Origin of the sequence: Achromobacter sp. ES-001 (assembly GCF_019448355.1) — a bacterium.
In the GTDB taxonomy this organism is placed as follows: domain Bacteria; phylum Pseudomonadota; class Gammaproteobacteria; order Burkholderiales; family Burkholderiaceae_B; genus Achromobacter; species Achromobacter spanius_B.
On record NZ_CP079940.1, the window covers coordinates 169684 to 283506 of the forward strand.

Below are 113823 nucleotides of genomic sequence, written 5' to 3' on the forward strand. Positions count from 1 at the left end.
TGTCGGGCTATGACTTCGAAACCTGGTTTGGCGTCGTCATGCCCAAGGGCACGCCCGCGCCCATCGTCAATCGGATGTCCAAGGAGATTCAGGCGGTGATGGCCGAACCCGATACCCGCGCCAAGCTGCAAGAGCTGGGTTTCGACGCCACCTACCAGGACCCGGCGGCCTTCCGCGCCAAGGTCGATAGCGAACTGGCGCGCAATGTGGCGGTCATCAAGGCGGCGGGAATCAAGCCGGACTGAGCGCGAGGGGGGGCGGCAAGGCGCGGGGCGCGCGGCTTGCCGATCCCTTATCATGGCACCCAGAAGGTTCGCGACCTCTCTCGTCTTTACTGGGTTAATCCATGTCTTCGTTTGACATTCAATTGCTGCTCACCGCCCTGGTGAGCGTCTTGGTGCTGTTCGCCCTCATCGTCTCGCGCATTCGCATGCATCCGCTGCTGGCGCTATTGATCGTTTCGATCGGTGTGGGTTTTGCAACGGGCATGTCGCCGGTTGCCATCGTTAAAAACCTGACCGACGGCGCCGGCAAAACGCTGGGCGCGGTGGGCGTGGTGATCGCGCTGGGTGCGATGCTGGGCAAGATCCTGGCGGATTCCGGCACGACGGAACGCCTGGCCAATGCCATCCTGCGGCGCACCTCGGTGCGCTTGATTCCCTGGGCGATGACGTTGGTGGCTTTCGTCATCGGCATTCCCATGTTCTTCGAAGTGGGCCTGGTCGTCATGCTGCCGCTGATCTTCAGCGTGGCGCGCAAGCTGGAAAGCCAGGAACGCTTCAAGGGGTCGGCTTACGTCTATGTGGGCGTGCCCGTTATTGCCGCGCTGGCCGCCATGCACGGCATGGTGCCGCCGCATCCCGGCCCGCTGACGGCCATCGCTACCCTGAAGACCACCGTGGGCCCCACGATGATCTACGGCTTTCTGGCCGCGCTGCCCGCGATGGTGCTGGGCGGCCCGCTATACGGGGCTTTCATCACGCCCCGCATGACAACGCGCCCCGACGAAGCCCTGTTGGAGCAATTCACCGTCACGCCGGAAAATGGCTCGGCTATCGCTGCGCCCAGCGTGGGCCTGGGCGTGCTGGCGGCGCTGCTGCCCGCGCTGTTGATGCTGGTGCATGCCCTGGCTGAAATGCTGTTGCCCAAGGATTCCAGCCTGATGCACGTGGCCGCCTTTCTGGGCAACCCGCTGGTGGCCATGCTGCTGGGCGTGCTGTTCGCCGCGGTCACGCTGGTCTTCATGCGCGGCGGCGACGCCGAAAAATTGCGCGACGGCCTGGGCAAAAGCCTGAAGCCCATCGCCGGCATCATGCTGATCATCGCGGGCGGCGGCGCCTTTCAGCAGGTGCTGACCAGCGCCAAGGTGGGCGATGCCATCGTGCACCTGACGCACCAGTTCGCCTTCCCGCCGCTGATCCTGGGCTGGCTGATCGCCATGCTGCTGTCGGTATCCACCGGCTCGGCAACCGTCGGCATCGTGGGCGCCGCCGGCCTGCTGGCCCCCTTGGCCGGCGCCGACCCCACGCTGAACCTGCCCCTGCTGGCGCTATCGATCGGCTGCGGCTCGCTGTTTTTCAACTACGCCAACCACGCCGGCTTCTGGATGGTGAAGGAATCGTTCGGCATGACGATGGGCGAAGCGACAAAAACGATTTCGGTCGTGCAGTCGATCGTGGCGGTGGTGGGCTTGCTGATGGTGCTGCTGTTCAACATGCTGCCGCCGTTGGGATAGGGGGCGGCGTTTCCTGGCGCCTGGAATAAAAAAACCCGACGAGAAATCGTCGGGTTTTTTCTTGGAAACTACAGGATGTTCATGGTGCCGGTGAAAGGAATCGAACCCTCGACCTTCTCATTACAAGTGAGCTGCTCTACCAACTGAGCTACACCGGCACGGCGTGCCGGGGCACGCGCAGGGACTGCATTGTAATGAAAAATCGACGGCGCCGCGTGCAATGGGGCACGGGGCGCCGACGACATTCAATTTACGGCGGATTATGTCGCAGCGGCGGTTGCAAAGACGGCGTGCCAGGCACGCCGTCTTTGTGTAGCGGATGCTATTTGACGATGGTCAGGCGCGGACGCTTGGGTTCGTCGTCGTTGCCGCCGTCGTCGCCGGTCGGGGCGTCGGATTGGGCATCGGAGCCTTCGGGGGCGGCGGGTTCCACCGCGCCCTGGGCGCCGGCTTCCGGCGGTTCATAGGGCTGCACTTCAAAGCCCATGCCCGCGCCGGTTTCGCGTGCGTAGATGGCGCTGACGGCGCCAACGGGAACGTAGACGTTCTCGGTCACGCCGCTGAAGCGGGCTTGGAATTCGATGAATTCGTTGCCCAGCACCAAGCGGTTGGTGGCCAGTGTGCCGACATTCAGTGTGATCTGACCGTCACGCACATGCGCGACGGGCACCATGGTGTGCTCATCGACCTGTACGGTGATGTACGGCGTGTAGCCGTTGTCGGTGCACCATTCGTGCAGTGCGCGGATCAGATACGGTTTGGTCGAAGTTTCACCCATCACACAACCAGCCTTAACGACGCATCACTTTTTCCGAAGGCGTCAGCGCTTCGATGTAGGCCGGGCGCGAGAAGATGCGTTCGGCGTACTTTTGCAGCGGAGCAGCGTTCTTGGGCAGTTCAATGCCGTAATGGTCCAGGCGCCACAGCAGCGGCGCCACGGCCACGTCCAGCATCGAGAATTCCTCGCCCAGCATGTACTTGTTCTTCAGCAGCATCGGGGCCAGTTGGGCCAGACGGTCGCGAATGTTCTGGCGCGCGTTGGCCAGCTTCTTCTCGTCGGGCTTGGCGCTGCGGTCTTCCAGCGTCGAGACGTGAACGAACAGTTCTTTCTCGAAGTTGTACAGGAACAGGCGGGTGCGGGCGCGCATGACGGGGTCGGCCGGCATCAGTTGCGGATGCGGGAAGCGCTCGTCGATGTACTCGTTGATGATGTTGGACTCGTACAGAACCAGGTCGCGCTCGACCAGGATGGGCACTTGACCGTACGGGTTCATCACCGCGATGTCTTCGGGCTTGTTGTACAGGTCGATGTCACGGATCTCGAAGTCCATACCTTTTTCGAACAACACGAAGCGGCAGCGTTGCGAAAACGGACACGTGGTTCCGGAATAGAGCACCATCATGGTGAAAGTCCTTTATGAAAAACGAAAGGCCAGCGCCTAAATCTAGCAGGCGCTGGCCCCAATTGCCAGACGGGATAGGCGTACGGCCCTATCCTCCGTTGCCGTCCCTTATTAAGAATAGGTAGCGGCTTGCATGCCTGGCGGGGCGTTGCGGTTAGCGCACGTGTTTCCAGTACGAGGCGTTCAAGCGCCACGTAACCAGGAAGAACAACAGCAGGAACAACATGACGCCAACGCCGAGACGGACGCGGAAAGTCTGGACGGGCTCTGCCATCCAGGACATGAACGCGGTCAGGTCTGCGACGTCGTTGTCGTATGTTGCGACTTGGGCCGGGTTGGCGGCCTTAAATTTGGCATCAAAGGTGGCATGGCCGTGGTAATCAGCTACCGGTTCGGCCTTGACCGTGGAAAAACCTTGAGCATCGTACACCGTCGTGACGCGTTCCCAGGTTTTGGGTGTGCCTTCCTTGGCATCCTTCACTTCCACTTCGTGCATGGCCGTGGTGGTCAGCTCGCGGGGACCCTGGCGTTCCCACAGCGCGTGGGGCATGCCCACAGCCGGGAAAACCAGGTTGTTCCAGCCGGTCGCGCGCGACGAGTCGCGGTAGAAGGTGCGCAGGTAGGTGTAGATGTAGTCGGCGCCGGATGGGCCGGCGTTGACCGATTTGGCGCGAGCGATCACGGACAAGTCCGGGGGCGTCGTGCCAAACCACTTCTTGGCGTCCTTGGGTGACATGGCAACCGTCATCATGTCGCCCACCTTTTCGCCGGTGAACAGCAGGCTTTCCTTGATTTGCTGGTCGGTCAGCCCGATGTCCTTGAGCTTGTTGTAGCGCATCGAGGACGCGCTATGACAGTTCAAGCAGTAGTTGACGAACAACTTGGCGCCGTTTTGCAGCGACGACATGTCGTTGACGCGGTACGGCGCCTTGTCCAGCGGGAAACCGCCTTCGGCGGCAAATGCGGTGGTGCACGTGAGCATCAAGGCCACGGCACCAATCAGCTTCTTGATCATGGTTAATCCGTTATCTGGTGGGCTCAGTGGGCGTGGAACGTAACGCGCTCGGGCACTTGCTTGAAGGTGCCAAGGCGGCTCCAGACCGGCATCAGGAAGAAAAATGCCAGGTACAGCAGCGTGCCGATCTGCGACGTGATGTTCAACGGCGGACTGGGCGGCTGCGTACCGATGTAGCCGAGCACCAGGAAGTTGACCATGAAGATGCCGTAGATCCACTTGTGCCACGTGGGGCGGTAGCGGATCGACTTGACCGGGGAATGGTCCAGCCAGGGCAGGAAGAACAGGATGACGACGGTGCCACCCATGGCGACCACGCCCCAGAACTTGGCATCGATCACGCGCAGCAACACGGCCACGACGATCAGGATGCCCGGGACCACAAAGCGCAGGATGCCGCGCATATTGCTCTTGAACAGCAATACCAGCGCACCTAGCACCGATGCACCCGCCAGCACCCACGTGAATTCGTCGGTGGTGGCACGCAGCATCGAGTAGAACGGCGTGAAGTACCAGACCGGTGCGATGTGCGGAGGCGTCTTCAGCGAGTCAGCAGGAATGAAGTTGTTGAACTCGAGGAAGTAGCCGCCCATTTCCGGCGCGAAGAACACGATGAACGCAAACACGAGCAAGAAGCCCGCCACGCCCATCAGGTCATGCACCGAATAGAACGGGTGGAACGGAATGCCATCCTTGGGCCGGCCGTACTTGTCTTTCGGGCCCTGCTTGATCTCGATGCCGTCCGGGTTGTTCGAGCCGACTTCGTGCAGCGCAACCAGGTGAGCCGCGACCAGGCCGACCAGCACCAGCGGAATCGCGATGACGTGGAAGGCAAAGAAGCGGTTCAAGGTGGCGTCCGACACGACGTAGTCGCCGCGAATCCAGATCGACAGCTCGGGACCGATGAACGGAATGGCGGCGAACAGGTTAACGATCACCTGAGCACCCCAGTACGACATCTGGCCCCACGGCAGCAAATAACCGAAGAAGGCTTCCGCCATCAGACAGAGGAAAATCGCCACGCCGAAAATCCACACGAGTTCGCGCGGCTTGCGGTATGAACCGTAAAGCAGCCCGCGCAACATATGCAGGTAGACGACGACGAAGAACATCGATGCGCCGGTCGAATGCATATAGCGCACGAGCCAGCCCCATGGGACTTCGCGCATGATGTATTCGACGGATTGGAACGCGCGTTCGGCGTCCGGCTTGTAATGCATGACCAGGAAAATGCCGGTCACGATCTGCAGCACCAGGACCAATAAGGCCAGAGAGCCAAAGAAATACCAAAAGTTGAAATTCTTTGGTGCGTAGTATTCGGACAGATGGGCTTTCCAGGTGGATGTCACCGGAAAACGCCGGTCCAGCCACCCCAACAGGCCTGTTGTCTCGACGGTTTTCTCGCCAGCCATGTAACGGCTCCTTCTCTAATACGTGGCGTATTTGTTTTACTTACGTAATCGGGAAAAAAGCGCGACGCGAGCGTCAGGCCTTGTTGTCTTCATCGACGCCCACAATGATGCGGGTGTCGCTCAGATACTGGTAGGGCGGTACTTCGAGATTATCGGGAGCAGGCTTGTTCTTGTAGACCCGGCCAGCCAGGTCGAACGTAGAGCCGTGGCAGGGGCAGAGGAATCCGCCTTGCCAGTTGGCGCCCATGCCGCCACCGCCGCCCGTTTCAAAGTGCGAGGTAGGCGAGCAGCCCAAGTGGGTACAGATGCCGACGCAAACGAAGATCTCGGGCTTGCGCGAGCGAGCCTCGTTTTCGGCGTATTTGGGAGTGAAGCCAGGCCGCTTGGATTCAGGATCGGCCAGTAACGGGTCTAGCGTCTTGAGGGCGGCGAGCTGTTCGGGAGAACGGTGAATGATCCACACCGGCTTCCCACGCCATTCCACGGTTTTCATGGTGCCGACGGGTATATCGCCGATATCCACTTCAACGGGGGCCCCGGCCGCGCGGGCCTTGTCAGAGGGAGAAAACGTGCTCACAAGCGGCACTGCCGTTGCGACACCTGCTACGCCACCCACAGCACAGGCGGTGGTAACCCAGAAACGTCGCGAAGGATCAGGTGGCAGGTTGGGATCAACCGCACCGTCATCATCGTGTACCAGCGTATCCTGACTCATCTTCCTATCCTTGTTGATGCGCCCGCTCTACGAGTAGCATCACTTCTGCGGCATCGGGTTCGCGGGAATATGTAACAACATAGCAACCGCGTATTATAGCGCCAGCCCACTGAAGGGCGTATCACGAAGGGAGTGCTTTTATGAGCAAAAAGACTGGTTTCATCAAAGAATTCCGAGATTTCGCTGTAAAAGGCAACGCCGTTGACCTGGCGGTTGGTGTGATCATCGGCGCGGCGTTCGGCAGGATCGTCGATTCCATGGTGAAAGACATCATCATGCCCTTGGTGAATTTCATCCTGGGTGGCGCGGTCGATTTTTCGAACAAATTCTTTGTGCTGTCGATGCCTGCCGGCTACAACGGCCCGATGACGTATGCCGACCTGACCAAGGCGGGCGCCACCGTGTTTGCGTGGGGCAACTTCGTGACGATCCTCATCAACTTCGTGTTGTTGGCGTTTGTGATTTTCTGGATGGTCAAGGCCATCTACAAGGCCCGCACCAAGGCCGAGGAAGCACCGGCCGCGCCGGCCGCAACGCCCGAAGACGTGGCGCTGCTTCGCGAAATTCGCGACCTGCTCAAGAAATAAGACACGGCACCAGGCCGTGTGGCCGATGCGCCACATGCGCCATGGGCTTGCTGCCCGCCGGGTAATGATCCGCAGCGGGCGTCACCGCTTTATGTCGGGTTGGCTTTATGCCGGGTTATCGAGGTCGATGAATTCGACCTTGATGCCGAAGTGCTCGGCCACTGCCTGACCCAGCGCCTGTGCGCCGTATCGTTCGGTGGCGTGGTGACCCGCGGCAATGAAGCCCACGCCGGTCTCGCGCGCCAAGTGCACGGTGGACTCGGACACTTCGCCGGTAATGTAGGCGGTGGCGCCGGCATCCACCGCGTCTGCCAGCATGCCTTGCGCGCCGCCCGTGCACCAGGCCACGGTGGACAAGGGCTGAGCGGGGTCGCCCACGACCAGCGGTTGCCTGCCCAGACGTTCAGCCACGCGTTCGCCCAACTGCCCCAGCGTTTGCACGCCGGCGGCCTCGCCCAACCAGACCAGATTGTCTTGCCCGCAGGTGCGCGGCGACCCATCGTCGCGGCGCGCGGGCGCCAGGCCCAGCACGCGGGCCAGCTGTGCGTTGTTGCCCAGCGTGGGGTGCGCGTCCAGCGGCAAATGGTAGGCGTACAGGTTCAGGTCGTTCTTCAGCGCCAGCGCCATGCGCGTGCGGCGCGTGCCGATGATGCGCCGGTCTTCGTTGCGCCACATCCAGCCGTGATGCACGAGCACCGCGTCAGCGCCCCGTTCAACCGCCGCGCGCAGTAACGCTTCGCTGGCGGTGACACCGGTGATAATGTGTCCGACTTCGGATCGGCCCTCCACCTGCAAACCGTTCGGACAGTAGTCCTTGAAGCGCGCGGCTTGCAGGGTGTCGTCCAGCCAGCTGGCCAGCACGTGGGAGTCCACTTTTTTCATTGCTTGTCCTATCAGAATCATGCGCCGATATTGGCTGATATTTGCTCAGGCCGTCACGGTCTGCCTGGCTATTCTATTCGTGGTCACGACCCTGCGGCCCGACCTGCTGCGCCTTGCCGGCCCAGGCGCGGCCACGCCCGCCGCCGCGGCGTCCGCCCGGCCGCCGGCCGGCACGGGCGTGGGGCCGGTGTCGTACGCCGATGGCGTGGCGCGCGCGGCACCGTCCGTGGTGAACGTGTACACGACCAAGCACGTCAATGTGCCGTTGGTGCCGCTGCCCGATGATCCCGTGCTGCGCCAGCTGTTCGGGCAAGTGCCCGGCATGAGTCGGCGGCAGGCCACGACCAGCCTGGGGTCGGGCGTTATCGTCAGCCAGGACGGCCATGTGCTGACGAATTACCACGTCGTGCAGGCGGCCGACGCGATCGAGGTGGCGCTGGCCGACGGCCGGCGCGATGCGGCAAAAGTGGTGGGCGCAGACCCGGACACGGACCTGGCGGTGCTGAAGCTGAGTTCGTTGCGCACTTTGCCGGTGGCCACGCTGGCCGCTGACCGGGGCTTGCGCGTGGGCGATGTGGTGCTGGCGATAGGCAACCCGTTTGGCGTGGGCCAGACCACCACGCAAGGCATCGTGTCGGCGTTGGGGCGCAACGGACTGGGACTGAACACGTACGAAAACTTCATCCAGACCGATGCCGCCATCAACCCCGGCAATTCGGGCGGTGCGCTGGTGGACGCGCACGGCAATCTGGTGGGGATCAACACGGCGATCTATTCGGAATCGGGTGGGTCGATGGGCATCGGCTTTGCCACGCCGGTGGAGATTGCGCGCAAGGTCATGGACGACATCGTCAAGACGGGCTCGGTCAAGCGAGGTTGGCTGGGCGTGGAACCGCAGGACGTGACGCCGGAGCTGGCGCGCGCGTTTGAGCTCAAGGGTGACACGCGCGGCGTCATCATTGCCGGCGTGATGCGCGATGGACCGGCCGCGCGCGGTGGCTTGCGCGTGGGCGATATCGTGCAATCGGTCAATGGCAAGCGCATGGCGGACACGTCGCAGTTGTTGTCGGAGATTGCGCAGCTGCCGCCCGGCCAGCGCGCCACGCTGGGCGTGTTGCGCGCGGGCAAGCCCGTCGAGGTGGCCGTGGTGGTGGGCACCCGGCCGGGCAAGCCGCGATAGCAATCGCGAAGGGGCCTGCGGTTGCGGCCGCGGGAGCTACCGCCAGCAGCACAAGCACCGGCCACCGTGCCAGATGCAGGGCTAGTCACTGCGCGACTTTTGGGCCAATAGTCGAACCACCGACAGCACGGCCCGCTTTGTGGTGTCGGGCTGGTGTTGCAGGATGGCGCCGATTTCAGCGCAGTAGCCGTCGACCACGGGCTTGCACGACTTCGGCATCACGGGCGGCTGCGAGCCGTACCCCGGCGGCATGCCGCTGGTGCCCGATTCCGTGGGACCCAACACGCCGTCGGTCAGCCACGGCACGCTGGTGTCCAACGCTTTGGCCAGACGCAGCAGCGTGGTGCGAGACGGCGAGTAGTGTTCCCCACGCGTAAGGATCCGATGGATACAGGACTGCGGCACGCCGGAAAGGCGCGCCAACTGGTTTTGACTATGGATGCCACGCCACCGCATCAGGGCGCGTAGCCTTTGAGCAGGCGACATGCCTGCAATGTAGAGTCGCGAGCGGCGGCCCACAAGGGTGAAACAGTCCTATACCGGACCCTTTGTGCGATATACGAAGCAAAAATGCAAAGGGCCGCCGAAGCGACCCTTTCAGACGATGCCATGCCGGCCCGTGTCAGTGGCGTTCGGTCAGCGAATCGGACACGGCGTCGTCGGCGGCGTCCGGCTTGGGCTGCACCATGCGGGCGCAGATCAGCCCCACTTCGTAAAGCAGGCAAAGCGGCACGGCCAGCATGAACTGGCTGACCACGTCCGGCGGCGTGACCACCGCCGCGATGATGAAGGCGCCGACCACCACGTAACCGCGCGCGGACCGCAGCTTGGACAGTTCAACGATGCCCATCTTGACCAGCAACACCACGGCCACGGGCACTTCGAACGTGATGCCGAACGCCATGAACATCGTCATGACGAAGCTCAGGTAGGCCTCGATGTCCGGCGCCGGGGTGATGGACTGCGGCGCGAACGTGGCGATGAAATGGAACACCGTGCGGAACACGACGAAGTAGCAGAACGCCATGCCCGCGATGAACAGGAACGTGCTGGAGACGATCAGCGGCAGCGCCAGGCGCTTTTCGTGGCGGTACAGACCGGGTGCCACGAAAGCCCACGCCTGGTACAGCACCACGGGCAGCGCCACGATGAAGGCGGCCATCATGGTGACCTTGACGGGCACCATGAACGGCGTGATGACGCCCGTGGCGATCATGCGCGTGCCTTCGGGCAGCGAGGCCAGCATCGGCGCGGCCAGCACGTCATAGATGGCCGATGCGCCGGGGTAGATGAACAGCACGATGAACACGGCCACGACGGCGCCCACGGCGCGCAACAGGCGGGTTCGCAATTCGACCAGGTGAGAGATGAAGGTCTCTTGCTGGCCTTCTTCTTGGGAGGCGTCCTGGGTCACGTCGGTGTTCCGGAGGGCGGGACGGGCTTGGCGGCGGGCGCGGCGTCGTCAGCCGTGGGCGCGCGGGGCGCCGGGGCGGGTTGTTGTGGGGCTGGGGCGGCAGGCGCCGTGCCGGTATTGGATGCCGGCGGCAGGTCCAGGTCCAGGCTGTGGTTCTGGCTGGGCGGCGCGATGGTGCGGGCGGGCTCGGTGGCGGTTGCGAGTGGGGCTGCGAGCGGGGCCGCCGTGGCGGGCGCATCGCCCACGATCACCGGGGCGACCTTGCCATTGGCCTCGCGGGCCACTTCGTCCAATTCGGCACGGAACTGCTGCACCGGTTCTTGCAATGACGCGTGGGTTTCGTTCAGCGACTGCTGCACGCCCTGCGCGGCATCTTCCATTTCGCTTTTAAATTTGCGCAGCTCGTCGATTTCGATTTCGCGCTGGATATCGGACTTCACGTCGTTGACGTAACGCTGCGCGCGCCCCAGCAGGTGACCGACGGTGCGGGCAACCTTGGGCAGGCGTTCGGGGCCAATGACGATCAAGGCGACGACGCCGATCACCATCAGTTCAGTGAGGCTGACATCAAACATTCGACGGCCGCTCGGGAATTGAAGCAATAAGGGCCGGCCCCGTTCGGGGCGGGCCCGGGAGACGAGCCGGGGCTCAGGAGTTGGTCTTTTCCTTGGCTTGCACGTCGATGGTTTCACCGGACACGCGCTGTTGCGCGATCGGGTCGGCGGGCTTGTCGCCGTTGGCGTCCTTCATGCCTTCCTTGAAACCCTTCACCGCACCGCCCAGATCCGAGCCGATGTTGCGCAGTTTCTTGGTGCCGAAAATCAGCGCCACGATAACCAGAACGACCAACCAATGCCAAATGCTGAAACTACCCATGATGTTTCTCCGAATTACGCGGTGGGGGCCACGCGTCCTTTCCAGGGTCGCGAGCCGCCGATGATGTGGAAATGCAAATGCGGGACTTCCTGGCCGCCTTCGACGCCAGAGTTGATCATGATGCGAAATCCGCCATCAGGGCCCGGACGGCAACCGTTTTCGGCTGCTAGCCGCGGCGCCAACGACATCATTCTACCCAACCAACCTGCGTCCTCGGCCGTAATATCCTGCATGGATGTGACATGACGTCGAGGGATCAGCAGCAAATGTACCGGTGCTGCCGGATTGATATCGTGAAATGCAACAAAGTCCTCGTCTTCAAAGACCTTCTTGGACGGGATGTCGCCAGCGGCGATCTTGCAAAAAAGACAGTTGTCGCTCATTTTCCGGGCTCCGGGGTCAGTCTTTGGGGCGGCTGGCTTTTTCCGCCAGGCCCGACAGGCCTTCGCGGCGGGCCAATTCGGCCAGCACGTCTTCCGGCCGCAGCTTGAAGTGCGTCAGCGCGACCAGGCAGTGAAACCACAGGTCGGCCGTTTCACTGACGATGCGGTCCGGCACGCCGTCTTTCGCGGCCATGACCAGTTCCGTGGCTTCTTCACCGATTTTCTTCAGGAAGGAATCCGGGCCCTTGGCCAGCAGCTTGGCGGAATAGGACGCGGCCGGGTCGCCGCCGTTTTCAGGACGGCGCGTTTCCAGCGTGTCGGCGATGCGCGCCAGGATATCGGCGGCGCTTAGCGTTTGATCGGTCATTTGTAGATCAGTTCGGGGTCTTTCAGCACCGGGTCAACCGTGACCCAGGATGCCTGGTCCGTCGGCCCTTCCAGGCGGCGGAAAAAACAGCTGGCGCGCCCGGTGTGGCAGGCGATACCGCCTTCCTGGTGCACTTTCAGCAAGATCACATCGCCGTCGCAATCCAGGCGCAATTCGTGCACTTCCTGCACGTGGCCCGACTCTTCGCCCTTGCGCCACAGGCGCTGACGCGAACGCGACCAGTACACGGCGCGGCCGGTGGCGGCCGTTTCGGCCAGCGATTCGCGGTTCATCCAGGCGACCATCATGATCTGGCCGTTCTCGGCATCTTGGGCGATGGCGGGGATCAGGCCGTTTTCGTCAAAGACGACGTCGGCCATCCAGGCGGGTTCAGTGCTCATCATTAATCCAACCGTACGGAAATGCCTTGTTCGGCCATGAAGCGCTTGCACTCGCCAACGGTGTGCTGGCCAAAGTGGAAGATGCTGGCGGCCAGCACGGCGCTGGCGCGGCCGGTGGTGACGCCATCGGCCAGATGTTGCAGGTTGCCCACGCCGCCGGAGGCGATGACGGGCACCGGCACGGCGTCGGATACGGCGCGCGTCAGTTCCAGGTCAAAACCGGACTTGGTGCCGTCGCGGTCCATGCTGGTCAAGAGGATTTCGCCCGCGCCGTAGGCGGCCATGCGGCGTGCCCAGGCCACGGCGTCCAGCCCGGTGGCCTTGCGGCCGCCATGGGTGAAGACTTCCCAGCGCGCGGGTTCGCCATCGGCCGACACGCGCCGCGCGTCAATGGCCACCACCACGCATTGCGAGCCGTGGTAGTCGGACGCGGCGCGCACCAGTTCCGGATTGGCCACGGCCGCGCTGTTGATGCTGATCTTGTCGGCGCCGGCGTTCAGCAGGCGCTGGATGTCGGACACCTGGCGCACGCCGCCACCCACGGTCAGCGGGATGAAAACCTGCGAGGCCACCTGCTCGATGATGGGCAGGATCAGGTCGCGGCCGTCGCTGGTGGCGGTGATGTCCAGGAACGTCAGTTCGTCCGCGCCCTGCTCGTTGTAGCGGCGGGCGATCTCGACGGGGTCACCCGCGTCCAGCAGGTTGACGAAGTTCACGCCTTTGACGACGCGGCCGGCGGTGACGTCAAGGCAGGGGATGATGCGGCGGGTCAGCGCGCTTGCTACGGGCGCGCCGGCCTCGGTGCTGCTGCGAGAGAGGGTCATTTTGCCAATTCGTCGGCGCGCGCCTGCGCGGCTTGGAAATCCAGCGTGCCTTCGTAGATGCTGCGGCCCAGGATGGCGCCTTCGACGCCCTCTTCCTCGACGGCGCACAGGGCTTCGATGTCCTGGATGCCGGCGATGCCGCCCGAGGCGTAAACGGGGATGCGCACGTGTTGGGCCAGGCGCACCGTGGCTTCGACGTTGACGCCCGACAGCATGCCGTCACGGCCGATGTCGGTGTAGATGATGGCTTCGCAGCCGTAATCTTCGAACTTCTTGGCCAGGTCCAGCACGTCGTGGCGGGTCAGCTTGCTCCAGCCGTCGGTGGCGATCTTGCCGTCGCGGGCGTCCAGGCCAACGATGATCTGGCCGGGGAAAGCACCGCAGGCGTCTTGCAGGAAGCCCGGGTTCTTGACCGCGGCGGTGCCGATGATCACGTAGGAGATGCCGGCATCAAGGTAGCGTTCGATGGTGTCGAGGTCGCGAATGCCGCCGCCGATCTGGACGGGGATGTCGTCGCCGACGGCTTCCAGAATGGCCTTGATGGGCGCTTCGTTCTTCGGCTTTCCGGCAACGGCGCCGTTCAGGTCGACCAGATGCAGGCGGCGCGCGCCTTGGTCAAGCCAACGGGTGGCCATGGCGGCGGGGTCTTCGGAGAACACCGTTGCATCGTCCAGGTCACCCTGGCGCAGGCGCACGCAGCGCCCGTCTTTGAGATCGATGGCGGGGATCAGCAGCATGGTGGGCAGCAAAAAAGAAAGAGGGGTTGAATGGGCTGGCGCTGTCGGCTCTAGGCCTACGGCTGCCAGTCTACAAAATTGCGATACAGGCGCAAACCGTGCTCGGCGCTCTTTTCGGGGTGGAACTGCACCGCGAAAATGTTAGCCGCCGCCACTGCGCAGGTAAAGGCGACGCCGTAATCGGTTTCACCAACTGTCAGGCCGGAATCGTCCGGATCGGCGTAATAACTATGGACGAAATAGAAGTGTGTGTCGTCCGGAATGCCGTCCCAGATGGGATGAGAGCGCGTCTGGCGGACTTTGTTCCATCCCATGTGCGGCACTTTCAGGCGCTCGGGGCGCGTGTCGGCCAGGCCCGCGTCGCCGGTGTCGGCCAGGCAGGCTTCGTCATCGGCGGGGATCAGGTCGGCAAAACGGGGGCCCGAAAAGCGGCGCACCACACCCGGAAACAGGCCCAGGCACGAGGTGCCGCCTTCTTCGCTGGAATCAAACAGCATCTGCTCGCCCACGCACACGCCCAACAGGGGCTTGTTGCGGGCGGCGCGCACAACGGCTTCGCGCAGGCCGGATTCATTCAGGGTCCGCATGCAGTCCGCCATCGCGCCCTGCCCGGGAAACACCACGCGGTCGGCCGCGTCGATGTCTTTGGGCTGGTTGCAGATGCGGACGTCCGCGTCGGGGGCGGCGAACTTCAGGGCGCGTGCGACGGAATGGAAATTACCCATTCCGTAATCGACGATGGCGATAGTGGTCACTTCTTTTGCCTGCTGCGGTGGGGGTTGGCGAACGTTACAGCACGCCCTTGGTGGACGGCACCACGTCGCCCATGCGCGGGTCGACTTCCATGGCCATGCGCAGTGCGCGGCCACAGGCCTTGAACACGGTTTCGGCCTGATGGTGAGCGTTGAAGCCGCGCAGGTTGTCGATGTGCAGCGTGATCAGCGCGTGGTTGACCAAACCCTGGAAGAACTCACGCGTCAGGTCTACATCGAAATTGCCGATGTGGGCGCGCGTGAAGGGGATGTGATATTCCAGGCCGGGGCGGCCCGAAAAGTCCACCACGACGCGCGACAGCGCTTCGTCCAGCGGCACGTACGCATGGCCGTAGCGGCGCAGGCCCGCCTTGGTGCCGACCGCCTTGGCGATTGCCATGCCCAGCGTGATGCCGACGTCTTCCACCGTGTGGTGCGCGTCGATGTGCAGGTCGCCCTCGGCCTTGATGTCCAGGTCGATCAGACCGTGGCGCGCGATCTGGTCCAGCATGTGGTCCAGGAATGGCACGCCCGTGTCGATCGTCTGCTTGCCGGTGCCGTCGATGTTGATGGCCACGCGGATGCGGGTTTCGTTGGTGTTGCGGGTGATCTCTGCGGTACGCATGTTAAGCACTCAAAATCTCTTGCAGGGCAGCCAGCAAGGCGGCGTTCTCGGCCGGGGCGCCCACCGAAATGCGCAGGCAGTTTGCCAGGAGCGGATGGGCGTTGGAAAAGTTGCGAATCAATATTTTGCGCGTTTTCAGCGCAAGATGCACGGCGTTGCCGTCCAGCTTGCCGGAAAAGCGGGCGAGTACGAAGTTGCCGGCGGAAGGGAATACCCTGACGCCCGGCAAGGCGGCCAGCGCGGCGGCCAGCGGTTCGCGGTCGGCGCGCAGGCGCGCGGCCTGTTCGTCCAGCACGGGCTTGTGGCGCAACACCGCCATCAGTGTGGCTTGCGTCAGCACGTCCAGGTTGTAGGGCGGGCGCAGCTTGTTCAGCTCGGCGATCCAGTCGGGGTGACCCGCCAGGTAGCCGAAACGCAGGCCCGCCAGGCCGATCTTGGACACCGTGCGCATGACGACCACGTTGGGCGCGTCCAGCACTCGCGGCATCCAGGTGCGGTCGGCAAAAGGCTGGTACGCCTCGTCCAGCACCACCAGCCCGGGGGCGGCAGCGATGATGGCCTGCACGTCTTCGTCGGACAAAAGGCCGCCGGTGGGGTTGTTGGGCACGGCCAGGAACACCACCTTGGGTTGGTGTTCGCGGATGGCGGCCAGCATCGCCGGCAGATCCAGGGTCAGGTCGTCGGTCAGCGGCACGCCGACAAAGCGAGCGTGATCAAAGCGCGCCGCCATGTCGAAATAAACGAACGACGGCCACGGCGACAACACCACGTCGCCCGGGTTGCAACAGGCCTGGACGACGATGTGGATCAGCTCGTCCGAGCCGTTGCCGAACAGCACGTCGGCCGCGTCGGGCACGCCGAAGCCGGCTTTCACCGCCTGCTGCAAGGCAGAGAGGTCCGCGGCGGGATAGCGGTTCAGCGGTGTGTCGCGCACGGCGCGGGCGATGTCGTCGCGCACCACATCGGGCAATTCATACGGGCATTCCATCGCGTCCAGCTTGATGCAGCCATCCGCGTTGGCGACCGGGTAGGCGGCCAGCGCGCGGATATCCGCGCGCACGGTGCCTTCGATGCGGCCAGCGACGCCTGCCGCCGGGGCCGCGCTCATGGTTTGTCGACCCGGTACTGGGCGCTGGCGGCGTGTGCTTGCAGGCCCTCGCCCAGCGCCAGCTCGGCGGCGATGCGGCCCAGCGTCTGCGCGCCCTGATGCGACACCTGGATCAGGCTGGAACGCTTTTGGAAGTCGTACACGCCCAGCGGCGACGAGAAGCGCGCGGTGCGGGACGTGGGCAGCACGTGGTTGGGGCCCGCGCAGTAGTCACCCAGCGCTTCCGAGCTGAAACGGCCCATGAAGATGGCGCCGGCATGGCGGATCTTGGCGGTCCAGATTTCGGGCTGCTCGGTGGAAATTTCCAGGTGTTCGGGCGCGATGTCGTTGGCGATCTGGCAGGCTTCTTCCAGGCTCTGGACCTGGATGAGCGCACCGCGATTGGCCAGGCTGACGCGCAGGATGTCGGCGCGCGGCATCGTGGGCAACAGGCGCGCGATGGCGGCTTCCACTTCTTCGATGAACGCGGCGTCCGGGCACAGCAGGATGGACTGCGCCAGTTCGTCGTGCTCGGCTTGCGAGAACAAATCCATGGCGATCCAGTCGGCCGGCGTCTTGCCGTCGCAGATGACCAGGATTTCGCTGGGGCCGGCGATCATGTCGATGCCCACCACGCCGAACACGCGGCGCTTGGCGGCGGCCACATAGGCGTTGCCGGGCCCGACGATCTTGTCCACGGCGGGCACGGTGTCGGTGCCGTAAGCCAGCGCGCCCACGGCTTGCGCGCCGCCGATGGCGAACACGCGGTCCACGCCGCCAATGGCGGCCGCGGCCAGCACGATGGGGTTGCGCACGCCGTCGGGCGTGGGCGTGACCATGATCAGTTCCTGCACGCCCGCCACCTTGGCGGGAATGGCGTTCATCAGCACCGACGAGGGATAGGCGGCCTTGCCGCCCGGCACGTACAGGCCCACGCGGTCCAGCGGCGTGACCTGCTGGCCCAGCAGCGTGCCGTCGGCTTCGGTGTAGGTCCAGGTTTCAGCGCGTTGGCGCTCGTGGTAGGCGCGCACGCGGTCGGCGGCGGCTTCCAGCGCGTTGCGCTGCTCCGTGGGCAGCGTGGCCAGCGCGGCGTGCCAGTCGGCCTTGGGGATTTCAAGCGTGTCGGCGGATGCACCGGGCATGCGGTCAAAGCGCTGGGTGTATTCCACCAGCGCGGCATCGCCGCGCGCGCGCACGTCAGCCAGGATGCCGGCGGCGGCACGGTCGATGGACTCGTCCTCGGTGGCCTCGAAAGCCAGCAGCTTGGACAGGGCGGATTTGAATCCGGGATCGCGGGAATCAAGACGATTGATCAGGGCCATGGCGTCATGCAGCAAAGCGGAAAGCGGCCGCCGCGTTATCGCGGCGGGCGGGGGTCAGGCGTTGCGGGAGGCGGCTCTTTCGAAGGCGTCCAGCAAGGGTTGCAGGCGGGCGCCGCGAGTCTTGAGCGCGGCCTGGTTGACGATCAGGCGCGATGAAATCGGCATGACGTCTTCGACCGCGACCAGGTCGTTGGCGCGCAGCGTGCCACCGGTGGACACCAGGTCCACGATGCAGTCGGCCAGGCCGACCAGCGGCGCCAATTCCATCGAACCATACAGCTTGATGATGTCCACGTACACACCCTTGGCCGCGAAGTGTTCACGGGCTGAGTGCACGTATTTGGTGGCGACGCGCAGACGCGCGCCCTGGTGCACCGCGCCTTCGTAGTCAAAGCCGTTGCGCACGGCCACGGCCAGGCGGCACTTGGCGATGTTCAGGTCGATGGGCTGGTACAGGCCGCCGGGCTGTTCCTTGGCGTGCTCGATCAGCACGTCCTTGCCCGCGATGCCCAGGTCCGCCGCGCCGTATTGCACGTAGGTGGGCACGTCGGAGGCGCGCACGATGATAAGGCGCAGGCCGGGGTCGCTGGTGGGCAGGATCAGCTTGCGCGAGCTTTCCGGGCTTTCCGTGACTTCGATGCCGGCTTCGGCCAGCAACGGCATGGTTTCTTCAAAAATCCGGCCCTTGGACAGCGCCAGGGTCAGGGGCTTCATCGTGGCATTGTTCATTGCCGGGCAGCCTCAAAATGAACGGACCCACTCGGGGGGCAGCAAGCCGAAGGCGCAGCCTGGGGGCTATTACCTTTCATGCCTGTTCCTTGCCGGTCACGCGTTGGATATTCGCGCCCAGGGCGCGCAGTTTCACTTCCATCTGGTCGTAGCCGCGATCCAGGTGATAGATGCGGTCGACCAGCGTATCGCCGTCGGCCGCCAGCCCGGCGATGACCAGGCTGGCGGACGCGCGCAGGTCGGTGGCCATGACGGTGGCGCCCGACAGGCGCTTCACGCCGCGCACCACGGCCGTGTGGCCGTCGATGTCAATGTCGGCGCCCATGCGGCGCAGTTCCTGCACGTGCATGTAGCGGTTCTCGAAGATCGTTTCGACGATGACCGAGGTGCCGTCCGCCACAGCGTTCAGCGCCATGAGCTGGGCCTGCATGTCGGTGGCGAAGCCCGGGTATTCGTGCGTGCGAAAGCCCACGGACTTGGGGCGCGCGGACATGGCGCCGCGTATCCAGTCGGGGCCGGTTTCGATCGTCAGGCCGGCTTCGGTCAGCTTGTCCAGCGTGGCGCCCAGAATGGCGGGGTCGGTGTTCTTCAGCAGGATGTCGCCACCGGCCGCGCCCACGGCGCACAGGAAGGTGCCGGCCTCGATGCGATCGGAAATGACGCGGTGTTCGGCGCCATGCAGGCGTTCAACGCCGTCGATCACGATGCGACCGGTGCCGTGCCCCTGGATGCGTGCGCCCATCTTGATGAGCAGCTCGGCCAGATCCACGATTTCCGGTTCGCAGGCGGCGTTTTCAAGCACGGTCTGGCCGTCGGCCAGCACGGCGGCCATCAGCAAATTTTCGGTGCCGGTGACGGTGACCATGTCGGTGCGCACGGAGGCGCCCTTCAGGCGCTTGGCGCGCGCCACGACAAAGCCGTGTTCGATGCTGATCTGCGCGCCCAGCGCGGCCAGGCCCTTGATGTGCTGGTCGACGGGGCGCTGGCCGATGGTGCAGCCGCCGGGCAGGCTGACGCGCGCCTCGCCAAAGCGCGCCAGCAGCGGGCCCAGCACCAGGATCGATGCGCGCATCGTCTTGACCAGTTCGTAGGGCGCTTCCAGGTTGTCGACGCGGTTGGCCTGCAACGTGACGACACCGTCGGCCCCGCGTTCGGCCTGCACGCCCATGCGCGCCAGCAGGCGCAGCATCGTGGCGGTGTCGTTCAGGTGCGGCACGTTGGTCAGCGTCAGCGCGTCGGCCGTCAGCAGGCCGGCGCACAGGATCGGCAGCGCGGAATTCTTGGCGCCGGATATCGAGACTTCGCCGTGTAGCGGCGAGCCGCCGGTAATGCGCAATTTATCCATTACTTGCCTGCTTGCTGGTATTCGTCAGGTGTCAGCGTGCGCATCGACAGTGCGTGGATCTCGGCCTTCATGCGGTCGCCCAGCGCGGCATAAACCATTTGGTGGCGCTGGATCAGGCGTTTGCCTTCAAAGGCGGCGCTGACGATGACGGCGTCGAAATGCGAGCCGTCGCCTTGCACGTCAAGATGTTCACAGGACAGGCCGTCCGCGATGTATTGGCGGACTTGCGCGGGAGTGGGAAGCATGGACGTCAGTTCCTGAGTTTGTAGCCGCTGGCCAGAAGCCGCAGCGCGTAAAGCGAGAGCACCAGGAATACCCCCGTCACCACCGCCAGGCTGCGCCAGGGCGAGACGTCCGACACCGAGAAGAATCCGTAGCGGAAGCCGTCGATGGCGTAGAAGATGGGGTTCCAGTGGGACACGGCCTGCCAGAAGGGCGGCAAGGTGTGGATCGAATAGAACACGCCGGACAGGAACGTCGCGGGCATGATCAGAAAGTTCTGGAAGGCCGCCAGCTGGTCGAATTTTTCAGACCACAGGCCCGCAACCACGCCCAGCACGGCCATGATGCCGCAGGACAGCACCGCGAAGACCAGCAGCCACAGCGGGTTGGCCGGCACCAGCGACACAAAGCACAGCGCGACGAACCACACGCATACGCCCACGCTCAGGCCGCGCACCACGGCCGCCAGCACGAACGCGCCAAAGATGTCACGGTGCGACAGCGGCGGCAGCAGCATGAACACCAGGTTGCCCGTGATGCGGCTTTGAATCAGCGACGAGGATGGGTTGGCGAACGCGTTCTGCAGCATGCTCATCATCATCAGGCCGGGGATCAGGAACGCGGTGTACGGCACGGTGCCATACACCATCAGGCGCCCTTCCAGCACGTGCGCGAAGACCAGCAGGTACAGCAGCGCCGTGATGACGGGCGCGGCAATGGTCTGGAAACCCACCTTCCAGAAGCGCAGCAATTCCTTGCGCAGCAGGGTCGGAAAGCCGGAGCCCGCGTCCAGGCGGGGCTGCACCAGCGGTTGGCCGGCGGTCGCGTTGGGCTGCGTCATGACGAGATCTCTTCGGGTTGCAGGGCGGGCGCGGCGGGTTCATCGCCCTGGTGCATGATGCGCACGAACGCGTCTTCCAGGTCGACGCCGCCCACGCGCGCCATCAGCGCTTGCGTCGTGTCCAGCGCCACGATGCGGCCGCGCTTGAGCATGGCGATGCGGCCGCACAGGGCTTCCGCTTCTTCCAGGTAATGCGTGGTCAGCATGATGGTGTGGCCGGCCTTGTTCAGGCGCGAGATGAATTCCCACAGCGTGCGGCGCAGGTCGACATCAACGCCGGCGGTGGGCTCGTCCAGCACGATGACGGGCGGCCTGTGCACCAGCGCCTGCGCCACCAGCACGCGGCGCTTCATGCCGCCCGACAGCGCGCGCATGTTGTTGTCGGCCTTGTCGGACAGGCCCAGGTTGAACAGGATTTCGTCGATCCAGTCGTCGTTGTTGCGCAGGCCGAAGTAGCCGGACTGGATGCGCAATGTTTCACGCACTGTGAAGAAGGGGTCGTAGACCAGCTCTTGCGGCACCACGCCCAGCGACCGCCGCGCCGACTTGTAGTCGGCAACGACGTCGTATCCACAGACGCTGGCGCGCCCCGACGTGGCATGCGCCAGGCCGGCAAGAATGGAAATCAACGAGGTCTTGCCCGCGCCGTTCGGCCCGAGCAGGCCGAAGAACTCGCCATGCTCGATATTCAGGCTGACATTGTCCAGCGCTTGAAAGCCGGGGGCGGGCTTGCGCCCAAGCAGCTTCTGCCAGCCGCGCACACGCGGCGAGTAGATCTTGGAGACGTTTTCTAGACTGACGGCTGACATAACGGCGGGGGGTGCCCGAAAAGAGCGAATTGATCATTATATAAGCGCGCCGTGACGGCAAGCGCCTATGGCCCCGGAGGGCCTGGGGGGATGGCGGTTTTATCCGTCCCCGAAATAATCGGCCCGGCGGGCCACAAGGGCGCGCCGGGCCGAAGACAGCCGGAACCCGAAATTACTGGTTGCGCTGGTTCAAGGCCTGGATCAGGCCGTCGATGCCGTTCTGGTTGATCTGCTGCGCAAACTGGTTGCGGTAGTTTTCGATCAGCCAGATGCCTTCGACGTTCATGTCGTAGATCTTCCAGCCTTGCGGCGTCTTTTCCAGACGGTAGTCCACGCCGGTAGGCTGGCCGTTGGACTGGCTGATCAGCGTGCGCACGACCACGTCGTCGGCCTTGGGGTCGCCACGGAACGGCAGCGCCTTGACCGACGTGCTGGGCGTGACGCGGGTCAGCGCGCCGCTGTAGGTGCGCACCAGCGTGCCACGGAAGGCCTCGGCCAGCGCTTTCTTTTGCTGGTCGGTTGCCTGGCGCCAGAAGCGGCCGGCGGCCAGACGCGTGGTCTTCTGGAAGTTCACGTAGGGCAGGATGTGCTGGTTGACCACTTCGTTGATCCGGGTCGTGTTGCCGGCCTTGACCGCGCCGTCAGCCTTCAGGACATCCAGCGCTTCGTTGGCGGTGGCCAGGACGAACTGGTCCGGCGCGCCGTTGGGATCAGGCTTGGCCTGCGCAGCGCCGGCCACGGCAAGGCCCAGCAGGCCCGCGAAGGCCAACCGTTGCATCAGGGAAAGAAAAGCAAATCGCATCAAAACTCCTTACGGTACCGATGAACGCAAGCCTAAAGCTTACTTGGTGGCGGGCACGGGTGCCGGGGCAGCCTTGCCGGCGGCAGGGGCATCGCCCTCGTCGTCTTCGTAGTTGGGCAGCGAACCTTCGTCGTCAACGCGGTGGCCCATCACCATGGCGTTGCGGCGTTGCAGGTAGGCGTCGCGGATGAAGCTGTACGGGTCCAGGGCCACGCGGTCGATCGTGTCGGTGGCGTTCAAGAGGCTGGCGCGCGTGTCAACCAGGCGCAAGCCCCACAGGGAATTGCGCAGGCGCACGTTGTCGATGGAATCGATGCCCATGTAGCCGTAGGTGGTGCCGGCAAAGTCGCCGGCCAGGCCCACGCCGTCACGCACGGTCGACGAACCGAAGATCGGCAGCACCAGGTACGGGCCCTGGCCAAAGCCCCACACGCCCAGCGTCGTGCCGAAGTCGTTCGGGATCTTGCGTGCGCCGTTGGCCGAGGCAACGTCAAAGCAGCCGCCCACGCCCATGGTGGTGTTGAACAGGAAGCGGCCCAGCGTGTTCACGAAGTCGTGGCCACGGCCTTGCAGGAAGCTGTTCGTGCCGGACCACAGGTCCGTCATGTTGCTGAAGATGTTGTGCACGCAGCTGCGCACGGGCTGCGGCGTGACATAGGTATACGCCTGGGCGACCGGCTTGAATACCGCGCGGTCCACCGTGTCATTGAACTTGTACACGCCCCGGTTGAAGCCTTCCCACGGATCGCGCGGGTCCGGGTTCTGCGGCGCGGCGCAGCCGGCCATCAGGACACCCGCCGCCGCGATGGTGGCAATTCGGGAAAATGCGTTCTTGTTCATGATCAGGAGACCCTATCAACGATTCTTATGTTATTGCGATGTCGAGGCGCGACGCCGTTACAGCGTCTTTCGCATCGTCTTTAATTTGGCGCTTTCGCGGCGGGCTCGGACGACGAGGCGCCCTGCTTTTCAGCGGAGCCGTACAGGAACTGGCTGATCAGCTGCTCCAGCACAACCGCGCTCTGTGTATAGCGGATTTTTCCGCCGTCGGTAAAGTTCTCTTCTTCGCTGCCGGCCGTCAGACCCAGGTACTGCTCGCCCAGCAAGCCGGACGTGAGGATCGAGGCCGAGGAATCCTTCGGGAATTGGTATTCCTTTTCCAGATTCACCGACACGACCGCCTGGAAGGTCTTGTCGTCGAAGGTGATGCTGGACACGCGGCCCACCACAACGCCGGCGCTTTTGACGGCCGCGCGCGGTTTCAGGCCGCCTACGTTATCGAAATTGGCGGAAAGCGTATAGGTGGGGGCGAAGGAAAAGGTGCTTAGGTTGCCGGCTCGCAACGCCAGGAACGCCAGAGCGACCGCGCCCAGCAGTACAAACAGGCCTACCCAGAAGTCGGTTTTTTCGCGTGACATGATCAATCCGTTTCAATTTCCAAACATCAAGGCGGTGAGCAGGAAGTCCAGCCCAAGTACCGCCAGGGAACCCACGACCACCGTGCGCGTGGTGGCCCGCGCCACGCCTTCCGGCGTGGGCTTGGCCTGCCAGCCTTCGTAAAGCGCGACCAGCGTGACCGTGATGCCGAACACCACGCTCTTGACGACACCGTTGGCCACGTCGTTCCAGACGTCGACACCGTTTTGCATCTGCGACCAGAAGGCGCCCGCGTCCACGCCGATCATTACGACGCCGACGACCCAGCCGCCCAGGATGCCCACCATGGAGAACACGGCGGCCAGGATGGGCATGGCGATGATGCCGCCCCACAGGCGTGGCACCAGCACGCGGCGAATGGGGTCCACGGCCATGACTTCCATGGCCGACAGCTGTTCGCCGGCTTTCATCAAGCCGATCTCGGCCGTCAGCGATGTGCCCGCCCGGCCCGCGAACAGCAGCGCGGTGACGACCGGGCCCAATTCGCGCACCAGCGATAGCGCCACCAGCAGGCCAAGGGCCTCTTCCGAGCCGTAGCGGTTTAGCGTGTAATAGCCTTGCAGGCCCAGCACAAAGCCCACGAACATGCCGGATACGGCGATGATCAGCAGCGAATAGTTGCCGATGAAGTGCACTTGCTGGGACACCAGGCGCGGCCGCGAAAACACAATGCCGCTGCGCGCCAGCATGCCGCCGAAAAAGCGGGTGAAAAAGCCGATGCCGGAAATCTGTTTGCGCACCCAGCCCCCCAGCGCGCCAACCATGTTGTTGGAACCGCTCATGCTTTGCGCCCTTTCTGTGCGGACAGCCACTTCTGAAAAGCCGGCGTGTCGGGATACTGGAACGCGACCGGGCCGTCGGGTTCGCCTTTCAGGAATTGCTGCACGTAAGGGTCTTGCGACGCCGACAACGATTCCGGCGTGCCGGCAGCGGCCAGCTTGCCCTGGCCCACCAGATACACCTGGTCGGCGATGGAAAAGGATTCCTGGACGTCGTGCGTGATCAGCACCGAGGCGCAGCCGAGCCGGTCGGCCAGATGGCGGATCAGGCGGGCGGTGATGCCCAGCGAGATCGGGTCCAGGCCCGCGAAGGGCTCGTCGTACAGAATCAGTTCGGGTTCCAGCACGACGGCACGGGCCAACGCCACACGGCGGGCCATGCCGCCGGAAATTTCAGCTACCTTCAGATGCGCGGCGGCCCGCAAGCCCACGGCGTCCAGCTTGTCCAGCACCCGGTCGGTGACTTCGGCTTCGGACAGCCGGGTGTGTTCGCGCAGCGGAAACGCCACGTTTTCGAACACGTTCAAATCGGTGAACAACGCGCCTTGCTGGAACAGCACGCCCATGCGCTTGCGCAGGGACTGCAACTGCGCCGGGGTGACCTGGCCCAGATCCTGGCCAAACGCCTCGACCTGCCCTTGCTGGGCCATCAACTGGCCGGTGGCCGCGCGCAATAGCGTGGTCTTGCCCGAGCCCGAGCCGCCCATGATGGCGACCACTTCGCCTGCGCGCACTTCCATGGAGATATCGCGCAGGACGGTGAAATCACCGTAGCCAAGCGCTACACCGTCCAGGCGCAGGGCGAATTCCGGGGTGCTGCTTGATTGAGCGGGCATGGGCAACGAAAGAGTGTTTCGGTGGCGGAGCTAGCCCTGCTGGCTTGTCGGCGCGCGGGGCGGATAGCCGGGCTGCGCGGGCAAGACAGGCTGCGGCAGGAAGCGCCCGGTTACTCAGGTGCCGGGGCAAAACAGGCGATGGGCCCCAGCGGCGAGGCGCCATTGTAGCTCGACGCTTTGCAATGACAACGCAAGGGCCCGCCCGTGGAACAGTGTTTTCGGTGGCAGGGACAATTCGGTCGTGTTTGAGGCGAGCGGGCGGCGCTTTTGGGCTGGGCCGGCCCGCACCCTGCGCATAAGTCGGCCCGGGCGGTCGGGCGCCGCAGGCGTCCCAGGCGCCGAGCCCCGGCCGTCCCAACCGCTTCAGCCGCCCAAAGCCGCCCCATGCCGCCCCAAGCTGCCCCAGCTGCCCCAAGCTGCCCCAAGCTGCCCCAGCTGCCCCAGCTGCCCCAGCCGCTTCAGGGTCGCATCAGTCGCGATCTCGGACGGCAGCCAGTTCGCGCGCTAGCCGGCCCACCAGATCGGCCGTGCTTTCGCGCCGGGCCAGCGGCGCGGCCTGACCCGCCCACAGCGACAACACTTCCGTATTGCCGGCCTTGCCGCCTTCGGTGCGCATAGGGCGCGTCAAGGCGTTTTGCAGGGGGTACGGCAGGATGTCGGCGGCAATGGCGTCGGCGTCCCGCATGAACGCGTTGGCAATGCCGCGAGCCGGGCGGCCGGAAAACGCCCGCGTCACCCGCGATTGCTCCGAACGCGATCCGGGCAGAACGGCCTTGTAGGCTTCGCTGATGCCCGATTCGTCTGTCGTCAGGAAGGCCGTCCCCATTTGTGCCGCGTCGGCGCCCAGGGCCAGCGCGGCCGCGATGCCACGCCCGTCCATGATGCCGCCGGAAGCAATCACCGGGATGGATACCGCATCCGCAATCTGCGGCACCAGCGCCATCGTGCCAATCAGCGACTGCTCGAAATCGTCCAGGAACGTGCCGCGATGGCCGCCTGCCTCGGCCCCCTGGGCCACCACCGCGTCCACGCCGTCCTGCTCCAGCGCCACCGCTTCACGCACCGTGGTCGCCGTACCGACCGTCAGGATGCCCAGCTCGCGGCAACGCGCCAGGACATCGCCAGCGATGCGGCCGAATGTGAAGCTGAACACGGCCGGGCGCAGCCGCAGGATGGCGTCGATCTGCTCGGGCAGCGGGTCCGCCTGGGCGCCCGGCGCGGCCGGGGCCGGCAGGCCCAGCTTGGCGTGGTAACGGGCCATCAACGCCAGCATGCGGTCGGCGTCACCCTGCATGGGCTGCGCCGGCACGCTGGCGAACAGGTTGATGGCGAACGCGCGGTCCGTGCGGGCGCGAATGCCCTGCACGGCGGTCTCGATCTGCGCGGGCGTCATGTAGGCCGCCCCAAGCGAACCCAGAACGCCCGCCTTGGACGCTTCGGACACCAGTTCCACCGTCGTCGCCCCGCCCGCCATGGGCGCCTGGATGACGGGGTGGTCCAGCTTCAGCAAGTCTAGCAATCGGGCGGCCATGGAGTGACTCCTTCAGGTTATTGAAGCTGGATGTTTCCAGCCTTGATGACGTGGGCCCACTTGTCGGTTTCGCTCTTGATGAAAGCCGCGAATTCCTCGGGCGTGCCGCCGCCGGCCTGGCTGCCGGTGTCGGCAATGGCCTTTTGCACATCCGGTTCTTTCAGGATGCGGTTGAACTCGGCGTTCAGCTTGGCAATGATCGGCGCCGGCGTGCCGGCCGGGGCCACGATGCCCTGCCAGTTGTAGGACTCGAAGCCGGTGAGGCCGGACTGGGCCATCGTCGGCACGTCGGGCAGCACGGCCAGGCGCTTGGCGGACGTGACGGCGATGGGGTGGATCTTGGCGCCCTGGATGGCCGGCAACGCGGAATAGCCCATTTCAAACATCATCGAAATGTGGCCGCCCATCAAATCGGTGGCGGCCAGGCTGCCGCCCTTGTACGGCACGTGCACGATGTCGATCTTGGCCTGTTCGCGGAACATTTCACCGGACAGGTGGTGCGCCCCGCCCACGCCCGACGAGCCAAACGACAGCTTGCCCGGCTGCTTCTTGGCCAGCGCGATAAGGTCCGCCAGCGTCTTGACCGGCAATTCGTTATTCACGCTCAACACCAGCGGGCTGTTCTCGATCAGCACGATCGGGGCCAGATCCTTCTGCGGGTTGTAGGGCATTTCCTTCATCAGCGACGGGTTCACCGCCATCGGGGCCAGGTTGCCCGTGCCGATGGTGTAGCCGTCGGGGGCAGCCTTCGCAATCAGGTTGGTGCCGACCACGCCGCCCGCGCCCGCCTTGTTTTCCACCACGATGGGTTGGCCCAGCGATTCGCCCAGCTTGCGCGCCAGCAGGCGCACGCGGGTATCGGCAAAGCCGCCCGGCGCGTAAGGCACGATCATGGTGATGGGCTTGGCGGGCCAGTCGGCGGTCTGAGCTTGCGCGGCGCCGCTGAAGGCGGCAACGGCCGCCAGGGCGGCGATCAGGGGGCGCAGTGATTTCATGCTGGTGACTCCTCTTTCTTGTCTCTAATGTGTACAGCCCTGCGGGCCGATCGCATTATGCCCAGCGCCTTTGTCTTCTGTCGTGATTTTTCCCAAGCGCCACGCGGACACGGCCAGCAGCGCGGCTCCGCCGCCCAGCACCTGCGGCAGGCCGGCGCCCCAGTGGCCGGCCCACGATGCCAACAGCGGCCCCAGGATCTGCCCGGCGGCGAAAGCGGCGGTCATGATGGCGGCGGCGCGCGGGGCGGCGGCGCCGGCCATGCGCCGGGCCGTCAGCATGCCCGCCTGCGTAATCACCATGAACGTGCCGCCCACCAGCAGCGCCGCCACGATCACGGCGGCGATGTGGTGCCACAGCGCGGCGGCCAGCATGCCGGCCGCCATCAGCGCCTGCGCAACCTGCCAGACGCGCTTTTCGTCGCGGGCCCGTGCCAGCCGCGGCACCAGCAGGCATGACACGGCAGCGGCCAGGCCGAACAGCGGCCATGCCCAACCGAACACGGCGGGGTTGGCGATGACCTGCTTGGCCATGGCGGGTAGAAAGGTGGCGGGAATGATGTAGCCGATGCCAAAAACGCCGTAATGCAATGCCAGCCGGGCGGTGACGCGGGGCACACGCGCCGGTGGGCCGGCGTGCGCCGTCGACGACGGCACATGCGATGGCCGCTTCAAACCGGGCCAGGCGATGGCGGACAAGGCCAGCGTCAACCCGCCCAGCGCCAGCCAGGTGCCGTCCGCCCGCACGCCCCAGGCCATCAGCGCCAGGCACGCCAAGCCGGTCAGCGCGATACCGGCGCCCACGCCCGCATACGTCAGCGCCGACGCGGCGGGCTCCCGCGGATCGCCCGGCGCCACCGTCCGGCCCGCCGCGACGCAGATGAACGCGCTGGCGCTGGCATAGCCGGCGGCCAGGCGCAGCGCACACCAGACCATGACGTCATGCGTCAACGGCATGGCCAGTGTCAACAGCGCCACGGCCAGCAGGCTGATGGCAAGCTGTACGCGTGCGTGGCCTGCGTGACGCATGGGCCAGACCACGGCGGCCAGCGCGCCCAGCAGGTAGCCGGCGTAGTTGGCCGAGGCGATCCAGCTGCCCTGCGCCAGCGACAAGCCGCCTTCCTCGGCCATCAGCGGCCAGACGGGGGTGAAGGCAAAGCGGCCGATGCCCATGGCGGCAGCCAGGGCCAGGGCGGCCGGCCACGCCAGAGTGGCCGCGCTGCGCGTGTCGGCAGCGGCATCGGCATCGGCATCGGCAGCGGAATCGGAAACGGAAGGGTAAGCAGGCGTTGACATGGGCCTACTCTACGGCTGTACTTATATCTTTAATAGTGAATTATTAAGAACATAGGTTCTTGAAATGAGAAACTTGGATCTCGATGCGTTGCAGATTTTTAAAGCCGTGGCCGACCAGGGCGGCGTCGCGCGCGCGGCCCAGCACCTGAACCGGGTGCAGTCCAATGTGTCCACGCGCCTGAAGCAGCTGGAGGCGTCATTGAACGCTCCGCTGTTTCGCCGCCAGAACCGCCGGCTGGTGCTGTCGGACCAGGGCCGCGTGCTGCTGTCCTACGCCGACCGGCTGCTGCGTTTGTCCGACGAGGCGCAGGCGGCAGTGCGCGACGGCGCGCCGCAGGGCGTGCTGCGCATCGGCACCATGGAAAGCACGGCGGCCGCGCGCCTGCCGCCGATCCTGGCGGCCTATCACGCGGCATGGCCGCAAGTGGGCATTGAACTGGTCACCGGCACGTCGGGCGCATTGGCCGCGCAGGTGCGCAATTACGAAATCGAAGCGGCGTTTGTTGCCCAGCCGTTTCCGGCAGAGGGTCTGGCCGCCATGGACGCTTTTCAGGAAAGCCTGGCCTTGATCTCGCCCCTGGCATGGGGGCCGATCAGCAGCCCGCGCGATCTTGGCGACCGCACGGTGATCGCCTTCGCGGCGGGGTGTTCGTACCGCCGCATCCTGGAATCGTGGCTGAACCACGAAGGCGTGGCGCCGGGCAGGGTGATGGAGTTTGCGTCGTATCACGCCATCGTGGCGTGTGTGGCGGCGGGCTCGGGTGTGGCCATCGTGCCGCGCTCGGTGTTGGCAGTGCTGGGGGCCGAGCATTCCGTCCATGTCGGCGCACTGACCGGCCCATCCGCTACCGCCCTGACGCAGTTGGTCTGGCGCGCGGACGACGATACGCCCGCGTTGCAGGCCTTGCGCCTGCAATTGCAGACGCCGGGCCGCCAAACAGCCGCTGCTTAGAAGCGGTAGCCCACGCCCAGCGTCGCCACCCACGGGTCGATGCGCGCGGTGCCGATGTGCTGGCCGTCCAGCTTCACCTTCGACTTGATATCGATGTAGCGGATGTCGGCGTTCATGAACCAGCGTTCGTTGATCTTGAAGTCCGCGCCCAGTTGCGCGGCCACGCCCCACGAATCGCCCATCTTCAGGTCGGAACCCTTCAGCGCGCCTTCGGCCTGGGTGTCGAAGAAGTGCGTGTAGTTGAGGCCCACGCCGATGTACGGCTGGATCATGCTGTCGGGCAGGATGTGCCATTGCAGGCTCAGGGTCGGAGGCAGTTGCTTGCTGGACCCGATCTTGCCCAAACCGCTGCCGCTGACGTCATGCTGGAACGGCCATGCGCCCAGCAGTTCGATGCCGATGTTGCGCGTCACCATGTAGCCCAGCGTGAAGCTCGGGCGTACGTTGTTGTTCGCGTCCAGCTTGACGCTGCCGTCCAGCACCGTGCCGTTGTTGGAAGCGGGGCGCACCTGCGTCACGCCCACTCGGAACAGCACGTCGCCCGCTTCATGCGCATGCGCCGGGGCAGCCAGTGAGCCGGCGGCGATCAGTGCGGCAATGGCGGTGGCGCGGATACGCCCGTTCAGCGAAAACATTTTTCTTCTCCGATCTTTCCGTAAGGTGAGGCCACAGGTTCTCAGACCCGGCGCAAGGCCAGATTGATGTGTGTCAAACCGTTAAAAGATGCGGAATGCGACGTGGTGGCGCGGCAACAGCGGGGGGCTAATGCGGTCTCGTTCGCCGCCTTCAATGACATTCCCCGCCTTCAATGACATTCGCCGCCTTGGCGCTGGGGCGCGAAGGCGGCGAAGGGGATCTTGCGTAGGTGTTGCGTGGGTGTTGCGTTGCCGGAAGATCAGCGCGGCAGTTCGGTGCTGCCCATCAGGAATTCGTCAACCGAGCGCGCGCACTGGCGGCCTTCGCGGATGGCCCAGACCACCAGCGATTGGCCTCGGCGCATGTCGCCCGCGGCAAAAACCTTTTCGACGTTGGTGCGGTAGTCGTCGGTGTTGGCACGCACGTTGCCGCGCGCATCGCGATCCACGCCGAACGCATCCAGCACGGTCTGCACCGGTGATACGAAGCCCATGGCCAGCAGCACCAGGTCAGCCTTGATCTCGAATTCCGATCCTTCGACTTCGCGCATCTTCATCTGGCCGGTGGCTTCGTCCTTGAACCACTCGACGCGCGCGCCGACCAGCTTTTCGACCTTGCCGTTGCTGCCCTTGAGCAGCTTGGTGGTCACGGACCAATCGCGCTCGCAGCCTTCTTCGTGCGAGGACGACGTGCGCATCTTCAGCGGCCAGTACGGCCAGGTCATCGTCTTGTTCTCGGACTCGGGCGGTTGCGGCATCAATTCAAATTGCGTGACCGAGGCCGCGCCATGGCGGTTGCTGGTGCCCACGCAATCCGAACCCGTATCGCCGCCGCCAATCACCACCACGTGCTTGCCCTTGGCCAGCGTCTGGTTCGTCAGGCGGTCACCCGCCACGGCCTTGTTCTGCTGGCGCAGGAAGTCCATGGCGAAATACACACCCGACAGCTCGCGGCCGGGAACCGGCAGATCGCGCGGCGTTTCCGAACCGCCCGTCATGACGATGGCGTCGAACTCCGCCTTCAGCGATTCCGGCGTGCGCACCGTCAGGCCATCGGCCACGGGGTCTTTCGGATTGCCGATGTAGGTGGACGGCGCGAACTCCACGCCCTCCGCTTCCATCTGCGAAATGCGGCGATCGATCTGATGCTTTTCCAGCTTGAAGTCGGGGATGCCGTAACGCAGCAGCCCGCCGATGCGGTCGCTCTTTTCGAACAGCGTCACCGAGTGGCCGGCGCGCGCCAACTGCTGCGCGCAGGCCATGCCGGCAGGGCCGGAGCCCACCACGGCAACCTTCTTGCCGGTCTTGCGTGCCGGCACCAGCGGTGCAACCCAGCCCTCGGACCAACCCTTGTCGATGATGGCGTGCTCGATGGACTTGATGCCCACGGCGTCGCTGTTGATGTTCAAGGTACAGGCGGCTTCACACGGGGCCGGGCAGATGCGGCCGGTGAACTCGGGGAAGTTGTTGGTGGAGTGCAGGACGTCCAGCGCGCGGCGCCAGTCCTGCTTGTACACCAGGTCATTCCAGTCGGGGATGATGTTGTTGACCGGGCAGCCGTTGTTGCAGAACGGGATGCCGCAATCCATGCAGCGCGCCGCTTGCTGCTTGGCTTGGTCGTCGGTCAGGTGCAGCACGAATTCGCGCCAGTTCTTCAGCCGCTTCTGCGGGGCCTCGGCGGCCTCCTGCAAGCGCTGAAATTCCATAAAGCCAGTAATCTTTCCCATGGTATCCCTCACGCAGCCAGTTGTTGCTGGTTGGCTGCACGCCACATTTCACCCAATGCGCGACGGTAGTCCGTCGGCATGACCTTTACGAATTTGCCGCGCGAGGCTTCCCAGTCGCCCAGGATCTCGCGGGCGCGGTAGCTGCCGGTGTAGCGGAAGTGGTCTTCCACCAGGCGGCGCAGGATGGTTTCATCCGTCTCGCGTTCGCCACCGCGCTGCGCGCTGTGCCAGATGTCGATGTTGTTCAGCGCTTGCTGTTCCGCATGCGGCGCCACGCCTTCCAGTTCGACCATCGACAGGTTGACGCGATGCTTGAGCGTGCGCTCGGGGTCCCACACATACGCCACGCCGCCCGACATGCCGGCCGCGAAGTTACGGCCCGTGGCGCCCAGCACCACGACCGTGCCGCCCGTCATGTATTCGCAGCCGTGGTCGCCCGTGCCTTCGACAACCGTCGCCGCGCCCGAGTTACGCACCGCGAAACGTTCGCCGGCCACGCCGTTAAAGAACGCCTCGCCCGCCAACGCGCCGTACAGCACGGTGTTGCCAGCGATGATGTGGTCGGGGCCGAAGCCGCGGAAGTCGTTGGGCGAGCGCACGATGATGCGGCCGCCCGACAAGCCCTTGCCGACGTAGTCGTTGCCTTCGCCCACCAGGTCCATCGTGATGCCGTGCGCCAGGAACGCGCCGAAGCTTTGGCCGGCGGTGCCGTTGCACTGGATGTGGATGGTGTCGTCCGGCAGGCCGTCGTGGCCGTAGCGCGAGGCCACGGCGCCCGACAGCATGGCGCCGATCGTGCGGTTGCGGTTGCGCACCGGCACGATGAACGACACCTTTTCGCCACGTTCCAGCGCGGGGCGGCTGCGGTCGATCAACTGGTGATCCAGCGCGCCGGCCAGGCCGTGGTCCTGCTCTTCGGTCTGGCGCACGTCGGCGTCCGATTGCGTTTGATGGAACACGCGGGCGAAGTCCAGCCCTTGCGCCTTCCAGTGCTCAACGCCCGATCGCATGTCCAGCAGATCGGCGCGGCCGATCAGGTCGTCGAACTTGCGGATGCCCAGCTGCGCCATGATTTCGCGCACTTCTTCGGCGATGAAGAAGAAGAAGTTGACGACGTGTTCCGGCTTGCCCTGGAATTTCTTGCGCAGGACCGGGTCTTGCGTGGCCACGCCCACCGGGCAGGTGTTCAGGTGGCACTTGCGCATCATGATGCAGCCTTCGACAACCAGCGGCGCCGTGGCGAAACCGAATTCGTCAGCGCCCAGCAGCGCGCCGATGACGACGTCGCGGCCGGTCTTCATCTGGCCGTCGGCCTGCACGCGGATGCGGCTGCGCAGGCGGTTCAGCACCAGCGTTTGCTGCGTTTCGGCCAGGCCCAGTTCCCAGGGCGTGCCCACGTGCTTGATGGACGACACCGGGGACGCGCCCGTGCCGCCGTCGTGGCCGGCGATCACAACGTGATCGGCCTTGGCCTTGGCGACGCCCGCGGCCACCGTGCCCACGCCCACTTCGGACACCAGCTTGACCGACACCGAGGCCTTGGAATTGACGTTCTTCAGGTCGTGGATCAGCTGAGCCAGGTCTTCAATGGAATAGATGTCGTGGTGCGGCGGGGGCGAAATCAGGCCCACGCCCGGCACGGAATAGCGAAGCTTGGCGATGTATTCCGACACCTTGTGGCCGGGCAGCTGGCCGCCTTCGCCGGGCTTGGCGCCCTGCGCCATCTTGATCTGGATCTGGTCGGCGGACGACAGGTATTCGGCGGTCACGCCAAAACGGCCCGAGGCCACCTGCTTGATCTTCGAACGCAGCGAATCGCCCTTCTTCAAGACGACGTCGGCTTCGATGCGGTCCGAGCCCAGCAGCGAGGCCAGCGTGTCGCCGTCCTTGATGGTGCTCTTGCCTTCGCGCATTTCGGCGCGGTAACGCAGTTCGTCTTCGCCGCCTTCGCCGGTGTTGGACTTGCCGCCAATACGGTTCATGGCCACGGCCAGCACCGAGTGCGCCTCGGTCGAGATCGAGCCCAGCGACATGGCGCCCGTGGCAAAGCGCTTGACGATGTCCTTGGCGGGTTCGACGTCATCCAGCGGGATGGCGCGCGACGGGTCGAAGCGGAATTCGAACAGACCGCGCAGGGTCATGTGGCGACGGCTTTGGTCGTTGATGATCTGCGCGTATTCCTTGTAGGTGCGGTAGTTGTTGGCGCGCGAGGCGTGCTGCAACTTGGCGATGGAATCCGGCGTCCACATGTGCTCTTCGCCGCGCACGCGGTAGGCGTATTCGCCGCCGGCTTCCAGGTCGTTGGCCAGCACCGGGTCGGTGCTGAACGCCGCGCGGTGCTGGCGCAGCGCTTCTTCGGCCACCTGGAAGATGCCGATGCCTTCGATGTTGGACGAGGTGCCGGTGAAGTACTTGTTCACCAGGTTGCTTTGCAGGCCCACGGCTTCGAAGATCTGCGCGCCGGTGTAGGACATGTAGGTCGAGATGCCCATCTTGGACATGACCTTGTTCAAGCCCTTGCCGATTGCCTTGATGAAGTTCTTCACGGCCTTTTCGGGGTCATTCATCTTGCCCAGCGATTCCAGCGCCAGGTAGGGGTGAATGGCTTCGGCGCCGTAGCCGCCCAGCAGCGCGAAGTGGTGCACTTCACGCGCGGAACCGGTTTCCACGACCAGGCCGGTGTTGGTACGCAGGCCGGCACGGATCAGGTGCTGGTGCACGGCCGACGTTGCCAGCAGCGCGGGGATGGCCACGCGTTCGCTGTCGACCAGGCGGTCCGACACGATCAGGATGTTGTAGCCGCTTTGCACGGCATCGACGGCGCGCGCGCACAGTGCGGCCACGCGGGCTTCAATGCCCTCGGGGCCCCAGGCGGCGGGGTACGTGATGTCCAGTTCGAAGCTGCGGAATTTCTTGCCCGTGACCTGCTCGATGTCGCGGATTTGCGCCATGGCGGCAAAGTCCAGCACCGGCTGGGACACTTCCAGGCGCAGCGGCGGGTTGACGTTGTTGATGTCCAGCAGGTTGGGCTTGGGACCGATGAACGACACCAGCGACATCACCAGCTGTTCGCGGATGGGGTCGATGGGCGGGTTCGTGACCTGCGCGAACAACTGGCGGAAATAGTTGTAGAACGGCTTGGCGCGGTCGGACAGCACGGCCAGCGGGGCGTCGTTGCCCATCGAGCCGATGACTTCCTCACCGGTGGACGCCATGGGTTCCAGGATGAACTTGTAGTCTTCCTGGGTCCAGCCGAATGCCTGCTGGCGATCCAGCAACGACACCGGCGACTGCGTGGCGACAGCGGCCTGGCGCGGGGCCGGCAGCGATTCCAGCTTGATCTGCAGGCGCTCGATCCATTGGCGGTACGGGCGGCTGTTGGCCAGTTGCAGCTTGATCTCGGCGTCGTCGATGATGCGGCCTTGTTCCAGGTCGATCAGGAACATCTTGCCCGGTTGCAGGCGCCACTTCTTGACGATGCGGTTCTCGGGGATCGACAGCGTGCCGGCTTCGGACGCCAGGATGACCATGTCGTCATCGGTGACCAGGTAGCGGGCGGGGCGCAGACCATTGCGGTCCAGCGTGGCGCCGATCTGGCGGCCGTCGGTGAACGCAACGGCGGCGGGGCCGTCCCACGGCTCCATCATGGCGGCGTGGTATTCGTAGAACGCGCGACGGGACTCGTCCATCTGCGTGTGCTGTTCCCAGGCTTCCGGGATCATCATCATCATGGCGTGCGCCAGGGAATAGCCGGAGTTGACCAGCAGTTCCAGGCAGTTGTCGAACGTGGCGGTGTCCGACTGGCCTTCATAGACGATGGGGTACAGCTTTTTCAGGTCGTCGCCCAGCACGGCCGACTGCATCATGCCTTCGCGGGCGCGCAGCCAGTTGAAGTTGCCCTTGACCGTGTTGATTTCGCCGTTGTGCGCAATCATGCGGTACGGGTGGGCCAGCGGCCAGGCGGGGAACGTGTTGGTCGAGAAGCGCTGGTGCACCAGCGCCAGGGCGGATACCGTGCGGGTGTCGGCCAGGTCGCGGTAATAACGGCCCACCTGGTCGGCCAGCAGCAGGCCCTTGTAGACCACGGTGCGCACCGACGCGGACGGCACGAAGTATTCCTTGCCGTGGGCCAGATGCATGTTCTGGATGGCGTGGCTGGCCGTCTTGCGGATCACGTACAGCTTGCGTTCCAGCGCGTCGGGCACCATCACGTCGGCGCCACGGCCGATGAACAGTTGGCGGATGACCGGCTCGCAGTCGCGCACCGTGGGCGACATGGGCATGTCGACATCCACCGGCACATTGCGCCAGCCCAGCACGACTTGGCCTTCAGCGCGCACCGAGCGTTCAAGCTCTTGTTCGCAAGCCAGGCGCGAGGCGGTTTCCTTGGGCAGGAACACCATGGCCACGCCGTATTCGCCCGGGGGCGGCAGGATGATGCCTTGCTGGCTCAGTTCGTCGCGATAGAGCGTGTCGGGAATCTGGATCAGAATGCCCGCGCCGTCGCCCATCAGCTTGTCGGCGCCGACAGCGCCGCGGTGGTCCAGGTTTTCAAGGATCTTCAGACCTTGCTGGATGATCGCGTGGCTTTTCTTGCCTTTGATGTGCGCAACGAATCCGACGCCACAGGCGTCATGCTCGTTCTTGGGGTGGTACAGGCCCTGGGCAGCCGGAAAACCAATGCGCGAAGCATCGATCGGGGTGGCCTTGGGCGTGGAACAGGATTCGTTGGGGGTAATTTGGGGCATGGCGCGCTCCGCAGTGGGCCTGCGTCGTAATGTTGCAGTGCAGGAGTCGGACAATACCCCCGGCAAGAGTAGGGTGCAACAGAAACATACGGGGTGCGACCCCATTTATATCGATGCTCCATCATAGGGCACAAATACGGGGACACAGCAACATCCGCGCCGTTATTGGCTGGCCAGGGGCGGGTGTAGAGGAAGCGTTTGGCGCGTGCACCGGAACTGGGCAAAATTCCGCCTTACGTCCCCATTTAATAGTAGACGGGAAGCGGGACAGTCGCGGCACGAAACCACGTGGAAAACGCGGGCGCGCGTGTCGCAAAAAATGCACAAAGGGCAAGCCCGGGCGCAACTGACACCCAAAGAAAAACCCGCCGATTGCGGCGGGTTCGTTTATCAGGAAGAACTTTGCCCAGTACCGGGCGGCGGGGGCGGGGGCGGCGTATCCGACTCCGTCGTTGTCGCGGGTTTCTTGCGCGGCCGACCGCGCTGGCCCGGGGCCACTCGCCGGCTGGCGGTATGCGCCAGGCTGGCGATGAAGCTGGGGCCGCCCAATGCCCACTGGCCGGAGACGGCCTGGTCGATGCGCTGCGATTCTTCGCGCGACAGGCCGTCTTGCAAGCGTTTGCGGTAATTGGCCTGGCGGTCGAACGGCGTGTTGCCGCAAGCCCAGTAGTCGGCGTGATCCGATTGCCACTGCGCCGGCGCGGCATTGGTGTTGCCCGTATGGCTGGACGCGGACGACCAGGGCCAGGAATCCGGATCTTGCGATGCCCCGCTGCGCACGGGATACGTTTCCAGCCAGACCAGCGCCGGCAGCACCCACGCGCCCGGTTCAAGCAGCGCGGACCGGTAGCGCCCCGCGAAGACCCGGCCGCCACGCAGGCGCGCCGCCAGGTTGCGGCCCAGCGTCTGCATCAAGCGGGGCAGCCCTTCTTCGTCAGCAGGGGTGGCCAGCAGCAGGATGCGGTCATTGGCCAGCAACCAGCCGTGGACCGATACCCGATGGCGTTGAGCAGATTCGCCCAGCCAGGTGGCCAGTTGGTTCAGGATATCGGCGGGGGCGGGTTGAGACGGCGCCGCCAACGGCGAAATGAAATTGGCCTGCACCAGTTGGGGCAGCCCAGGGGCGTACAGACGGGGCAGACGGGCCATAGTGTCAGGGCTTGCGTATCTGGAAGAACGGGTTGTCTTCGCTCACGGTATATAAATAGTGCCACGGTGGGCGCTGGTCAAGTCCCGTGATCACAATATGGGCACGGATTCGGGTTTTTTTGTCGTCCGGCCTGTATGCACAGCAGGTTAACATTCGGCGACGGAACGTCGTACCGTGGATATACCCTAACCCGTCGACGAATTTTTCATCCCCCCGACCGGAGAACGTCCATGCCCGTGGCCCTGGAGCTCATTTCCCAGCATCGCTGTTTTGGCGGTACGCAGCGGTACTACCGCCATGAGTCCACGCAGATCGGCCTGCCGATGCGCTTTTCGGTCTTCGTTCCGCCGCAAGCCGATGCCGGCCCCGTGCCGGTGCTGATCTATCTGGCGGGCCTGACCTGCACGGAAGAAACGTTCATGATCAAGGCGGGCGCGCAGCGGCTGGCGGCCGAGCTTGGCGTCATGCTGGTCGCGCCCGACACCAGCCCGCGCGGCGCCAACGTGCCCGGCGAAGAAGAAAGCTGGGACCTGGGCACGGGCGCCGGTTTCTATGTCGACGCGGTAACGCCCGCCTGGCGCGACCACTATCGCATGTACAGCTACGTGACTGACGAGCTGCACGCCATCGTCACCGGCGACACCCTGCCTGGCGACGCGTCGCGCACCGGCATCTTCGGCCACTCCATGGGCGGCCATGGCGCGCTCGTGCTGGCGCTGCGCAACCCGGGCAAGTTCCGCTCGGTGTCGGCGTTTGCGCCGATTGCGGCGCCCAGCCTTTGCCCCTGGGGCAAGAAGGCATTCGGGGCCTACCTGGGCGGCAACGAAACGGATTGGGCCGCCTACGATGCATCGGTCCTGATGCGCGGCTTGAAGCAGCCCTTTCCCGCCGGCATCCTGATCGATCAAGGGGAATCCGACCAATTCCTGGCCGACCAGTTGTATCCCGAGGTATTCGAAGCCGCCTGCGCAGCGGCCGACCAGCCCCTGACGCTGCGTCGCCAACCGGGCTACGACCACGGCTATTACTTCATCTCGACGTTCATCGAGGATCACATCCGGTTTCACGTCGAACGCCTTGGAAAACTGGCGGCATAAAGCCACGCTTTTATACTGAAATGCCTGCCGCGGCGCGCTCGTGGCGTCCTGGGCGCGTCGGGCTGAAACCCTCGGCGTCCCATAGGAACTCGTCATTTGATCAACGGCCTCGCCCCTTTTGTCTGGATTTTGCTAGGCGCCGTCGTCGTCCTGCTGCCCGGCCTTGTCATGCTGCTTGGGCGGGGCGGACCCCGCGACGAGCGCGGCCGCAAGATCTTCCAGTTCCGGCCGGTGCGCCGGCTGTTCGGCTTGATGCTGGTGCTGCTGGGTTGTGTGTCCGGGCTGCTGGCCCTGTCGCTGGTGCAGTTTTTCAGGCTGACCGCTGACGAATCCGTGGCCCGCGTTGAAGTCCGGCAGCAGGCCGAGGGGCAGTTCCAAGTCACCACCGACGCGCCGGGCGTGGGCCCCAAGCAGTACGTTCTATATGGAGATCAGTGGCAGATCGATGCCCGCGTCGTGCGCTGGCGCCTGCCGGCGTTGATGGCAGGCGTGCCGCCGCTGTATCGTCTGGAACGCTTGTCGGGCAGGTATAGCGACGCGGCCCGCGAGGCTTCGGCCACGCGCTCTGTCCACGCCTTGGACGACTGGCCCGCGCCTGATTTAGGGTCGCTGAAGAAAAGTTTTCCGAACTGGTTCCCGTTTGTGGATGTCCAATTCGGAAGCGGCGCATATATGCCCCTGTTCGACGGCGCGAAGTACCAGGTGTTCATGGACCCACGCGGCGCCTTGTTCATCCGCCCGGACGGCGAGGCCACCGCCGAGGGCTTGAAACGCCTGGGCTGGTAGCACCCGCCTGCCGCCCTGCTTTGGGAAAAACAGGGCCGCATCAGAATATGGAAACTTTGATGCGTCGCAATAGTCGAATTAGCACTCCCTTTACTAGAGTGCTAACATCGAATCCATGTCGTTACCCCTTCGCTTTCCGGAGACCCCCGCTATGAAACAACCCAGTACCTCGTTGGCCGCTTCCGGCAACGCTCTGGCGTTGGCCATTGCCAATCCGGGCGCACTTGGCACGATCGACGCTTATATTTCTTCGGTCAACCGCTTGCCGGTTTTGTCGGCCGAGCGTGAAACCGAGCTGGGCCGTCGCCTGCGCGACCAGGAAGACCTGGGCGCTGCGCGTGAACTGATTCTGTCGCACCTGCGCCTGGTGGTGTCAGTGGCGCGCCAATACCTGGGCTACGGTTTGCCGCATGCCGACCTGATCCAGGAAGGCAACGTTGGCCTGATGAAGGCCGTTAAGCGTTTCGACCCCGAGCGCGGTGTGCGGCTGGTGTCGTTTGCCGTGCACTGGATCAAGGCCGAAATCCACGAATACATCATCCGCAACTGGCGCTTGGTCAAGGTCGCCACGACCAAGGCGCAGCGCAAGCTGTTCTTCAACCTGCGCAGCATGCGTCCCGATGGCCAGACGCTGGACCCCGACCAGGTCGACCACATCGCGCGCGAATTGAACGTGCGCCGCGAAGACGTCAGCGAAATGGAAGTGCGCCTGTCGGGCCGCGAAATGTCGCTGGAAAACCAGGACGACGATGACGACAGCTACGCGCCCATCGCCTACCTGTCCGACGATGGCCGCCAGGAACCCACGCGGGTGCTGGAACGCGCGGCGCGCGACGAACTGCAAAGCACCGGGCTGAACAGCGCACTTGAGGCGCTGGACGCCCGCTCGCGCCGCATCGTCGAAGCCCGCTGGCTGCAAGACGACGGCGGCGCCACGCTGCACGAACTGGCACAAGAGTTCGGCGTATCCGCCGAACGCATTCGCCAGATCGAAGCCGCCGCGCTAAAGAAGATGCGCGGCAACCTGGCTGCCTGATCCGTCGGGTGCTGCATACGAAGGGCCGCTTGCGCGGCCCTTTGCTTTTTGCAGCGCTGGCACCGATGCTTCCGCCGATGCCGCCACGATGCCGCCTGGCATCTGGACTAATAAATAACTTGATACAAATTAGCCGGCGAATTTCGGGATCTTCAGAAACTTAATAAAGAGTGCGCCGACTAACTTCATGTAGACCGCGAACTTTGGTTAGCAGTCTTGCCATCCGTCTCGGCTTCTCCTCTTTCCCCTCCCCTATGAGACGGATGCTTGCGGGGCACCACATATATTCGTATATCTGGTGCCCCGATTTTTATGCGGCCTGCGCGTTGTCCGCTGCAAGCGCCGTATGCCACAGCGCGTCCTGCACGCGACGCACGCCGGTGGCCATCGATCCATCCTGATAAAGCTTGATCCAGCGATAACCCGGCGCCAGGTTGTCCACCACGTGCTTGCCGTCGCGGATGCTGAATTGAAAGCAGGTCGACGGCGTGGCCAGCATGCGAAGGTTGTGGCGGCGACGATCGAATTCGTGATGCACGTGGCCCCACAACAGCACGCGCGCCTGCGGCCAGCGGGTCAGGCGCTTGAATAGCACCTGCGGGTTGTCGATCATCATCGAGTCGTGCCAGTGGCTGTCCATCTGCATCGGGTTGTGATGCATGGCGATCAAGGTATGACGGCCGGGCGCCTCGGCAAGCGCGGCTTCCAGCATGTCCAACTGGCTGTCCGGCAGATGCCCGGCATTGGAGCCGGGCACGGTGGTGTCCAGCGTGACCACGCGCCAGGCGCCCACGTCGGTGACCGGCGTAGACCAATGCGCCAGTTCCTGCCGCATCACGGCGGGCTGGTCGTGATTGCCCGGCAGGCAACGGATCTGCGCAGCGGCCAGCACGCTTGCCTGGCCCAGAATTGCCGCAAACCGCCGATAGGCTGCCGCCTCGCCGTCCTGGGACAGGTCGCCCGTGGCCAGCAACAGGTCGGGGCGCTTGCCGTCGGCGTCGATCTGCCGCAGCACGGCGCGCAGGCTCGCGTCGGTATTGACGCCCAGCATCGATGTATCGGGCTCGCCGAACAAATGGCTGTCGGTCAATTGGACAAGCATGGCGGGCGCGTCGTGACGCCGGGCCAAAGAATGGACGCGTGGCAAGTGCCGCTCCTGTCGGGGTTTTGCACGTTTGAACATTACCCAAAAAACATGGCGCGACGCGTTTCTGCCTTCGCAAGCCGGGTAACGAAACGTGCATTCTCTACGATACCTACGGTTTCCTGCCCGGCGTCCGCCGAAAATGCCGCTATTCTTGTGAAACTTTTCACCGTTCGCGACTCGGCGCTATTCATGGATGTAGGTTTTCTTGTGTTCGGCCTGGCCGGACTGCTCACTCTGGTTTGCTTCATGCCGCCGTTGGCGGGCCGCCTCAAGCTGCCCTACTCGGTGCTGTTGGCTATCGTCGGTTGCTTGCTGGGGATTGTGATCCATGTGCACGGCTGGGCGCCCAGCTGGATCGCCGACTTCCTGGATTCGCTGGAACGCTTCGAGATTTCGTCCGAAACCTTCCTGATGGTGTTCCTGCCGGTGCTGCTGTTCGAAACCGCGCTGTCCATGAACGTGCGCCGGTTGATGGACGACATCGGGCCCATCCTAATGATGGCCATTGTGGCCGTCGTGGTTTGTACCGTGGTGGTGGGCGTGACCCTGGACGCGATCTCGTCCTACGGCCTGGTGGTATGCCTGCTGCTTGGCGCCATCGTGGCCACGACCGACCCGGTTGCCGTGGTCGGTATTTTCCGCGAGGTGGGCGCGCCCAAGCGCCTGACGACGCTGGTCGAAGGCGAAAGCCTGTTCAACGATGCCGCGTCCATCGCCCTGTATTCCGTGTTGCTGGCCGTTCTAGGCGGTCACGGTGAGCTCACCGTCAGCGGCATCTTCAACGACTTCATCGTGCACTTCATCGGGGGCGGCATCGCGGGCTTTGCGATGGGGCGGCTGGCCTGCTTCCTGTTTGCCTGGTTGCGCGGCTTTCCCACGGCCGAAATCACGTTGACGCTGACGCTGGCCTACCTGTCCTTCTTCATTTCGGAACACTATCTGAACGTCTCGGGCGTGGTCGCGACCGTGATCGCGGGGTTGGTCGTGGGTTCCACCGGCCGCACGCGCATGTCGCCCACCACCTTCGAATACCTGTCCAGCGCCTGGGAACAGTTCGGCTTCTGGGCAAACTCCCTGATTTTCCTGTTCGCGGCCATGCTCATCCCCAAGCTGATGGCGGCTGCCGATTGGCAGGAACTGGTGCTGGTGGCCGTGGTGTTCGTCGCCACCCTGGTGGCGCGCGCCATTGTCGTGTTCGGCCTGTTGCCGCTGCTGGGGCTGACGCGGTTGGGCACCAAGGTCAGCAACCCCTACAAAGTGGTGATGTTGTGGGGCGGGCTGCGCGGCGCCGTGTCGCTGGCGCTGGCCCTGGCCGTGACCGAGCAGACCGGCGTGGCCGAAGAGGCGCGCCAGTTCATCGCGGTGGCCACTACCAGTTATGTGCTGCTGACGCTGTTCATCAACGGCATCAGCCTGCGGCCGCTGATACGCATGCTGGGGCTGAACCAGCTGTCGTCCGTGGAACGCACCATCCGCAACCAGGCGCTGGCCGTGGCCTTGGAAGACCTGCAAGGCAAGACGGAAGAAGTCGCCAAGACCGAGCACATCGGCACGGAAGTGCGCGACCGCATCCGCGCCGTGTTCGACGCCAGCCTGACCAGCGTGCACGACGGCCAGGTCAGCCAGATGAGCGACGAGCAGCGCGTCGCCGTGGGCCTGGCCATCGTGGCGCAGCGCGAAGAGGAAATGTTCTTCGACATCCTGAAAGCGCAGATCGTGGATTGGCGCATGGCGGAAACGCTGCTGGCACGAGCCGAGCGGCTGGAAGACGCCATCCGGCTGGGCGGTGTGCCCGGCTTCGAGCGCGCTATCGTGCAGGACGTGCGCTATTCCACCGGCTTCCGACTGGCCTTGCGGATGCACTATCTGTTCGGCTTCCAGGGCTGGTTGGCGCGCGAACTGGGCCAACGGTTTGCCAACTTGATGAGCAAGCGTTCGGTGGCGCAGCGGCTGATCGTGTTCGCCCGCGAACAGATCACGCCCCTGTTGGGCGAAGACGCCACCCAGCGCATCGTGGTGCTGCACCAGCGCCGCCTGGACCTGGTCGAAAGCGCCCTGCAGGCATTGAACCTGCAATATCCGTCGTACGCGCAATGGTTGCAGGAAAGCTATCTGGGCCGCGTCGCGCGCGAACTTGAACGCATCCGCTACCGCGACATGCTTGAGCAATTCCTGATCAGCGGCGAGGTCTACGCGGATCTGATGGCGCAGTTGAAAAGCCGCTGGGCGCACATCGACACGCACCCGCCGCTGGATATTGAAATGAGCGCGGCCGAACTCATCAAGCGCGTGCCGCTGTTCGAGGGCCTGTCGCCGGATTCGCTGCGTGCCATCAGCAAGTTGCTCAAGCCGCGTCTGGCGCTGCCCGACCAGCGGGTGCTGACCAAGGGCCGGCACGGCGAGGAAATGTGCTTCGTGGCGTCGGGCGCCGTGGCGGTGCACCTGCCCGACAACACCATGATCGAACTGGGCAGCGGCGAGTTCTTTGGCGAACTTGGGCTGCTGGGCGAACAGCAGATCACGCCGGAAGTCACATCGCTGGGCTACAGCAAGCTGCTGATGCTGACATCGCGCGACTTCCACGCCCTGTTGGCGCGCGATGAACATCTGCGCGAGCGAATCCAGGTGGTGGCCAAGCAGCGGCTGCGCGCCATCGAGGTGTGGAAGCAGTTCTCGCAGGCGTCCCAGGCGGCGGCCACGCCTTCGCCCGCGCCCGCTTCGGCGCCCAGCCCGGCGCAGGCGGCCGAAGCGGCCGAGGCAGCCGACGCCGCGCGCGAATCCCGCCAGGACGGCCCGGCCGACCAGACCGACCAGGCCGGCATGCGCCTGCCCGCCGAGCCCGCGGCCGATGCCCCCGGGGCGGCGTCCCGCTAAGTCAGGTCAGATCTGGCCGGCGGCGCGGCGTTGCATGATGTCTTCGACAATCACCAGCGCCGCCTCCAGCGTGAACTCGCCTTCTTCGATCTGGCGCAGCACGGTGGCCACATCCAGCGTGGCGATCTCCATCACTTCGCCGTCCCGGTTGGCGGGGCGGGCATCGGCGGCCAGTACGCAGGTGCTGGTCAGCACGTCCTCCACCTGATAGCCCTCGGGCAACCGGCGGTGAATGCGCAGGATGGTGCGTAGCGGCGTGCGCCTGGCCAGATGGTGCGGGTCCAGGCCGGCTTCCTCGCCGCATTCGCGCACCAGCGCCAGCTCCAGGTCTTCGCCGCTACCGGCCAGCCCCCCGACCAGGGTGTCCCACATACCGGGATCGGTGGACTTGCTTAACGCGCGTCGCGCCACCCACATGCGGCCGTCCGGCGTCCAGGCACTCAGGTGCACCGCGTGCGTCAGCAGGCCCAGCGGGCGCACCGCCGCCCGTTCGATCACGCCGACGGGTTCGTTGCCGTCCATCACGTCCAGCAGTTCATCGCGCCAGCCGCGCAAGCAGTTGGCTTGGCGCAACAGTTGCGCGGTGTTTTCCAGCACGGCGTTCAACTCCGCGCCCGGTTTCAGGTGCGCGCCGATGTGCAGCGCGGCCTGGTCGCAGACGACGCCGGGGGCGTCGCGCAGGGCGTCGCACGCCGCATGCGTGGCCCAGCCGCAGCGCCGGCCCGCGACATATAAAACATGCGCGCCGTCGGGAGCGGGTTGCTGCGCGCGGGCGCACAGGTCGGCATACAGATCGGACAACTGCTTGGGCATCTTGGCGTGTTGTGATGAGGGTGGCGACGATTTTATGCCACACGGTTTGCGGCGCGCGTCAAGGGTCGAACGCGGGGCGAGCGCAGATGGGGGCAGGCCCCTTTTATTCAAGAGCCTTGTCTTACATCTATTTGCGTGTCCGCTATAATCCGCCAGTTTCTTTGTGATTTCGAGTGGGAACGCGGGGGCCGCTCTATCTCCCTGCTTAACCCTGCCATCTAATAATTGCGCGTAGTCCTGTTGAAGTGACACTCGTGCCACTAGGCGACAAGGGCCCTCGCGCCGTGTTTCGAGGTAAGCATGAAGAAGTGGAGAGGGATACTGGGGGCTTGTGCGATGCTGATTGGCAGCGTGGCCGGTGCTCAGGTGCAAGACATGCCCGGCGGCCCGAAGGTCAATCAGCTGAACCTGCATGAAGGCGTGACCGCAATATCACGCGACATCATGTGGCTGCATTGGATGCTGCTCACGATCTGTATCGTGATCTTCATCGGTGTGTTCGGGGTGATGTTCTATTCCATCTGGGCGCACCGCAAATCTCGCGGGCACAAGGCGGCGACTTTCCACGAGCATCTGGGCGTGGAAGTGGCCTGGACGGTCATCCCCTTCATCATCGTCATCGCCATGGCGCTGCCGGCGACCAAGACGGTCGTGGCCATGAAGGACACCTCAAGCGCCGACCTCACCATCAAGGTCACCGGCTATCAATGGAAGTGGGGCTACGAGTACCTCGACGGCTCTGCCGCCGGCGTCAAGTTCCTGTCCACGCTGTCCACGCCCCGCGCGCAGATCGAGAACCGCGAGCCCAAGGGCGAGTTCTATCTGATGGAAGTGGACAACCACATGGTGGTGCCGGTGGACAAAAAGGTCCGGGTCGTGCTGACCGCGGCCGACGTGATCCACTCGTGGATGATTCCCGACTTCGGCGTCAAGCAGGACGCCATCCCCGGCTTCCTGCGCGACGCCTGGTTCCGTGCCGATACCCCGGGCATCTACCGGGGCCAGTGCGCAGAACTGTGCGGCAAGGACCACGCCTTCATGCCCATCGTTGTCGAAGTCCTGGCGCAAGCGGACTACGATAAGTGGGTTGAAGACCAAAAGAAGAAAATGGCGGCAAACGCCGACGATCCTAATAAAGAGTGGACGGAAACCGAACTGGTTGCCCGTGGCGAAAAAGTCTTCGCCGCGAATTGCGTGGCCTGTCACCAGGCCAACGGCAAGGGCATCCCGGGCAGCTTCCCGGCACTCGACGGAGACAAGGTTGTTCTAGGCCCCAAGGCGGGCCAGATCAACACCGTGCTCAAGGGCAAGCCCGGCACCGCGATGGCGGCATTTGGCGGGCAGCTCAATGATGTCGAGATCGCAGCGGTCATCAGCTATACACGCCATGCCTGGAGCAATGCAGGCAAGGGGCAGGACCCGACGGTTCTACCGAAGGACGTTGCGGCCGCGCGTTGATCGCGCAGCCCTGCGCCCTACACCGATAGAACCGGTTCCGTTTAGTTAGAGATACCCTGCCGGTCCCGTGGATCGGGGCCGGCACTCAGCAGGAAGGAGTCCATCATGAGCAGCGTCACTGTAGACCACGTGTCGCCGGGCCACGGCCACGGTCACGATGACCACCACCACGCCATGCCTTCGGGTTGGCGTCGCTGGCTTTTCGCCACGAACCATAAAGACATCGGGACGATGTATCTCATCTTCTCGTTTGCCATGTTGCTGGAAGGCGGCACGCTAGCCTTGCTGCTGCGTACCGAATTGTTCGAGCCGGGTCTGCAATTCTTCCGCCCCGAACTGTTCAACCAGTTCACCACCATGCACGGCATCATCATGGTGTTCGGCGCCATCATGCCGGCCTTCGTGGGCTTTGCGAACTGGATGATCCCGATGCAGATCGGCGCATCCGACATGGCGTTCGCGCGGATGAACAACTTCAGCTTCTGGTTGCTGCCGGTGGCAGCCATCATGCTGACGGCCTCGTTCTTCGTGCCGGGTGGCGCCACCGCCGCCGGCTGGACGCTGTATGCACCGCTGTCGTTGCAGATGGGTCCGGGCATGGACCTGGGCATTTTTGCGATGCACTTGATGGGCGCGTCCTCGATCATGGGCGCGATCAACATCATCGTGACCATCCTGAACATGCGCGCCCCCGGCCTCACGCTGATGAAGATGCCGCTGTTCTGCTGGACCTGGCTGATCACCGCGTTTCTGCTGCTGGCCGTGATGCCGGTGCTGGCCGCCGCCATCACCATGGTGCTAACCGACCGCCACTTCGGCACGGGCTTCTTTAACGCCGCCGCCGGTGGCGACCCGGTTCTGTACCAGCACGTGTTCTGGTTCTTCGGACACCCCGAGGTCTACATCATGATCTTGCCGGCGTTCGGTATCGTGTCGGCCATCGTGCCCGCGTTCGCCCGCAAGAAGCTGTTCGGCTACGCCTCGATGGTGTACGCCACCGCGTCCATTGCCGTGCTGTCGTTCATCGTGTGGGCCCACCACATGTTCACGACGGGCATGCCGGTCACCGGCCAGCTTTACTTCATGTACGCCACCATGCTCATCTCCATCCCCACCGGGGTGAAGGTGTTCAACTGGGTCGCCACCATGTGGCGCGGCTCCATGACGTTCGAAACGCCGATGCTGTTCTCCATCGGCTTCATCTTCGTGTTCACCATGGGCGGCTTTACCGGCCTGATCCTGTCGGTGGCGCCCATCGACATCCAGGTGCACGACACCTATTACGTGGTGGCGCACTTCCACTACGTGCTGGTGGCCGGTTCGCTGTTCGCGCTGTTCGCGGGCGCTTACTACTGGGTGCCGAAGTGGACGGGCCGCATGTACAGCGAAAAGCTGGGCAAGCTGCACTTCTGGTCCACGCTGATTTCCTTCAACGTGACTTTCTTCCCCATGCACTTCCTGGGGCTGGCCGGCATGCCGCGTCGCTACGCCGACTACGCCGCGCAATTCACGACCTTCCACCAGATGGCCACCATCGGCGCGTTCTGGTTCGGCCTGTCGCAGCTGATCTTCCTGTGGGCGATCATTCGTTGCTACATGGGCAAGGGTGAACCGGCGGCCGCCAAGCCGTGGGAAGGCGCCGAAGGGCTGGAATGGACGGTGCCTTCGCCCGCCCCGTTCCACACCTTCGAAATTCCGCCCGAAGTGAAGTAAACCATCTTCCACGATCCAGGTAGCACAGCAATGACTCCCGAGCAGCGCCGCCGTAACAAGATTGCAGGATGGGTCCTCGTGGCCTTCGTCATTGCCGTGTTCGGCTGGACCGTGTTTCGCGGTGCGGCGCTGCTGACGGGCAACGCGGTCGGTTAGGCCCCCATGAGCGACGACCTGCACGAAACCTCACGCCGCAAGCTCAGTTTCCTTCAGACGATGAAGGCGGTGGCGTGGGGGTTCTTTGGCGTACGCAAGGGCGCGGGCTACCGGGAAGACAGCGCCAAGCTGAACCCGGTGCACGTGATTCTGGCTGGGCTGCTGGCGGCGGCAATCTTCGTGACTGTGCTGGTATTAATTGTGCGTTGGGCCGTTTCCAGCCTGACTTGAATCACTTAAATCTAAATCTGTACCAGGGAGAAAGCCATGAGTGCAAGCCACTCGGTTCAAGGTAAAGAGGCACCGTACTACTTTGTGCCCGCCGACTCGGGGCATCCCGTGCGTACGGCGGTGGCGCTGCTGTTCATGGGGCTGGGCGCCGCGGGCTGGATCAACGGGGTCAGCTGGGCAAAATGGTCCGTGCTGGCGGGCTTTATCGGTTTGATCGTGGTGCTGTATTACTGGTTCGGCGACGCCATCCAGGAATCCGAAGCCGGCCTGAACAGCAAGCGCATCGACGGTTCGTACCGCTGGGGCATGAGCTGGTTCATTTTCTCGGAAGTGATGTTCTTCGCGGCGTTCTTCGGTGCGCTCTGGTACACCCGCACCATCACCACGCCGTGGCTGGGCGACATCGATCACCGCCTGATGCTGTGGCCCGACTTCAAGGCCGCATGGCCCAACTTCGGGCCGGCCGGCGTAGTCGAAGAGTTCCAGACGGTAGGCCCGTTCTGGCTGCCCACGATCAACACCGCGCTGCTGCTTTCCTCGGGCGTCACACTGACCATCGCGCACCACGCGCTGCGCGAAAACCATCGTGGCAAGACGATGTTCTGGCTGGCCGCCACGGTCATCCTGGGCTTTGTCTTCGTGGCCTGTCAGGCCGCCGAATACCATCACGCCTATACCGAACTGAACCTGAAATTCAATTCGGGCGCGTACGGTTCGCTGTTCTACATGCTGACCGGTTTCCACGGCTTCCACGTGATCCTGGGCGCCACCATGCTGACGGTGATCCTGGTGCGCTTGATGCGCGGGCACTTCACCGCCGATCATCACTTCGGCTTTGAAGGCGCCGCGTGGTACTGGCACTTTGTGGACGTGGTGTGGCTGGGCCTGTACCTGTTTGTGTACTGGTTCTAGGCTTGCGGCGCCGCAAGTTGGGCGCCGCGCGGGAACTCCAGGGCGATAACCCTGTCGATTAACGCGCGGCGCCCGATTCCTTTTCAGGCTTGCCGCACGCCGGGGCCGGCGCGTCAGCGCAGGCCCGTGCTCTCGATCCAGCCCATGTGGTGGGCGAACAGCACAAACAGAAACAGGGCAACCGATAGCCCGATGCGCACGGTCAGCGCATTGACGGTGCGGCTGGTGGACCCTTTGTCCCGCATCAGATAGACCAGGGCGGATGCCAGACTGGCCAGAATTCCGATGAAGGCCAGTACGACGAAAACGCGCATGGTGGTCTCCGGACAAAACAGAGTTAGCAACGATACATGGCCCGACCGCATTCAACCCGCAACACCATAGCCGCCTTGATTCTGCTTGGCGTTGCCGTGGTGATTCTGGCGTCGCTCGGGCAGTGGCAGTTGCGTCGCAGCGATGAGCGACGCGCCATTCTGGCCGCTATCGAAGCGGGCCGCAAGCAAGCGCCGGTGATGCTCACGCCCGCTACCCCGTCCGATGACCTGACGCCGTGGCGCGTGGCGCAGGCTACGGGCGCGTGGCTGCCGCAATTCAGTGTACTGCTGGACAATCGCAACCACGAAGGGCGGCCGGGCTACTGGCTGGCCACGCCGCTGTTGCTGGATGCCTCGTCGCGCCAGGCCGTGCTGGTGCTGCGCGGCTGGTTGCCCCGCGTCATGCCGGGCCAGGGCGAACCCGCGCTGCCCGCCACGCCGCAAGGCCCGCAGACCATCACCGGCGAAATGGCCGAACGCGTGCCGCGCATGTTCGAATTGTGGTCGCTGGGTGGGCAGGACCAATCCGCCCTGCCCGCCACGTGGCCCATCGCGGGCGGCACGTTGCCGCAGGTCCAGAACTTGCCGCTGGACGCCTATGCCCGCGCAACGGGGCTGAACCTGCTGCCTGTCGTGCTGACCCAGACCGGCCAGCCCGGCCAGAACAGTGCCGACGGCCTGGTGCGCGACTGGCCGCAGCCGCCGGTGGACTTTCAGAAAAACACGTCTTACGCCGTGCAGTGGTTTGCGTTTGCTTCGATTGCCGCCATCGCATGGCTGGTGGTGCTGGGGGGCGCCATCAAGCGCATGCGCCAGCGCGCGGGACAAGGTCCAAAGCCTTGAGCGCGCATCAATGAAAGACTTTTCCAGGATATAAAGTGGCTCGCGACATTTCATCCCGTCCGCCCGCGCGCAAGCGCTCGTTGATGCCCATGGTGCTGGTGTTCCTGTGTTCGCTGGCGCCCATCGTGGCCGCCTTCGTCGTCTACATGAACCCGCAGTGGTGGCCATCGGATTCCAGCAACTACGGCACGCTGGTCTCGCCCCAGCGGCCCATGCCCGCCGCCGCCGACCTGAAGCTGACCACCCTGGACGGCAAGCCCTTCGACCTGCAAAGCCTCAAGGGCAAATGGCTGCTGGTGGCCGCAGACGGCGCCGCCTGCCCCGAAAGCTGCGCGCGCAAGCTCTACATCACGCGCAACACGCATGCCAGTCAGGGCAAGAACGTGGACCGCCTGGCGCGCGTCTGGTTCATCACCGACGATGCCCCCGTGCCCGAAAAGGTGCTGGAAGCCTATCAAGGCACGGTCATGCTGCGCGTGAATCCGGACCAGCTTGCCCGCTACCTGCTGGCCCGCGATAGCGCCGCCGGACAGCCACCGTTGCAGGACCCCATGTGGGTGATCGACCCGCTGGGCAACCTGATGATGCAGTACCCTGCCGATGCCGATGGCGTGAAAGTGCGCAAGGACATCAGCAAGCTCGTCTATAACTCGCGCATCGGTTGACGGATTTCCCCCGAGGGGCGCGGGCATTTTCTTTTTTTCCTGGTTGACATGGAACGCATCAAAGCGCGTTATCGCAAGCTCGTTTTCTTTACCTGGTTCCTGACGCTGGACCTCATCATGTTCGGCGCGTTTGTGCGCCTGACGGATTCCGGCCTGGGTTGCCCCGACTGGCCCGGCTGCTACGGCAGCGTGACGCCGCTGGGCGCGCAGGGCGACATCCACCAGGCGTCACAAGCCATGCCGTTCGGCCCGGTGACCATGTCCAAGGCCTGGATCGAAATGATCCACCGCTACGTCGGTTCCATCCTGGGCATGCTCATCATCGGCATCGTCTATATGGCGTGGCGCTATCGCCGTGAACTGGGCCGGTCGCCCGCGCTGGCCGTGACCACCCTGGTGGCCGTGTGCGTGCAGGGCGCGTTCGGCGCGTGGACCGTCACGCACAAGCTGATGCCCGCCGTGGTGACGGCCCATCTGGTGTTCGGCTTGTCGGTGCTGGCGCTGATGACCTGGTTGTCGGCGCGTGAACGCCCGCATCTGGCGATCGCCGCGGCGGCCAAGCGCTGGAAGCCGTGGGTGGCGGCGGGCTTCGGCCTGCTGCTGGTGCAGGTGACGCTGGGCGGCTGGGTCAGCACCAACTACGCGGCGCTGGCCTGCATGGACTTCCCCATGTGCCACGGGCAGTGGGTGCCGGACATGGATTTTCACGGCGGCTATTCCGTGATCCGTGGCCTGGGTGAATTGCCCTCAGGGGAAATGATCTCGCAACCCGCGCTGACCGCGATTCATTGGGTGCACCGCAATTTTGCCTTCGTCGTGTTCCTGTACCTGGGCACGCTGGCATGGCGGTTGCGGGCCGAACCGGGCCTGCGCGGCCCGGCCACGCTGATGTTGGCGCTGTTGGGCGCCCAGCTGTTCACCGGCCTGACGACCATCTTTTTCCAGTGGCCCTTGCTGATCGCGGTGTTGCACAATGGGGGCGCGGCCGGTTTGACCTTGGCCGCCGTGGTGCTGATGGTGCGCTTGTCCACGGCGGGAAGCGTGCCGGCAGGGGGCTATGGCCCCAATTCGGTGCGCGTTTAAAATAGGGTCCACTATGACCAGTCTTGCCGCTCCTCAACCCGGATTGTTCCGCCAATACCTCGTCCTCACCAAGCCGCGCGTTACGCAGTTGGCGGTGTTTTGCGCGGTCATCGGCATGTTTCTCGCCGTGCCGGGCGTACCCGATATGCGCCGCGTGCTGTTCGGCACTATCGGCATCTGGCTGCTTGCCGCAGCCGCCTTCGCCATCAATTGCCTGATCGAACAGGAAGTCGACGCGCGCATGCTGCGCACCGCGCGACGCGCCACCGCGCGTGGCACCATTTCAGCCTTCCAGGTATTGAGCTTGTCCGGCTTGCTGGGCGGCGCGGGCATGTTCGTGCTGTACACGCTGGTGAACCCGCTGACCATGTGGCTGACGTTCGCCACCTTTGTGGGCTACGCCGTTATCTATACCGTCATCCTCAAGCCGCGTACGCCGCAGAACATCGTGATCGGTGGCCTGTCGGGCGCGATGCCGCCCGCGTTGGGGTGGGCAGCGGTGGCCGATTCGGTTCCGGCCGAAGCCTGGGTGCTGGTGCTGATCATCTTCATCTGGACGCCACCGCATTTCTGGGCGCTGGCGCTGTACCGCAACCACGACTACGCCAAGGCCGGCCTGCCCATGCTGCCGGTCACGCACGGCAACCAGTTCACGCGGCTGCACATCTTGCTCTATAGCGTGGCGCTGGTCGCAACGACGCTGTTGCCCTACGCCATCCGCATGAGCGGCGCACTGTATCTGCTGTCGGCGCTGGTGCTGGGCGGCATGTTCGTGTCCTATGCGTGGCGGTTGTACCGCGCCTATAGCGACGAACTGGCGCGCAGCATGTTCCGCTTTTCCATTCTCTACCTGGCGCTGCTGTTCGGCGCCCTGCTGGTGGACCACTGGGTCGGCCTGCTGCGCTGACCCCTGGAGGTTGTTGATGTCCGTGTTTTCCGCCAGCCGCCGGCTGGGCCTGCGCCTTGCCGCCGCCACCGCCGTGACGGTTCTTGCCGGCGCGCTTGCCGCCTGCGGCGATGCCGCGCCCAAGTTCAAGGGCAGCGACATCAGCGGTACCCAACTGGGCCGTGGCATGGAACTGACCGATACCAACGGCAAGAGCCGTCAGCTATCCGACTTTGCCGGCAAGGTGGTGGTGGTGTTCTTCGGGTTCACGCAGTGCCCCGACGTGTGTCCCACGTCGTTGGCAGAGCTGACCGAGGTGATGAAAAAGCTGGGCCCGGACGCCGACCGCGTGCAGGTGCTGCTGATTACGGTGGACCCGGAGCGGGACACGCAGGAAGTGCTCAAGCAGTACGTGACGGCATTCGACCCGCGCTTTTTGGGGCTGACCGGCACGCCGGATCAGATCAAGAAGGCGGCGGCATCGTTCAAGGCGTACTACGCCAAGGCCCCCACCAAGGACGGCAACTACACGATGGATCACACCGCCGCGTTCTACCTGATTGATGGCAAGGGCGAATCGCGCGTGCTGGCCAATAACAACCTGGGCGTGGACGCGCTGACGCACGACATCCAGGCGCTGCTCAAGAACTGAGGCAGTGGTGCCGGGGAAGGATCCGCACAGGGATCCATGCAGGGATCAGTTCGACGATCAGAAGAATCAGCAGAAAAATCAGCGGGCCGTAGTGCCCGCAGCAGCCCAGCCGGCCAACGCAGCCTGGGCTTTTTCATTCAGTTCGGCAACCGCGATGTCGTGGCGGTGCGAAATGATCATCAAGGCATAGGGCGTGGCCAGCGCCGCCGCTTCCGGGCACAGGCGCGATTCGTCGCCGACAGACGGCGAGACGTTGCGCCAGTAATTGATCGCCTGTTCGAGTTGGGGCAGGGAAATGGAATCCATCCGCCTATTGTCCACGAATGCACAAGGCTGTCCACCGCGCCGCGACGCGCTGCAACGCCTGCAAAGAAGCGTCACCATCGCAACATGCCGAAACTGCGCCCGGGTGCTATACCGATGCCGGTTAGTTACGATGGAGCATCGTCATGAATACATCCACCCGAATTCAAAGCCCGCGCAGCGGCTTGCACCCGCTGGTTGCGGCAGCCGCCATCGCCGTGATCGTCATGTGCGCAGTGGGCGTGGCCGCGGTGATGGGCTGGTTGCCCTCGCCCTCGGCCAACCCGCACGCCGATACGCCCGTGGCCGAAGCCGGCCCCGAGAGCGCTAACCCGGCGCCCGCGCCAGAGCCCGCCCCGGCACCGGCTACGCGTCAGGCGCAGCCATCCGCACCCGCGACGCAGCAGGCCCGCCCGGCGTCTGCGTCGGCCCCTCGCGCACCCGCGCCCGCCCCGGCGCAGCAGGCTTGTCAGAGCTGTGGCGTGGTGGAAACCATCCGCCAGGTGCAGGTGCCGGTCAAGGACAACAGCGATCACCTGGTCGGCACCATCGGTGGCGGCGTGGTGGGCGGCGTAGTGGGTAATCAATTTGGCGGAGGCAGCGGCAAGACGGCGCTGACGGTGCTTGGCGCAGTCGGCGGTGCTTTGGCAGGCCGCGAAGTTGAGCGTAATATCAGACAGCAACAAACGGTGACGCACTATGAGCTGACGGTCCGCATGAGCGACGGCAGTGCGCGCCAGTTTCGCAGCGCGCAGCCGTTTGCTTTTGCGTCCGGCGACCACGTGCGTGTGGAAAACAACCAGCTGCTGCCCGGATGATCCGCGGCCGGCGGCACTAGTCTTTGGGGAGACCTGGCATGAGCGACCAATTCACCAACCCGTTCGTCCTTCCTGGCATGGGGCAGAATTCCGATCTGTCGGGCAACCCCTTGCTGGCCAGCATGGAAATGATGCGCCAGGCCTGGGCGGGGTTGACCGGCCCGGGCGGCCTGGCCAGCAGCCTGCCGATGGCGCCTCCCATGAATCTTGAAGACCTGGACCGCCGTATCGCCGAATTGCGCTCGGTGGAGAACTGGCTGCGCATGAACTTGTCGATGCTGTCCTCCACCATTCAAGGCATGGAAGTGCAGCGCTCCACGATCAGCACGCTGCGCGCGTTTGTGGACAGCGCGGCCAGCATGGACATGAACGCCGTGCGCGATAGCGGCGCGGCCTCGCCGCTGGAAGTGGTGCTGGGTTTGAAGCCCGCGCCGAAGTCCGCCGCCAGGCCGGCATCGTCGGGTTCGTCCACGTCGTCATCATCTTCTGCATTCAGCGCGCGCGATGACAAGCCTCAAGATGCGCCGCCCGCTGATGCCGCTGCGGACGCCACCAACGCCGCCAACCCCAACAACGCGGCCGCGTCCGAATCTGCCGGGCCGGGCATGACCGAGCAGATGGGCGCCGCCGCCCAGTCCGCCTCCAAGGCCTGGTGGGATCTGCTGCAGCAGCAGTTCAACCAGATCGCCGCCGCCACCGCCGCATCCATGCCGACCAATCCCGCCGCGCCAACGGCCGGTGACGACGCCGGTCAATCCAAACCCAAGGACAACAAGGCCGCCGCCAAGTCCGAGCCCAAGGCTTCCAAGCCCGCCGCCCGCAAGACCGCGGCCAAGTCCGCTTCGAAGAGCGCCGCCAAGACCGCTCCTCGGGCATCCAAGAAAACCGGGCCTGCCGACGGCAAGCCCTGATCTCCTTCCAATCGACTCGCATCGGTCGCAAGGCCGTTTGCGCCGTCTCTTAACCTATCTGAACCTATGCTTAATGTAGTGATCCTCGCCGCCGGACTGGGCAAACGCATGCAGTCCAACCTTCCCAAAGTGCTGCACACGCTGGCCGGCAAACCCATGCTGGCCCATGTGCTGGACAGCGCGCGGCAGCTGAAACCCGCGCGCATCATCGTTGTGGTGGGCCACGGCGCGGACCGCGTCAAACAGGACTTTGAAGGCCAGCCGGATCTGCACTTCGTGTTGCAGCAGCCGCAGCAAGGCACCGGCCACGCTGTGCAGCAGGCGGTGCCGCTGCTGCAAGAAGGCAATGGCAAGGACGATGTCACGCTGGTGCTGTACGGCGACGTGCCGCTGGTGCAGCCCGACACGCTGCAACGCCTGCTGGATGCGCGCGGCGCGGGCGCCGCCGTCTTGACCGAAGTGCTGGACGATTCCACCGGCTATGGCCGCATCGTGCGCGATGACAAGGGCAACGTGTGCCGCATCGTGGAACACAAGGATGCGTCGGACGCCGAACACGCCATCAAGGAAGTGAACACCGGCATCCTGACCGCGCCGACCGCCAAGCTGAAAGACTGGCTGACCCGCATCGACAACAAGAATGCGCAAGGCGAGTACTACCTGACCGACGTGGTGGGCCTGGCCGTGGCCGATGGCGTGCCCGTGGGCGCGGCGCAGCCGGGCGCCGGCTGGGAAACGCTGGGCGTGAACAGCCGCGTGCAGCAGGCCGAACTGGAACGCCGCTGGCAGGGCGAACAGGCCCGCCGCCAGCTTGAAGCCGGCGTCACGCTGGCCGACCCCGCCCGTTTCGACGTGCGCGGCACGCTGTCTTGCGGACGCGATGTGTTCATCGACGTGGGCTGCGTATTCGAAGGCAACGTCACGCTGGCGGATGGCGTGCGTGTCGGCCCGCATTGCGTGTTGCGCGACGTCAGCGTCGGCGCGGGCACGCAGATTGAAGCGTTCAGCCATTTGCAGCAGGCCGAAGTGGGCCGCGATGCGCGCGTGGGTCCGTATGCCCGCCTGCGTCCGGGCGCTGAATTGGGCGACCGCAGCCATGTGGGCAACTTCGTCGAAATCAAAAAGAGCGTGCTGGGCGCCGACAGCAAGGCCAACCACCTGGCCTACATCGGCGATGCCGACATTGGCGAACGCGTCAACGTGGGCGCGGGCACCATCACCTGCAATTACGATGGCGTGAACAAGCACCGCACCGTCATCGAAGACGACGCCTTCATCGGCTCGGACACGCAGTTGGTGGCCCCGGTGCGCGTCGGCCGTGGCGCCACGCTGGGCGCCGGCACCACGCTTACCCGCGATGCGCCGGCCGACAAGCTGACCGTCTCGCGCGCCAAGCAGCTTACCGTTGAGGGTTGGCAGCGTCCCGCGAAGAAGTCGTGATGGCGCAGAACGACCCTGCCCCGGACAACGCCTCGGGCGGCCCCCGGGGCGCTTCCAACAGCAGCGCCAACGGCGGCCCCAACAGCAGCCCCAGCGGCAGCGCCAACAGCAGCCCAAACAGCAGCCCAAACAGCAGCCCAAACAGCAGCCCCAACAGCAGCCCCAACGGCAGCGCCAAAAGCGCGCTGCCCGACGGCTTGCCGGCGCCGCGTCGGTACTGGGCGGCCGCCACCGTCATGACAGGGATCAGCCTGTCGGTGCTGGACACCACCATCGCCAACGTGGCCTTGCCCACGATTTCCGTCGACCTGAACGCATCCCCGGCGCAGGCCGTGTGGATCGTCAACGCCTACAACCTGGCGGTGGTGATGGCGCTGCTGCCGCTGTCGGCGCTGGCCGAACGCATCGGCTTTCGCCGCATGTTCACCTTCGGCCTGATCCTGTTCACGCTGGCATCGCTAGGCTGTGCGCTGGCCGGCACGCTGTGGCAGCTGACCGCCGCGCGCGTGTTCCAGGGCGTGGGCGCCGCCACGCTGATGTGCATGTTCGGTGGCCTCGTGCGCAACATCTATCCGCTGCACATGCTGGGCCGAGGCATCAGCATCAACGCCACCACGGTGGCCGTGATGTCGGTGCTGGGGCCCACCATCGGGTCCGCCATCCTGTCGGTGGCCCCGTGGCCGTGGATCTTCGCCGTCAACCTGCCGATCTGCGTGCTGGCCATGTTCGGCCTGCGCCACCTGCCCGAAGTGCCGCGCAACGATGTGAAGCTGGACTGGATCAGCGCCTTGCTGTGCATGGCGACGCTGGGCGTCTTCATTTCCGGCGTCGACATGATGGGGCAGGATCTGCTGCGCGGTATCGGCCTGGTGGCCATTGCGACCGTGGCGGGGCTGGTGCTGGTGCGCCGCGCGCGCAAGCAGCCGGCGCCGCTGGTGCCGGTGGACCTGCTGCGCATCCGGCCACTGGCCTTTGCCGTGGGGGCGTCCGCCTGCACGTTCGCCGCGCAGATGGCGTCGTATGTCTCGCTGCCGTTCTATTTCCAGCAGGTGCTGGGCCGGCCCTATCTGGAAGTGGGCATGCTGATGGGCGCCTGGCCCGTGGGCACGGCCATCATCGCCCCGCTGGCGGGCCGCCTGTCTGACCGCTACTCGGCCGCCACCTTGAGCGGCGTGGGGGCGGCGACGATGGTGATCGGCATGCTGTGGCTGACCTTGTTGCCGGCCACGGTGTCCAACTGGCCCATCGTGGCGGGCATGTTCGTGGCGGGCGTGGGCTTCGGCTTCTTCCAGACTCCGAACAACCGCGCCATGCTGTCGGCCGCGCCCCGCTCTCGCAGCGGCGCGGCGGGCGGCTTGCAGGCCACCACGCGCGTGTTCGGCCAAAGTTTCGGCACCGCGCTGGTGGCCATCGCGTTCAGCGTCAGCCTGGCGCATGGCCCCGGGCTGGCGCTGGTGCTGGGCACCATTTGCGCGGCGCTGGCGGTGGTGGTGAATACGGTCCGGTTCAACAAACTGCGTGCCTAGCGGCCGTTGCGCCCCTGGGTCCCGGCCGCTTCTATAATGGCGGCCGGCGCCTGCTTCCCTTTGCCAGGCGCGCGAAATTCCTTATTTGAAGGCGTGCAGGCATGAAAATCACGGTCGTGGGTACCGGTTACGTTGGGTTGGTGTCGGGAGCGTGCCTGGCCGACATGGGCAACGACGTCATGTGTCTGGACCTGGACGAGGCAAAAATCGCCCTCCTGCGCCAGGGTGGCATCCCGATCTACGAGCCCGGCCTGGAAGACCTGGTCCGCCGCAACGTGCAGGCGGGCCGCCTGCAATTCACGGACGACGTCGCGCAGAGCGTGGCCTTTGGCGACGTGCAGTTCATTGCCGTGGGCACCCCGCCCGGCGAAGACGGCTCGGCCGACCTGAAGTACGTGCTGGCGGCCGCGCAGAACATCGCGCGCCACATGACGTCGCGCAAGCTGATCGTGGACAAGTCCACCGTGCCGGTGGGCACCGCCGACAAGGTGCGCGCCGTGGTGGCCAAGGAACTGGACGCGCGCGGGGTCGACATCCCCTTCAGCGTGGCGTCCAACCCCGAATTCTTGAAGGAAGGCGCGGCCATCAATGACTTCATGAGCCCCGACCGCGTAATCGTCGGCGCCGACGACGACTACACCGTCGGCGTCATGCGCCGCATCTACGAGCCCTTCCAGCGCACGCACGACCGCCTGATGGTGATGGACGTGCGTTCGGCCGAGCTGACCAAGTACGCCGCCAACGCCATGCTGGCCACGCGCATCTCGTTCATGAACGAAATGGCGAACCTGGCCGAAGCGCTGGGCGCCGACATCGAGCAGGTGCGCCGTGGCATCGGCGCGGACCCGCGCATCGGCTACCACTTCCTGTACCCGGGCGCCGGCTACGGCGGTTCCTGCTTTCCGAAAGACGTGCAGGCGCTGGTCAATACGGCCGCCGAGAATTCACTGCCGATGCGCGTCATCGAAGCGGCCGAAGCCGCCAACCACGCGCAGAAATTCCGCTTGTCCGAAAAGCTGGTCGCGCGCTACGGCGAAGACCTGCGCGGCCGCAAGATCGCGTTGTGGGGCCTGTCCTTCAAGCCCAACACCGACGACATGCGTGAGGCGCCCAGCCTGACCGTCATTGCCGAACTGACCCGGCGCGGCGCCGAAGTGCGCGCCTACGACCCCGTTGCCATGCACGAGGCCGCCCGCGTGATGGTCGGGCAGCCCGGCATCAGTTTCGCCACCGATATGTACGACGCGCTGGACGGCGCCGACGCGCTGCTGATCGCCACGGAATGGAAAGTCTTCCGCGCCCCGGACTTCGACCGCGTGAAGGCCCTGCTGAAAACGCCGCTGATCATCGACGGCCGCAACCTCTACACGCCGGCCGACGTGCGCGGCATGGGCTTCGAGTATTCCGGTATCGGACGCGCATGAAGATCCTGCAACTGAACTTCGAGAAAGGCTGGCGCGGCGGCGAACGGCAGACGCTGTATTGCATGCGCGCGTTCCGCAAGGCCGGCCACGATGTCGAAGTGATGTGCCGGGAAGGCGCCCCGTTGGCCGAACGCGCGCGCCAGGAAGGGTTTGTGGCGCATACGCGGCGCAACGTGCCCGGCCAGCTGGCGTTTCTGGCGGGTGCGGGCCGCTATGACATCATCCACGCGCAAACCGCCAACACCATCACGTGGGCCGTGCTGACCAAATGGCTGCATCGCCGCCCCGTGGTGTTCTCGCGGCGCACGTCGTTCGTGGTCAAGCCCGGCGACGAATGGAAAACCGGCTTCAAGTGGCGCCACGCCAACCTGTTCGTGGCCATCAGCGAGATGGCCGCCAGCGAACCGCGCCGGCTTGGCATTGAGCCCGTCATCATCCGCAGCGCGGTCGAACCGCACGCCATCAACGCCGACAACGTCGCCAACCTGGTGCGTGAATTCGACCTGAGCGGCAAGAAGGTCATGGCCACGTCCGCCGCGCTGATCCGCGACAAAGACCCCGTGACGCTCGTGCGCGCCGTGGGCGAGTTGGCCAAGACCCGCCGCGACTTCGTCTTTCTGCACTTTGGCGCCGGCGGCGACCGCGAACAGCAGGCCAAGGACGAAGCCCGCCGTCTGGGCATCGAAGACGTCTACCGCTTTGCGGGCTTTCGCAAAGGCGTCGAAGACTTCTACAGCATCCTTGACGTGTTCGTCATGAGCTCCGAAGAAGAAGCGCTGGGCAGCAGCGTGCTGGACGCCTTCTTGCAGCATGTGCCGGTGGTGTCCACCGATGCGGGCGGCCTGAAGGAAAGCCTGGCCGACGGCCGCGGCGTGCTGGTGGCCGTGGGCGACCACCAGGCCATGGCCGCCGGCATGGCCCGCTGCCTGGACGACGGGGCCTTCCGGCAAGACATCACACAACGCGCGTACGAGTACGTGAAAAGCGAACACGACGTGCAGAAGATGGGCAACCGCTATCTGGCGCAGTTCGCGCGCTTGTTGGGTCGGGCCTAGCCTCTAAACGTTTTTTGCTCGACGCGGGGTAGTCCAAACCGGCTGCGGGCCTGTTGCTGGCGAATAGCGCCCGCGAGGCACCAGGGGACAACATTGCGTCCGCGCCGACCCCGCTTCACGCCCTGACATCAATCCGCGTTTCGAATTTTGCCCGGTGCACCGAAAAGAACGTGCGCACGTTGCGCACGTTGGCCTGGGCGGTGAACGCGCGGTGGACCAGCGCGTGATAGGCGGGCATGTCCTCTACTTGGGCGATCACCACGAAATCTGGTCCGGGCGACACCCGGTAGCACTGCAAGACCGCGGGCTCGGTCAGCATGCTTTGCTCGAACGCGTCCAGGCTTTCGGCTGCCTGGACGTCCAGGGTGATTTCCACGATTGCCGTCAACGTGCTGCCCAGCTTTTCGGCCGCCAGGATGGCGACTTGGCGGGCGATGACGCCTTCGTCCACCAGGCGCCGCACGCGACGCAGGCACGTGGGAGGCGACGCATGCACCCGCGCGGCCAAGTCCTGATTGGTCAGTGAACTGTCCACTTGAAGCTGCTCAAGGATACGCAGGTCCAGATCGTCCAGTTCCGGCTGCGGCAAAGCGGGAGGCTGCGTCGGGTTTTGCATGATTAATTCAAAAATGTCGGTTCTACGAAAGATAATTTAATCACAAATACGTAAGTAAATTAAATTCCATACGAAGCAATAATAAGAAATCATATTTCTTGGCGCCTCGCGCACAATGCGTCGGTACCCGAACTTAAGTGGAGTTTTCCTATGTGCGGCATTGTTGGCGCCGTCGCCCAGCGCGACATCACCCCGATCCTGGTTGAAGGCCTGAAGCGGCTGGAGTATCGCGGCTACGACTCCTGCGGCGTCGCCGTGTATGCAGACGGCCACCTGCGCCGCACGCGCAGCACGCAGCGCGTTGCCGAGCTGGCCGACCAGGTTGCCCAGGACAAGGTCCAGGGCTTTACCGGCATTGCGCACACGCGCTGGGCCACGCACGGCGTGCCCGCCACGCACAATGCGCACCCGCACTTTTCGCACCTGGGCAATGAAGAGCCCCGTATCGCGCTGGTGCACAACGGCATCATCGAAAACCACGACGAACTGCGTGCCGAACTGCAAGCCGTCGGCTATGTGTTCGAAAGCCAGACCGACACCGAAGTCATCGCGCACCTGGTGAACCACCTGTACGCGGGCGACCTGTTCGAAGCCGTGCAAAACGCCGTGCGCCGCCTGCATGGGGCTTATGCGATTGCCGTGTTCTGCCGCGATGAACCGCATCGCGTCGTGGGCGCGCGCCAAGGCTCGCCGCTGGTGGTGGGCGTGGGCCAGAACGAAAACTTCCTGGCGTCCGACGCGCTGGCGCTGGCCGGCACCACGGACCAGATCATCTATCTGGAAGATGGCGACGTTGTCGACCTGCAACTGTCGCGTGTGTGGATCGTGGACGCCAACGGCAAGAACGTGGACCGCGAGGTGCACACGGTGCACGTGCACACGGGCGCGGCCGAACTCGGCCCGTACCGCCACTACATGCAAAAGGAAATCTTCGAACAGCCGCGCGCCGTGGGCGATACGCTGCAAGACATCGAATCGATCACGCCCGAGCTGTTCGGCGACGATGCCTACAAGATCTTCAAGGACATCGATTCGCTGCTGATCCTGGCTTGCGGCACCAGCTACTACGCCGGCCTGACCGCCAAGTACTGGATCGAATCCATTGCCAAGATTCCGGTGGCCGTGGAAATCGCCAGCGAATACCGCTACCGCGACAGCGTGCCGAACCCGCGCTCGCTGGTCGTCACGATTTCGCAGTCGGGCGAAACCGCCGACACGCTGGCCGCGCTCAAGCACGCGCGTTCGCTGGGCATGGACAAGACGCTGACCATCTGCAACGTGTCCACCAGCGCCATGGTGCGCGAATGCAAGCTGTCGTACATCACGCGCGCCGGTGTTGAAATCGGCGTGGCCTCGACCAAGGCCTTCACCACGCAGCTGACCGCGCTGTTCCTGCTGACGCTGGCGCTGGCGCAAGTGCGCGGCCACCTCAGCGAAGAACAAGAAGCGGACCACCTGAAGGCGCTGCGTCACCTGCCGGTGGCCATCGGCTCGGTGCTGGCGCTGGAACCCCAGATCATGGCGTGGGCCGACCGCTTTGCGTCCAAGGAAAACGCCTTGTTCCTGGGCCGTGGCATGCACTATCCGATCGCCCTGGAAGGCGCGTTGAAGCTCAAGGAAATCAGCTACATCCACGCCGAAGCCTACCCGGCCGGCGAACTCAAGCACGGCCCCCTGGCGCTGGTGACGGAGCACATGCCCGTCGTTACCATCGCGCCCAAGGACGAGCTGCTTGAAAAGCTGAAATCCAATATGCAGGAAGTGCGCGCACGTGGCGGCGAGCTGTATGTGTTTGCCGATGCCGACAGCAAGATCCAAAGCGCCGAAGGCATGCACGTGATCCGCATGCCGGAAAACTACGGCAAGCTGTCGCCCATCCTGCACACGATCCCGCTGCAACTGCTGTCGTACCACACGGCATGCGCGCGCGGCACCGACGTGGACAAGCCGCGCAACCTGGCCAAGAGCGTCACGGTGGAATAACGCCGAGGTTCATCTTTCAGGTTCTGAAAACGAGAAAAAGGGGCTGCCATGCCACGTCCCGATCTCAATCTTCTGCTGGCGCTCGATGCGCTGCTCGACGAGGGCAGCGTTATCGGCGCCGCGCGCCGCATGCACCTGAGCGCGCCGGCGATGAGCCGCACCTTGAGCCGCATCCGGGAGGCGCTGGGCGATCCCGTGTTCGTCCAGGTCGGTCGCAAGCTCATGCCGACACCGAAAGCGTTGGCATTGCGCGAGCAAGTGCGCGCGGCGGTCGAACAGGCCTCGCAGGTGTTCGCTACCGATGCCGAGATCGATCTGAAATTGCTGGATCGGCGTTTCAATGTCCGCGCTACCGATGAGTTTGTGAGCATCCATCTGGGTCATCTCCTGGATGCGATGGCGCGCGAGATGCCACGGGCGATGCTGCGCTTTTCGCCAGAGGAAGACGACGTGGACGAAGAGGCGCTGCGCAGTGGCCGCATCGACCTGTTCATCAGCGCCTCGCGCAAGCTGGGGCCCGAGATTCGTGTGCAGCCCCTGTTCACCACGACGTTCGTGGGCGTCGCGCGCGCCAACCATCCGATTTTCGACGACGAGATCACGCCCGAACGCCTCACGCGCTGGGAGCACATCAACGTGTCGCGGCGCGGCAAGGCCGTCGGGCCGCTCGATGCCGCGCTGGAGGCGCAGGGGCTGCGTCGGCACGTTGCCCTGGTGGTGCCCAATCCGTACACGGCGCTGTTCGCGTTGCAGGATTCGGATCTGCTGCTGCCCTTGCCGCGGCATCTGGCCAGCACCGCGCTGTCCGCGGGCCTGCGCATTCGCGTGTTCGACCTGCCAACACCGCTGGAAACGGTGCTGCTGACCCAGGCCTGGCACCCGCGCCTGGAGGGCGATCCCGCCCATCAATGGCTGCGGCAGACCATTCATACGCTTTGCAACGAGAGCCAGGCGCAGGCGGCCAAGCGCGCCAAGCCATAGCGCAAAGCTTGCTCCGATGCGTGCGTATCACGCAATCGTTCGAGTGCAATAAATTCACTTTTCGGAATGATCGGCCCTGCCTACAGTGACGCGTATTGATCACTGTAGAAGGGTTGCATCGTGCCGTCGGCGAACGTGCCTGAAGCAAATTCGGGCGTCTTTCCACGCCTTTCCCGGTTTCGCGAGCGGTTGGCGCGTGGGCTGCCTTATCTCGATCTGACGACGCCACGCGCGACCTATGTGATGCGTTCGATCCTGGCCGCCTGGCTGGCCTTGGTGGTGGCCTATCTGCTGGAACTGCACGCGCCCTACGCGGCGGCTTCCAGCGTGCTGCTGGTCATCAACCCTGTCCAGGGCGGCGTGATCGGCAAGGGGGCGTGGCGGGTGCTGGGTACGCTGGCCGGAATGCTGGCCGCCTTCGTCCTGATGAGCGCCTTCGGACAGATGCCCTGGCTTTTCCTGCTCGGGTTCGGCGTATGGCTGGCGGTATGCGTGGTGGGCATGACGCTGCTGCGCCATTTCCGGGCCTATGGCGCCACGTTGGCGGGCTACACCGTGGGCTTGGCGGCTTACGGCGCCATGCAGCATCCGGAACGCACCTTCGATCAGGTGATGGGGCGCGGCGCGTCGGTGCTGATCGGCGTGGTCTGCCTGGCGCTGGTGTCGGCCCTGTTCAGCAGCCGCAGCGTGCATAGCCGCCTGGCCATACTGCTCGACCGCCTTGCGGCCGCCACGGCGGGCGTGCTGGCAACGCATCACCAGGCCATTCAAGGTAGCGCGGCGCCGGGCGCCAAGCCGCTTGACGCCGGACGGCGTTCGCTTATCACCGAGCTGTATGGCGTGGACGATCTGCTGGCGCTGGGCAAGGCCGAGTCCGCCGATCTGGCCCATCGTGCCGGCACGGTGCGGCACACGATGGTGTCGTTGTTTTCCGCCTTGGTGGGCGGCGCGCCGCCCTGGCGCGAACACCGCGCCGGCCTCGCCGCGCTTAGGGCGTTGCAGCCGGAATGGGAGCAGGCATGGCGGGAGGTCGCGCAGGCTTTGCGGCAGGAACGCGGCCCGACCGAACGCGGCCCGGCCGAACGCGGCCCGACCGAGCGCGGCCCGACCGAACGCGGCCCGACCGCAACGACGCGTGCCATCGGGCGGCTGATCGACCTGCGCGCCCGGCTGGTGGCCGTCCTTTCCTCGACCTCGCTGGACGATGCCTCCGAGCAGGCCGCGCTCATGATCGCCGGCGATCGCCTGATCGAGCAGTTGGACGATTACCTGCAAGCCATCGACGGCATCAAGCGTTTCCACCACCGCACGCCGACGCCGGCGCGCGTCTCCGTGCCGTTTCACCGCGACACGGTGGCGGCTTTCCAGAATGGCGTGCGCGCGCTGTTGACGGTGTTGATGGGCGGCGCCTTCTGGATCGCCACCGGCTGGACGGAAGGCAACATGATGCTGGCGGGCTTGGCGGCGGCATGCGCCCTGCTGTCCACCGCGCCTAATCCCGCGCTGGGTGCCGTCGAATTCATCAAGGGCACGGTGGCCGCCGTGGCGATGGCCTTTCTGTGCACCTTCATCGTGCTGCCGCACGTCTCGGGCCTGCCGCTGCTGCTGGTCGTCCTGGGCCTGTTCTGGCTGCCCGGTGTGTATGCCACCACGATGCCGCGTTATGCGCTGGCGGGCGCGGCGTATCTGGTGGCGTTCACGACACTGGCGGCGGCGGACAACCCCATGCGCTACGACTTTGCGCTGTTCCTCAATGGCGCCGTGGCGTGGGTCCTGGCGACATGTTTCACGCTGCTTGGATTCAGGATCGTGCTGCCGCGCAACCTGGCGCGCGACGTCACGCGCTTGCGCCGGCGCATCCGCGACGCGGCGCTGGGCACCTTGCGCGGCGAGCCGCCCGATGCATCGGCCTGGCAATGGCGCCAACAACACCGCATCGCGCAACTGGGCGCCTTGCTCAGGACGCAGCCGCAGGCGATGGATCGCGCCATCGCCCAGGCGCTGGCGAGCCTGCATCTGGGTCGGGAAATCCTGCGCCTGCGACGCTGGCTGCGCCAGGCGCCGCAGCACGCCGAGTGGCCGCGCGTGGTGGCGCGCACGCTGCGCCATCTGCGCCGGCGGGTAGGGGATCCCGCGCGGGCCGCACGCCATGCCCGCCGCGCCGCAACCGCCTTGGCGCGATTGCCGGTGCGGTCCGGCGCCACGACGGATGACGTGCGGCGCGTGACGGTCGTGCTGCTCGACATCGCCGCGCTGCTGGAACGCCATGCGAACGACGATCCGTACCCCTCTGAAGGCCACACCCATGCTCAGTGAATTTTCGTTGGGCGGCATCTACCTGCCGCCGTTCTTTGTCTACGCCTGCCTGGCCTTGCCGCTCTATATGGGCCTTCGCTTTGTGCTGGCGCGTTGCGGGGTGCTGCGTTGGGTGTGGCATCCGGGCCTGTTCGAGTTCGCCATTTCCCTTTGCCTTGTTTCCCTGTTGGTGCTTTATGTCTGAACGCTTATTTCCCGCCAAGCTGCTGCTGCGGGCAGGACTCACCCTTGCGGTGGTCGTTGCTGCCGGCTTTCTGGTCACTGCGCTGTGGCGCGCCTACGTCGTCGCCCCGTGGACCCGTGATGGCCGTGTCAGCGCGCAAATCGTACGTATCGCTCCCGAGGTGTCAGGCACCGTCGTCCAGGTCTCGGTCATGGACGATCAATACGTCAAACAGGGCGACCTGCTCTATCGCATCGACAATGCCAGCTTCGCGCTGGCATTGGCCCAGGCCGAAGCGCAGTTGGCATCAGCCGAGGTGTTCTTGCGCCAGAAAACCGAAGAGGCGCGGCGGCGCCGGGGCATGGAAAGCCTGGTGCCGGCCGAGGACATCCAGCGGGCGAACCAGGCGGTCGCCATCGCGCGGTCCGACCTACGCAGTGCACAGGTCGCCGTGGATAGGGCGAAGCTGGATCAAGCACGCACCGAATTGCGCGCGCCAACCGATGGCTACATCACGCGCCTGCGGTTGAACAAGGGCGACTACGCCGTGACGGGCCAGCCCAACATCGCGCTGATCGATGCCCACAGCTTCTGGATCACCGGGTACTTCGAGGAAACCAAACTGCGCGGCATCCAACCCGGTGCGGCGGCGCGGATCCGCCTGATGGGGTTCGACCAGGTATTGCCGGGGCGGGTGGCCAGCATCGGGCGAGGCATTACCGACAGCAACCAGCAGGCCGACGCGCAGGGCTTGCCCAGCGTGGAACCCAGCTTCAGTTGGGTCCGGCTGGCGCAGCGCATCCCGGTGCGCATCGAGTTCGAGCATGTCCCGCATGACGTCGTGCTGGCGGCCGGCATGACCGGCAGCATCGAGGTCACGCCGTCGGCGGGTACGCCGGTGCCCCAGGGCCGGCTGATCTCGCTGCTGCACGGCTGGTTGTAAGGACAAGGCGATGCATGTACCCATCCCTCGCACGCAAGCACGCCTTCGGCGGGCACTGCTTCCTTTTCTGTTGGCATTGCTGACCGGCTGCACTGCCGTCGGCCCGGACTATCGCGCGCCGACGCTGGATGTGCCCGCGCACTGGATTGAGGCCGACGCCGCCATGTCCGATGGCGACCACGATGGTCTGCGCACCTGGTGGCGCGCCTTCCAGGATCCCTTGCTGGACCGGCTGGTCGAACAGACCCTGGCGCACAATCAGGATCTGGACATCGCCTTGGCACGCCTGCGCCAGGCACGCGCCGAGCGCGTGCAAATTGCCTCGGCCGCCCTGCCCGAGGTTTCGGTCGGCGCTGCCGGCGAGGCCGCACTCGGCAGCAAGGCACTTAGCTCGCAGCCGGGCGGGCGGGCGCGAACCTGGCATCTGGGGTTCGATGCGAGCTGGGAGCTGGACCTGTTTGGCGGCACGCGCCGCGCGGTCGAGGCCGCCGACGCCGGTATCCAGGCGTTGGCCGAGGACCATCGTGCGCTGCAGGTGAGCCTGGTGGCCGAACTGGTGTCCGACTACGCCGGGCTGCGCGCCGCGCAACTGCGCCTGGCCATCGCGCAAGACAACATTCGTTCGTTGGCCGAGGCGGAACGCTTGGCCGAGCAGGCGCACCGCGGTGGTCTGGGCACGCTGGCCGACGTTACCCAAGCTCGCGCCGAGCGCGAGATTGCCGAGGCGCAGCCGCCCCTGCGGGAAGCAGACATCGCCCGTTTCAGCCATGCCATCGGTGTGCTGACGGGCGGGTTTCCCGGGGACTGGCACGCCGCCCTGGCAACGTCCGCGCCGGCGTTGCCCATGCCGGCCGACTTGCCGCTGTCATTGCCTTCGGACGTCATTCGCCAACGCCCCGACCTGCGCGCGGACGAACGGCGCCTGGCCGCCGCCACGGCGCAAATCGGCGTGGCAGAGGCCGCACGCTTTCCCACATTCCGTATTCCCTTGGAGTTCGGCACCACCGCCAGCGTCATCCACGACCTGTTCTCAGGCGCCAGCCTGGCATGGTCGGCGGCGATGCAGGGCAGCCAGTCTGTCTACGACGCCGGCAGCGCGCGAGCCGGCGTGGCTGCGGCACAGGCCAACGCCGACGCGGTGCGGCGCGTCTACGAGCGGGACGTGCGTTCGGCGCTGCGCGACGTAGAGGACGCCTTGACGGCATGGACCAGCGAACGCCAACGGCAAGCCGCGTTACAGAAAGCCGTGACCGCCAGCCAACTGGCCCTGCAACAGGCCTCACAGCTCTACGCGCGAGGGTTGAGCGCCTATCTGCCCGTGCTGGTGGCGCAGCGCAGCCTGAACCAGACGCGCGATGCCTTGGCGCTGAGTCAGATGGCGCAACTACAGGGAGGCATAGCCCTGTACAAAGCGCTGGGGGCGGGCTGGGCGGACACGACATCGGTCGGCCAACCCGCTCAGGCGGCCGCCAAAGAAATAACGGCGACGCAATGACGCCTTGATGCGGTGGAGAGTTAAGTACGCGGCGCCGGCCATGAACGGTAAGCGTCTTTCATATCAAGCACTTGGCCCACCGCATGCGGTGGGCCAAGTGCGTTTGATGGCAGTTGTTTGCAGGGCATTATCCGGCCGATTATGGCTGCCTTGTACACAACGATTTTGCATTACAGAATTATTGCTTTAGGCTATTAATAAATTGCCGCTGAACGGGCATTATGTTTTTCAGTATGGTTAAACAAAAATAAGAAATACCCTTTTTTATATTCACTCACAATTACCCGGCGTTCCTGTGTTGCGGTTTGTGTAATGAATGTAATTATTTGAGGGAAATCCCGGGGTTTATTACGGGCGCCCTGACTCATTTCCACAGCAATAAAAATTTTTAGAAAGAATATTGCTGTCTGGCCCCTCTACGATTCGTTGGCTCATCAAGAAACGGGTATGTATACGTTTCGAGCCGTAACTTTCCTTAAGTAATCAGTCCGCCCAATGGGGGCAGGCGTATATCGATTTTGAATCGATTTACATGCCTCCGGGTGTCGATTTCTAGTGTCTACGACACGACGAAAACAGTGAGGCCCCCGTGGTAAAGAGAATCGCAGTGTGTGGCCTTGGATATGTCGGCCTGCCCGTAGCCGTTGCATTTTCCAAGCGCTTTGATGTCATCGGCTTTGATGTGGATAAGCGGAGAATCGCACGACTGAAAGAGGGACACGACTGGACCGGCGAGATTGAAGACGACGTCCTGCGTGCCTCTGCAATGACCTTTACCGACCAGATCTCTGAACTGGAAGGGTGCGACTTTTTCGTGGTTGCCGTTCCCACGCCCGTCGACGAAAAGAACAACCCCGATTTTTCCTTGCTGGTGCGTGCGTGCCAGTCCATCGGACCCGTGCTGCGTCCGGGCTGCATCGTCGTGTTCGAATCCACCGTCCACCCCGGCGCCACCGAGGAAATCTGCGGCCCCGAGCTGGAAAAAGTGTCCGGCCTGCGCTGCGGCATCGACTTCAAGCTGGGCTACAGCCCCGAACGCATCAACCCGGGTGACCGCGAGCATCCGCTGGAAAAGATCGTCAAGATCGTATCCGGCCAGGATGAAGCGTCGCTGGAAATCATTGCCGGCGTGTACGAGAAGATCATCGACGCCGGGGTGCACCGCGCCTCGTCCATCAAGGTGGCCGAAGCCGCAAAGGTGCTGGAAAACACCCAGCGCGACATCAACATCGCGCTGATGAACGAGATGTCCAAGATCTGCGATCTGGTCGGCATCCGCACCTCGGAAGTCCTGAACGCCGCCGGCACCAAGTGGAACTTCCTGAAGTTCTCGCCCGGCCTGGTCGGCGGGCACTGCATCGGCGTGGACCCGTACTACCTGACCTCCAAGGCGCAGGAACTGGGTTACCACCCCGAAGTCATTCTGTCGGGCCGCCGCATCAACGACGGCATGGCCAACCACGTCGCGCAGCGCATCGTGCAGACGCTGGCCCGCAATGGCCGCCTGAATGCGTCCACCCGCGTCGGCATCCTGGGCATGACGTTCAAGGAGAACGTGCCCGACATCCGTAACTCGAAGGTCGTCGATCTGTACAAGGCGCTGGGCAGCTACGGCATCACGCCGGTTGCCTGCGACCCGATGGTCGACCCCGAGCAGATGGAACACGAATACGGCATCAAGCTCGTCCCCCGCGCGCAATTCGGCGGCATGGACGTGTTGATTCTCGCGGTGCCCCACCGCGAAACCATGGAGACCATCTGGGAAGACATCCCCGGCTTGGTCAACAGTGGAGGCATGGTGTGCGACTTGAAGTCGGTGCTGGATAGCAAACGCCTTGCCCCCGACCTCTTGTACTGGACTCTTTAAGTTCAGGCTCGCTATCCATCACTACAGGAGAGACCCTGGATGACTGCATTTACTATCGCTCCGATCGGCACCTGCCGGATCCATACGCCGCTGCGCGATGCCGTGGGACGCTACCCGATCAAGCTGCAACTCGGGCGCAACTACGGTTTCGTGCACACCAGCGCCGAGGCGCTGCAACAGGCGCGCTTCATGTTCGGCCAGGCCGACATTCCGGCCGACGTACAGCGCCTGATCTTCCGTCCTTCGAATGGCGAGCAGGCTCGCCGTGGTACGCACAAGCCGGCCGACCTCTACATGGTTGAGCTGTCCTCGCGCAAACTGCTGACCATCGACGGTCATCCCATTCAATCGAACTACCTGGGGCGCTACTTCAGCGAGTTCTTCGCTGACCGCACGCGCACCCGCATGTTCTGGCAACTGGCCAGCACCGATCGGCTTGCCGAGCGCCGTGCGCAGCTGGACCAGGACGCCGTGTTCAAGAGCCTGTCGCGCGATGACCAGGAACTGCTGTCGCGCATCGTCAAGCGCGATCAGACCGACGAAGAGATCGAAGCCGAAATGCGTGACCTGGTCGCGCTGCTGGGCCACGACAAGGTGGTGTTCGTCACCCACGTCAACGCACTGACGCCGGACAACGTGCCGATCGAACAACGCGCGCAACTGATCGCCACGGTGGCCGCCAGCGCGCAGCGCATCGGCGTGCCGTGCTACGACCCCACGCCGCTGATGAGCAAGATCGGCCAGGCCGACGCGATGGAAGACGGCGGGCTGGACCTGACGCACTACACGCAGGTCTTCGCCGAACGCCTGTGCCACGAATGGTTCAAGAACTACATGCGTCCGCGCATGAGCGCGTCCACCACGCAGGTGGCCGTGCCCAAGCTGGGCGCCGACGACAGCGCGGAACGCATCGAAAAGATCTGGGATGCCGGCGACCTGCGCGAAGCATCGCGCCGCGTGCGCGACGTGCTGCGCCGCCACCCCGGCCTGCCCGAACACACGCTGCTGTTTGCGCGCATCCAGGAAGAACTGGGCGACTACGAAGGCTCGCTCGCCCTGCTGGGCAGCGCCGACGGCGCCCTGGCCACCGGCAGCAAGGCCGAGCAGATCCTGATGCGTAACCACTTCAAGCTGGGCCGCCACGACCTGGCGTACTCGCTTGCCGCCGGCCTTCTTGGCGACGAAATCGAAACGCCCGAAATCGTGCGCATCGCGGCGGTTTCCGCCGGCCAGCTCGGTTATGTGGATGAGTCGCTGGGCAACTGGAAGCAGCTGTTCCGCATCTCCTCGCCCACCGACGCCACCGCGCTGGAAGCGGCCGACACGGTGCTGTCGCTGTTGCAGACCGGCGGCGACATGGAAGCCGTGATCCGCTGGGTCAATGAAGTGCGCGAAGCCATCCCGACGCATGGCCGCAGCTTTGCCGTGCTGTGGCGCGACCGCCTGTTGGCCGGTGACCGCGCCGGTCTGCGCGCCCTGGCAGCCGAATCGCCCGCGTTGGAAGACATGGACGCGCTGGAGCTGGTCAAAGAAGCTTCGTGGCGCGGTTGCATCATGGCCGCCGCCGCGCTGGCCGCGTCTTGCGGCCTGGCCAATAGCGAGCACGAAGACATCGGCGCCTGGCTGCAATCGCAGTCCACCGCATGGGCCGAAGAAGGTACTCGCGCACTGGAAGACGGCCGTCTGCGTGACGCCGCCGAACGCATCTGCGCGCACCGCCTGCTGAACCCCGACGCCCTGACCGCCGTGCGCGCACAGCGTGCGTTCGAACGGGCGATGCGTCTTGGCGTGCGCGCCGCGCTGCTGGCCGGCAACCACAAGGAAGTGATCGACCTGACCGACGTCGCGTTGGACACGCAGCTTGATTTCCCCGAGCTGGACACGATGCGTGGCCGCGCCGCCGATGCGCTGGGCGACAAGCAAACCGCCATGCGCCATCTGGAGCAAGCCGCCGCCGACAAGGCCGCGCCCCTGAGCACGCAGCTGTACTTTGCCCGCGTGGCCTTCAACGGTGGCTGGTTCGGTGAAGCCATCGACGCCTACCAGGCGGTGCTGGCCAACGCCTCGGCCGACCAAAGCGCCAAGGACGAAGCCGAACGCCAACTGGGCAGGCTCGGCCCGCGCGCCATTCGAGGCGCCCGCGAACTGCTGGCCGCCGGCGATCATCGCGCCGCCTGGAACCTGCTGGAACGCGTCGCCCAATCGTGGCCGCAGATGACGGAAGTCGAGCACGAAAAGCGCCGCATCATCGCCGTGCTGTACGCCGAGGCACGCGCGCTGGATCCGGCCAGCACCACCGAGCGCCTGGCGCTGGGCGAACGCATCGTGGAACTGGTTCCCAACGACGCCATCGGCCTGCGCCTGGCCGCCGTCGGCGCCATGCGCCTGCATCGCTTCGAACAGGCCCTGCCGTACTGGCGCCGCCTTCGCGAACTGTCCGATAACCCCACGCAGTTCGATCACTACATCGATCGCTGCCTGGTGTGGATCGAAAAAGCCAACCGAAGGAAGGCAGCATGAATACCCCACTGACTACCGAACGGGCGGACGTTTCGTCCGATCTCCAATGGGTGCATGCCCAGTTGGAGGAGATCGTCACGGCGTCGGTGCGGGTCCAGGTCGCACAAGAAAACCTGGCGCGCGCCGAAGCGTTGGCGCGCGATCATCTGGAAGATTCCAAGGTCCGTTTCCTGTTGCTTCGGCTGAAGGAATCGGCGGGCTTGAACGAAGGGATGGCCGAGCAGTGGGCAACCTTGCTTCAAGAATGCCCCGACGACTTGCAGATCGTGCGTTATTGCGCGACGCGACTGGTCAAGGAACGGCATCTGGACGAGGCCTTGTCCCTGGTCGACCGGCATCTGCCGGCCTCGTCCGAGAACCCGTCGCGGCTGTTCTCGCGCGCCAAGCTGCTTAGCGACATCCGCGCGCACGAGCAGTCGGACCAGCTGTTCCGGCGGCTGATCCTGGAACACACGGATCGCAATATCCGCGTCGAATTCGCCAAGCGGCTGCGCAAGCGCGGCTTGCTGGCGGACGCGTATGAAGCGATCCGCCCGGTCGCCGCGCACTTGGCGCCCGGCAGCAAGGCGGCCGAACTGGCCACCGCGCTGGCGGCCGACTACGCCTTCTTCAAGGGCTTGGAGCCCGAAGGCGGCCTGGCGGGCAAGGACGTGCGGATCGTGTCGATGAAGCACGCCATCCTGCACTTTCGCAACCGCAAGATCGCCGAGCAACCGCCGGAAAAGCCCGTGTCCGTCGCCCTGGTGACGGGCAGCCTGGGCCCTGGCGGCGCCGAGCGCCAGTTGACCCGCCTGGCTGGCGAGTTGACGCGCATGGCGGCTCAACCGGATCGGCAACTGCCTGACGTCGTGATGCGGCCCGAGAAGGTCGAGGTCATGGTCAAGCAGCACACCGAACCGGCGGGCTCGACCAAGAAGAAGCAGGGCTTGGACTTCTTCCTGCCGGTGTTGGTGCAGGCGCAAATTCCGGTGACCGAGATCAACAAGCTGCCCGCCATTTCGGTGGCGCACCAATCGGTGCCCGATGGCCGCCTGGGCCGCATGCTGGAACAACTGCCGCCGCCCGTGCACTACGGTGTGACGCGCCTGGCGCCGGTGCTGCGCGCCAATCCGTTCGATGTTGTCAGCCTGTGGCAGGACGGCACGTGCCTGTTCGGCGCGTTGGCCGCGTTGCTGGCCGGTGTGCCGACCATCCACCTGGTGTTTCGCGGGCTGCCGCCCAACATTCGCAAGGACCGATTCCGCGAAGAATATCCCGAGCTGTTCCAGGCGCTGGCGCAAGTGCCGGGCGTGTACTTCGTCAGCAACAGCCGCACCGCCGCCGAGGCGTATGCGCAGTGGCTGGGCATTCCGGTCGTGCGCTTTCACGTGCTGTACAACGGCGTGCCTGACCTGGCCACCAACGCGTCGCCCGTCGACGAGCAGAAGTGGGAGGCCTTCAAACAAGCCACCGCCGATGCCACCGAGACGGTCGGCGGCGTGTTCCGGCTGGAGCCGGACAAGCGGCCGCAGCTATGGATCAAGATGGCCGCGATGTACCTGAAGCGACGACCCCAGGCACGCTTTGTCATCGTGGGCGATGGACGCCTGCACGACAACATCGTCGCGCTGGCGGAAGAGCTGCGCGTGGTTGACCGGCTGCTGCTGGTGGGCTTATCCAATCACGTGGGCTACTGGTATTCGCAGATGGACGCCAGCGTGCTGCTGTCGCGCTATGAAGGCTTGCCCAACGTGTTGATCGAAGCGCAGCTGTTGGGCGTTCCGGTGATTTCGACACCCGCCGGTGGTGCTGGCGAATGCTTCGTCGAAAACGAAACGGGCCACCTGCTTAGCGACGTCGAGCATCCCGACATGACAGAAGCCTGCGACAAGGTGGAGTCGATGGTCGACCTGGTGCGCAGTAACGAGTCATTGAAGGCGCAGAGCCGCAAACGGGCACAAGACCTGTTTTCGCTCGACGCGATGCTGTCCAAGTTCCTGAGCCTGTGCGTGCCCGTCATGGCCGTCTCGGAGAACGACGAACGCCTCGACTTCCCGCAGATGCAACGCATGCTTGCGTGATCGGCGGCAAGTCTTTTCAAGGTCCAATAGATTTAAGGGTTTTATGCACATGAACGTCCCGGCTTTCGGCCTGCGGCGCAACGCGGCCTTCGCCATGGTGGTGCTGGCCGCACTTTCACTTTCGGGCTGCCAGCTGCCGCGTTCCGGTCCGATGTTGAGCGAAATGACGGGGGCACACGACGACAAGGACGTTATCGTGATGCCCGCCTCGCGCGAACTGGTGCAAGCCAGCAGGGTGCCTGACGTGGCGGACTTTCCGGTCCGCTATCGCGACCTGACCCAAGCCGGCTTCGACCGCCTGGTGCCTGGCGACGGCATCAACGTGCGCGTGTGGGAACGCGGCGGGCTGGGCGTATTCGCGGCGGACCCGTCCGGCGTCAGCGACCTGGGCAACCAGGAGATCGACCGGTCGGGCAACGTCTATTTCCCCATCCTGGGCAAGTTCCGCGCAGAAGGGCTGACGCTGGCGCAGCTGCATGATTCCGTCGTTGCCCGCCTGGCCAAGCTGGTGGTGGGCGCGGACGTCAGCGTCACCCGCGTGACCGATGCGCGCGGCCAGATGGTGACGGTGCAGGGCAACCTGACCAAGCCCGGCATGTACCCGATCACGCAGACCGCGCAGCGCCTGAGCAGCGCGCTGGCGCAGGCCGCGCCGGTGCAGACCAACCCCGAGCAACTGGTCATCAGCCTGCGCCGCGACAACCAGGTGGCCTCGGTGCGTCTGTCGGACATCTACCGCAATCAGAACAACGACATTCTGCTGCGGCCGGGTGATGTCATTACCGCCTACGACTCGCGCGAGTACCTGACCGTGCTGGGCGCGGCGGGCAACCAGGGCCGCGTGGCGATCAGCAAGCGCAATTACTCGGTGCTGGACGCGCTGGCCGATTCGCGTGGCCTGGACGACAAGCTGGCCGACCCGCGTTCCGTGTTCCTGTTCACGCCCGCCAAGGCCGGTGTGGCCGGCAAGCCGGACATGCTGCCGGTGGTGTATCAGTTTGACCTGACGCGGCCCGAGCAAGTGGCGTTGGCGCGTGAATTCACCGTGCATGAAGGGCAGGCCATCTACATTTCGGACGCGCCGTTCACGCAGGTGCAGAAGGTGCTGTCGGCCTTCCGCGTCACCATGAGCGCGGGCTTCAGCGCCACGCGTGCGATCGATAGCGATTCGGGCTCCAGCTCTTCCGGCGTGACCCAATAGCGTGTCGATGAGTAACGAGGATCGGATCAAGGGGTGGCGTAACCGCCGCAAGGACAGTAACTACGCGGTGGGTTCGGGCGTCGATGCGTGGCGCCTGGACCCGGCCACGCTGTTTGAAGCCAAGGCCACGCCCAGCGTGCTGCTCAAGCCATTGCTTGCGCGGCTGCTGGGCGAGCCGCACGATTCCGTTGCCGCCCGCCGGGCGGTGTACGAAGCGGTGCAGGCCGAGCTGGACGCGGAGATCGCGCGCGGCAAGGTCGACGAGACGCTGGCCGATTTTTCACGGCGGCGGCTGCGCCTGATCGTGCGCCTGCTGGAAACGGATATCCGCGCGGGCGTGGATGTCTTCGCGTCGGGCTACATGCCCGCCAAGCTGATCGCGGAAGACGAACGGCTGGCGGCGGCGCATGCACGGCGCGTCGAACGGCGCAAGCAGGACGAGGCGCGCGATGCGCGCCGCCATGCGTCGCGCAACGACATCGCGCTGGAAATCGAATTGCCGCAGGGCGAGGCCGCGGATCTTGCCATCCTGCGGCAGCGCTTGCAGGTGCTGCATGAGGGGCACCATCCGGGCAGTGCCGGCCGTGGGCAGCCCGTGGGGCGCACGCTGATGGCGCTGTTCGTGTATCAGCTGCGCGTGATCCACGGCGAAAGCCGCATCGCGCTGCTGTGGGCGCTGGTCGGCCCTGTCGTACTGCTGACGTTGATCTCGTCGCTGTACATCCTGATGGGCACGCACTTCATTCTTGGCATGGACGTGCAAACGTTTTCGCTGTTGGGAGCCACCACATGGATCATGTTCCGGCAGATCGTTTTCCGAAGCAGTACCGCCTATATCTCGGCGCGCGGGCTGCTGAACTTCCAGGGCGTCACCCCGCTGATGTGCGCGCTGGTGCAGGCGATGATCTACGTATCGGTGTACCTGGTGGTGTTCGCCGTGCTGATCAGCGCGGGCCACGCGCTGGGACTCATCACGCTGCCGGAAAGCTGGGCGGGCTTTATTCTTTTCGTGGTGCTGATGGGCTGCTGCGGGTCGGCGATGGGCGTGCTGTTCGGGTCAATCGCGACCTTCTGGCATTTCTTCCTGCGCCTGGCGCCCGTCATCGAACGGGGCTTGCAGATATTCTCCAGCGTGTTCTTCGTGTCGGAGCAGTTGCCCGAGCATCTGCGCCCATGGATTCTGTGGTCGCCGTTCGCGCACGGCATGCAGCTGCTGCGTTCGGCTTACTTCGCGGCCTACGATTCCCACGATGCCAGCCTGGGCTATTTCCTGACGGCATTGGTGTTCATGATGGTGGTCGCCCTGGCGGCCGAGCGTCTTGCACGCCCCAATGTCCAGCCGATGTAAGGGGGCCAGATGATTCATCTGAATGGCGTCACTGACGAACCCTATGCCTTTGGCAGCCGGCAACCGCTGCTGGCCAACGCCACGCTCGACATACCCGTCGGGCGCTACGCCCTGCTGTCGCATACGCCCGAGATGCACCGCCAGATTGTCGACGTGTTGTGCAATCTGAGGCCGCCGCGCCAGGGCTTCGTCAAGCACGACGGCAATGTGTCGTGGGCGATTGGGCGGCAAGGTTTTATCCGGGGCAAGGCCAACGGGCTATCCATCATCGACTTCGTCTGCGAGATGTACGAAATCGATATCGAAGCCACGCACGAACTGGTCGCGGACCTGATCAGCGACCCCAAGGTGCTGGCCAAACCCATGGAACATTGGCCGCTTTACGCACGGCAGGAATTCTCGTTCGCCCTGGCGCTGGCGCCGGCTTTCGACGTTTACGTGATCGAAGGGGCCATCCCTTTCGAACCCTGCCGGTTCACCCGGCTCTGGCTGGCCCTGTTCGAAGAGCGGTTGATCGGCCGGACCCTCATTCTCTCTAGCTATCGCCAGAACCAGATGGCGGACTACTGCCTCAAAGGCTTGATTTATGAACGAAGCGCTCTCAGCATCGAAGACGACCTCGACCAATGCCTCAGCAAATACCCCCCGCGACGATCTCGAAGCGACTCCGGCACCGGCGATGACGTCTTCGGAGGCGGCTTCGAAGACAGCCAGCTCGGGATCTGAGGGCGGCTCCGAAATCGAACGCCGCCGTCGCGAACGGCAGGCTGCGCTGCGCGAACGCCGGCGCCACCGCTGGATCAACGCGTTCATCGTCATTGCGCCGGTGGCGCTGGCGCTGGTCTATGTGCTGTGCGTCGCCACCCCACGCTACGAAGCGGAATCGCGCTTTTTCGTGCAGTCGGGCTCCGGCCAGCAAGGCGGCGGAGGCGGCGCGGCAAGCTTGCTGACCACGGGCAACATGGGCGGCATGCTGGGCGGCTTTGTCGACGGCTGGGCGGTCAGCGATTTCCTGAAATCGCGCGATGCCATGCAACAGCTGGACAAGAAGGTCGGCCTGCGCCAGTACCTGATCCACACGGGTATCGACCCCTTCAACCACCTGGCCGAAGATTCCAGCGAAGATGACCTGTACCGCGCCTATCAGTCGGCGGTACACGTCTCGTTCAACGCCCTGGAGCAGATCGACGTGCTGCGCGTCAGCGCGTTCTCGCCGGAAGATGCCGCGATGCTGTCCAAGGCGCTGATCGGCCTGGCCGAAGAATTCGTCAGCTCGATGAACGAGAAAGGCGTGGCCGACAAGCTGAAGGTCAGCGAAGAGTCGGTCAGGCTTGCCGAGCAAAAGGCGCTGGCCGCGCGCGAAGCCTTGACGGCGTGGCGAACCACGCACGGCAACATCGACCCGACGGCCACGGTGGCCATGCTGTTGAACCTGTCCAGCCAGCTGGAAACCGAACTGAGCAGCGCGCAGATCAATCTGGACAAGATCCGCGCGTTGGAAAACAAGGACCACTTCATGCTCAAGCCCGCCCAGATGCAGGTGGTGGCATTGCAAAAGCGCATTGCGTCGGTGCGTCGTCGCCTCAGCGGCGACGGCAATGCCGAAGCCAAGCAGCTCAAGTCCTACGAGGCGCTGCGTAACACCCAGGCGTTCGCGGATTCCAACCTGACGCTGGCGCAGCAGTCGTACCAACAGGCGATGACGGACGCGCTGCGCCTGCAACGCTATCTGTCCATCATCGCGCAGCCGGTGCCCACGGACCGCCCCAGCAGCCCGCGTACCGCCATCCTGTTGCTGCAAGCGCTGGCGCTAGGCTTTGTGCTGATGTTTGTGTCGCGCGTGGCAATGGCATTGTTGCGGGGGCTGCGCCATGGTTGATACCGCTATTGAAGAACGCCGCGCCCAGGCCGACGCCACCACGCAGCTGCGCGAAGTCATCCGCGACATTCTGGCGGCCGACGAACCCGCCGGCCAGTTGGCAAGACTGGGCCCGGCGCTGGCGAAGACGAACGAGGGCTGGCGCGATGTGCGCCGCCTGCTGGTCGCGCCCTGGATGCGCGAAGCGAAGCTCGCGCCCGCCATCGCCGCCCTGGAAACGCTGATTGCGGCGTACCCGGCCCGCGCCGATGACCGCCGCCTGCTGGCCAGCCTGCTGGGCCGCACCAAGCAGTGGGACCGCGCTATTGCCGAGGTGGATGCCGCGGCCGGCATCGAGCCCGCCAACGGATTGCACCACGCCGCGCGCATCCAGTTGCGCGTGCAGGCGGGCCGCGTGACGGACGCCGCCGAGGTCGCACGCGCCACGGTGTCCATGGCGCGCGACGAGCCCGCCGAGGCGTATGCCTGGATGATGGCCTTTGCGCGTAATGGCGACACGGCCCAGGCCGCCGACATCGCCGCAAGCCTGGACCCCGCGCAGCTGCCGAATGAACGCGTGGCCACGATGGCCGTGCGCGCATTGCTGGAAGACGAGCGCGCCCAGGCGGCGATTGAACTGGGCGACCGGGCGCTGAACGCCGGCCACGACAGCCCCGCCTTGCGCGCGTCGTTGGGCATGGCGCATCTGCGGCGTGCGACTGAGGATGACCGCAAGGTGCACGCGCTGACCCATTTTGAAACGGGCCTGGCCGCCGCGCCCACGGACGTGCGGCTGTTGACGCTGTACGGCGAAACCCTGCTGCGTGCCGGCCGCTACAAGGAGGCCGCGGCGCCGTTGGCGCAGGCCATTGAACTGGCGCCCGAGCTGGAGCAGACGCGTGCTTTGTATGCACGTGCGCTGCGCTACACCTTGGAGTACGACAAGGCCGCCGAGCAGATGTTGAAGCTTGTCGAGAAGTCTCCCGACAAGCTGATCTGGCAGCGCTCGGCCATCGGGGCGCTGTCGCAGGCGGGCCGCAAGCAAGAGGCCGAGGCGCTGTACACGAAGTACGTCGCCACGCGCAGCGCACACCTGCCCAAGACCTTCCAGGACGCCATGGCGCAGATGGAGCAGCGGCTGCACATGGCGCCGATTCCACAGGCGCGGCTGGATTGGGCGTGGTCGCTGCGCGGCGACGCCAATGCGGACCGCGCGGATTGGGAACGCCGCGCGCGCTGGGGCCACATGATCGACCATCTGCTGTTCGACTGGCTGGAATGCCGCGAAGACGATGTCGAAGAGGCCATGCAGTTGCTGGGCGAACTGGATACCGGCGAGCGCTTTTTCGCGCCGCTGCTTGCGGCCGGCAAGGGCGTGGTGGTGGCGACCGCGCACGTCGGCCCCATGTATGCCGGGCTGATGGCGCTGGAGCTTCTGGGCATTCCGTCGCGCTGGCTCGCCACCGCGCCCACGGTGGCCCAAAGCAGCTATGCCACGGCCTTGATTTCCACCGCCGATCAAACCGAGGCGCAGGTGGCCAAGGCCTGCATGCGCGCCATCAACTCGGGCTTCGTGCTGTGCCTGGCCATCGACGGCGCGGCGAATCCCGCCGCGCCCCGCACCACCTTCGAAGGTCAGGAAGTAACGTATTCCAGCTTTGCGTCGCACCTGGCGCATCGCATGGGCGTGCCGTCGGTGTTCTACGCGCCGCGCTGGGAAAACGGCCAGGTGACGTACACGCTGGCCATGCTGCCGGCGGCCAATCCTGGCGAAGACGCGGACGCCTACGCGCTGCGATGGCAGAAGGCGTATTTCGAACGGTTGCGCGAACACGTGGCCGGCCCCCCTGAAAATCTGCGCTTGAGCGGCGGCATCTGGCGTCATGTGCAGTCAGCGGATCGCTCCGCGCAGCAATAGGAACAAGCCTTGATGAAGTCTGCAATGAAAACGATGCGTTGGCTGCTTGCCGTGGCCCTGCTGCAAGGCGGGGTGGCGGCCGCGAATGAAGCCTGCCCCAGCCCGGACGAACACTGCCCGCTCGTTTCATCGCTGCTGTCTCAACGCGAAGGCTACGGCGCCAAGGCCACGGGCGGCCTGGGCGGCAAGTTCATCGAGGTGACGTCCGACCAGGATTCGGGGCCGGGCACCTTGCGCGCCGCGCTGGCGCAAGCCAAGAAGGGTCCGACCTGGATCCGCTTCGCATCCGATATGACGATCGTGCTGGACAAGCAGCTGCGCGTGCCCTCGAACGTGACGATCGACGGGCGCGGCAAGCGCGTTGCCTTGATCGACGACGGGCTGGGCGTGTACGGCGTGCAGAACGTCATCCTGACGCACCTGACCATCGACGGCCGCCTGAACCGGCTGACGCAGGCCGTGAACGTGGCCAATGGCAGCCGCGATGTGTGGGTGGACCATATGGATCTGTCGCGCATGTCGGACCGGCTGCTGAACGTGAAGAACGGGTCCACCGACGTGACAATTTCATGGACCAAGTTCCATAACTCGAACAAGGTCATGCTGCTGAACAACATCACGTCCAAGAATCTGTTCCAGAACTACGAACGTGATTCGATCGCCCGCGTGACGCTGCATCACAACTATTTCTTCAACACCGTGCAGCGCAATCCGCGCGGGCAGTTCGGCACGTTCCACCTGTTCAACAACCTGCTTGAAGACTGGGATTTCTACGGCATGAGCTTCAGCCTGGAAGCCAAGGCGCTGGTCGAAGGCAACATCTTCAACAACACGGCGCAGCGCAAGTGCGTCGAGCCCGAATTCTTTCCCACGGTGGAAGGCGTCAACGTCAATTACTGCCACTACATTCCCATTGCCGCCAAACGCAGCGCGCTGGACAACGGCGAGTCGGATCGCGGCGCGTACGAGAAATTGAAGTCGCAGCACGGCTACACGCGCGACTACAAAGCCTTCCTGCGCCTGAAAGACAACCTGTACCTGGGCGATGCCAAGCCGGTGTTGCAGGACTACCGACCCGATGCCGCCCCGACGCCGCCGTATTGTTACGGCTACGAGCACCCGACGCCGGAATTGGCCGACAAGATCCGCAAGTTTGCCGGCAACACCGGTGGCGATACGCCCCTGCCTGCATCAAGAACCGGGTCTGGCTGCGGCGGCTAGGCGTCAAGGCTGCGCGACAAAAAACTGTCCACTCTGAGATACACCCGGGTTGTTGTCCCCCTGAAATTGCGACGCAACGTGTTGCAATAAGCGTAACAACGTTTACAAATTCGTCCCGCCAAGGACGAGGGGACAGTGACCATGAGTCAAACACCACGATACCTGCGCCGCCCGCAGGGTTCGAACTGGGGCGATTTCGGCCACGACGACCAGTTGGGCACGCTGAACCACCTGGACAGCCAGGCGCGTCTGGCCGCCGTCGCTGAAATCAAGACCGGGATTTCGTTTTCGCTCAGCTTGCCGTTGACAGTGCCGCGCGCGCCCGTGCTGAACCCGCGCCGCAAGGGGCCGTCGATCCAGCCCGCCGAGAAAAACGGCGTGCCGGTGTACCGATATCCCCTGGGCCTGGACGTGCCCGGCGCCACCGACGTCGTCAGCGACGACCGCGTCACGCTGTCGCCGCAGTACTCCACGCAATGGGACGCACTGGGCCATGTGGGCTCGATGTATGACGCCCACGGTACGGGCCAGCCGCGGCCCACCGGGTACAACGGCTTTACCGTCAGCGAGCCTTCCACCGACAACTTCACCGGCACGCAAGACCTGTCCATCGCGCCGATGGCGCGCCATGGCATCCAGGGGCGCGGCGTGATGGTTGACCTGCGCGCCCGCTTTGGCGATGAACAACGCAAGGTGTCGTACCGCGACCTCATGGACGTGATCGAGGCCGACGCGGTGCAAGTGCGGCCCGGCGACGTGCTGTGCCTGCACACTGGCCTGGCCGACCTGGCGTTGACGCTGGGCGAGCACGAACAGGAACGGCTCAAGACCAGCTGCTGCGTGCTGGACGGCGCGGACGCGCAACTGCTGGCCTGGATCAAGGACAGCCGCATTGCCGCCATCGCGGCGGACAACCACGCCGTGGAACTGCGCAACCATCAGCTGGACGCAGGCCCCGGGCCGCTACTGCCCTTGCACGAACAATGCCTCTTCAAGCTGGGCCTGCCACTGGGCGAGCTCTGGCATCTGACCCCGCTGGCGCACTGGCTGCGCCAGCATGGCCGACACGCTTTCTTCCTGACCGCCGCACCCATGTACGTGCCCGGTCTGGTCGGCGCGCCGGTCAACCCCATCGCGACCGTCTGACCCCGTCAGGCGGATCGCGCAACGATTCATCATCAATCGAATATCCCCGTCGGGGAGTTGTGAGGAGCACACATGAAGAAGACCCGTTTCGCGGCCTTGGCCGCATTGCGTCCGCTGGTTGCGGCCATCGGCCTGGTCGGCGCAGTCGGCGCGGCCAACGCCGCCGGCTATCCCGAGCAGCCCATCACGATGGTGGTGCCGTATTCCGCCGGCGGCGGCGCTGACAACGCCGCGCGCATCATCGCCCAGGGCATGAGCGAAGTAGCCGGCCAAAGCGTCGTGATCGAAAACAAGGGCGGCGCCAGCGGCTCGATCGGTGCGGCCTTCGTGGCACGCGCCAAGCCGGACGGCTACACGGTGCTGTTCGACGCGTCCGCGTTCTCGATCAACCCGGTGCTGCGCAAGCTGCCCTACGACGCGAAGAAGGACTTCGTGCCGGTCTCGCAAGCGGTCAGCGTGCCCAACATCCTGGTGGCGGCGCCGGGCTCGGCGTTCAACAACCTGCCCGACTTCATCAAGGCCGCGCGTGCCAACCCCGGCAAGTACACCTTTGCCTCGTACGGCCCCGGCAGCCTGGCGCAGATGGCTGCTGAACTGCTCAAGAAGGACGCGGACGTGAACGTGGTGCACGTGCCCTACAAGGGCGGCGCGCCGGCCATCGTGGACGTCATGGGCGGACAGGTGGACGTGTACTTCGCCAACGCGGCATCCAGCCTGAACTACGTCAGCGGCGGCAAGCTCAAGGCGCTGGCCGTGTCCTCGGCCAAGCGCATGCCGGAATTGCCCAATGTGGCCACGGTCGGCGAAGCCGGCATCAAGAATTTTGACGTGGTCGAATGGAACGGCCTGTTCCTGCCCGCCGGCTCCAGCCCGGAAGTGGTCGCCAAGCTGCAAGACCTGGTGCAAAAGGCGCTGGCGCGTCCCGAAACGCGCGACAAGCTGGCCAAGCTGGGCCTGACCCCCGTGGGCAGCAGTGCCGCCGACTTTGCCAAGTTCGTCGACGCCGAGCAAGTGCGTTGGGCCGAGGTCGTGAAAGCCAATAACATCACGGTGAACTGATCCACCGACGGGAACGGGCGCGGCGTTGGCCCGTTCCCTTGTCAACCCGTTGCAGGGAGAAGCACACGATGAGCCGAGAAGAAGACTTCGAGCGCGGCCTGGCGAACCGCCGCGCTGTGTTGGGTGACGAATGGGTGCAGCGTTCGCTGGACCGCGCCACCACGTTCACCGCCGACTACCAGAACATGATCACGCGTTACGCGTGGCACGATATCTGGAGCCGTCCGGGCTTGCCGCACAAGGCGCGCCGCATGATGGTGCTGGCCGTGACGCTGTCGCTGGGCCGCTGGGAAGAATTCGAGCTGCACGTGCGCGCCGCGCTGACCGCGCCGGATGAGTCGCGCCTGACGCCCGATGAGTTGAAAGAAGTGCTGTTGCAGAATGCCATCTACGCCGGCGTGCCGGCGGCCAATACGGCGTTCAATCTGGCGCAGAATATTTTGCGTGAGGTGGCTGCGCAGATTGGCTATGACCTGGCGTCGGCGGACCCCCGGCAAGCGGATCTGTTTGGCGCGGGCTCGCAGCCGCAGCCGTAGCGTGCGACGCGGCCTGATCGGCGTCGGGGCTGCTTTGCGTTGACGCTGGCGTCGCGGGGGTCGTCGGCGCATCCGACTCGAAGCGTCCGCCCAGCGCCAGATGCAGGTTCACGCGCTGCACCAGCCTTTCGGCGCGCACGTGCATCAGGTCGCTTTGCACGCGCAGCGCGTCGCGCTTGCGCTGCAATACGTCGAAGTCGTCAAACTGGCCGATCTGGCGTTGCACCTGCGCCAACGCCAGCGCGCGGCGGCTTTCGGAATACTGGCGTTGCAGCGATTGCTCTCGCATCGCCAACTGCTGCTCGCCGGTCAAGCCGTTTTCCACTTCGGCCATGGCGCCCAGGATGGCGCGCGCGTACAACGCCAGCGCTTCCCGCTGTTGTTCCGTGCGCAATTCGAGCGTGATCTGGCGACGGCCGGCGTCAAATAGCGGCCAGGCCAACGAGGCGCCCACGGGGAAGACCCAGCTTTGCATGCTGGTGGCCAAGCCGGAATAGTCTTTGGTAAAGCGCCCCGCGCCGGCAAATATCGCAATGGTGGGCAGGCGCGCTGCCTTGGCTTCCTCGGCGCCGAAAAAGGCCGCCACGAGGCGTTCGCGCGCGGCCACCAGGTCAGGCCTGCGGTCCAGCAGCGCCAGCGGCAAGCCGGGCGCCAGCGGCGCGGGCGAATCGGGAATGGCTTCGTCCGCCTGCGCGACGCCGGCGGGGTAGCGTCCCAACATCAATTCCAACGCGCGCAGCGCTTGCACCCGCGCCAGTTCGCGCTGGGCCACCACGTCCGCCGCCGCGGCCACCTGCTCGGACCACTGCGCCACTTCAAATTCACCGACCCGGCCGATACTGCGACGGTATTGGATCAGCTTGAGCTGGTCGCTTGTTGCACTTTCCAGTTCGCGAGCCAGCGCAAGCTGCCCGCTTGCCTCCAGCGCCGCGAGCCAGCTTTTTGCGGTCAATGCCCCGATGGACTGGCGCGCGTAGGCGTAGTCGGCTTCCGATGACCGGTAGCCCGCCTCGCCGGACAGTTTCTCGGCCCTTGCCCTGCCCCACAGGTCCAGCTCCCAGTTCATCAGGACGGCGTAGCCGTTGGCGGAAAACGCACTGCCCGGCGTCGGGTCCGTGGCCGCGCGTGCGCCAATGCCTACCGTGGGCAGCAACGATGCGCCCGCCAGCCGCGCCTGGTGCGCGGCCTGCTGCATCCGGCTGGCCGCCACGCGCAGGTCCACATTATTAGCAAGCGCTTCCTCGATCAGCGCTTGCAAGGTGCCTGTCCGCGGAAACCCCGCCCACGCGGGCTCGAACGCGGCAGCCTGCGCGCTGGTCGTCCACGCCGGCGGCACATCGGTACCGGCCATGGCGTCCTTGACCATGGCATCGTCTGCCGGCCGGTTCAGGTTGGCGCAGCCGGCCATCAACATGGCCATGCATGCCAGGGGCAGCGCGCGGGAAAGAAGGGTCGGGGGCGCGGACATAGGCAAGGCCGGTCAGTGCAGCTTGAGAACCAGGTAGTCCAGTTTGGACGACACGCGGAAGATGACTTTGCGCACCATATGCAGCGCGCGCAGGCTGTCTGTGTAGATGGCGGCGTTGCCTCGCGCGCCCATCGCAAACATGATGTCCTCGGGCGCTTGCAGGTCTATGCGCACCGCGTATTGCATCGGCGCGGCGGCGCTGGCGCCTTCCGCCGTGGTGCCCGGCAAGGCGCCGGACGCCTGGAACTGGCCTTGTGATGTGGCCCACACAATGGAATCGACGCTGCCTTTGAACACGCGGCCGGGGATGGTGCGCAAGGACACCTCGACCTCGTCGCCCGGCTTGACCTTGGTCAGTTGGTTTTGATCGAAGAACGCGATGACCTGCTGCGAGGTTTCAACGAACGACATGATGGGCCGCAAGGGGATCGCGGCGGCATACGAGCCCACGCGCGCTTGCAGGTTGATGGCGTATCCGTCCGCCGGGGCATACAGCGTGGTTTGCGCCAGCTCCCACTTGGCCGTGTCCAGTTCGGCTTTCACCTGCGCCACGGCGGCCTGGTCGCCTTCGTACATGGCGCCGATGTTCAGGCGGATTTTTTGTTCCGCTTCGCGCGCGGCTTCCCAGTTGGCTTGGCGTACCTTTAGCTCGCTTTGAAAGCTCTGCACGTCGTATTGACTACCGGCGCCGCGCGCGGCCAGCGCGGTGCTTTGGCGCAGCCGCATGCGCGCCAGATCGACCTGCGCCAACGCCGCCGCCGTCATCGCCTTGGCCGAGGACAAATCCCGGTCCAGCGATTGCTGCGTGGCCTGCGCATCGATCAGCTTGGCTTCCAGTTGCCGCAATTTCAAACGATAGGGCTCGTCGTCCAGGCGCAGCAGCACGTCGCCCTTCTTGATCAGTCGATTGCCTTCGACGGCAATTTCAACCACGCGACCGGTCACGCGGGGAACGACTTCGACGACGTAGTTGGTCACGCGCAATTCAGCGGACGAAGGCGTGACGACGTTGATGATGAAAATAAGTGCGGTCAGGCCAGCCGCACCCACAGCCACCACGCCGACCTGCGATTGAATATTCCAGGGCAGCAGCTTCAGCTTGATGAAGATCAGCCACACCAGCACGCCGTAGAAGAGAGCAATGAGTTCAAGCATGCAAACCTCCTGGACAAGTGCGGCATCCACATGTCGCGCAAACACGCCCACGCGACACGTACCCCTTTGGCGCGCCGGTCATCAACCGTCGGGTCGGGATGGAGGGGGCGGTAGATCGGCGGCGGGCGTGGTGACCGGCGCCTCATGGTGCGTGTCGCGGCCATACGCCATCTGATAACCGATGGGTTTGGTGTGCGCCCACAGCCAGGCAAAGGGCCACAGCATGCCGCCGAACGCCAGGGATAAAAGGCATAGCGATTTGATGGCTTCGGCTTGCGGGTGGTGGCGCTTTTCGGCGATGACTTCCGGCAGGACGTGCAGCTTCCAGAATATCCAGACGGCCAGGATGGGCACCAGAACCAGCACCACCCAGACCAGCACGTCGGCGATGGCGTCTTCCCAATGGCCCGCCGCGGCGTGCCCGGTGCCCGGCGCCATTGCGGCAGCAACGGCAAAGGCCACGGCAAATCCATGTCGTGAACGGGCTAAAGACATTTCGCGCCCCTTTTCCCTATGGGATGCCAATAACTCAACCGTTGCCAAGGTGGCTTATTGCGAAACAGCAAATTGATTTTCGCCAGTGACCCAAGCATGTGTCTATGCTAATTTCGGCAATATGTTGTCAGATCCACGTCGTCGGTACCTTGCCAGGGGAAACAGATGGATCTTCATCATTTCAAGTCGTTCGATTCCTACGCCGACGCCATCTTCGACGCCCAGGCACGCGTATTTCTCTTGGGAAGCGGGGGCGGGGGGTGGCGTATCAGCCGTTTCGACATTGACGGCATCGACCTCCAGCAGGGTAGCGCCGCCGTTTCAAACGTGTGCGAAGCGGTGTGCCGGTCTACTCACCTGACGTTGCTGTTGTCGCAGCCTTCTCCCTGCCAGGCCTGGCTGAATGGGGCGCCCTTGAATGCGGCGGCGCTGGGCATCCTGGCGCCGGGCAAGGGTTACGTCTTTCGCGCGGCAGGGCCCAACGAATGGATCAGTATCGCGTTGCCGGTTGATGCCGAGCTGTTCACAGGCGATGGCCTGCTGGCGCAGACGCTCAGGCGTTGGCGTAGTACAGGCGGCATGGAAAAAACAGACCCCCTGCAATGGGGCGCCCTGCGCGAAGCGGCCCTGATGGCGATGACCCCGGCTTGTCCGCCGGCGATCGGCCGCCGCTTGATCGAACGCCGGCTGTTTGACCTGATGGCCTGTCGTTTGCCGCACGACCGGTGCAAGGGCCGCCCCTCGTCATCGCTGGCATGGTTGTGCGACGCCACGCTGACGGTCTTTCGCGAGCGTAATGAGAACGCCCACGTCGAAGACATACGCCGGGGCCTGAAAATCAGCGAGCGCGGTTTGCGCGACTTCTTCCAAACGTGTTTCGGCATGGGCCCAGGACATTATCTTTGCCTGCGCAAGCTTCACGACGTGTATTGGGACCTGGCATCAGGCGAGGACAAACGGATGACGGTGGCCGACTGCTTCTTGCAGCATGGCTATCCCTATTCCACGCATTCCGCGGCGCAATACCGCGCGCTGTTCCTTGAAACGCCTTCCGCAACGCGCAATCGTTTTCATCCGCAATAACGGTGCGAACGCCGTGCGCACGGGGCGCGATTCTGGTGATTCGAACCTGACGATTTTTCGCCGGAATCATCATGGACCTTCAATTGCGACTCGGCTCACAATGCCCGATGGGCCGATCAAGGAGCGAGATGATGAAAACCGAAAAAGCAATCGCAAAGGACGAACCCGTCAGCGCCGCACTTGAAAACGGCGCGCCCGGTGTCGCGGGGTTGTCGGCAAAGAAGTACGAGCGCGAACTGGCCAAGCTTCATGTTGAACTGGTCAAGCTTCAGCAATGGGTGGTGCACAGCGGGGCAAAGGTCTGCATCCTGTTCGAAGGGCGCGACGGCGCGGGCAAGGGCGGCACCATCAAGGCCATTACCGAGCGGGTCAGCCCACGGGTCTTTCGCGTGGTGGCGCTGCCGTCGCCCACCGACCGCGAAAAAACGCAGATGTACGTGCAACGCTATCTGCCGCATTTGCCGGCGGCCGGCGAAATCGTGATTTTCGACCGCAGTTGGTACAACCGCGCCGGCGTGGAACGCGTCATGGGGTTCTGCACCAAAAGCCAGGCCAAGGCGTTCTTGAAAGCGGTGCCGCTGGTCGAGCGCGCCATCATCGATTCCGGCGTGATCCTGATCAAGTACTGGCTGGAAGTCAGTGAGGCCGAGCAGACGCGGCGGCTACAGGCGCGTATTCACGACGAGCGGAAAATCTGGAAGCTGTCCAAGCTGGATCTGGATTCGTACAGCCATTGGTATGACTATTCGCGCGCCCGCGACGAGATGTTCGCGCAAACGGACACGGACTACGCGCCTTGGTTCGTGGCGGATTCCAATAACAAAAGACGGGTGCGGCTCAATATCATCAGCCACCTGCTCAAGAGCATTCCGTACAAGGCGCTGCCCCGGGCAAAGATAACGCTGCCCAAGCGGCAAAAGCCGCAGGGCTACCGCGAGCCCGAGCGCGCGGTCCGCAGCGTTCCGACTGTGTTCTAGGAATTCGGCGGCCGCCAAACCCGAGCGTCCGGGGCGAGTGGTATCTTGTGTCTGTTTTTTATGTAGATGCATAGGCAGACGCCACCCGCCCCATGTCCGACCACGTACCTTCCGCGCCGACCACCCCGTCCGACGAGCCCCAAGCCATCCACCGGCCTTTCGTCCAGAACGTGGGCACGCGGCGCATGCTGCATTTCACTCAGAAAGAAATCCAAAGCAGCATGTCGCTGCTGAATCCCGACGCGCTGGAAATCGAATACACGCGCATGATGATGGGCTTCGTGCTGTTCAACCCCGAGCCCGCGCGCATCCTGATGGTGGGCCTGGGCGGCGGCTCGCTGCCCAAATTCTGCTATCGCTACCTGGCCGGTGCCGACATTGAAGTGGTCGAGATCGACCCCGCCGTCATCGCCCTGCGCGAGGCCTTCATGGTGCCACCCGACAACGTCCGCTTTCGCGTGGTGCAGGCCGACGCGGCCGACCACTTGCGCGGCCTGTCGGACCATGCCGATGTGATTTTCCTGGACGGCTATGGCGTGGGTGGCATTCCGGATGCGCTGTGTTCCGAAGCGTTCTACGCCGACTGCCATCGCGCACTGCGCGAGAACGGCATCCTGGTCATCAACTACCACGTGAACCACCCGATGCATCACGAGTACCTGGCGCGCGTGCGGGCCTCGTTCGGCTCGTCAATGTTTGAAGTGGTGGATGACGACATGACCAACAGTGTCGTGTTCGCCTGCAAGGGCGACTTGCTGAACGATCCGGCCGCGGCCGAATTGAAGCGTCCCGCCGCCATCCCCCGCGACGCGTGGCGTCAGCTGATGCCGACGCTGCGCGTCATCGGGGCCACGCTGGAACTCAGATAGCCTTGCGGATCCGCACGGGGATGGACTTGTAGCTGGGCGTGCCGCTTTGCTTGTCCTGGTAGTCCAGCGGGCAAAGGTTGTTGGCTTCCGGGTAGTACGCGCCGACGGACCCGGGCGCAATGTCGTAGGCAATGGCGGTCAGCCGAAGATGGCGGTGCGATTCGCCCGGCAGGCCGGTGTTGATGTCTACCTCGTCCCCATGTTCCAGGCCAAGGCGCGCCAGGTCGGCCGCGTTCATGAACAGCACGTCGCGCCGTCCGAACACGCCGCGATAGCGGTCGTCCAGCCCGTAGATGGTGGTGTTGTATTGATCGTGGCTGCGCAGCGTGGTCAGCGTCAGCGTGTCGGACGCTGCGGCCGGGTCTTCGCGCAGGCCCTTGAACGGCAGGAACCGCGCCTTGCCGGACGGCGTCTTCCAGATGCGTTCCGTGGGCGGCAACGGCAAGCGAAAGCCACCGGGCTTCAGGATGCGTTCGTTGTAGCCCCGGAAGTCCGGGTACACCTGTTCGATCAGGTCGCGGATGCGGCCGTAGTCTTCCACCAGGTGCAGCCATGGCACGCGGCTGTGCGGCAGCGTGGCAGCGGCCATGGCGGCGATGATGGCGGGTTCGGAACGCAGGTGTTCCGAGGCCGGCGCCAGCTTGCCGCGCGAGGCATGCACCATCGACATGGAATCCTCGACCGTGATCGACTGCGCGCCGCCGGCCTGCACGTCGCTTTCGGTGCGGCCCAGCACCGGCAGGATGATCGACTCGCGGCCGATCAGCAGGTGCGAGCGGTTCAGCTTCGTGTTCATGTGTACCGCCAGGTCCAGCCGGCGCATGCCGGCTTCGCACTGGTCGGTGTCGGACAGCGCCATCGCCAGGTTGCCGCCCAGGCAGATCAGCGCGCGCGCCGAGCCGTCGACCATGGCCTTCATCGCGTCCACGGCGTCGTGGCCGTGGCGCTCGGGCGGGCGGAAACCAAACGTCTTTTCAAAATTGTCGAACATCACCGGATCGATCTTTTCCGTGATGCCCACCGTGCGATTGCCCTGCACGTTGGAATGCCCGCGCAACGGGCAGATGCCGGCGCCCGGCTTGCCGAAGTTGCCGCGCATGAGCAGCAGCGCGGCAATCTGCTGCACGTTTTGGGTGCCGCGCGCGTGCTGCGTGATGCCCATGCCGTAGGTCACGATGGTGGCATTTGATCTGGCGTAGGCGGTGGCCACGGCCTCCAGGTCCGCGCGGGACAGGCCGCTGGCCGCTTCGATGTCGTGCCACGGGGTGTCGTCCAGGTCCTGCACATAGTCGTCGAAGCCTTCCGTGTGCTGGGCAATGAAGTCATGGTCCAGCACGCCGGGCGCGTCGCGGTCCGCCGCCACCAGCGCCTTCATGATGCCCTTGAGCGCGGCCGCGTCGCCGCCGACCTTCACCTGGTAATACGTGGAGGCGATGCGGGTAGACCCCAGCGTGCCCATCTCGACCGGGTTCTGCGGATCGGCAAAGCGTTCCAGCGCGCGCTCGCGCAAGGGGTTGAACACGATGATGGGCACGCCGCGCCGCGCGCACTCGTGCAAGGTGCCCATCATGCGCGGATGGTTGGTGCCCGGGTTGTGGCCCATCGAGATGATGAGGTCACACGTGTCGAAGTCGTCCAGCGATACCGTGCCCTTGCCGATGCCGATGGCTTGCGGCAGGCCGACGCTGGTGGCCTCGTGGCACATGTTCGAGCAATCGGGAAAGTTGTTGGTGCCCAGCTCGCGCGCGAACACGCTGAAGAGAAAGGCGGCTTCGTTCGAGGCGCGGCCCGACGTGTAGAACTCGACCATGTCGGGGTCGGGCAATGCCGACAACGTGGCGCCGATGCGGGCGAACGCGGCGTCCCAGCCGATGGCTTGATACGTGTCGCTGGCCGCGTCGTACGCCAGGGGGTGCGTCAGGCGGCCGGCGTCTTCCAGGTCGTGGTCGCTCCAGGTCAGCAGTTCGGTGACGGTATGCGCGGCAAAGAACTCGGGCGTGACGCGCTTCTTGGTGGCTTCCCACGTGACGGCCTTGGCGCCGTTTTCGCAGAACTGGAAGGTCGACGTGTGCGCCTTGTCGGGCCACGCGCAGCCGGGGCAGTCAAAGCCGTCGGGCTTGTTGGTGCGCAACAGCAGCACGGGCGCTTCGGCGATGCGCATCTGGTCGGCGACGGCTTGCGCCGTGGCCTTGAGCGCGCCCCAGCCGCCTGCGGGTGCGTCGTAGCGATGGATGCCGGTCAGGTTGCGTGGCTTCATGAATTCACTTTTTTCAAAACAACGGCCACGTTTTAAACGTTTTTTGCTGAATACCGCATGTCGCGCCAAAAGTCTCGTTATTTCAATTTGTGACAAAACTATTCATTTGCTTATAATGCCGGCTCGATTCAATAACGATTAGAGGCTTGCCCGCCGCGACTGCGGTGGCGCCGGCAGGAGAAGAAGATGTTGAACAAGGTCGTAAAGATGGGCGCGCTGGCCGTGTTGGCGGCGGCAATTTCCGGTTGCGCCACCGAGCGCTCGCAAGCGCTGGTGGTGCCGGCCACGCAGGCGGCGGCCAAGCCGTATCAAGGCGTGCGCAGCCCGATCTCGGTCGGTAAATTCGATAACCGCACCAACTATCTGCGTGGCGTGTTCTCGGACGGCGTCGACCGTCTGGGCGGCCAGGCCAAGACGATCGTGGTCAGCCATCTTCAGCGCAGCGGTCGCTTCCAGGTCATGGACCGCGACAACCTCTCCGAAATCAAGCAGGAAGCCGGCTTCAACAAAAAGGCCAACCAGATCAAGGGCGCGCGCTATGTCGTGACCGGCGACGTCACCGCGTTCGGCCGCAAGGTCACCGGCGACCAGCAGCTGTTCGGCATCCTGGGCCGTGGCAAGGAACAAGTGGCGTACGCCAAGGTGGACCTGAACGTGGTCGACGTGACGACGTCCGAAGTGGTGTATTCGGCATCGGGCGCGGGCGAGTACAGCCTGTCGAACCGCGAAGTCATCGGCTTTGGCGGCACCGCCAGCTACGACTCCACCCTGAACGGCAAGGTCCTGGACCTGGCCATCCGTGAGGCGGTGGACCGCCTGGTCGACGGCATCGAGCAAGGCGCCTGGCAGCCTTCCGCCAACTAAGGAGACTTGCCATGTTGAAACTACAGGCGATGCGTCGCCCGGATGCGCTTGCGCGCGCCGGGCGCGGTTTGGCGGTAGCCGCCGCGGTGGGTCTCTTGAGTGCATGCGTGCAGCAGCCCAAATCGATGTACAGCTGGCAGGCCTATCAGCCGTCTGTCTATGCGTATCTGAAGGAAGACGGGTCGGATAACGCGGTGCAGGCTCAAGCCCTGGAAAAGAACATTGAAACCGCGCGTGCGGCCAATGTTGAGTTGCCGCCGGGCTTTCGCGCGCACCTGGGCATGCTGTACCTGAAGATGGGTGACGGCGACAAGGGCGTGGAGCAACTGCAAAGCGAGAAGGTGGCTTTTCCGGAATCCACGCCGTTCATGGACTTCCTGATGCGCAACGTCGGCAAGCCCGCGGCGTCCGTTGACGCCACGTCCGCCACCCCGGCATCCGCCGATGCGGCAGCCTTGAAGAAGGGATCGTGATGATGACCCGCTTGTTCCGAATCGGCCTGTTGGCCGCCGTCGCCATGCTGGCCGGTTGCGTCGCGCCGCAGCAGCACGTGGACTACACCGCTTTCCGCGAAAGCAAGCCGGCGTCGATCCTGGTGCTGCCGCCGCTGAACACGTCCGTGGACGTGGCCGCCACGGCCGCCGTGCTGTCGCAGGCCACGCGGCCCCTGGCGGAATCGGGCTACTACGTGATCCCGGTCGGTGTCATGGACGAAACCTTCAAGCAGAACGGCCTGAGCTCCCCGGATGAAATCCACGGGCTGCCCGGCGCCAAGCTGCGCGAGATCTTCGGCGCCGACGCGGCCTTGTACATGACGGTAAAGCAGTACGGCGCCAGCTATGCCGTAGTGTCCAGCAACGTCACGGTGGCCATCGATGCCGAACTGATCGACCTGCGCAACGGCGCCAAGCTGTGGTCGGGCAGCAAGCAGGTGGTGCAGGCCAGCAACAGCAGTGGCGGCCTGATCGGCATGCTGGTGCAGGCGATGGTGGACCAGATCGTCAACACGCTGTCGGATCGCAGCTATGGCGTGGCCGGCACGACCAACCACATGCTGCTCAGCGCGGGCCAGCCCGGCGGCATCCTGTACGGGCCGCGCTCCCCGCGCTACGACACGCAGTAATCCTGCCCGACGTATCAGTCCCAGGCCGCGGCCAGCCCTTCGGGGCTGACTTCGCGGCCGTTTCTTTCCAGCGTGGCGATTTGCGCCATGTCTTCGTCGGTCAGGCGCAGTTGCAGGGCCAGCAGGTTGCTGGCCAGGTTGTCGCGCCTGGTCGATGACGGGATCACCGAATAGCCCAGCTGTAGCGCCCAGGCCAGCGTCACCTGGGCGGGCGTGGCGTTGTGTCGCTTCGCAATCTGCTGGATCACCGGGTCCTTCAGCACCCGGCCATACGCCAGCGTCATGTACGACGTGACGTGGATGCCCTGCTCTTTCAGGAACGCGGTCAGCGTGGCGTTCTGCAAGTACGGGCTGAGCTCGATCTGATTGGTGGCGATGGCCTCGCGGCCCACGGCGGCGATGGCCGCGCGGGTTTGCGCGATGGGAAAGTTCGAGATACCGATCTGGCGCGTCAGCCCCTGCGCGCGCGCCTCGGCCAGCGCAGTCATGCATTCGTCGATGGACACGCCGTTGCCCGGCGCGGGCCAGTGGATCAAGGTCAGGTCCACATAGTCGCTTCGCAGCTTGGCCAGGCTGTCCTTCAAGCTGGGCACCAGCTTGTCGCGCCCGGTGTTGGGCACCCAGATCTTGGTGGTGATGAACAGCGCATCGCGCGCCACGCCCGATTGCGCAATGGCCTGGCCCACGTCCGCTTCGTTCTCGTAGATTTGCGCCGTGTCGATGGCGCGGTAACCCACGTCCAGCGCGTTGCGCACCGAATCAATGACGACTTGTCCTTGCAGCCGGAACGTGCCGACGCCAAAACGGGGAATGCTCATGTAAAACTCCGAAAGGGGGAAAGATCCAGGCGCCCATGGCCCGGGAATGCAGCCAGTGTGCCCGCCGGATCCTTGCCCAAAAAGCCCCATATCGGCGAAATACTTTTGATATAACGTCAAATATGAAAACGACGCTGGACGAAATGCAGGTCTTTATCGCCGTGGTGGATAGCGGCTCCATCACCGCTGCCGCCGAGGTGCTGGGCCAGACCATCTCGGCCACCAGCCGCACCATGAGCCGGCTGGAAGAAAAGCTGCAAACCACGCTGATGCGCCGGACCACGCGCAGGCTGGCGCTGACCGAAGAAGGCCGCGCGTATCTTGAGCAGGTGCGCCGCATCGTTGCGGCGGTCGAAGAAACCGAAGACCTGATGAATGTGCGGCGCAATCAGCCCGCCGGGTTGTTGCGCGTGGACGCGGCCTCGCCCTTCATGCTGCACGTCATCGCGCCGCTGGTGCCCGGCTACCGCAAGCGGTATCCGCAAGTGGAGCTGGAACTGAACAGCAACGAAGGCAACATCGATCTGCTGGAACGCCGCACCGACCTGGCCATCCGCATCGGCCGATTGAAGGATTCGTCGCTGCACGCGGTGCCGCTGGGTCAGAGCCGCGTGTGCGTGTTGGCCAGCCCGGCATATCTGGCGCAGCACGGCACGCCCAAGCGCGTGGCCGACCTCGCCCGCCACATGCTGCTGGGGTTCAGCCAGCCGGAGTCGTTGAACGAATGGCCGTTGCTGGATGCGGATGGGCAGGCGCTGCACATCAAGCCCGGCGTGCGCGCACACAGCGGCGAGACGCTGCGGCAACTGGCGCTGAACCATGGCGGCATCGTGTGCCTGTCGGATTTCATGACGCGGGCCGACCGCGAAGCGGGCGCGTTGCAGCAGGTGCTGCCGCGCCAGACGCAAGACGTCAGGCAGCCGATCAACGCGGTGTACTACCGCAACACCGCGATTTCATCACGCATCAAATCGTTCATCGACTATGTGGTGGATACGGTCGGGCCTGATGGATTCTCGGAGCCTGCCGGTCGGTGAGAGATGTGTCCAATGGAGACATCGGCATCGGGCCCGCCAAGGGCAAACGTATACTGCCCCCGTTTTAATTCCGGATAGCCCCAACCCCATGAGCATCTTCTCCCGCTTCTTCGGCCGCAAGGAAGAATCCGCCGACGCCCGCGCGCTGGTCGCCAACCCCGCCATTGAAAACCCGCTGAGCTTGCAGGTGCTGTTCGCCGAGCCCCTGGCGCTGGACGAGGACGGCTTGCGGGCGGCGTTGTGCGCGTATCACCCGTCGATGAGCGATGCCCGCGTCGAGATCGCGCCCGACATGCCCGAAGTGCTGGGCCTGGCCGGCTGGGGCGATCACGTGGTGCGGTTGGTGGGTTTTAACGCGCCCTATCCCAAGGATGCGTTGGAAGCCTGCGTGGCGTCGGCGCATTATCCGGGCACGGTCAAGGACGAAGTGCGCGCGCACGCCAGCCACATCGTTCTGTACTACGGGGGTTTTTCGCAAGATCCGCTGGAGCAGTACGTGGCGCTGGCCGCCGTGGCCGGCGCGTTGACCGGCTTTGGCGCGGTGGCGGTGTTGAACGAACATGCGCACACCTCGTTGCCGGCCGGCGTATTCGATGCCGAGTCGCTGGGTGAAGAAAGCCTGGACCTGCTGCGCGCGCTGCCGCTGAACATGCTGTATTGCGGCTTTGTGAAGTATGACGTGGATGGCGTGGCCGGCGTGTGGATGCGCACCTATGGCGCCGACCTGTTCAGCCTGCCCGACTTCGCGGCGCTGGCCCGTGGCCATGATGAAGGCGAGTACTACTCGAACATCTTCAACAACATCATGGGCTACATGCTGGAAAGCGGCGCGGAGCTGGCCGCCGGGCACACCATGCAGATCGGCGAGAACGCCTATATGAAACTGCGCGAGCCCACCCAGGAGGAATACTTCCTGGACGGGCCCGCGCAGGTACTCGTTGCCGAAATCATCACGGCGGACGAGATCAACGCGCCGCAATAATCGCGCGGCTCCCGGTGGCCGGCCACACGCGCAGGCCCAGCGCCAACGCTGCCGCGCCTGCCGCCACGACCGTCACGCCCGTCCAGCCCCAATGGGCCAGCGCCAGGCTGCCCAGCGCGCCACCGGCAGCCATGCCGATGAACACGCCCGTCATCAGGATGGCGTTCAGGCGGCTGCGGGCGGCCGGGTCGATGCCGTAGACGATGCTTTGATGCGCGATCAGCGAGGTCTGGATGCCCAGGTCAAAGCCGATGGCAGCACCCGCGATCAGCCACAGCGCGGCGTGCGGTGACAGGAACGGCAGAAAGATCATGGCGGCGAACGACACCATCGTCAGCCCGGCGCCCAGGCTCGCCACGGCGAGCGGACCACGGGTGTCGGCCACGCGGCCGGCCAGCGGCGCGGCCAACGCGCCGGCCGCGCCCGCCAGCCCGAAAGCGCCCGCCGCACCCGCGCCCAGGTGAAACGGCGCGCCATGCAGCATCACCGCCAAGGTCGACCAGAACGCGCTGAAGCCCAGCGACAGCAAGCCCTGCGCCGTGGCGGCGCGGCGCAGCCCGGGGTGCTGGCGCCACAGCGTTGCCAGCGAGCCCAGCAGCGCGGCGTACGACAGCTGCGCGGTCGGCACGAAGCGCGGCAGGCCACGCCACAGCGCCGCGCCCAGCGCCACGATGGTGACCGCCGCCGCCACGAACATGGCGCGCCAGCCGAACTGCTCGGCAACGAATCCGCTGACTACGCGGGACAACAGGATGCCCAGCAACAGCCCCGTCATCACGGTGCCGACGATCTTGCCGCGTTGCTCGACCGGCGCCAGATGCGCGGCGGCCGGCACGATGTCCTGCGCCAGCGTGGCGGACAGGCCGACCACGAAGCTGGCGGCCAGCAACAGGCCGATAGAGGGCGCGACGGCGGCGGCCAGCAACGCCACGCTAAGCACGGCGGCCTTGATGAGGATGATGCGCTTTCTGTCGTGGCGGTCGCCCAGGGGCGCCAGCATCAGGATGCCGAACGCATAACCCAGCTGCGTCAGGGTGGGGATCCAACCCAGCGTCTCGGCGCTGGCGTGGATGTCCACGCCCAGTACGCCCAGCATCGGCTGGCTGTAATACAGGGACGCTACCGACAGACCGGCGCCGATCGCCAGAAGGAAAACAAGTCCGCGCGATAAGGCAGCGGTAGAGGTGGGGGTTTGGGATGACATGGTGAGGTGTCCGAAAGATCATGTACGGGGCAGATTCTGGGCGCGCGCGTCCCGTTTTGGTAGCCGACTTGCGGGTACATCGGTTATACGATTGGCGTATGACCACCTCTGCCCCGCCCTCCGCGGCCGCCACCGCCGCCGCCACCGACCGCCTGCTGCTGATCGAGACCTTTGTGCGCATCGTCGAGGCCGGCAGCCTGTCGGCCGCCGCTGCGCAGCTGGGCGGCACGCAGCCCACCGTCAGCCGCCGCCTGCAATTGCTTGAACGCACCATGGGGGTGCGCCTGCTGCAACGTTCCACCCACGCGATCCGGCTGACTGAAGACGGCCAGCGTTGCTATGAACGCGCCAAGGAATTGATCGCTACCTGGCAATCGTTTGAAAGCGAGGTGCGCGGCGCGGGCGACGAGCCCATCGGTACGCTGCGCGTGGTGGCGCCGCACGCGTTCGGCCAGGACCAGTTCGTCGATCCGCTGGCCAGCTATCTGCGGCAGTATCCGAACATGCGCGTGGAATGGCTGCTGCACGATCGCATGCCGGACCTGATCGCCGAGAACGTGGACTGTGCGATTCGCGTCGGCGCGGTGACCGATCCATCCGTGATCGCCATCAAGCTGGGTGAAGTGCCACGCATCGTCATCGCGTCGCCTGACCTGCTGCAAGGCGAGCCCATCCCGCAACATCCCGACGACCTGGCGCGCCTGCCCTGGCTGGCGCTGCGCACGTTCTATCGCACCGAGGTCAGCCTGACGCATTGCGCCACGGGGGCAACTGAACGCTTCGGCATCCAGTCGCGTCTGTCCACCGATGGCCTGTACGCGCTGCGCAAGTCCGCGCTGTTGGGCCTGGGGGTGGCGCTGGGCTCGGCCTGGGCAATGCAGGAAGACCTTGCCACCGGCAGGCTGGTGCATCTGGCGCCTGATTGGCGCGCCGATCCGCTGCCGGTATTCCTGGTGTACGCGCCGTCGCGCTTTCAGCCGGCGCGTTTGCGTCGGTTCATTGAAATCATGCGCGAACACCTGCCGGTGGAGCTGGGCGGCGGCTGATGGCGCGCGACGACTCGTCGGCCAGCGCCGCCGGGCAAAAGCCGGGCGTAACCGGTGCACTGGCCGACGCGGGCGGCGATGCCGCGCGCGAGACCAGCACGGGCAGCAGCTCGGCGCGGCACGGGCGGCCATACAGCCAGCCCTGTCCGGTTGCCGCCGGCGCGCGTGCCAGGACATAGCGAGCTTGCTCGGGGCTTTCGATGCCTTCCACAATCACGTAGATGTTCATGCGGCGCGTCATCTCGAACACCGACTCCAGCACGGTCGCGGCCCAGTCGTTGGCGCTGACCCAACGGATCAGGGTGCGATCCAGCTTCAAACCGCTGACGCCCCACGTCAGCAGATTGCTCAGGTTGGCGTAGCCGGTGCCGAAGTCGTCAATGACCACACGAAACCCCGCTTGCAGATACTGCGCAATCAAGGTGCGCGGGTCGTCCACCACGAAGGCAAGCGACTCCGTAATCTCAAGCACGATGCGTTCGGGCGAGATACCGAATTCGCGTGTCGTTTCAAGCATGAACCGCGCAAACGAAATGTCTTCGATATCGCGCGGCGTCACGTTGATGCTGCAATAGAAATCACCCGGCTCGCGCAGCGCGATGCGCAGATCGGCCAACGTGGCGCGCACCACATACCGAGTCAGCTGGCGGCCCAGACCCGTCGCTTCCGCCCACGCAAAAAATGTCTCGGGTGCAATCGCGCCCAGCGTTTCATGGGGCCAACGCGCCAGCGCCTCGACCCCCACCGTGTGGCCCGACGACATGTTCGCCAGCGGTTGGTACACCATGTGGATATGGCCGCGTCGCATGGCGCGCTTAATGCGGTGGCGCACGCCCGGCGCGCCGCTGTACCAGCGATACAGCAGCAGGCTGAGCAATACGCCGCCGAAAGCGCCGGCCAGCGCGGGCACCAGCACGCCGCCTGCCGGTTGCGCCGTCGCGTCCAGATCGCGCGCATCCGCCGCCGTACTGAATGCGCCCACCGCCACGCCAAGCACAATCCCCGCCAGGATCAGCAGTAGAAAGTACGGCACACACGGCCGCATAAACCGATGAGAGATTGTCATGGGTGCGAAGAAAAAAAATTAACGTCAATACGCAAAAGAAATCGGTGCTTCCCGACGCGCGAATAATCTCGCGGTGACCATCTGGACACGTCCACCTGAGGTGCGAAACCGTCGAGCACGCATTAACTAATACGTTCCGAAGCGCGCGCTTGTTGCATGCTTGACGTTAATTTGCATTTGTTTTTGCACGCATATTTGCGAGCAACAACGCCGGCGCAATGAACGGTAATCCGCACCGCTAAATTTATGTATCCGTTCGTTTTTTCGCCCCGTATACTCCGCTGCATGGATCAGCCCCAAGCGCCGTAATGTCGGCGAGGTCGCTGACCAGGATGGCGCAAGACATGCCAAGAGAATTCTCCGCTCGTTTGGGGGCTGTGGAATCCGAACTCAGAGCGCTGTGGTTGCAGGCTCAGGCGGGTGATGAAACAGCGTATCGCGATGTATTAGGGCGAATCGCGCGCTTACTGCGGGCCTATTTGCGTCGTCGCATGGGCGGCTGGCAGGACGATGTCGAAGACCTGGTGCAGGAATGCCTGTTGGCATTGCATTTGCAACGCGCAAGCTATGACCCTACGCAGCCGCTGTCCGCATGGGTATATGCAATTTCTCGTCACAAGCTAATCGATTTCTGGCGGCGTAATCGGCGCTATGGTGCCCTTAACGATTCTATTGATGACGTGGACGAATCGCTGTTGGCCGGCGATGTCACGGAAACGACTTCTCATGTAGACCTTGCCCGTTTGCTTGCCGTATTGCCCGTTGCGCAAAGGCAAGCCATCGAGTTGACGAAGTTGGAAGGGTTAAGCGTGGCGGAAGCGGCCTCTCGGATCGGAATGTCAGAGGGTGCGATCCGGGTTCAAGTGCACCGTGGACTGAAAAGATTGAGCCAACTCGTCAAGGTGGTCATATAGTGAAAACGAAGGACTTCATCGACTTTCTTGCTACCGGCGCGGGGCCGGCCCCCGCTCCCAACACCACAAAGAAGCTGCGCACCGCCCTGTTGACCGGTTTGATCGCCAGCCTGGGAATTGGCCTGTTGGTCAACGGCGTCGTGTTAACGCCGTCCGCCTTTGCCGGCCGCTGGTTCAAGCTGGCCTACGCAATGTCTGTCCTGACCGCCGGGTGGATATTGGTCAAGCAACTGTCCCGACCGATATCTCGTGTGAGCAAGCCCTTGTGGGGCTTGGTGCTGGCGGTGCTGGTGATGTTCGGATTCGGTGCCACTGACTTGTTGAGCGTTTCAGTCGAGCAGTATGACGCGCTGTTTTTCGGCCAAAGCTGGCTGATGTGTTCGCTGTTGATCTTGCTGTTTTCCCTGCCTGCGCTGGCCGCCGCGTTGTGGACCATGCGCACGTTGGCTCCCACGCGTTTGCGTTTGGCCGGGTTTTCCGCCGGCATCTTCGCGGGGGCGCAAGGCGCCTTGGGCTATTTCCTTATCTGCCCCGAAGATTCATTCCTGTTCGTGGCGGTCTGGTACACGCTGGGTATGGTGCTGAGCGGTTTGCTGGGAATGCTGCTGGGGCCGCGCGTGCTTCAGTGGTAAGTGCAAGAGATCGGTGTAGTAAACGTCATCACGGACCCTGTCGGGTCCGTTGTTATTTGGAAGCTCGGTAACGAAACGGCCTGCTGCGTCGAATAAGTAAACATGCCGGCGCCTACGAGCTTCCCATGACCGCCCAAGAATTCTTCGATGTATTGACTCAACACGCGGCCAGCACGTATCGCCCCGCGTTGATCGGATCCAGAGCGTCGCTGTCCTATAGCGCCTTTTGCACCTATGTGCAGGAGCGGCGCGCGCTGTACGAAAAACTATCGGTCAAGGTGCTGCTGACGCTTCAGGACAACGCGCCCTGGACGGTCGTGGACGATGTGGCGGCGCTGATGGCCAACGTTGCGCACGTGCCGCTGCCACCGCTTGCCTCGGACCGCGTGCTGACGCGCGCACTGGAACGCTGCGCGGTGGACACGGTGATTGCGCCGGGCGCCATGGCGGCCAGGCTGGTCAGGCTGGGGCTGCTGCAAGCCGTCACGCTACCCGGTGGCGATGGCTTGTTCATGCGGCAAGTGGCGCCGGCCCCGCGCGGCTTGCCCCCGGGCACCGCAAAAATCGTGTTCGATCCCGAGGGCGAGGACATGGGCCGGGGCATCTGCCTGAGCGCGTCGGCGTTACTGTCGGCCGCGAAGTCCGTGGCGGATCAACTGGCGGACCGTGGCATCAAGCGGCATCTGATGACGCGGCCGCTAGCCACCTTGCAAGAATGCGTGATCGGCGCCTACGCGAGCTTGATCGCAGGCGCCACCTGCGTCGCCTTGCCCGGCAACCACCTTGGTCTGGACGCGATGGGCGTGGATCCGTTGGTCTTGCACGACGAGCTTGAGCATCACGGTGCGCAAAGCTTCCTGGCCACACCGCAGGCGATGGTCGACTACGCAACCTTTTTGCAGGACCGCCGCGCGCGCGCACCCGTGACATTGCGCTGCGCGCTGATCGACGGCGCGGCGCAAGAGCTGGGTGTGCGGCGGCTGTTCGAAGCGGTCGGCCTGCCGGTCGTGCCGACGTTTTCCGTGCCACAGGCAGGCTCGGTCGTCACGATGAACACCGACGGCATCCGCCACGCGGGCTCGGCGGGCAAGACCTTGCCGCATCTGCGCCTGCGCGTATCCGCTGGCGGCGAACTTGAAATCCAGGGCACGGGCTTCCTGGGCTATCTGGACGACTTCACCGTGCCGCCCTGGCTGGAAACCGGCAGGCATGGCGAGATTGATGCGGACGGCTACGTGACGATGCTGGACCGGGTGGGCGCCAGCATCGTCGCCACGCCGCGCGTCGGCCCGGTTCAGGCGAATGCCGAACGCGCATTGATGGACACCACGTTGTTCATGCGGGCCGTTGTGTTTCTGAAGCCGCGCGTCGGATGTTGCGCGGTGCTGTGGCTGATCGGGCCCAACCTGTCCGACGCCGAAATACAAGCCGCCATCGACCGCTGCAATGCGCGCTTGGACAAGCGCGCGAAGGTGGTGCGCTGGACGCTGGCCAAGGCGCCTTTCTCTTTTATCTCGGGCATGGCCACCTCACGCGGAAGGCCGCGCCGTTCGATGATCCTGCGCCTGCACGATCATGAGTTCGACGAAGCGATTGCCGAAGATGCCCGGCACGACGCGCTGATCCCGAATCCTTGAACGTCCGGCCCTGGCCGCATTCATTACGCAATTCACTGACGCAATTGCCGCACGTCGCAAGACTGTTGCGCGGACGGCGTCCGCTCGCGCGGTCGCGGCGTGCGCCGGCTCGACTTCGAACCCCTCGCAAATTGCAGAACGTGTCGGCCAAGCGAGATGTTCTGTCGGTATGCCTCAAAGTTATTTCCTTAATTTACCGTCCTTAACTATTGAGGCCGTAACCGGATGCTGCCGCCGTTCGTATTTACAGGTATGGGCGGCTCGTGCAGAGGTATCCGGGCCGGTTTCATACGAGTGATCTTTACGGTTCGGGAAGTTCAACCAGGCGGGTGGACGCGGCAGTTAGATGCCGCGGCACAGGCGGATTCAGTCAGGGACGCACGCGATCGTGCGCGACAAGGGTAAGAACATGAGCACCATCGTAAGCCACTGCATCGGCGGCACGCGCCGGCCCAGGATAGAAAACATCGCTCGCTTGAGCACCCTGGCCGCTTGCGTGTCAGCGGTATTGCTTGCCGGTTGCTCGGTGCAGCCCAAGCAGTTCGAAGCCGCCGAAAACCGCGACCGCGCCATGGACCTGATCGCGCGCTCAACCGCGGAACAAGAGCCCATCGCCGGCCCGGTGGACCTGTATGAAGCGATGGCTCGCGCCATCAAATACAACCTGGACGTGCGGGTTGAATTGATGGGCGTCGCGTTGGCGCAGCGCGAGCTGGACGTCAAGCACTACGACATGCTGCCCAAGTTCGTGGCGTCGTTGGACTACTCGGGCCGTGACAACTATTCGGGCGGCGCCAGCCAGTCCTTGCTGACCGGGCAGACCTCGCTGGAGCCGTCCACCTCGTCCGAAAAGAATGTGCTGCAAAGCAATTTGCAGCTGAGCTGGGACGTGCTGGATTTTGGCCTGTCGTACGTACGTGCCAAGCAAGCCGCCGACCGGGTCAACATGGCCGAAGAGCGCAAGCGCAAGGTCATGAACCGGCTGATCGAAGACGTGCGCACCGCCTACTGGCGCGCCGTCAGCGCCGAACGCCTGCTGGGCAAGATCCGCGAACTGGAAGCGGCCACGCAGACTGCGTTGGACCTGGCCGCCGAGCAGGACAAGCTGGGGCTGACCGCGCCGTTGGCGCCGTTGAGCTACCAGCGCGAAATGCTGGGCATCCGCCGCGACGTGCAAGCGCTGGGCCGCGAACTGGGTGTTGCCAAGCAGCAGTTGGGCGCGTTGATGAATTTGCCGCCCACGACGCAATACACCATCGCGATGCCACCGGCCATGGAAAACAACAAGCCGCTTGCGCTGCCCGGCATTGCCGACGATCCGGCGGCCTGGCTGCAAGTGGCCATCGAGAACCGGCCGGAATTGCGTGAGGTCGCGTATCAGCTGCGCGCCAACGATCAGGAAAACACCGCCGCGTTGTTGCGTGCGCTGCCCAGCCTGAAGCTGTTCGGCGGCTTGAACGCCAGCACCAACGACCTGCTCTACAACAGCAACTGGATCGGCTGGGGCGCGGTGGCCAGCTGGAACCTGCTGAACGTGTTCCGCCTGCCCGCCGAAAAGGCGCAGATCAAGGCCGAAGGCGACTTGCTGGACCAACGCCAATTGGCGCTGACCACCGCCGTGGCCACGCAGGTGGAAGTGAGCCGGGCGCGCTACGCGCTGCGCCAGGACGAGCTGAACACCGCGCAGCGCTTCTACGACGTGCAGGCGCGCATCGAAGGGCAGATCGATTCGGGCTTCAAGGCGGAAAAACTCAGCCGACAAACCTTGATCCGCGAGCAGATGAACACGCTGGTGGCCCGCGTGCGTTACGACCTGGCGCTGGCCGATCTGCAAAACGCCTACGCCAACGTGTTTGCCTCGTTGGGTATCGACCCTGTCGATACGACGATGAGCACGGCCGATCCGGTGCCCGCGCTGGCGAACAAGCTGCGCGCCATGTGGACGGCGCGCAGTGGCTACGCCGGCAATGAGCCGGACACGCGCGTGGCGGTTGCCGCGCCCGCACGCTAACCCTTCCTAGGCGGGGATCATCATGAAGAATCAACGAACTTTTGCGGCGCGTACCGGCTGGCGCCGCCGTGGCTGGGTGTTGCCTCTGGTGGTGGCGTGCGCCACGGCCTGGGGCGCCGATCCACCCGCCGATGGCGGTTCCGCGCGCGGCGTGTTGCGCGCCACGGCCGAGGCCACGCTGTCGTCTTCCGTATCCGAAAAGATCCTTAGCATGCCGCTGCGTGAAGGCGAACGGTTCAAGCAGGGCGACGTGCTGGTCGCCTTCGATTGCCGCCGGTTGGAAGCCGAACTGCGCGCCGCGCGGGCCGGGGCCGCCGTGGAAGCGCGCAACGCCAAGGTGCAAACCGAACTGCTGCGCATGGCGGCCACGGGCCGCGCCGACGCCGATATCGCGCGTTTCAAGCAACAGGAGCGCCAGGCGCAGGCCGACGTAATTCAGCAGCGCATGGTGGATTGCAAAGTGGTGGCGCCCTATGCCGGGAGCGTCGTCGAAACGCTGGCGCGATTGGACGAAACGCCGCCGCCCAACGAAAAGCTGATTTCTATCGTCAGTGACGGCCCGATGGAACTGCACATGGTCGTGCCGTCCAAGTGGCTGGCGTGGCTGAAAGAAGGGTCCAGCCTGGACTTCATCGTGGATGAGACGGGCGATGTGATGCCCGCCAAGGTCACGCGCGTGTCGGCGGCCGTGGACGCGGTCAGCCAGACGGTCAAGGTCGTGGCGCGCGTCGATCAGGCCCCGGCGGGCGTGCGGCCTGGCATGAGCGGACGCGCCACGCTGGAAGGCACCGCCGCCGCGCCCGCCAGGCCGCTAACGGCCTCGCCTGAAGGCGCTACGCCCGCCGCCGGTACGCCCGGAGCCGGTACGCCGGCCGCCGGTATGCCCGCAGTCGGTATGCCCGCCGCCGGTACCCCCGCAGCCGGTATGCCCGGCGCCGCCGCGATCCCGGCGAAAGGGCCTGTGCAGGCGGTCTATCGCGTGCCGAGCGGTAGCGAAGGGCATCCGCCCGCCGTCACGCTTATCCCGTCGCCGCAGGCGGATGCGGCGCCAAGAGCGTCCCTGCGCGTGGGTAGCCCCACGGCCTCGCCTCTGTTCAGCGTGACCAAGGCCGGTGCGCCGCCGATGAATAGCGCGGCGCGTTGAGGTTCATGCCGGCGCGTAAGGGCGGCCCCAGTGGTCACGCCCGAGCGCCCGGCGCTTGCGGTATCCGGTAAGGAGTGGTTTTCATGGCCCTTCATGTGGCGAGTTCCCGTAGCGGGCCGGCTGAACCGGCGGCGGCAGGCGAAGCCGCGCGGCCCCGCCCCGCGGCGAATGCGCCGTCGGTAGCGGCGGCCGATCCGCAAAGCAGCACAAGCGCGCAGCTGATCCGTCTTGAAGGCGAGTTGCGCCGTTGCACCTCGGCGGAGGCGTTGTGGCAGCACCTGGCCAACGAGCCCGTGGCGCTGTTGCCCTTTGGCCAGGCGCTGGTGTTCGAAGGCGCGCCGGGCGGGCGCTGGCGCGTGGCGGCCATCTCGGGTCTGGCCAGCGTGAACCGCGACGCGCCGCTGGTGCGTTGGTACGAAAACATGGTGACCACGTTGTGTCGGCCCAGCCCGGACGCACCCGACCCGCTGGCACTGCGCACCTTCGACGTGCAGGCCTACGCGGACCCCGACGACCCCTGTTCGGCCGACGCGGTGTTGACGTCGCTGCTGTGGGTGCCACTGGCGGACGTAGGGCAGACGCCACGCGCCGGCTGGCTGCTGGCACGTGACCAACCCTGGGACGAAGCCCATATGCGCCTGGCGGGCCGTCTGGGCGGCGCCTATGCCCACGGGCTATCCGCCATCGCCGGCCGGTCGCGCCCCGTCGCCGGGTTGCGTCGCCACCGTTCCAAGCTGCTGGCGGGCGTGGCGGTATTGGCGGCCGCGCTTGCTTTCGTGCACGTGCCGCTGACGACGCTGGCGCCGGTGGAGGTCACGCCGCAGGATCCGTTCGTGGTGACGGCGGCGTTGCCCGCTGTCGTGGAACGCATTCTGGTGCCGCCTGGCGCGCAGGTCGCCGCCGGCACGCCGCTGGTGCAACTGGTGGACACGCAGCTGCGTAGCGATTACGAAGTCGCCATTCAGAAGGTGGAAGTGGCTCGCGCCAAGGTGCTTCGGCTGCAACAGGCGGCGGTATCCGACCCCACCGCCAAGCGCGAACTGGCCGTCGCCCAAAGCGAAGAATCGGTCGCGACGGCCGAGCGGGATTACGCGCGCGCCATGCTGGCCAAGGCGGTGCTGCGCGCGCCGCAAGATGGCGTGGCGCTGTATGGCGACCCGCGCGACTGGTTGGGCCGTCCGGTGGCCGTGGGCGAAGCCATCATGCGCGTGGCCGACCCCAACCGCGTGCAATATCAACTGAAGGTGCCGGTGGCCGACTCGGTCAACTTGCACGAAGGCGCTGCCGTGCGCGTGTTCCTGGATGCCGCGCCGCTGGACCCCCTGGACGCGCAAGTGGTGCGCGTGGCGTACCGCGCCGATGCCGACGCAGCGGGCGTGTCCAGCTACACCGTGCTGGCGCGCGTGAACGATCCCACCGCCGTGCCCGAACGTCTGGGCCTGCGCGGCACCGCGCGCGTCTATGGCGAGCCGGTGTCCTTGTTCTATTACCTGCTGCGGCGGCCGATCACGGCGTTGCGCCAATGGACCGGAGTTTGACGCCATGGACGCCACCGCCCTGCTTATCGACGACGCTGACCCTGAAGCCAGCCTGGACGCCCGCGTGCTGCCGCCGCTGCGCCAGGACTTGCGGCTGATCCGCGACCAAGGCGGCACGCGCGCCGGGGAATGGGGCGGCAATTGGCGCATCCATGATCCGGCCGCGCACCGGTTTTTTGCTGTCGACCAGGACACGGTCGGCATGCTGGCCCAATGGCATCAGGGCACGGTCGGCGCGTTGCGCTCGGCCGTGGCGCGCAGCACCGGCCGCGCGCCCGAGGATCACAAGATCCTGGGGCTGATCGAGTTCCTGCAACGCCATGAACTGGTTGCCCCGGCCGCGGGCGAAACCTATGCCCGCGTGCGGCAGCAGCGCAGCGCGCAGAAGCGTTCGCTGGCCACGCGCATGCTGCACAGCTATCTGTTCTTCAAAGTGCCGCTGGCGCGCCCCGATGCGTTTTTGCGCCGCACGCTGCCGCTGGTCACGCCGTTCTTCTCGCGCACGTTCTGGATATTGGCGCTGCTGCTGGGCGTGTCCGGCCTGTATCTGGTGTCGCGCCAGTGGGAAGCCTTCCTGCATACGTTTCCCGACATGATCTCGGCCACCGGCCTGATCGCCTTCGGCTTGAGCCTGGCCTTTGTAAAAACCCTGCACGAACTAGGCCACGGTTATACGGCCGTGCGCCTGGGCTCGCGCGTCACCACCATGGGCGTGGCGTTCGTGGTGATGACGCCCATCCTGTACACGGACACCACCGACGCATGGCGCTTGCCGCGCCGCCAGCGCGTGCTGATCGACGGCGCGGGCATGGCCGTGGAATTGCTGGTGGCGGTGTTTGCGACGCTGGCCTGGGTATTCGTGCCAGACGGCCCGTGGCGCAACGTGGCCTTTGCCCTGGCCACCACCGGCTGGGTGCTGAGCCTGGCGGTCAACCTGAACCCGCTGATGCGCTTTGACGGCTACTACCTGTTCAGCGACCTGATCGGCATTCCCGGTCTGCAAGACCGTTCGTTCGCGATGGCGCGCTGGTGGATGCGCGAACGGCTGTTCGGCTACGGCGACGAACAACCCGAACCCACCTACGGCCACACGCGCCTGCTGCTGATCGGCTTTGCCTACGCCACCTGGATCTACCGCTTCTTTCTGTTCCTGGGTATCGCGTTGCTGGTCTATCACTACTTCTTCAAGATCCTGGGCATCTTCCTGTTTGCCGTGGAGATCAGCTGGTTCATCCTGTTGCCGATCTGGCGCGAGATGAAAGTGTGGGTCAAGCGCCGCCACGAAGTCGGCCGGCAGGCGTTCATCACGCTGGGCGTGCTGGTGCTGCTGGTAGCCGTGTTGCTGGTGCCGCTGCCGTACACCGTGCGCATCCCCGCTGTGCTGACCGCCACCGAGCAGGCGCCCGCCTTTGCGCCGCGCCCCGCGCGCCTGGAAGCGGTGCGCGTTCGCCAAGGTGAAACGGTGCGGGCCGGGCAGATCCTGATGGCGTTGAGCGCCTCGGAAATCGAACAACAACTGGTGGCCACGCGGGAACGCGAACGGTTGCTGAACGAACGGCTGGATCGGCGCAGCGCCGACCG

Annotated in this window: 108 protein-coding genes and 1 tRNA gene (2 of these 109 cut by a window edge); 59 read left to right on the forward strand and 50 right to left on the reverse strand. The window is 64.7% G+C overall.

Going from position 1 to position 113823, the window contains the following annotated elements; genetic code table 11:
* On the forward strand, positions 1-245 hold the 3' end of the coding sequence (locus KYT87_RS00785) for a tripartite tricarboxylate transporter substrate binding protein (RefSeq protein WP_219991529.1). Its footprint begins 721 nt before the window's first position; only the last 245 of its 966 coding nucleotides appear in the window; its start codon lies beyond the left edge, outside the window; the stop codon is at positions 243-245.
* Positions 246-346: 101 nt separating this feature from the next.
* Positions 347-1735: a GntP family permease gene (locus KYT87_RS00790; RefSeq protein WP_219991530.1), complete on the forward strand. Its 1389-nt coding sequence runs from the start codon at positions 347-349 to the stop codon at positions 1733-1735.
* A gap of 82 nt (positions 1736-1817) precedes the next feature.
* Here the strand turns inward: KYT87_RS00790 and KYT87_RS00795 are convergent.
* The 6 genes from KYT87_RS00795 to petA form a co-directional block, all read right to left on the reverse strand.
* Positions 1818-1893, reverse strand: a tRNA-Thr gene (locus KYT87_RS00795).
* A 164-nt stretch (positions 1894-2057) separates the two neighbouring features.
* Positions 2058-2513, reverse strand: coding sequence for a ClpXP protease specificity-enhancing factor (locus tag KYT87_RS00800; protein WP_046803909.1), 456 nt, complete (start codon positions 2511-2513; stop codon positions 2058-2060).
* A 13-nt stretch (positions 2514-2526) separates the two neighbouring features.
* Positions 2527-3138, reverse strand: a complete 612-nt coding sequence (locus KYT87_RS00805; protein WP_006216817.1) for a glutathione S-transferase N-terminal domain-containing protein — start codon at positions 3136-3138, stop codon at positions 2527-2529.
* Positions 3139-3292: 154 nt separating this feature from the next.
* Positions 3293-4153, reverse strand: coding sequence for a cytochrome c1 (locus KYT87_RS00810; protein WP_120153426.1), 861 nt, complete (start codon positions 4151-4153; stop codon positions 3293-3295).
* A gap of 23 nt (positions 4154-4176) precedes the next feature.
* Positions 4177-5565 carry a cytochrome bc complex cytochrome b subunit gene (locus KYT87_RS00815; RefSeq protein ID WP_046803907.1) on the reverse strand — a complete coding sequence of 463 codons (1389 nt, stop codon included), beginning with the start codon at positions 5563-5565 and terminating at the stop codon, positions 4177-4179.
* Positions 5566-5638: 73 nt separating this feature from the next.
* Positions 5639-6280 (reverse strand): ubiquinol-cytochrome c reductase iron-sulfur subunit, encoded by a 642-nt coding sequence (gene petA / locus KYT87_RS00820; protein ID WP_046803906.1) that lies wholly within the window; start codon positions 6278-6280, stop codon positions 5639-5641.
* A gap of 140 nt (positions 6281-6420) precedes the next feature.
* On the opposite strand from petA, the gene mscL reads away from it, so the two are divergent.
* A complete protein-coding gene (gene mscL / locus KYT87_RS00825; RefSeq protein ID WP_046803905.1) occupies positions 6421-6867 on the forward strand; it encodes a large conductance mechanosensitive channel protein MscL in 447 nt (148 codons plus the stop codon).
* 105 nt (positions 6868-6972) lie between these two features.
* Here mscL and KYT87_RS00830 read toward each other — a convergent pair whose 3' ends face one another.
* Positions 6973-7749: a Nif3-like dinuclear metal center hexameric protein gene (locus KYT87_RS00830; protein WP_104144694.1), complete on the reverse strand. Its 777-nt coding sequence runs from the start codon at positions 7747-7749 to the stop codon at positions 6973-6975.
* 19 nt (positions 7750-7768) lie between these two features.
* On the opposite strand from KYT87_RS00830, the gene KYT87_RS00835 reads away from it, so the two are divergent.
* Complete coding sequence (locus KYT87_RS00835) at positions 7769-8929, forward strand: trypsin-like peptidase domain-containing protein (protein WP_219991531.1); 1161 nt, start codon at positions 7769-7771, stop codon at positions 8927-8929.
* Between the two features lie 81 nt (positions 8930-9010).
* Here KYT87_RS00835 and KYT87_RS00840 read toward each other — a convergent pair whose 3' ends face one another.
* The 26 genes from KYT87_RS00840 to KYT87_RS00965 form a co-directional block, all read right to left on the reverse strand.
* The gene (locus tag KYT87_RS00840) at positions 9011-9415 is read right to left on the reverse strand and encodes a helix-turn-helix domain-containing protein (protein WP_120153428.1); all 405 of its coding nucleotides are present in this window, start codon (positions 9413-9415) and stop codon (positions 9011-9013) included.
* Between the two features lie 136 nt (positions 9416-9551).
* Positions 9552-10343 carry a twin-arginine translocase subunit TatC gene (tatC, locus tag KYT87_RS00845; protein ID WP_046803901.1) on the reverse strand — a complete coding sequence of 264 codons (792 nt, stop codon included), beginning with the start codon at positions 10341-10343 and terminating at the stop codon, positions 9552-9554.
* A complete protein-coding gene (gene tatB / locus KYT87_RS00850; protein ID WP_219991532.1) occupies positions 10340-10918 on the reverse strand; it encodes a Sec-independent protein translocase protein TatB in 579 nt (192 codons plus the stop codon). The genes tatC and tatB overlap by 4 nt, the downstream gene beginning before the upstream one ends.
* A gap of 73 nt (positions 10919-10991) precedes the next feature.
* The gene (gene tatA, locus KYT87_RS00855; protein WP_046805260.1) at positions 10992-11219 is read right to left on the reverse strand and encodes a Sec-independent protein translocase subunit TatA; all 228 of its coding nucleotides are present in this window, start codon (positions 11217-11219) and stop codon (positions 10992-10994) included.
* Positions 11220-11233: 14 nt separating this feature from the next.
* On the reverse strand, positions 11234-11602 hold the full coding sequence (locus tag KYT87_RS00860) for a histidine triad nucleotide-binding protein (RefSeq protein ID WP_046805261.1): 369 nt from the start codon (positions 11600-11602) through the stop codon (positions 11234-11236).
* Positions 11603-11618: 16 nt separating this feature from the next.
* Positions 11619-11969: a phosphoribosyl-ATP diphosphatase gene (locus tag KYT87_RS00865; protein WP_046805262.1), complete on the reverse strand. Its 351-nt coding sequence runs from the start codon at positions 11967-11969 to the stop codon at positions 11619-11621.
* Entirely contained in the window at positions 11966-12370 is a 405-nt protein-coding gene (gene hisI / locus KYT87_RS00870; protein WP_104144699.1) for a phosphoribosyl-AMP cyclohydrolase, read from the reverse strand. Before hisI ends, KYT87_RS00865 begins: the two co-directional genes overlap by 4 nt.
* 2 nt (positions 12371-12372) lie before the next feature.
* Positions 12373-13194 (reverse strand): imidazole glycerol phosphate synthase subunit HisF, encoded by an 822-nt coding sequence (gene hisF / locus KYT87_RS00875; protein ID WP_104144700.1) that lies wholly within the window; start codon positions 13192-13194, stop codon positions 12373-12375.
* Positions 13191-13931: a 1-(5-phosphoribosyl)-5-[(5-phosphoribosylamino)methylideneamino]imidazole-4-carboxamide isomerase gene (gene hisA, locus KYT87_RS00880; protein ID WP_046805342.1), complete on the reverse strand. Its 741-nt coding sequence runs from the start codon at positions 13929-13931 to the stop codon at positions 13191-13193. Before hisA ends, hisF begins: the two co-directional genes overlap by 4 nt.
* Positions 13932-13987: 56 nt before the next feature.
* Entirely contained in the window at positions 13988-14686 is a 699-nt protein-coding gene (locus tag KYT87_RS00885; RefSeq protein WP_120153433.1) for an imidazole glycerol phosphate synthase subunit HisH, read from the reverse strand.
* A 34-nt stretch (positions 14687-14720) separates the two neighbouring features.
* Positions 14721-15308 carry an imidazoleglycerol-phosphate dehydratase HisB gene (gene hisB / locus KYT87_RS00890; RefSeq protein ID WP_006216836.1) on the reverse strand — a complete coding sequence of 196 codons (588 nt, stop codon included), beginning with the start codon at positions 15306-15308 and terminating at the stop codon, positions 14721-14723.
* 1 nt (position 15309) lies between these two features.
* Positions 15310-16416 carry a histidinol-phosphate transaminase gene (gene hisC, locus KYT87_RS00895; RefSeq protein ID WP_219991533.1) on the reverse strand — a complete coding sequence of 369 codons (1107 nt, stop codon included), beginning with the start codon at positions 16414-16416 and terminating at the stop codon, positions 15310-15312.
* Positions 16413-17717 carry a histidinol dehydrogenase gene (gene hisD / locus KYT87_RS00900; RefSeq protein ID WP_219991534.1) on the reverse strand — a complete coding sequence of 435 codons (1305 nt, stop codon included), beginning with the start codon at positions 17715-17717 and terminating at the stop codon, positions 16413-16415. The genes hisC and hisD overlap by 4 nt, the downstream gene beginning before the upstream one ends.
* Positions 17718-17771: 54 nt before the next feature.
* Positions 17772-18446, reverse strand: coding sequence for an ATP phosphoribosyltransferase (gene hisG / locus KYT87_RS00905; protein WP_046805268.1), 675 nt, complete (start codon positions 18444-18446; stop codon positions 17772-17774).
* A 76-nt stretch (positions 18447-18522) separates the two neighbouring features.
* Positions 18523-19791 carry a UDP-N-acetylglucosamine 1-carboxyvinyltransferase gene (murA, locus tag KYT87_RS00910; protein ID WP_104144703.1) on the reverse strand — a complete coding sequence of 423 codons (1269 nt, stop codon included), beginning with the start codon at positions 19789-19791 and terminating at the stop codon, positions 18523-18525.
* Positions 19791-20036 (reverse strand): BolA family protein, encoded by a 246-nt coding sequence (locus KYT87_RS00915; RefSeq protein WP_046805270.1) that lies wholly within the window; start codon positions 20034-20036, stop codon positions 19791-19793. The genes murA and KYT87_RS00915 overlap by 1 nt, the downstream gene beginning before the upstream one ends.
* A gap of 5 nt (positions 20037-20041) precedes the next feature.
* Positions 20042-20854: an ABC transporter permease gene (locus tag KYT87_RS00920; protein ID WP_219991535.1), complete on the reverse strand. Its 813-nt coding sequence runs from the start codon at positions 20852-20854 to the stop codon at positions 20042-20044.
* Entirely contained in the window at positions 20851-21663 is an 813-nt protein-coding gene (locus KYT87_RS00925) for an ABC transporter ATP-binding protein (protein ID WP_104144705.1), read from the reverse strand. The genes KYT87_RS00920 and KYT87_RS00925 overlap by 4 nt, the downstream gene beginning before the upstream one ends.
* A 172-nt stretch (positions 21664-21835) precedes the next feature.
* Entirely contained in the window at positions 21836-22465 is a 630-nt protein-coding gene (locus KYT87_RS00930) for a phospholipid-binding protein MlaC (protein ID WP_046805273.1), read from the reverse strand.
* Positions 22466-22504: 39 nt separating this feature from the next.
* The gene (locus KYT87_RS00935; RefSeq protein WP_046805274.1) at positions 22505-23305 is read right to left on the reverse strand and encodes a VacJ family lipoprotein; all 801 of its coding nucleotides are present in this window, start codon (positions 23303-23305) and stop codon (positions 22505-22507) included.
* Positions 23306-23385: 80 nt separating this feature from the next.
* Positions 23386-23883 (reverse strand): outer membrane lipid asymmetry maintenance protein MlaD, encoded by a 498-nt coding sequence (gene mlaD / locus KYT87_RS00940; protein ID WP_046805343.1) that lies wholly within the window; start codon positions 23881-23883, stop codon positions 23386-23388.
* A 12-nt stretch (positions 23884-23895) separates the two neighbouring features.
* A complete protein-coding gene (gene mlaE, locus KYT87_RS00945) occupies positions 23896-24684 on the reverse strand; it encodes a lipid asymmetry maintenance ABC transporter permease subunit MlaE (protein ID WP_046805275.1) in 789 nt (262 codons plus the stop codon).
* Positions 24681-25517 carry an ABC transporter ATP-binding protein gene (locus KYT87_RS00950; protein ID WP_104144706.1) on the reverse strand — a complete coding sequence of 279 codons (837 nt, stop codon included), beginning with the start codon at positions 25515-25517 and terminating at the stop codon, positions 24681-24683. Before KYT87_RS00950 ends, mlaE begins: the two co-directional genes overlap by 4 nt.
* A 469-nt stretch (positions 25518-25986) precedes the next feature.
* Entirely contained in the window at positions 25987-27048 is a 1062-nt protein-coding gene (locus tag KYT87_RS00955) for a nitronate monooxygenase family protein (RefSeq protein WP_219991536.1), read from the reverse strand.
* Between the two features lie 17 nt (positions 27049-27065).
* Positions 27066-28043, reverse strand: a complete 978-nt coding sequence (locus KYT87_RS00960) for a tripartite tricarboxylate transporter substrate binding protein (protein WP_219991537.1) — start codon at positions 28041-28043, stop codon at positions 27066-27068.
* A gap of 24 nt (positions 28044-28067) precedes the next feature.
* The gene (locus KYT87_RS00965; protein WP_219991538.1) at positions 28068-29336 is read right to left on the reverse strand and encodes a YbfB/YjiJ family MFS transporter; all 1269 of its coding nucleotides are present in this window, start codon (positions 29334-29336) and stop codon (positions 28068-28070) included.
* Positions 29337-29400: 64 nt separating this feature from the next.
* Between KYT87_RS00965 and KYT87_RS00970 the strand changes: the two genes are divergently transcribed.
* The gene (locus KYT87_RS00970; RefSeq protein WP_219991539.1) at positions 29401-30288 is read left to right on the forward strand and encodes a LysR family transcriptional regulator; all 888 of its coding nucleotides are present in this window, start codon (positions 29401-29403) and stop codon (positions 30286-30288) included.
* Here KYT87_RS00970 and KYT87_RS00975 read toward each other — a convergent pair.
* The 4 genes from KYT87_RS00975 to KYT87_RS00990 form a co-directional block, all read right to left on the reverse strand.
* Positions 30285-30923 carry an OmpW family protein gene (locus tag KYT87_RS00975; protein WP_219991540.1) on the reverse strand — a complete coding sequence of 213 codons (639 nt, stop codon included), beginning with the start codon at positions 30921-30923 and terminating at the stop codon, positions 30285-30287. The two genes, KYT87_RS00970 and KYT87_RS00975, sit on opposite strands and share 4 nt — an antisense overlap.
* Positions 30924-31183: 260 nt before the next feature.
* On the reverse strand, positions 31184-32650 hold the full coding sequence (locus tag KYT87_RS00980; protein WP_046805282.1) for a glutamate synthase subunit beta: 1467 nt from the start codon (positions 32648-32650) through the stop codon (positions 31184-31186).
* An 8-nt stretch (positions 32651-32658) separates the two neighbouring features.
* A complete protein-coding gene (locus KYT87_RS00985; protein WP_046805283.1) occupies positions 32659-37398 on the reverse strand; it encodes a glutamate synthase-related protein in 4740 nt (1579 codons plus the stop codon).
* A gap of 390 nt (positions 37399-37788) precedes the next feature.
* A complete protein-coding gene (locus KYT87_RS00990; RefSeq protein ID WP_104144712.1) occupies positions 37789-38547 on the reverse strand; it encodes a hypothetical protein in 759 nt (252 codons plus the stop codon).
* A gap of 231 nt (positions 38548-38778) precedes the next feature.
* On the opposite strand from KYT87_RS00990, the gene fghA reads away from it, so the two are divergent.
* The 3 genes from fghA (at position 38779) to rpoH (ending at position 41467) form a co-directional block, all read left to right on the forward strand.
* A complete protein-coding gene (fghA, locus tag KYT87_RS00995) occupies positions 38779-39645 on the forward strand; it encodes an S-formylglutathione hydrolase (protein WP_219991541.1) in 867 nt (288 codons plus the stop codon).
* Between the two features lie 96 nt (positions 39646-39741).
* Entirely contained in the window at positions 39742-40431 is a 690-nt protein-coding gene (locus KYT87_RS01000; RefSeq protein ID WP_046805287.1) for a hypothetical protein, read from the forward strand.
* Between the two features lie 115 nt (positions 40432-40546).
* Entirely contained in the window at positions 40547-41467 is a 921-nt protein-coding gene (gene rpoH, locus KYT87_RS01005) for an RNA polymerase sigma factor RpoH (RefSeq protein WP_370512728.1), read from the forward strand.
* A 310-nt stretch (positions 41468-41777) separates the two neighbouring features.
* Here rpoH and KYT87_RS01010 read toward each other — a convergent pair whose 3' ends face one another.
* Positions 41778-42569, reverse strand: coding sequence for a phosphodiesterase (locus KYT87_RS01010; RefSeq protein WP_255593773.1), 792 nt, complete (start codon positions 42567-42569; stop codon positions 41778-41780).
* Positions 42570-42803: 234 nt separating this feature from the next.
* Between KYT87_RS01010 and KYT87_RS01015 the strand changes: the two genes are divergently transcribed.
* Positions 42804-45488, forward strand: a complete 2685-nt coding sequence (locus tag KYT87_RS01015) for a cation:proton antiporter (RefSeq protein ID WP_104144716.1) — start codon at positions 42804-42806, stop codon at positions 45486-45488.
* Positions 45489-45494: 6 nt separating this feature from the next.
* Here the strand turns inward: KYT87_RS01015 and KYT87_RS01020 are convergent, their stop codons facing one another.
* Positions 45495-46301 (reverse strand): NUDIX hydrolase family protein, encoded by an 807-nt coding sequence (locus KYT87_RS01020; RefSeq protein WP_219991543.1) that lies wholly within the window; start codon positions 46299-46301, stop codon positions 45495-45497.
* Positions 46302-46601: 300 nt separating this feature from the next.
* Here KYT87_RS01020 and coxB point away from each other — a divergent pair, with 300 nt between their 5' ends.
* From coxB to KYT87_RS01045, 5 genes are all read left to right on the forward strand, one after another.
* Entirely contained in the window at positions 46602-47759 is a 1158-nt protein-coding gene (gene coxB, locus KYT87_RS01025) for a cytochrome c oxidase subunit II (RefSeq protein WP_104144717.1), read from the forward strand.
* A gap of 105 nt (positions 47760-47864) precedes the next feature.
* Positions 47865-49472, forward strand: a complete 1608-nt coding sequence (gene ctaD, locus KYT87_RS01030) for a cytochrome c oxidase subunit I (RefSeq protein ID WP_104144718.1) — start codon at positions 47865-47867, stop codon at positions 49470-49472.
* 30 nt (positions 49473-49502) lie between these two features.
* The gene (locus KYT87_RS01035; protein WP_219991544.1) at positions 49503-49628 is read left to right on the forward strand and encodes a cytochrome oxidase small assembly protein; all 126 of its coding nucleotides are present in this window, start codon (positions 49503-49505) and stop codon (positions 49626-49628) included.
* 6 nt (positions 49629-49634) lie between these two features.
* On the forward strand, positions 49635-49859 hold the full coding sequence (locus KYT87_RS01040) for a DUF2970 domain-containing protein (protein WP_006216869.1): 225 nt from the start codon (positions 49635-49637) through the stop codon (positions 49857-49859).
* A gap of 36 nt (positions 49860-49895) precedes the next feature.
* Positions 49896-50771 (forward strand): cytochrome c oxidase subunit 3, encoded by an 876-nt coding sequence (locus KYT87_RS01045; RefSeq protein ID WP_219991545.1) that lies wholly within the window; start codon positions 49896-49898, stop codon positions 50769-50771.
* A 113-nt stretch (positions 50772-50884) separates the two neighbouring features.
* Here KYT87_RS01045 and KYT87_RS01050 read toward each other — a convergent pair whose 3' ends face one another.
* Positions 50885-51085: a twin transmembrane helix small protein gene (locus KYT87_RS01050; protein ID WP_006216871.1), complete on the reverse strand. Its 201-nt coding sequence runs from the start codon at positions 51083-51085 to the stop codon at positions 50885-50887.
* A 36-nt stretch (positions 51086-51121) separates the two neighbouring features.
* On the opposite strand from KYT87_RS01050, the gene KYT87_RS01055 reads away from it, so the two are divergent.
* Genes KYT87_RS01055 through KYT87_RS01075 form a run of 5 tightly spaced genes read left to right on the forward strand, consistent with a single transcriptional unit; the run spans position 51122 to position 55214 of the window.
* On the forward strand, positions 51122-51928 hold the full coding sequence (locus tag KYT87_RS01055) for an SURF1 family protein (protein ID WP_046805295.1): 807 nt from the start codon (positions 51122-51124) through the stop codon (positions 51926-51928).
* 35 nt (positions 51929-51963) lie between these two features.
* Positions 51964-52593, forward strand: a complete 630-nt coding sequence (locus KYT87_RS01060) for a hypothetical protein (protein WP_185975343.1) — start codon at positions 51964-51966, stop codon at positions 52591-52593.
* Positions 52594-52641: 48 nt separating this feature from the next.
* Positions 52642-53676, forward strand: a complete 1035-nt coding sequence (locus tag KYT87_RS01065; RefSeq protein ID WP_104144719.1) for a heme A synthase — start codon at positions 52642-52644, stop codon at positions 53674-53676.
* A gap of 13 nt (positions 53677-53689) precedes the next feature.
* Positions 53690-54583, forward strand: a complete 894-nt coding sequence (cyoE, locus tag KYT87_RS01070; protein WP_046805297.1) for a heme o synthase — start codon at positions 53690-53692, stop codon at positions 54581-54583.
* Positions 54584-54599: 16 nt separating this feature from the next.
* Positions 54600-55214, forward strand: coding sequence for an SCO family protein (locus KYT87_RS01075; RefSeq protein ID WP_046805298.1), 615 nt, complete (start codon positions 54600-54602; stop codon positions 55212-55214).
* Between the two features lie 78 nt (positions 55215-55292).
* Here the strand turns inward: KYT87_RS01075 and KYT87_RS01080 are convergent, their stop codons facing one another.
* Positions 55293-55520 (reverse strand): DUF3717 domain-containing protein, encoded by a 228-nt coding sequence (locus KYT87_RS01080; RefSeq protein WP_046805299.1) that lies wholly within the window; start codon positions 55518-55520, stop codon positions 55293-55295.
* A gap of 143 nt (positions 55521-55663) precedes the next feature.
* On the opposite strand from KYT87_RS01080, the gene KYT87_RS01085 reads away from it, so the two are divergent.
* The 3 genes from KYT87_RS01085 to glmU all read left to right on the forward strand — a co-directional run bounded on the left by KYT87_RS01085 (position 55664) and on the right by glmU (position 58686).
* A complete protein-coding gene (locus KYT87_RS01085) occupies positions 55664-56335 on the forward strand; it encodes a glycine zipper 2TM domain-containing protein (RefSeq protein WP_219991546.1) in 672 nt (223 codons plus the stop codon).
* A 38-nt stretch (positions 56336-56373) separates the two neighbouring features.
* The gene (locus KYT87_RS01090; RefSeq protein WP_219991547.1) at positions 56374-57246 is read left to right on the forward strand and encodes a PhaM family polyhydroxyalkanoate granule multifunctional regulatory protein; all 873 of its coding nucleotides are present in this window, start codon (positions 56374-56376) and stop codon (positions 57244-57246) included.
* A gap of 66 nt (positions 57247-57312) precedes the next feature.
* Positions 57313-58686, forward strand: coding sequence for a bifunctional UDP-N-acetylglucosamine diphosphorylase/glucosamine-1-phosphate N-acetyltransferase GlmU (glmU, locus tag KYT87_RS01095; RefSeq protein ID WP_046805302.1), 1374 nt, complete (start codon positions 57313-57315; stop codon positions 58684-58686).
* Here glmU and KYT87_RS01100 read toward each other — a convergent pair.
* Positions 58646-58954, reverse strand: coding sequence for a hypothetical protein (locus KYT87_RS01100; protein ID WP_219992804.1), 309 nt, complete (start codon positions 58952-58954; stop codon positions 58646-58648). The two genes, glmU and KYT87_RS01100, sit on opposite strands and share 41 nt — an antisense overlap.
* Between KYT87_RS01100 and KYT87_RS01105 the strand changes: the two genes are divergently transcribed.
* The 3 genes from KYT87_RS01105 (at position 58872) to KYT87_RS01115 (ending at position 62691) form a co-directional block, all read left to right on the forward strand.
* Positions 58872-60212: an MFS transporter gene (locus KYT87_RS01105; protein WP_104144757.1), complete on the forward strand. Its 1341-nt coding sequence runs from the start codon at positions 58872-58874 to the stop codon at positions 60210-60212. The genes KYT87_RS01100 and KYT87_RS01105 overlap by 83 nt on opposite strands.
* A 101-nt stretch (positions 60213-60313) precedes the next feature.
* Positions 60314-61636: a UDP-glucose/GDP-mannose dehydrogenase family protein gene (locus KYT87_RS01110; protein WP_104144722.1), complete on the forward strand. Its 1323-nt coding sequence runs from the start codon at positions 60314-60316 to the stop codon at positions 61634-61636.
* The gene (locus tag KYT87_RS01115; RefSeq protein ID WP_219991548.1) at positions 61633-62691 is read left to right on the forward strand and encodes a glycosyltransferase family 4 protein; all 1059 of its coding nucleotides are present in this window, start codon (positions 61633-61635) and stop codon (positions 62689-62691) included. The genes KYT87_RS01110 and KYT87_RS01115 overlap by 4 nt, the downstream gene beginning before the upstream one ends.
* Before the next feature lie 115 nt (positions 62692-62806).
* Here the strand turns inward: KYT87_RS01115 and KYT87_RS01120 are convergent, their stop codons facing one another.
* Positions 62807-63307: an Lrp/AsnC family transcriptional regulator gene (locus KYT87_RS01120; RefSeq protein WP_219991549.1), complete on the reverse strand. Its 501-nt coding sequence runs from the start codon at positions 63305-63307 to the stop codon at positions 62807-62809.
* Between the two features lie 150 nt (positions 63308-63457).
* Between KYT87_RS01120 and glmS the strand changes: the two genes are divergently transcribed.
* The 18 genes from glmS (at position 63458) to KYT87_RS01210 (ending at position 87922) form a co-directional block, all read left to right on the forward strand.
* Positions 63458-65290: a glutamine--fructose-6-phosphate transaminase (isomerizing) gene (glmS, locus tag KYT87_RS01125; protein ID WP_104144725.1), complete on the forward strand. Its 1833-nt coding sequence runs from the start codon at positions 63458-63460 to the stop codon at positions 65288-65290.
* A gap of 48 nt (positions 65291-65338) precedes the next feature.
* Positions 65339-66271: a LysR family transcriptional regulator gene (locus KYT87_RS01130; protein WP_219991550.1), complete on the forward strand. Its 933-nt coding sequence runs from the start codon at positions 65339-65341 to the stop codon at positions 66269-66271.
* A gap of 135 nt (positions 66272-66406) precedes the next feature.
* Complete coding sequence (locus KYT87_RS01135) at positions 66407-68587, forward strand: FUSC family protein (protein WP_255593783.1); 2181 nt, start codon at positions 66407-66409, stop codon at positions 68585-68587.
* Positions 68577-68771 (forward strand): DUF1656 domain-containing protein, encoded by a 195-nt coding sequence (locus tag KYT87_RS01140; RefSeq protein ID WP_219991551.1) that lies wholly within the window; start codon positions 68577-68579, stop codon positions 68769-68771. The genes KYT87_RS01135 and KYT87_RS01140 overlap by 11 nt, the downstream gene beginning before the upstream one ends.
* Complete coding sequence (locus KYT87_RS01145; RefSeq protein ID WP_219991552.1) at positions 68764-69693, forward strand: HlyD family secretion protein; 930 nt, start codon at positions 68764-68766, stop codon at positions 69691-69693. Before KYT87_RS01140 ends, KYT87_RS01145 begins: the two co-directional genes overlap by 8 nt.
* 10 nt (positions 69694-69703) lie before the next feature.
* Positions 69704-71188, forward strand: coding sequence for an efflux transporter outer membrane subunit (locus KYT87_RS01150; RefSeq protein ID WP_219991553.1), 1485 nt, complete (start codon positions 69704-69706; stop codon positions 71186-71188).
* Positions 71189-71795: 607 nt separating this feature from the next.
* Entirely contained in the window at positions 71796-73055 is a 1260-nt protein-coding gene (locus KYT87_RS01155) for a nucleotide sugar dehydrogenase (RefSeq protein ID WP_082134506.1), read from the forward strand.
* Between the two features lie 39 nt (positions 73056-73094).
* A complete protein-coding gene (locus KYT87_RS01160) occupies positions 73095-75575 on the forward strand; it encodes a hypothetical protein (RefSeq protein ID WP_219991554.1) in 2481 nt (826 codons plus the stop codon).
* Positions 75572-77635: a glycosyltransferase gene (locus tag KYT87_RS01165; RefSeq protein WP_219991555.1), complete on the forward strand. Its 2064-nt coding sequence runs from the start codon at positions 75572-75574 to the stop codon at positions 77633-77635. The genes KYT87_RS01160 and KYT87_RS01165 overlap by 4 nt, the downstream gene beginning before the upstream one ends.
* Positions 77636-77678: 43 nt before the next feature.
* On the forward strand, positions 77679-78836 hold the full coding sequence (locus KYT87_RS01170; protein ID WP_046805315.1) for a polysaccharide biosynthesis/export family protein: 1158 nt from the start codon (positions 77679-77681) through the stop codon (positions 78834-78836).
* A 7-nt stretch (positions 78837-78843) separates the two neighbouring features.
* On the forward strand, positions 78844-80184 hold the full coding sequence (locus KYT87_RS01175) for an ABC transporter permease (protein WP_219991556.1): 1341 nt from the start codon (positions 78844-78846) through the stop codon (positions 80182-80184).
* A gap of 9 nt (positions 80185-80193) precedes the next feature.
* Positions 80194-80910, forward strand: a complete 717-nt coding sequence (locus KYT87_RS01180) for an ATPase (RefSeq protein WP_046805317.1) — start codon at positions 80194-80196, stop codon at positions 80908-80910.
* Positions 80864-82063 carry a sugar ABC transporter gene (locus tag KYT87_RS01185; protein WP_240434022.1) on the forward strand — a complete coding sequence of 400 codons (1200 nt, stop codon included), beginning with the start codon at positions 80864-80866 and terminating at the stop codon, positions 82061-82063. Before KYT87_RS01180 ends, KYT87_RS01185 begins: the two co-directional genes overlap by 47 nt.
* Positions 82056-83960 carry a tetratricopeptide repeat protein gene (locus KYT87_RS01190; RefSeq protein ID WP_219991557.1) on the forward strand — a complete coding sequence of 635 codons (1905 nt, stop codon included), beginning with the start codon at positions 82056-82058 and terminating at the stop codon, positions 83958-83960. Before KYT87_RS01185 ends, KYT87_RS01190 begins: the two co-directional genes overlap by 8 nt.
* A gap of 24 nt (positions 83961-83984) precedes the next feature.
* Positions 83985-85181 carry a polysaccharide lyase family 1 protein gene (locus KYT87_RS01195; RefSeq protein ID WP_370512727.1) on the forward strand — a complete coding sequence of 399 codons (1197 nt, stop codon included), beginning with the start codon at positions 83985-83987 and terminating at the stop codon, positions 85179-85181.
* 141 nt (positions 85182-85322) lie between these two features.
* Positions 85323-86327 (forward strand): cyclase family protein, encoded by a 1005-nt coding sequence (locus KYT87_RS01200; protein ID WP_219991558.1) that lies wholly within the window; start codon positions 85323-85325, stop codon positions 86325-86327.
* Positions 86328-86399: 72 nt separating this feature from the next.
* On the forward strand, positions 86400-87386 hold the full coding sequence (locus tag KYT87_RS01205; protein WP_046805321.1) for a tripartite tricarboxylate transporter substrate binding protein: 987 nt from the start codon (positions 86400-86402) through the stop codon (positions 87384-87386).
* A 68-nt stretch (positions 87387-87454) separates the two neighbouring features.
* Positions 87455-87922 carry a carboxymuconolactone decarboxylase family protein gene (locus tag KYT87_RS01210; protein WP_219991559.1) on the forward strand — a complete coding sequence of 156 codons (468 nt, stop codon included), beginning with the start codon at positions 87455-87457 and terminating at the stop codon, positions 87920-87922.
* On the opposite strand, the gene KYT87_RS01215 is transcribed toward KYT87_RS01210, so the two are convergent.
* The 3 genes from KYT87_RS01215 to KYT87_RS01225 form a co-directional block, all read right to left on the reverse strand.
* Positions 87807-89390: a TolC family protein gene (locus KYT87_RS01215; protein ID WP_219991560.1), complete on the reverse strand. Its 1584-nt coding sequence runs from the start codon at positions 89388-89390 to the stop codon at positions 87807-87809. The genes KYT87_RS01210 and KYT87_RS01215 overlap by 116 nt on opposite strands.
* Positions 89391-89402: 12 nt before the next feature.
* A complete protein-coding gene (locus tag KYT87_RS01220) occupies positions 89403-90545 on the reverse strand; it encodes an HlyD family secretion protein (RefSeq protein ID WP_046805324.1) in 1143 nt (380 codons plus the stop codon).
* Positions 90546-90626: 81 nt separating this feature from the next.
* Positions 90627-91040 (reverse strand): DUF3302 domain-containing protein, encoded by a 414-nt coding sequence (locus KYT87_RS01225; protein WP_255593791.1) that lies wholly within the window; start codon positions 91038-91040, stop codon positions 90627-90629.
* A gap of 165 nt (positions 91041-91205) precedes the next feature.
* On the opposite strand from KYT87_RS01225, the gene KYT87_RS01230 reads away from it, so the two are divergent.
* The 3 genes from KYT87_RS01230 (at position 91206) to KYT87_RS01240 (ending at position 93969) form a co-directional block, all read left to right on the forward strand.
* The gene (locus KYT87_RS01230; protein WP_219991561.1) at positions 91206-92123 is read left to right on the forward strand and encodes a helix-turn-helix domain-containing protein; all 918 of its coding nucleotides are present in this window, start codon (positions 91206-91208) and stop codon (positions 92121-92123) included.
* A 128-nt stretch (positions 92124-92251) separates the two neighbouring features.
* On the forward strand, positions 92252-93100 hold the full coding sequence (ppk2, locus tag KYT87_RS01235) for a polyphosphate kinase 2 (RefSeq protein WP_219991562.1): 849 nt from the start codon (positions 92252-92254) through the stop codon (positions 93098-93100).
* A gap of 92 nt (positions 93101-93192) precedes the next feature.
* Positions 93193-93969 (forward strand): fused MFS/spermidine synthase, encoded by a 777-nt coding sequence (locus tag KYT87_RS01240; RefSeq protein ID WP_219991563.1) that lies wholly within the window; start codon positions 93193-93195, stop codon positions 93967-93969.
* Here the strand turns inward: KYT87_RS01240 and KYT87_RS01245 are convergent.
* Positions 93962-96226 (reverse strand): FdhF/YdeP family oxidoreductase, encoded by a 2265-nt coding sequence (locus tag KYT87_RS01245; RefSeq protein WP_219991564.1) that lies wholly within the window; start codon positions 96224-96226, stop codon positions 93962-93964. The two genes, KYT87_RS01240 and KYT87_RS01245, sit on opposite strands and share 8 nt — an antisense overlap.
* A gap of 186 nt (positions 96227-96412) precedes the next feature.
* Here KYT87_RS01245 and KYT87_RS01250 point away from each other — a divergent pair, with 186 nt between their 5' ends.
* The 3 genes from KYT87_RS01250 to KYT87_RS01260 are packed head-to-tail and all read left to right on the forward strand — an operon-like array spanning position 96413 to position 98213.
* The gene (locus KYT87_RS01250) at positions 96413-97090 is read left to right on the forward strand and encodes a CsgG/HfaB family protein (protein WP_046805329.1); all 678 of its coding nucleotides are present in this window, start codon (positions 96413-96415) and stop codon (positions 97088-97090) included.
* Positions 97091-97101: 11 nt separating this feature from the next.
* Positions 97102-97563: a DUF4810 domain-containing protein gene (locus KYT87_RS01255; RefSeq protein ID WP_046805330.1), complete on the forward strand. Its 462-nt coding sequence runs from the start codon at positions 97102-97104 to the stop codon at positions 97561-97563.
* On the forward strand, positions 97563-98213 hold the full coding sequence (locus tag KYT87_RS01260) for a DUF799 domain-containing protein (RefSeq protein ID WP_046805331.1): 651 nt from the start codon (positions 97563-97565) through the stop codon (positions 98211-98213). The genes KYT87_RS01255 and KYT87_RS01260 overlap by 1 nt, the downstream gene beginning before the upstream one ends.
* Positions 98214-98227: 14 nt before the next feature.
* Here the strand turns inward: KYT87_RS01260 and dkgB are convergent, their stop codons facing one another.
* Positions 98228-99031: a 2,5-didehydrogluconate reductase DkgB gene (gene dkgB / locus KYT87_RS01265; RefSeq protein WP_046805332.1), complete on the reverse strand. Its 804-nt coding sequence runs from the start codon at positions 99029-99031 to the stop codon at positions 98228-98230.
* Positions 99032-99153: 122 nt separating this feature from the next.
* Here dkgB and KYT87_RS01270 point away from each other — a divergent pair, with 122 nt between their 5' ends.
* Together KYT87_RS01270 and KYT87_RS01275 are read left to right on the forward strand one after the other, a co-directional pair.
* Entirely contained in the window at positions 99154-100068 is a 915-nt protein-coding gene (locus KYT87_RS01270; protein WP_219991565.1) for a LysR substrate-binding domain-containing protein, read from the forward strand.
* 88 nt (positions 100069-100156) lie between these two features.
* Complete coding sequence (locus tag KYT87_RS01275; RefSeq protein WP_219991566.1) at positions 100157-101050, forward strand: DUF4261 domain-containing protein; 894 nt, start codon at positions 100157-100159, stop codon at positions 101048-101050.
* On the opposite strand, the gene KYT87_RS01280 is transcribed toward KYT87_RS01275, so the two are convergent.
* Positions 101034-102254 (reverse strand): MFS transporter, encoded by a 1221-nt coding sequence (locus KYT87_RS01280; protein WP_104144741.1) that lies wholly within the window; start codon positions 102252-102254, stop codon positions 101034-101036. The genes KYT87_RS01275 and KYT87_RS01280 overlap by 17 nt on opposite strands.
* A 98-nt stretch (positions 102255-102352) precedes the next feature.
* Between KYT87_RS01280 and KYT87_RS01285 the strand changes: the two genes are divergently transcribed.
* Positions 102353-103300: a LysR family transcriptional regulator gene (locus KYT87_RS01285; RefSeq protein ID WP_219991567.1), complete on the forward strand. Its 948-nt coding sequence runs from the start codon at positions 102353-102355 to the stop codon at positions 103298-103300.
* Here the strand turns inward: KYT87_RS01285 and KYT87_RS01290 are convergent.
* A complete protein-coding gene (locus KYT87_RS01290; RefSeq protein WP_219991568.1) occupies positions 103260-104333 on the reverse strand; it encodes an EAL domain-containing protein in 1074 nt (357 codons plus the stop codon). The genes KYT87_RS01285 and KYT87_RS01290 overlap by 41 nt on opposite strands.
* Positions 104334-104710: 377 nt before the next feature.
* Here KYT87_RS01290 and KYT87_RS01295 point away from each other — a divergent pair, with 377 nt between their 5' ends.
* The 7 genes from KYT87_RS01295 to KYT87_RS01325 all read left to right on the forward strand — a co-directional run.
* Positions 104711-105280, forward strand: coding sequence for a sigma-70 family RNA polymerase sigma factor (locus KYT87_RS01295; RefSeq protein ID WP_223264923.1), 570 nt, complete (start codon positions 104711-104713; stop codon positions 105278-105280).
* Entirely contained in the window at positions 105280-105912 is a 633-nt protein-coding gene (locus tag KYT87_RS01300; RefSeq protein WP_219991569.1) for an NrsF family protein, read from the forward strand. Before KYT87_RS01295 ends, KYT87_RS01300 begins: the two co-directional genes overlap by 1 nt.
* 125 nt (positions 105913-106037) lie before the next feature.
* Positions 106038-107549 (forward strand): AMP-binding protein, encoded by a 1512-nt coding sequence (locus KYT87_RS01305; protein WP_219991570.1) that lies wholly within the window; start codon positions 106038-106040, stop codon positions 107547-107549.
* Positions 107550-107958: 409 nt separating this feature from the next.
* Positions 107959-109560 (forward strand): TolC family protein, encoded by a 1602-nt coding sequence (locus tag KYT87_RS01310; RefSeq protein WP_255444181.1) that lies wholly within the window; start codon positions 107959-107961, stop codon positions 109558-109560.
* Positions 109561-109582: 22 nt separating this feature from the next.
* Positions 109583-110704 (forward strand): efflux RND transporter periplasmic adaptor subunit, encoded by a 1122-nt coding sequence (locus tag KYT87_RS29685; protein WP_255593796.1) that lies wholly within the window; start codon positions 109583-109585, stop codon positions 110702-110704.
* A gap of 83 nt (positions 110705-110787) precedes the next feature.
* A complete protein-coding gene (locus KYT87_RS01320; protein ID WP_219991571.1) occupies positions 110788-112242 on the forward strand; it encodes an efflux RND transporter periplasmic adaptor subunit in 1455 nt (484 codons plus the stop codon).
* A gap of 4 nt (positions 112243-112246) precedes the next feature.
* Positions 112247-113823 carry the 5' portion of an HlyD family efflux transporter periplasmic adaptor subunit gene (locus KYT87_RS01325; RefSeq protein WP_219991572.1) on the forward strand. It continues 586 nt past the right edge of the window, so the window shows 1577 of its 2163 coding nt (coding positions 1-1577); its start codon is at positions 112247-112249; the stop codon falls past the right edge of the window.

Coding starts and splice junctions, on each gene's coding strand:
- KYT87_RS01080 (WP_046805299.1), bottom strand. CDS start 55,520: ATGGATTCCATTTCCCTGCCCCAACTCGAACAGGCGATCAATTACTGG.
- cyoE (WP_046805297.1), top strand. CDS start 53,690: ATGACCAGTCTTGCCGCTCCTCAACCCGGATTGTTCCGCCAATACCTC.
- KYT87_RS01225 (WP_255593791.1), bottom strand. CDS start 91,040: ATGTCTTTAGCCCGTTCACGACATGGATTTGCCGTGGCCTTTGCCGTT.
- KYT87_RS00915 (WP_046805270.1), bottom strand. CDS start 20,036: ATGCTTCCCACTCCCGCGCAAGTCCGCCAATACATCGCGGACGGCCTG.
- KYT87_RS01185 (WP_240434022.1), top strand. CDS start 80,864: ATGACGTCTTCGGAGGCGGCTTCGAAGACAGCCAGCTCGGGATCTGAG.
- KYT87_RS00950 (WP_104144706.1), bottom strand. CDS start 25,517: ATGCCCGCTCAATCAAGCAGCACCCCGGAATTCGCCCTGCGCCTGGAC.
- hisG (WP_046805268.1), bottom strand. CDS start 18,446: ATGAACAATGCCACGATGAAGCCCCTGACCCTGGCGCTGTCCAAGGGC.
- KYT87_RS00810 (WP_120153426.1), bottom strand. CDS start 4,153: ATGATCAAGAAGCTGATTGGTGCCGTGGCCTTGATGCTCACGTGCACC.
- hisB (WP_006216836.1), bottom strand. CDS start 15,308: ATGCGTACCGCAGAGATCACCCGCAACACCAACGAAACCCGCATCCGC.
- KYT87_RS00790 (WP_219991530.1), top strand. CDS start 347: ATGTCTTCGTTTGACATTCAATTGCTGCTCACCGCCCTGGTGAGCGTC.
- ctaD (WP_104144718.1), top strand. CDS start 47,865: ATGAGCAGCGTCACTGTAGACCACGTGTCGCCGGGCCACGGCCACGGT.
- KYT87_RS01085 (WP_219991546.1), top strand. CDS start 55,664: ATGAATACATCCACCCGAATTCAAAGCCCGCGCAGCGGCTTGCACCCG.
- tatB (WP_219991532.1), bottom strand. CDS start 10,918: ATGTTTGATGTCAGCCTCACTGAACTGATGGTGATCGGCGTCGTCGCC.
- KYT87_RS00965 (WP_219991538.1), bottom strand. CDS start 29,336: ATGTCAACGCCTGCTTACCCTTCCGTTTCCGATTCCGCTGCCGATGCC.
- KYT87_RS01170 (WP_046805315.1), top strand. CDS start 77,679: ATGCACATGAACGTCCCGGCTTTCGGCCTGCGGCGCAACGCGGCCTTC.
- coxB (WP_104144717.1), top strand. CDS start 46,602: ATGAAGAAGTGGAGAGGGATACTGGGGGCTTGTGCGATGCTGATTGGC.
- KYT87_RS01220 (WP_046805324.1), bottom strand. CDS start 90,545: ATGCTTGAACTCATTGCTCTCTTCTACGGCGTGCTGGTGTGGCTGATC.
- KYT87_RS01110 (WP_104144722.1), top strand. CDS start 60,314: ATGAAAATCACGGTCGTGGGTACCGGTTACGTTGGGTTGGTGTCGGGA.
- KYT87_RS00985 (WP_046805283.1), bottom strand. CDS start 37,398: ATGCCCCAAATTACCCCCAACGAATCCTGTTCCACGCCCAAGGCCACC.
- hisC (WP_219991533.1), bottom strand. CDS start 16,416: ATGAGCGCGGCCCCGGCGGCAGGCGTCGCTGGCCGCATCGAAGGCACC.
- KYT87_RS01275 (WP_219991566.1), top strand. CDS start 100,157: ATGAGCATCTTCTCCCGCTTCTTCGGCCGCAAGGAAGAATCCGCCGAC.
- KYT87_RS01195 (WP_370512727.1), top strand. CDS start 83,985: ATGAAAACGATGCGTTGGCTGCTTGCCGTGGCCCTGCTGCAAGGCGGG.
- KYT87_RS00975 (WP_219991540.1), bottom strand. CDS start 30,923: ATGTTTTCGCTGAACGGGCGTATCCGCGCCACCGCCATTGCCGCACTG.
- KYT87_RS00830 (WP_104144694.1), bottom strand. CDS start 7,749: ATGAAAAAAGTGGACTCCCACGTGCTGGCCAGCTGGCTGGACGACACC.
- KYT87_RS01250 (WP_046805329.1), top strand. CDS start 96,413: ATGTTGAACAAGGTCGTAAAGATGGGCGCGCTGGCCGTGTTGGCGGCG.
- KYT87_RS01310 (WP_255444181.1), top strand. CDS start 107,959: ATGAGCACCATCGTAAGCCACTGCATCGGCGGCACGCGCCGGCCCAGG.
- KYT87_RS01045 (WP_219991545.1), top strand. CDS start 49,896: ATGAGTGCAAGCCACTCGGTTCAAGGTAAAGAGGCACCGTACTACTTT.
- mscL (WP_046803905.1), top strand. CDS start 6,421: ATGAGCAAAAAGACTGGTTTCATCAAAGAATTCCGAGATTTCGCTGTA.
- KYT87_RS01295 (WP_223264923.1), top strand. CDS start 104,711: ATGCCAAGAGAATTCTCCGCTCGTTTGGGGGCTGTGGAATCCGAACTC.
- KYT87_RS00840 (WP_120153428.1), bottom strand. CDS start 9,415: ATGTCGCCTGCTCAAAGGCTACGCGCCCTGATGCGGTGGCGTGGCATC.
- KYT87_RS01285 (WP_219991567.1), top strand. CDS start 102,353: ATGACCACCTCTGCCCCGCCCTCCGCGGCCGCCACCGCCGCCGCCACC.
- KYT87_RS01160 (WP_219991554.1), top strand. CDS start 73,095: ATGACTGCATTTACTATCGCTCCGATCGGCACCTGCCGGATCCATACG.
- KYT87_RS01130 (WP_219991550.1), top strand. CDS start 65,339: ATGCCACGTCCCGATCTCAATCTTCTGCTGGCGCTCGATGCGCTGCTC.
- KYT87_RS00865 (WP_046805262.1), bottom strand. CDS start 11,969: ATGACCGATCAAACGCTAAGCGCCGCCGATATCCTGGCGCGCATCGCC.
- KYT87_RS01180 (WP_046805317.1), top strand. CDS start 80,194: ATGATTCATCTGAATGGCGTCACTGACGAACCCTATGCCTTTGGCAGC.
- KYT87_RS01165 (WP_219991555.1), top strand. CDS start 75,572: ATGAATACCCCACTGACTACCGAACGGGCGGACGTTTCGTCCGATCTC.
- KYT87_RS01270 (WP_219991565.1), top strand. CDS start 99,154: ATGAAAACGACGCTGGACGAAATGCAGGTCTTTATCGCCGTGGTGGAT.
- KYT87_RS00815 (WP_046803907.1), bottom strand. CDS start 5,565: ATGGCTGGCGAGAAAACCGTCGAGACAACAGGCCTGTTGGGGTGGCTG.
- KYT87_RS01065 (WP_104144719.1), top strand. CDS start 52,642: ATGGAACGCATCAAAGCGCGTTATCGCAAGCTCGTTTTCTTTACCTGG.
- KYT87_RS01075 (WP_046805298.1), top strand. CDS start 54,600: ATGTCCGTGTTTTCCGCCAGCCGCCGGCTGGGCCTGCGCCTTGCCGCC.
- ppk2 (WP_219991562.1), top strand. CDS start 92,252: ATGATGAAAACCGAAAAAGCAATCGCAAAGGACGAACCCGTCAGCGCC.
- glmS (WP_104144725.1), top strand. CDS start 63,458: ATGTGCGGCATTGTTGGCGCCGTCGCCCAGCGCGACATCACCCCGATC.
- KYT87_RS01015 (WP_104144716.1), top strand. CDS start 42,804: ATGGATGTAGGTTTTCTTGTGTTCGGCCTGGCCGGACTGCTCACTCTG.
- KYT87_RS00955 (WP_219991536.1), bottom strand. CDS start 27,048: ATGGCCGCCCGATTGCTAGACTTGCTGAAGCTGGACCACCCCGTCATC.
- hisA (WP_046805342.1), bottom strand. CDS start 13,931: ATGCTGCTGATCCCCGCCATCGATCTCAAAGACGGGCGCTGCGTGCGC.
- KYT87_RS01210 (WP_219991559.1), top strand. CDS start 87,455: ATGAGCCGAGAAGAAGACTTCGAGCGCGGCCTGGCGAACCGCCGCGCT.
- KYT87_RS01260 (WP_046805331.1), top strand. CDS start 97,563: ATGATGACCCGCTTGTTCCGAATCGGCCTGTTGGCCGCCGTCGCCATG.
- KYT87_RS00935 (WP_046805274.1), bottom strand. CDS start 23,305: ATGAACAAGAACGCATTTTCCCGAATTGCCACCATCGCGGCGGCGGGT.
- KYT87_RS01240 (WP_219991563.1), top strand. CDS start 93,193: ATGTCCGACCACGTACCTTCCGCGCCGACCACCCCGTCCGACGAGCCC.
- KYT87_RS01230 (WP_219991561.1), top strand. CDS start 91,206: ATGGATCTTCATCATTTCAAGTCGTTCGATTCCTACGCCGACGCCATC.
- KYT87_RS01200 (WP_219991558.1), top strand. CDS start 85,323: ATGAGTCAAACACCACGATACCTGCGCCGCCCGCAGGGTTCGAACTGG.
- KYT87_RS01150 (WP_219991553.1), top strand. CDS start 69,704: ATGCATGTACCCATCCCTCGCACGCAAGCACGCCTTCGGCGGGCACTG.
- KYT87_RS00925 (WP_104144705.1), bottom strand. CDS start 21,663: ATGTCAGCCGTCAGTCTAGAAAACGTCTCCAAGATCTACTCGCCGCGT.
- KYT87_RS01280 (WP_104144741.1), bottom strand. CDS start 102,254: ATGTCATCCCAAACCCCCACCTCTACCGCTGCCTTATCGCGCGGACTT.
- glmU (WP_046805302.1), top strand. CDS start 57,313: ATGCTTAATGTAGTGATCCTCGCCGCCGGACTGGGCAAACGCATGCAG.
- KYT87_RS01050 (WP_006216871.1), bottom strand. CDS start 51,085: ATGCGCGTTTTCGTCGTACTGGCCTTCATCGGAATTCTGGCCAGTCTG.
- KYT87_RS00920 (WP_219991535.1), bottom strand. CDS start 20,854: ATGACGCAGCCCAACGCGACCGCCGGCCAACCGCTGGTGCAGCCCCGC.
- fghA (WP_219991541.1), top strand. CDS start 38,779: ATGCCCGTGGCCCTGGAGCTCATTTCCCAGCATCGCTGTTTTGGCGGT.
- KYT87_RS01115 (WP_219991548.1), top strand. CDS start 61,633: ATGAAGATCCTGCAACTGAACTTCGAGAAAGGCTGGCGCGGCGGCGAA.
- KYT87_RS01190 (WP_219991557.1), top strand. CDS start 82,056: ATGGTTGATACCGCTATTGAAGAACGCCGCGCCCAGGCCGACGCCACC.
- KYT87_RS01040 (WP_006216869.1), top strand. CDS start 49,635: ATGAGCGACGACCTGCACGAAACCTCACGCCGCAAGCTCAGTTTCCTT.
- KYT87_RS01140 (WP_219991551.1), top strand. CDS start 68,577: ATGCTCAGTGAATTTTCGTTGGGCGGCATCTACCTGCCGCCGTTCTTT.
- hisI (WP_104144699.1), bottom strand. CDS start 12,370: ATGAGCACTGAACCCGCCTGGATGGCCGACGTCGTCTTTGACGAAAAC.
- rpoH (WP_370512728.1), top strand. CDS start 40,547: ATGTCGTTACCCCTTCGCTTTCCGGAGACCCCCGCTATGAAACAACCC.
- hisD (WP_219991534.1), bottom strand. CDS start 17,717: ATGGCCCTGATCAATCGTCTTGATTCCCGCGATCCCGGATTCAAATCC.
- KYT87_RS01055 (WP_046805295.1), top strand. CDS start 51,122: ATGGCCCGACCGCATTCAACCCGCAACACCATAGCCGCCTTGATTCTG.
- mlaD (WP_046805343.1), bottom strand. CDS start 23,883: ATGTCACGCGAAAAAACCGACTTCTGGGTAGGCCTGTTTGTACTGCTG.
- KYT87_RS00990 (WP_104144712.1), bottom strand. CDS start 38,547: ATGGCCCGTCTGCCCCGTCTGTACGCCCCTGGGCTGCCCCAACTGGTG.
- KYT87_RS00980 (WP_046805282.1), bottom strand. CDS start 32,650: ATGGGAAAGATTACTGGCTTTATGGAATTTCAGCGCTTGCAGGAGGCC.
- KYT87_RS01010 (WP_255593773.1), bottom strand. CDS start 42,569: ATGCTTGTCCAATTGACCGACAGCCATTTGTTCGGCGAGCCCGATACA.
- KYT87_RS01205 (WP_046805321.1), top strand. CDS start 86,400: ATGAAGAAGACCCGTTTCGCGGCCTTGGCCGCATTGCGTCCGCTGGTT.
- KYT87_RS01175 (WP_219991556.1), top strand. CDS start 78,844: ATGAGTAACGAGGATCGGATCAAGGGGTGGCGTAACCGCCGCAAGGAC.
- KYT87_RS01320 (WP_219991571.1), top strand. CDS start 110,788: ATGGCCCTTCATGTGGCGAGTTCCCGTAGCGGGCCGGCTGAACCGGCG.
- KYT87_RS01215 (WP_219991560.1), bottom strand. CDS start 89,390: ATGTCCGCGCCCCCGACCCTTCTTTCCCGCGCGCTGCCCCTGGCATGC.
- KYT87_RS29685 (WP_255593796.1), top strand. CDS start 109,583: ATGAAGAATCAACGAACTTTTGCGGCGCGTACCGGCTGGCGCCGCCGT.
- dkgB (WP_046805332.1), bottom strand. CDS start 99,031: ATGAGCATTCCCCGTTTTGGCGTCGGCACGTTCCGGCTGCAAGGACAA.
- KYT87_RS01120 (WP_219991549.1), bottom strand. CDS start 63,307: ATGCAAAACCCGACGCAGCCTCCCGCTTTGCCGCAGCCGGAACTGGAC.
- KYT87_RS01090 (WP_219991547.1), top strand. CDS start 56,374: ATGAGCGACCAATTCACCAACCCGTTCGTCCTTCCTGGCATGGGGCAG.
- KYT87_RS00800 (WP_046803909.1), bottom strand. CDS start 2,513: ATGGGTGAAACTTCGACCAAACCGTATCTGATCCGCGCACTGCACGAA.
- KYT87_RS00835 (WP_219991531.1), top strand. CDS start 7,769: ATGCGCCGATATTGGCTGATATTTGCTCAGGCCGTCACGGTCTGCCTG.
- KYT87_RS01020 (WP_219991543.1), bottom strand. CDS start 46,301: ATGCCCAAGCAGTTGTCCGATCTGTATGCCGACCTGTGCGCCCGCGCG.
- KYT87_RS01035 (WP_219991544.1), top strand. CDS start 49,503: ATGACTCCCGAGCAGCGCCGCCGTAACAAGATTGCAGGATGGGTCCTC.
- murA (WP_104144703.1), bottom strand. CDS start 19,791: ATGGATAAATTGCGCATTACCGGCGGCTCGCCGCTACACGGCGAAGTC.
- mlaE (WP_046805275.1), bottom strand. CDS start 24,684: ATGAGCGGTTCCAACAACATGGTTGGCGCGCTGGGGGGCTGGGTGCGC.
- petA (WP_046803906.1), bottom strand. CDS start 6,280: ATGAGTCAGGATACGCTGGTACACGATGATGACGGTGCGGTTGATCCC.
- KYT87_RS01245 (WP_219991564.1), bottom strand. CDS start 96,226: ATGAAGCCACGCAACCTGACCGGCATCCATCGCTACGACGCACCCGCA.
- KYT87_RS00960 (WP_219991537.1), bottom strand. CDS start 28,043: ATGAAATCACTGCGCCCCCTGATCGCCGCCCTGGCGGCCGTTGCCGCC.
- KYT87_RS01145 (WP_219991552.1), top strand. CDS start 68,764: ATGTCTGAACGCTTATTTCCCGCCAAGCTGCTGCTGCGGGCAGGACTC.
- KYT87_RS01255 (WP_046805330.1), top strand. CDS start 97,102: ATGTTGAAACTACAGGCGATGCGTCGCCCGGATGCGCTTGCGCGCGCC.
- KYT87_RS00860 (WP_046805261.1), bottom strand. CDS start 11,602: ATGAGCGACAACTGTCTTTTTTGCAAGATCGCCGCTGGCGACATCCCG.
- KYT87_RS00805 (WP_006216817.1), bottom strand. CDS start 3,138: ATGATGGTGCTCTATTCCGGAACCACGTGTCCGTTTTCGCAACGCTGC.
- KYT87_RS00930 (WP_046805273.1), bottom strand. CDS start 22,465: ATGCGATTTGCTTTTCTTTCCCTGATGCAACGGTTGGCCTTCGCGGGC.
- KYT87_RS01305 (WP_219991570.1), top strand. CDS start 106,038: ATGACCGCCCAAGAATTCTTCGATGTATTGACTCAACACGCGGCCAGC.
- tatA (WP_046805260.1), bottom strand. CDS start 11,219: ATGGGTAGTTTCAGCATTTGGCATTGGTTGGTCGTTCTGGTTATCGTG.
- KYT87_RS00970 (WP_219991539.1), top strand. CDS start 29,401: ATGAGAAACTTGGATCTCGATGCGTTGCAGATTTTTAAAGCCGTGGCC.
- hisF (WP_104144700.1), bottom strand. CDS start 13,194: ATGACCCTCTCTCGCAGCAGCACCGAGGCCGGCGCGCCCGTAGCAAGC.